Here is a 115,343-nt window from a genome sequence, read left to right as displayed (position 1 = left end):
GAAATCGTTGTGATGACCTGAGGTACGGACTGCTTAAGAGTGAATGGGAGGCGGCTCATGGATAAGAAAAAGATTCTTGCCAGCACGCGCCGATTTGTGAAAGATACTTTAGCTGGTGAAGCCAGCGGTCACGATTGGTGGCATATTGCGCGTGTTACTAAGACAGCTTTGACCATTGCAAGAGCAGAAGGAGCAAACCTTTTTATCTGTGAAATGGCTGCGCTGCTGCATGATATGGCCGATAGCAAGCTCTTTGATGAAGACAAGGCTCTGGATGAGGTTGAGAATTTTCTAACTGAGCAAGGTTTATCACAAGCCCAAATCACTGAAATCACCAGTATCATGACAGGTATTTCCTATAAGGGCGGCCACAACAGCGCTGAACTCAGCTTAGAGGGCAAGGTCGTTCAGGATGCCGATCGTCTCGATGCCATCGGCGCTATCGGCATTGCGAGGACCTTTGTCTACTCGGGCAACAAAGGACGCCTAATCCATGATCCTAACATGAAGCCAAGAGAAAATCTTAGCCTAGAGGACTACCGCAAGGGCAAGGACACTGCCATCATGCACTTCTACGAAAAGCTCCTCAAACTCAAAAACCTCATGAACACAACAGAAGGCACGCGCCTAGCCCAAGGCCGCCATGAGTTTATGGAGACCTACCTCCAGCAATTTTATGCTGAGTGGGAGGGGGAGCGGTGAAAAGCTAATACTTATGTAGTTGTGATTAAAAAAAGGTTTTACTAAGGTGAAAAATATGTCAATAAGTGGTTGGATAGCTTTATCAGGAGTAGTTGTTACTGCTGTTGGAGTTTTAGTTACATGGGCAACATCGAAGTCAGATACTTCTGCTGATGATATTGTACGGTTTGAGAATAATCAGAAATCTGTTGAAAATAGTATCAGCGAGAAAACTCAAGAAATCGAAAAAACACCTGAAAAACAAATTCCTAATTTTTTGAGACATAAACAAAATGAAACCGTTCCAGAATATATGGAAAGAGTTTTTAATATACTAAATTCTAGGGAACAAGGATTTGAATATAAAAAATTAGTTGGTGAAAAAGGATTTGTTTATTTAAGTGATGATATTTCGGATTTAAAGTCTAACGCGATTGCTAGTTTTTCTGATTCTAATGGTAAAATTTGGTATTACCATAAAGGATTAAAAAGAATTAACAAAGAAGCCGAAAATATTATGAAAAATATTTATAATGGTGAGGCTAAATTAAAGAAGGAGTTATATTAATATGTCAAAAGAACTTTCACCAAAATACAATCCAGCTGAGGTTGAGGCTGGTCGCTATCAGAAATGGCTTGAGGAAGATGTTTTCAAGCCGTCAGGCGATAAGAAAGCTAAGCCTTATTCGATCGTGATTCCGCCGCCAAATGTGACGGGAAAACTGCACTTGGGACACGCTTGGGACACGACGCTTCAAGATATTATTATCCGTCAGAAGCGCATGCAGGGGTTTGATACCCTTTGGCTGCCTGGCATGGACCATGCGGGTATCGCCACACAGGCCAAGGTCGAAGCCCGCTTGGCTGAAGACGGGATTTCCCGTTACGACCTCGGCCGTGAGAAATTCTTGGATAAGGTCTGGGAATGGAAGGGCGAGTATGCCGCAACCATCAAGGAGCAGTGGGGCAAGATGGGAATTTCTGTCGATTACTCACGTGAACGTTTCACCCTTGATGAAGGTTTGTCTAAAGCGGTCCGCAAGGTTTTCGTAGAACTCTATAAAAAGGGCTGGATCTACCGTGGTGAATTTATTATCAACTGGGATCCTAAAGCCCGCACAGCTTTGTCTGACATCGAAGTTATCCACAAGGATGTTGAGGGTGCTTTCTATCACATGAACTACATGCTGGAAGATGGCTCTCGCACTCTGGAAGTCGCAACCACCCGTCCAGAAACCATGTTTGGGGATACAGCTGTCGCTGTCAATCCAAACGATGAGCGTTACAAGGACTTAATTGGCAAAAATGTTATCCTGCCAATCGTTAACAAGCCAATTCCAATCGTTGCTGACGAGCATGCGGATCCAGAGTTTGGTACAGGTGTCGTTAAAATCACACCGGCTCATGACCCTAACGACTTCCTGGTCGGTCAGCGTCACAATCTGCCGCAAGTCAATGTTATGAATGACGACGGAACTATGAATGAACTGGCTGGTGAATTTGCTGGCATGGATCGTTTTGAGGCTCGCAAGGCAACGGTTGCTAAATTAGAGGAAATCGGTGCCCTTGTGAGAATTGAAAAAATGACTCATTCGGTCGGTCACTCAGAACGCACAGGTGTTATGGTGGAACCACGCTTGTCCACCCAATGGTTTGTCAAAATGGATCAGCTGGCTAAAAATGCCATTGCCAACCAAGACACAGACGACAAAGTGGACTTTTACCCACCTCGTTTTAACGATACTTTCCTCCAATGGATGGAAAATGTTCACGACTGGGTTATCTCCCGTCAGCTCTGGTGGGGCCACCAAATTCCTGCTTGGTACAATGCGGACGGCGAGATGTATGTCGGAGAAGAAGCACCGGAAGGCGACGGCTGGACACAAGATGAAGATGTCCTTGATACTTGGTTCAGCTCTGCCCTTTGGCCATTCTCAACCATGGGCTGGCCGGACACGGACTCAGAAGATTTCAATCGTTACTTCCCAACCTCAACCCTTGTCACAGGTTATGATATCATCTTCTTCTGGGTGTCTCGCATGATTTTCCAATCTCTGGAATTCACTGGCCGCCGTCCTTTCAAGAATGTCCTGATTCACGGGCTTATTCGTGATGAACAGGGTCGTAAGATGTCTAAATCTCTCGGTAATGGGATTGACCCAATGGATGTTGTTGACAAATACGGTGCTGACGCTCTGCGCTGGTTCCTTTCAAACGGCTCTGCGCCAGGTCAGGATGTGCGTTTCTCTTATGAAAAGATGGACGCCGCTTGGAATTTCATTAACAAGATTTGGAATATTTCCCGCTATATCCTTATGAACAATGAAGGTCTCACCCTAGATCAAGCGACAGCCAATGTTGATAAGGTTTCTGCAGGGACAGCGGGCAATGTCACAGACAAATGGATTCTCCATAATCTCAATGAAACGATTAGCAAGGTTACGGAAAACTTTGACAAGTTTGAGTTTGGTGTGGCTGGTCATCTCCTCTATAACTTCATCTGGGATGAATTCGCCGACTGGTATGTGGAGTTGACCAAGGAAGTCCTCTACAGCGACAATGAAGACGAAAAAATCATCACGCGCTCAGTCCTCCTCTACACACTGGACAAGATTCTGCGTCTGCTGCATCCAATCATGCCGTTTGTAACAGAGGAAATCTTTGGACAATACGCTGAGGGCTCAATCGTGACAGCAACTTACCCAACCGTTAACCCTGCTTTTGAAAATGAAGCTGCGCATAAAGGTGTGGAAAGCCTCAAAGACTTGATTCGTAGTGTTCGAAATGCACGTGCCGAAGTCAACGTAGCACCAAGCAAACCAATCACTATCCTTGTCAAAACCAGCGACAGCGAATTGGAAAAATTCTTTAACAGCAATGTCAACTATATCAAACGCTTCACCAATCCTGAAAAACTTGAAATCAGCTCAACTCTTGACACACCAGATCTTGCCATGTCAGCCGTTATCACAGGCGCCGAAATCTTCCTGCCTCTGGCAGACCTGCTAAACGTAGAAGAAGAGTTAGAACGCCTCAACAAAGAGCTAGCTAAATGGCAGAAAGAACTGGACATGGTCGGCAAAAAACTCAGCAACGAAAAATTCGTCGCTAACGCCAAACCAGAAATCGTCCAAAAAGAACGCGACAAACAAACCGACTACCAAGCTAAGTATGACGCGACAGTAGAGCGGATTAAAGAGATGGAGAAGCTTGAAAAATAAGATTAGTTTATAAGCTCCATGTTCAAAATGAGCATGGGGTTTTTTAATCTATGGATAATCACCTTAAATTTGGAAAAAGTTATATAAAGTTATATAATAAAGTGGAAGTTATATAAAGTTATATAATAAAGTGGAAGTTATATAATCGGGCAAGGGTGTTCGACTGTATAAAAAAGATAGCTTCTTTCTGGATGCAACTTTCTTAGATGTAACTATTTTTGTCGAATCTTTTATTTTACCTAATCCATAGGTACCCTTTATACCTTGCTAATTGAGCTTGGCATAAAAGTTCAGAATTTAATAGATTACTTTTTTGCAAGTTAAATTCCCACTGCTTTTATAGCTTTAATATCTTAATATAAGGAGAATTTAGATGGCAGCTAATCCTTTTACATTGGGCTTTGGAAAACGCCCTTATACCTTCATTTCTCGAACATCTGAGATTCAATCGGTTATAAATGACTTTAATGAAGAGAATTCCGCCTCCCAATCCTATCTTATAACCGGTGTACGCGGATCGGGTAAGACAGTAACCATGACGGCTATTGCTAATAGTTTAAGGGAGTCCGGTGACTGGATTGTTATCAATCTTAATCCTAATCGCGACTTACTTGAGAGTTTAGTTGCCAAACTTTATGACATTCCAGAACTCCATCAGTTATTTATCAAAGCTAAGTTCAATCTTACTTTATTTGGTATTGGTGCTGCTATAGAGAATGTGCCTCCGATCAATGATATTGAAGTGGCGTTGGAGAAAATGCTGGCTCAAGTCAAATTGTTGGATAAGAAAGTTCTTGTCACTATAGATGAAGTAACAAAAACTGAGACCATGAAGATTTTTACCAGTAGTTTTCAGCTTTTGATACGTGAGGATTATCCTATTTTTCTACTTATGACGGGGCTCTATGAGAATATCTATGAGTTGCAGAATGATGCCACACTTACCTTTCTTTACCGTTCGCCTAGACTGGATCTAGCTCCACTAGACAAGATTTCTATCAAGAAGCGTTACCGTGAGATTTTCAATCTTACAGATGAAAAAGCTATAGACATGGCTAATTTGACTGCTGGATATTCCTTTGCATTCCAAACTCTAGGCTATCTCTGCTGGAAGAATCGCAACTATTTAGATAATCGTAAAGCCCTGCTTGAAGCTTACGATGAAACCTTACAGAGTTATGTCTATCAAAAGATCTGGTCAGAGCTTTCAGATCAAGATAAAAAAGTCCTTACAGTCCTGTCTAAACACTCAAAGATTCGCACTAAGGATCTAAGAGAGGCTCTTAAATTCACCCCAAGTCTCATGTCTGTATACCGCGAGCGCCTCAAACGAAAAGGTCTCATCAATACGTCTGAATACGGTCATATATCCTTAACTCTGCCCCGCCTAAGTAACTTTATCTTAGAGTATGAAGGGTTGGAGTAGAGCAATAACACCATGATATTAATTAGACCGTTTGTAATAGAATAATTTGCATAAAGAAATAGCGAGGTTAAATGATATGGCTGAGTCAAAGACGAAACGATTACTTTATTTTATGTCTGAGTTAGAAAAGGGAAATCAGATCGATAAGGATGCGTATCTGTCTAAGTTCAAGATTACTGATCGGACAATGAAAGAAGATATCAGCGAACTGAAAGCCAATTTAAAAGAATTGCGCCCTAACATGCACATCAAATTTTCACGAAAATATGCTTGCTATTATGCGGACTATGAACAAGGGTATGGAAATTTAAAGTATAATCAAGCAGTTATTCTCTCAAAAATCTTATTGGAAAGCCGAGCCTTACGAAAAGATGAAGTCTCTGAAATCATTAATATTTTTGTAGAACGCGCAGTTGATGATAAAGAACGTACAAGAATTAAGAAATTAACTCAGTTTGAACTCAATAGTTATCAGGAATTAAAGTTTTATCGAGAATCTAATAAGACTATTTTGCCGATTATTTCCGCTATTTTTGATGCAATTGTTGATCAGCGTCCACTAGCTTTTAGCTATGCAAAACCCTCTAGCAAGATTGAAGAGTACATTGTTTTGCCCATTTCTGTTATTTTTGATAGTCATTATTTTTACTGCATTTCTTACAAATTAGATGAGAATTTTAAGAGTCAATATAAACTGCAGGAATTAAGGTATTTTCGGGTGGATAGATTTAAAACCATTCATAAATCTACTGTAGATTCCGCTTTTTCACTAACTGAAGAAGAACGAAAACGACTTATTAAGGATGAACAGGTTCGATACCAGACTTTCTCAATGTTTTCTGATCAGAAATGGGTGAAGATTCAGTTTAAGTATACGGGTAAATTTAGGGATGTATTAGAGGCGGATATTCCAAAATTGAAAATCGTTAATGAGTTGGAAAGTGGTATTGTCTATGAGATAGAAACCCTGAGTTTATTTGGTTTTCAGAAATATATTCAACGTTTCGATGGAGATTTTATATTTCTGGATATAAAAAGTATAAAAAATAACTATGATTAATACGGAAAATATCTTTTGAGATTCAAGTAGAAGTACATATTTTATGTGCTTCTATTTGTATTTTTAAGGGAAAAGTTATATAGAATACGTAATTTAAACTAAGACGCCGAAAAAACATGTTTATTTAATGTGTTTTTCTGATATACTTTAGATGTTGAAAGGATATAGGCCTATACGAATCATTTCGATATTGTTTATTTAAAGTGTCGATTTGTTTATATAAGTAGTTTGTGAGGTGGATGAATGATTTTAGCACATTATGAACATGAAACAGGTAAGAAGCAGTCATTAGAGGAACACTCTTTTAATGTAGCTAACAAAGCAAGGGAAGATGCTGACTCTATTGGGCAGGGAGATTTGCTTTTTTTGCTAGGCCTTTATCATGATCTAGGAAAAGCCGATCAAAAATTCCAAGATAAATTAACCAAGAATCCTGCTATGCATGTTGACCATTCCTATGCTGGCGCTAAGTATTTGTTTCGTATGGTACAACAAGCGGCAAAGGCTTTAGAGGTAGATAGATGGTTAATATCTACTTTTAATGATATAGTAGCCTATGTTATTTCTGCTCATCATGGTATGTATGATATTCCGATGTCCAATGATACTGAAAATAGTAGTTTATTTGATAATAATAAATTACACTATCGCATTAGAAGAAAGATGGAAGATTACCATTTTACAAGTGATGTTGTGGGATTTGCTCAGGTACTAGAAAAACAATTGCCAAAATATGGTTATCTGAATTTAAACGATTTAATAGATAAGGCTTTCGAAAATTTTCAGAAAGCTTGGAGCAGCCTCTCTGTACAAGATAACAGCGAGCGTGATTTTTATTGTTCTTGCTTTGTTAGATTGTATCTATCTTTTCTAAAAAATGCAGATATTCTAGATACTATCAATGCCTATGATTTATTATTAGAGCCTTTTAATCCTGAGGAATACAAGACTTTGCAAGAGTCTTATTACAAATCAGTTGAGGATTTATATGCTAGTTTTGGAAATCCTAAAACAGAATTAAACCGTGTCCGCACAGTGATTGGTGAACGTGTTAAGCGGCGTGGAATTGAAGACTCAAGTGGAATCTATCGTCTAAATCTACCAACAGGTGCTGGAAAGACTAATTTGAGTCTGCGTTATGCTGTTCATCAAATGCGACATCAGCATAAAAAACGTTTTTTCTATATGACACCCTTTTTATCTGTTTTGGAACAAAATGCTTCAGCTATTAAGAAGATTATTGGCAAGGATGGCGTTCTTGAGCATCATTCAAATATAGTTCAGGAACAGGATGGGAGCTATGATGGATTTGGCGATGAAACATGCCAAAATTTGCAAGCGCAGTATCTAACGGATAGCTGGGATAGTCCAGTTGTGCTAACGACCATGGTTCAATTTTTTCAGACATTATTTAAAACAAAGTCTGCCAATATTAGGCGATTTTCAAATTTGACGAATAGTGTTTTGATTTTAGATGAAGTACAATCGTTACCCATAGAAGTTACCACACTTTTTAATTTGACGATGAATTTTCTTTGTCAAGTGATGAATGCAATGATTGTGCTTTGTACGGCAACCCAACCTATCTATGATTCTAGGAAGATTTCCCATCGATTAGTTTATGGCGGGGAAAATGCAGAACTGCCTGATATTGTGATGCTTACGGAATCAGAGCAAAAAGTATTTACTCGTACAGAATTACGAAAGTTTGATGACAATGATAATAAAGTGACTCTGAATGAATTGGCAGCTGCCATTATAGAGAATAATCAGTCCACACTTATTATATTGAATACTAAGCCAGCTGTTGCAAAATTATATCAACTTTTGGAGGAACAAACTGACAGGCCACTCTATCAGCTTTCTACAAACATGTGTGCTCAACATCGCTTTGATATTATTGAAAAAATAAAGTCAGAATTAATTCAAAATATTCCTCTCATCTGTGTGAGTACACAATTGATTGAAGCAGGTGTGGATGTGGATTTTGAACGTGTGATTCGCTCTTATGCTGGTATTGATTCTATTGTACAGGCGGCAGGTCGGTGCAATCGTGAGGGCAAACGGACTATGGGGCAAGTAACCTTGGTTAATCTATTTGATGAAGAAGAAATTCTAACTTATCTGAAAGAAATTCGTCAGAAAAAAGATTCAACAGAAGCCATTTTATTCCAGAAAACATCACCCATCAATGTCACTGATTTGAATGTTGACTTTTTTGAAAAATATTATGCTGACAATAAAATTCAGATGGATTATCCGATATCTGATAATGAGTCAATCTATGATTACCTTAGTCAGAACACCTATTCTACACAATTGACATCAGGTAAATTACGGCAGTCGTTCAAAAGAGCTGGACAAAAGATGGACTTAATCAAAGATGAGAGTATTGGTGTTTTAGTTTCTTATGGGGATGCCGCTGATCAACTAACTATTTTAGAAGAAAAATTATCAGAGAATCCCTATCCAGTTGGTCAGGAGTTGTTAGAAATTAAACAGGAACTAAAACAATTGCAGCCTTATACTGTCAATCTTAGGGAACATGATGAGCTTCTAAAAGTGACAAGAGCATACTTAAATGGACAAATTTTTATATTGCAAGAAGAATATTATGATGATGTAGCTGGGATTAAAAAAGATACCAGTAATGTTAATTTGATTTTTTAGAAGATTGACTTTTATGCAAATCAGGACTAAAATGAAAGCGTTTTACTGAATGTTGTGAAAATAAGGAAGATTGGAGGAAAGGACATTGTACAGATCGAGAAATTTTTATTTGCGAGTCAAGGGGGACTTAGCTCTTTTTACAAATCCGGCTACTAAGGGAGGTGGAGAGAGGTCAAGCTACGCTATACCAACTCGTCAGGCCTTGCAAGGAATTGTTGATTCTGTTTACTATAAGCCGACTATACGAAATGTCGTAACTGAAGTTAAAGTAGTCAATCAAATTCAAACAGAGTTACATGGTGTTAGGGCATTACTTGCTAACTATGAGGCGGATTTAAGCTATGTTTCTTATCTCAGCGATGTGGAATATTTGGTTAAATTTTATTTTACCTGGAATGAAAATCGCCCTGATTTGGTTAATGATCGTTTACCCAATAAGCATGAGGCTATTATGGCACGCTCCATAAAAAAAGGGGGGCGTCGTAATGTTTTTTTGGGTACGAGTGAGTGCTTAGGGTTAGTCGATGAAGTTAGCCAAGAAGAATACGAACACGCAGAAACATACTATGCTAATCAAACGATTGACTTTGGTATCATGTTTCATTCGTTTGCTTATCCAACGGATAAAACGCAGCCATTACGTTCTTACTTTACCAAGACAGTTATGGAAGAAGGTATAATACGTTTCAAAGAACAAGAAGAATGCGAGATTATGAACACACTGTCTAGTTATGCATTTAAGGCAGCAGGACAAGTCAAACCAGTCGATGAAGAATTCACTCTTTATCAAGCGGATAAAGCTAGAGAAGAAGGAGGGCGCTGATGAACTTTTTAACCTCACTGTGGAAGACCTATGAATCGGCAGAAACGGATGGGTGGGTTGATAATACTCAAAAGTCTAGAACAATTCTTTTACCGATTTATCACGATAGCAAGCGCTCAAATGGGAAAAATATTATTTCTGTTCAATTAAATAAAACAGGACAACTGATGAAGGCAACCATATTGGCTGATGGAGATGTGATTATCTTTCCGGTTACCTTTAAATCTGTAGCTAGATCTAGTAATACAGATCCACATCCATTAGTTGATGAAATGAAATATCTAACTCCCACTATAAATCAATTGTATAATGATAAGTATAATTCTCAACTAGCCAATTGGATTGAATTTACAGATAATCCGGAAATAAAACGATTTCTAAAAACTATTCAATCTTATTTGAGTAAAGAAAATTTCGAGGATGAGATTTTTAAGTCTATTTATGGAAAAAACTATGAACGAGAGGGTTTGAAGGTTAAAATTGGTAAGAAATCAATAGACTTCAAAAATTGTTATATTGAATTTCGAATAGCTGATTTTATTAGTTCAAAGACAGTTTCTGTAACGAATTATTTGGAATTGCATCAAGATTATATCCGATATGTCAATGCCTACCATGAGAAAAATATAATATGTAACATCAGTGGAGAGAAGAGCGCTCCTTTAAGCACTTCTGACCATCGTTATTTTATTAGTAATTTAAAGCTTATTTCAGGGAGTGATAGTACAGCGAAAGAGAACTATTTGGGACGTTTCACAAATCCAAATGATGTTATAAGAATAGGATATGATACTTCAGAGAAAATTCATCTTATGGCTAAATTCCTCTTGGAAAACGATGATACTCATACGAGTCTAGGAACAGGTCAGCATCTCATCAACTGGTTTAGCGATGATTTAACTAATCAAAGCCAGCTAAAACTGACCGAACCTCAGGAGGTGGCTGGTGTTTTTGATGAAGATTGGGATATTTCTTTTGATGAAGATAATCTAGAAAATCGTCTAAAGTTTATAGTCGGTCAAACAAACAGAAGTATTAACCAGTCATTTATTCATGGGCCAAAACAGTTTAGTGACGCGTCAACTTATTATGTTGCCATTATAAAACAAAAGTCAAAAGGGCGTGTTGCTCTTGAATACTTTCGTCATTTACAGGGTTCAGACCTTTTGAAAAATCTTGATAAATGGCAGAGCCAGTATTCTTGGGAAGTCAGAAAAAAAGATGGTATTGATTTCCAAAAAACACCAAGTTTTAATGAGGTTATTTTGGCCGCCTATGGTGTTGAGCGTGAAGAGCGCAAGGGCCAGGAACGTGAGATAGTCTTGAAATTAGATAATGATAGCTTCAAAAGTGATTTATACCAACAGTTGGTGACAGCATTGATTGATGGAAAACAAATCCCTAGTAGTATTGTCAAGAAGTTAGAAAACAACATCAAACAGCGTCGAAGGTATCCGAACCAATGGTATCAAGTACAAAACGTTAGCTTAGCGATTTTACATAAACAATATGGAAAGGAATTTACACCAATGTTAGACCATCAAGAAACAGATCGTTCTTATCTATTTGGACGTCTACTTGCTATTTATGAGTTGATTGAAGAACTATATAACAAATCTAAAGATCCCGATAAAGAGAATCGGAATCAGAGAATTACTAATGCTGAACGTTATTGGTCCGCATATACTACCCAACCTGCAACGCTAATGACAGTTTTAGATAGTAAAGTTCGCTATTGTATTAACTATTTACAGGTTAATGAAATAGGTTATTGGAGAAAATTGGAGAATGAACTAAAGGAAATTATTCAACTCTTATCACCTATTATGGAGGATAAAAGTATCAATCAACCGTTAGACTATAAATTTATCTTTGGCTACTATGCTGAAAAGCAATTTTATTAGACTAAACAAACTAAAGAAAACGAGGAATAAGATATGCTAGAACACAAAATTGATTTTATGGTGACCGTTGAAGTGAGAGAAGCTAATGCAAATGGAGATCCCTTATCAGGGAATATGCCAAGAACAGATGCTAAGGGTTATGGTTTGATGAGTGATGTTTCGATTAAGCGTAAAATCAGAAACCGTATGCAAGACATGGGACATGAAATCTTTGTCCAATCTAGGGATAGGGTTGATGATAATATTTATTCATTAAAAAACCGTCTAGAGGCCAAAAACTTTTTCGAGACTGCTAAGAAAGGTAAAAAGGAGAAAAAATCTGTTGAAAATTTTTTAAACCAAATAAATACGGAGTGGCTTGATGTACGTAGCTTCGGACAAGTATTTGCTTTTGACGGTTATTCTGCTGCAAATGTTCGAGGACCTGTATCTATTTCTTGGGCGAAAAGTTTAGAAACGGTTGTATCTCAAAGTGTGCAAATTACCAAGAGTACAAATAGTGAATTGGATAGCAAAACTGAGTTAGAATCTAGCACTATGGGAATGAAACATTTTGTGGATTATGGAGTCTATGTGATTAAAGGATCAATTAATGCTTATTTTGCTGAAAAAACCGGATTTTCTGATGAAGATGCTGAGGTGATTAGAGAAGCGCTCGTTAGTCTTTTTGAAAACGATGCATCATCGGCTCGTCCTGAAGGGTCAATGCGTGTGCGTGAGGTCTTTTGGTTTATGCATAGCAGTAAGTTAGGGAATGTATCTAGTGCGCGTATTTTTGATTTGTTAGAATCCGATAAAGAAAAGCAGGACAAAGATAGCTATGAAGACTATGCTATCCATCTCAACCAAGAAAAACTGACAGACTATGAAGCTAAAGGATTGAAAGTTGATATTTTAGAAGGACTTTAATATGGTCTATTCAGAAAATGATTATCTGATGTTATCGGGAATTCAGCACTTCCAATTTTGTAAAAGGCAATGGGGATTGATCCATATTGAGCAGCAATGGGCTGACAATGAAGCAACAGCCCATGGGCAGATTTTGCACCAAAAGGCAGATAATCCCTATATTAAGGAAAAACGAAAAGATGTTATCACTTCACGAGCTATGCATGTCTCATCAAAAATGCTTGGTCTTTATGGCATTCTTGATGTTGTGGAATTTCATAAAAATGACAATGGTATTGTTCTAAATGGCAAACGAGGGAAGTGGCTACCCTGTGTTGTTGAATATAAACGGGGGAAACCTAAAAGAGATACTCGCGATATTGTTCAATTGGTAGCGCAGACTATTTGCCTTGAGGAAACTTTTGGGTGTCAGATTGAGACTGGCTGTCTTTACTACCACAGCGTGAATCAAAAGAAGATAATTGAAATCACTGAAGAATTGCGCCAAAAAGTTTTTGATTTAGCTGAACAAATGCATTATTATTATGATAATAAAATCATAGATAAGGCAGAGTATTTTAAAAATTGCCCTTTGTGCTCTTTAGTGGATATTTGTAAACCACGTCTAAGTAAGAAGTCTCGCAATGTGGACAATTACATTAAACAGTCTTTAGCAAGTGAGGATAGTTTATGAAAAAATTGCTAAATACTTTATATCTCACGCAAGATAACTTTTATTTAACGCGTGAGCGGGATAATATTGTTGTCAAACAGGAGGGAAAGGTTGTTAGTCGTTTTCCTTATCGGATTATTGATGGCATTGTTTGCTTTTCATACTTAGGTGCCTCACCATCTTTGATCGAACTTTGTGCAAAAAATCAAATTAACCTTTCTTTTCATACACCTCAAGGTCGTTTTTGCGGTCGTTTTGTAGGTCCGACCAATGGCAACGTTTTGCTCAGACGTGAGCATTATCGCTTAGCGGATCATGATCTTTCGACGGAATACGCTAAGCGCTTCATCTTAGCGAAGGTGTCTAATTCCAGAAAATATTTACTTCGTTTTAAGCGTGATCACCGTGATAAGATTGACACTCAATTATTTGAAGATATCAATACAGAATTGACTTGGGCTTTGGAGCAAATTCAATCTGCACCTGACAAGGAAACTTTGTTGGGAATTGAAGGCCAAGCAGCCAATCAGTACTTCAGGGCATTCAATGAATTAATTCTAACGGATAAAGAAACTTTTAAATTTAACGGCCGGACACGAAGACCACCACGGGATTGCGTCAATGCTCTGATGTCATTTGGATATAGTTTGCTGACTTACGAATGCCAATCGGCTTTAGAAGCAGTTGGATTGGATAGTTATGTTGGATTTTACCATACAGATAGGCCGGGTCGTACTAGTCTAGCTCTGGACTTGGTGGAAGAATTTCGTTCTTATATTGTTGATAGATTTGTTTTTTCGCTGATAAACAAAGGGCAATTAAATAAAAAGCATTTGGACATCAAGGAAAATGGCAGTGTTATTCTAACAGAAAAAGGCCGTGCTATTTTTATTGAAGCATGGCAGAAGCGTAAGCATACAGAAGTTGAACATCCTTTCACTAAGGAAAAAGTCAAGTTAATGCTCTTGCCTTATGTTCAAGCTCAGCTATTGACTAAAGCAATTCGTGGGGAATTGGAATCCTATCCGCCATTCTTAATTTAGGAGTCAGTTTATGATGGTTTTAGTGACTTATGATGTGAATACAGAGACTGCTGCAGGCAGGAAACGTCTCCGTCACGTTGCGAAGCTCTGTGTCGATTATGGTCAGCGCGTGCAACATTCAGTCTTTGAATGTTCTGTGACACCGGCTGAATTTGTCGAAATAAAAAATAAACTGTTGACAATCATTGACCAAGAATCAGATAGCATACGATTTTATCTTCTTGGCAAGAATTGGCAAAACCGTGTAGAAACCCTTGGGCGAAACGACAGTTATGACCCTGATGCGGGGATATTACTTTTATAAAACTTGAGTGCGAACCTAGGTTGCACATCAAAACCTAGGGCACTCGCGCACAAAAATACAGAACTGAGTGGCAAAAAGTGTTTTTTACTGATAGAATACTATCAGTGACTAATAACATTTAGCCACAAACGGTGCAACTACGCGCTGTCGCACCCCACACGGGTGCGTGGATTGAAATTGCTATGGTAATGGTCATCAGGCCAAGAGTAACGCCCGTCGCACCCCACACGGGTGCGTGGATTGAAATTATCTTGGTGGAGCAGCATCAAAACCCATCTGGGGTCGCACCCCACACGGGTGCGTGGATTGAAATTTGCCTGCCCTCTCACTTCTCAGGCAAGAACAAAGTCGCACCCCACACGGGTGCGTGGATTGAAATCACTGTATCAGCTAATGTGAGTCAGTTGAAATCGTCGCACCCCACACGGGTGCGTGGATTGAAATAATTAAAAGTGTTAAATATCGTACGAGAAGCTGCTGTCGCACCCCACACGGGTGCGTGGATTGAAATCGCCCTTTGGGATCTCTAAGTGTCGTTTTAGGGAAAGAGGTCGCACCCCACACGGGTGCGTGGATTGAAATCGCCTGTCGAAAATGGTGGGTTGGCAATGATGAGTCGCACCCCACACGGGTGCGTGGATTGAAATATCAATGAATTTACAGCATCTAAAAATTCCGGCGTCGCACCCCACACGGGTGCGTGGATTGAAATAATTAAAAGTGTTAAATATCGTACGAGAAGCTGCTGTCGCACCCCACACGGGTGCGTGGATTGAAATTAGCTCATGCTCAATCTTTCTATTTCGAACCATTGGTAGTCGCACCCCACACGGGTGCGTGGATTGAAATAATGCCTTCATGCTTCCCATACACCGTTGTTTTTGTCGCACCCCACACGGGTGCGTGGATTGAAATCAAGTAATACATTGCAGAGGCTTTACGGCGCTTTCGTCGCACCCCACACGGGTGCGTGGATTGAAATATCGGGACCTGTCCTCCTCGGCCTCGCCGACGATGGTCGCACCCCACACGGGTGCGTGGATTGAAATTCTTTTAGTCAGACCAGTTATCCGCTTAATATCGTCGCACCCCACACGGGTGCGTGGATTGAAATCGCAGTCGTAATCCGTCATCACCCCTCCGTTTTTGGTCGCACCCCACACGGGTGCGTGGATTGAAATTGTTGGTATTATCACTAATAACCCTTTTAACCAAGTCGCACCCCACACGGGTGCGTGGATTGAAATGATTGAGTAACTTCTATGCGGCCATCGTCAAGCCGTCGCACCCCACACGGGTGCGTGGATTGAAATAGATACTAGATCTTTGACTAGCTTCCATGATCTGTCGCACCCCACACGGGTGCGTGGATTGAAATATTCCTTTGTCACCGTCTTTAGCCATCTTGTCATGTCGCACCCCACACGGGTGCGTGGATTGAAATATCGTTTCTTTCTGGGGCATATGCTTTACCGTCTTGTCGCACCCCACACGGGTGCGTGGATTGAAATACTTAAAAAAATTATCTGTCAAAATCTAACCGATCGTCGCACCCCACACGGGTGCGTGGATTGAAATAGGTTGTGCAGTCAACCGCCCTACTAAACTACTGCGTCGCACCCCACACGGGTGCGTGGATTGAAATTTTTCTGACAGACATATTGTGCTTGTCAATTAGGTCGCACCCCACACGGGTGCGTGGATTGAAATATCCTTGCCATAACCTAAAACTAAGGCTGTGTTTGTCGCACCCCACACGGGTGCGTGGATTGAAATATGGGATTTGAAGCTATAGCCAACACATTTATTTTGTCGCACCCCACACGGGTGCGTGGATTGAAATCCTGAATATAATGGCTTGTAGTCAACTTCCAGTTCGTCGCACCCCACACGGGTGCGTGGATTGAAATAGCTAGTGCTTGACTTGTATTGCCGCCAAATCGTGTCGCACCCCACACGGGTGCGTGGATTGAAATGCTATCCACTGGCTTATTGATCGCATGTTGAAATTGTCGCACCCCACACGGGTGCGTGGATTGAAATATGGTAAGCGATTCCCAAACAACAAGTAAACTACAAGTCGCACCCCACACGGGTGCGTGGATTGAAATAATCATTATTGTATGGTGTGCCTTTGGAAGCTAAGTCGCACCCCACACGGGTGCGTGGATTGAAATTTGGTTTTGTTGGCAAATTTATTAGTTGTCTTAGGTCGCACCCCACACGGGTGCGTGGATTGAAATTCTTTTTTGCATGATGTTTTTTTATTTGCGGAAGGTCGCACCCCACACGGGTGCGTGGATTGAAATATGCTGATTTACAAACAAGGCAGGCAATCCTGCGTCGCACCCCACACGGGTGCGTGAATTGAAATTTCTGTTTTTCGCTGTTTACTATAGGGAGTATATCGGCTCATTGTCGACTTATAGTGGGTGACCAAAGAGTTTGTAAGCACCAGACTTATCCATGGTGGTGACCTTAGCCTGCATTCTGACTTTGAGCAGATACTTGAGGAAATAGTTATAGATAGTAGTTTGAGACCTGCTTTCTAGGATGGTGATAATGCTATTAGTATGGAAATCCTGAGCGATAAAAGCTAGCTGCCCTTTGCTCCTTGAAGTGGAATTTATTTCAGGTAGGATATCTGAGAACTCGTCAAAACCTTCTTTGAATTGGGATCAAGCTCTCGGTAGACGGTTTATGTTGAGATACGTAGTCTACAAACGTTGTCTGTTAGGGTGACGTCATTCGTTAGGAGCTCAGCTACCTTGACTTTGGTCTCTGAAACCACGACTCATTGATAGGGTTAACACTGGAAACGTCTCTTAAGAAGGGTGGTCAGCCTGCTTGCTTGCACTTCAATGTAGGAATGGTGCTGAAGAGCGTAGATGATTTTGATGCTTTGATCTTTAATTCCAAGCAATTCTGTAGTGAGATAGAGTTGTTCCATATGAGCTTTTCTAATGTGAGTTTTATCGCTGTTCATTATAAGTATCATATGGAACTTTTTCATACTCAAAAAGTTCCGTAATTCTTGCGGTGGGATTTACCCATTATAGAAATTATAGAGCCTTTATTACTTATTACTGGGCTTGTTTTTATTATCCTCAAAACGGCGATGACTGATTTTTTTTTTCTTACAAAACTGTAAGAAATTAGAGAGCGATTGTAAGGTTCAAGGGGGAAATTTTCGGTAAACTAAAGATGGTTAAAGATAAAGAAGCACCGTTAGGTCAATTCAGCTTTCAGCTGATTGGTTCTTAGGTTATAATAAATAGAAAAGAGGATACCACATGCTGTTAGAAATTAATCATCTCAAGAAAATTTTCCGCACGCGCTTCTCCAAGGAAGAGACCCATGCGCTGCAGGATGTTGATTTTAAGATTGACAATGGCGAATTTATCGCCATTATGGGGGAGTCGGGCTCTGGCAAGACTACCCTGCTCAATATTCTGGCGACCTTAGAAAAGCCAACGGAAGGTTCAGTTATGCTCAATGGTCAGGATATTACCAAAATCAAGGAGAGCCAGCTGGCTAGTTTTCGTCTCAAGAATCTAGGATTCGTCTTTCAGGAGTTCAACCTGCTGGATACCTTGTCTGTAAGGGACAATATCTTTTTGCCTCTGGTCTTGGATCGCAAGCCCTATCAGGAAATGAATCGCCGTTTAAATGAACTGGCTCCTTTACTCAAGATCCAAGACTTATTGGACAAGCGCCCTTTTGAGCTATCTGGTGGGCAAAAGCAAAGGGTAGCAGTGGCCAGAAGTCTGATGGCCAATCCGCAGGTTCTGCTGGCTGATGAACCGACCGCAGCTCTGGATTACCGCAACTCTGAAGACTTGCTCAACCTATTTGAAACCATTAATTTAGATGGTCAGACCTTACTTATGGTAACCCACTCAGCCAATGCCGCAGGTCACGCTAAACGTGTGCTCTTTATTAAGGATGGCCGAATTTTCCATCAGCTCTACCGTGGTGATAAGACTAACAAGGATTTCAGCAAGGAAATCTCGCTAACCATGTCAGCCCTGTTAGGAGGTGAGTAGGATGTTCTATCTTAAAATGGCTGTCCGCAATCTCAAAAATTCTATAAGTCAGTACGGTCCCTTTATGTTGGCAAGCCTTCTGCTCTTTTCCTTGCTGTGTTCGTCATGGCTGATTCTGCTCAGTCCTATGGGGAAAGGAATGAGCACCGGGGCTACCACCTTGGTCTTAGGCATTTTTGTCCTGACCATCTTTTCTCTTATCATGGAGCGCTACAGCTACAAGATCTTACTTAAGCAGCGCAGCCGTGAATTCGGACTCTACAATATGTTGGGGATGAATAAAGCCCAAGTTGGACTGATAGCGACGCTGGAATTGGGAATGATCTTTTTAGGGTTAATCCTTCTAGGCTCGGTCTTCAGTGCGGTCTTCTCTAAATTTCTCTATCTCATCTTTGTCAATATTATCAACTATGACAAGCTTAATTTAAAGCTGACTATCCTGCCCTTTATTCTGACGATTATTATTTTTGCAGGGATCTTTCTGGTCTTGGAGTTAACAGCCCTCTGGCATATTAGAAAGTCCTCTCCTTTAAACCTCTTCAGTAAGCAGGAGCAGGGAGAAAAAGAACCTAGAGGCAATATTATCTTGGCGGCAGCTGGGCTGCTGTCACTGGGTTGGGCTTATTATCTGGCTTTAACATCTACCAATTCTGCGGCTCTCACGGTACTGTATCGCTTCTTTATTGCCGTCTTGTTGGTTATCGTTGGGACCTATCTTTTTTACATCAGCTTTATGACCTGGTACCTCAAGCACCGCCGTAAAGATAAGGACTATTATTACCAGCCCGAGCACTTTGTTACCACCTCGCAGATGATCTTTCGCATGAAGCAAAATGCGACAGGTCTAGCCAGTATTACCTTGTTGGCAGTCATGGCTCTGGTTACCATCGGCACGACAGTATCCCTCTACAGCAATACTCAAAATGTAGCCAGCGAGGTTTATCCAAAATCTGCCAAAATTACCTACTACACTAAGGATGGTGAAGGACGGCAGCGTCTGCAGGCTGATGTCCTAGATAAGCTGGACAAATCGGATAAGGATCTTATGGACTACACCACGAGTACAATTTTTATGCCCCTAAGCACTCAAAAATCTATGCGGGTAACCGATAAGGATGTCCTAAAAGATGTTAGCCAACAGGGGTTTGTCTATATCCTGACACAGGAGGATTTCCGAAAACTAGGCAATGACCTCCCCCACCTCAAAAAGAAGCAGGCAGCCTTCTTTATCCAAAAGGGTAACAGTCGGCTAAAAAACCTCGATTTATTAGGACGGCACTATGATATCGTCAAGAACTTTAAAGATGTCCAGATGCCAGACCTTGCTAATACCTATAATCCAGGCCTTCTGGTCGTCGCTGATCGTCAAGAGGCTAAAGCTATAGTAGCAGCTTACAAACCTTATTTATCTAAGATGACAATGCTCAGTGAAACGTATACGGCCTACTTGGATCTGTCTGATAAGGAAATAAAAAAAGTTGCACCAAATGGTATTGCTATCGGCCAGAGTAAAGATGCGGGCCGTCTGGACACGCGCCAAGCTTATCTGGCAGAAGGGTATAAGCTCTTTGGTGGGCTGCTCTTCACCGGTGTCCTTTTAGGCAGCAGCTTTATTTTAGGATTGGCTCTGATTATCTATTACAAACAGTATTCTGAAGGGCATGAAGACAAGAAGTCCTATCGTATCTTGCAAGAAGTCGGTATGAGTGAAGGGCAGGTAAAAAAGACCATCAATTCACAAATTATCCTCGTCTTCTTTATGCCTTTAGCCTTTGCTGCCTTGCACTTTGTGATGGCTATTCCCATGCTCAAGCAGCTGCTTCTAGCTTTCGGTGTAACCAGATCCAATCTGGTCTACCTTGTCAGTCTTATAACGGTTGCGCTTATCGCCTTGATTTACTTTATCATTTATCGCCTGACCAGCCGCACCTATTATCGTCTGATTGAACGCTGAAGAGCAAGAGGTTATTAAGATTAAAATTTCAAGAACCTAGATCGATCTTTTCGTCTCAGGTTCTTTTATGTTAAAATAAACTGAATGCACTTGTAATCCTGCGAAAAAAATCCGCCTTCTTATAATCTTGGCCCTTCTTCGTCGAACGTATTAGTTTTGGGGAGGGCCAAAGAACTTTGTATTCCGTGAAAAAGCTAGTATGACAAATGTTATAGCCTTTACACACTCATCTTTCAGAAAGGAAATTTATGACTCAGCCGCAAGAGAAAATCTATCTGGTTGAAGATGATCAGACCATTGTCTCGCTGCTTAGCCAGCACCTGTCTGATCGCTATCAGGTAGCCAGTGTCCGCAATTTTCGTGATGTCCGCCGGGAAGCTGAAGATTTTAAACCGGATCTTATCTTAATGGATATTACATTGCCTTATTTCAATGGCTTTTATTGGACAACAGAGATTCGCAAGTCTATGACTGTTCCTATTATTTTTATATCATCCAGTGATGATGAGATGGACATGGTCATGGCGCTCAATATGGGCGGTGACGATTTTATTGCTAAACCTTTTTCACTGCCTCTTTTGGATGCTAAAATTTCCGCCTTCCTGCGCCGGGCTCAGCAGTTTACAGCTGATGTTCTGCATATAGGCAATTTTAGCCTAACACGTGACGGTCTTTTGTCTAATGGTGACAGGCAGGTTACCTTATCGCCGACAGAGAATAAAATTTTAGCAATTTTACTGTCTCACAAAGATCAGGTGGTCTCCAAGGAAGAGCTGCTGGAAAAGCTCTGGGAAAACGAGAGTTTTATTGATCAAAATACCTTGAGTGTTAATATGACCCGCTTGCGCAAGAAGATAAGCCCTTTGGATTTTAATCATATTCATACGGTGAGAGGAATAGGGTATTTACTCAAATGATTAGGAAGTTCATCAAAGAATACGGCCTCTGGTATCTGATTTATGGACTTACGGCTGGTTTGTTCTGCCTGACCTTTTGGCTCTATCATTTGCCTTTGGAGTATTTTATCAATAGTCTAGCTTTAAATATCGTTATTTTGTTAGGGTTCAGCCTCTGGCTTTATGTCCGTTTTTATAGTAAGCTAAAACAACTAAATATTACTACAATTAATTTTGAGCCAGCGGATTTTAAAAGATGGCAGTCCCCTAGCGATCGAGCCTATCAGGCGATTATCGCTAATTTAAAGGCCAAAGAGGCTGAGCTCCTATTGGAGGCGGTGCAAGAACGCGACCGTTTGGAAGCTATGATAAAAATGTGGTCCCACCAGATGAAAGTTCCTATTTCTGCCTTATCGCTCATGGCTCAAACCCAGCAGCTGGATAAAAACGAGGTCGAGCAGCAGCTTCAACGGCTGCAGAACTATCTCAATACCTTGCTGGCCTACCTTAAATTCAGTCAGCATAATGATGACTTTCGCTTTGAGCTTATCTCGGTACGTGAGTTGGCTGTCGACCTTATCAAGACCTATCGCACCCTCTGCCTTGCTAAAAATCTATCAGTGTCTATTGATGGGGACTGGCGGGTTAAGACAGATAAAAAATGGCTGACCTTTGCTCTAGCCCAGATACTGGACAATGCTATTAAATACTCTCATGAAAATAGCCAAATCACCCTTACAATGACCGACCAAAGCGTGACCGTCAGTGACCAAGGTATGGGCATTCTGCCGGAGGATCTGCCTAGACTTTTTGAAGAAGGCTTTACGGGTTACAATGGTCATGAGCACCAGAAGGCCACTGGATTTGGTCTTTACATGACCAAACAGATATTGGACAGCCTAGGACTGACGATTGCCATCAGCAGCCAAGTCGGCCAAGGTACCAGTGTTCGAATTACAAAAGCATAATCTTTATCACAAAAAACAAAGCCGCGCTTGCTCGTTATTCAATCGCGGTTTTTATATGACTTAGAGAATAAAGAGAGTGGGACAGGAATCAATAATTCGTGATAAAATCACGATTTTGATTTTCCTCGCTCTCTTATCTTAAGGCTTAGGCCTCTGCCACTTTCCTGTTTTTAGGTGGCAGGCTTTGGCAGTCTATCCCCAGACTGCCAAACTCCATCGGAGCATTTTGCCACTTGCCTTGCAAGCTTTATTTCTCAATTAAAAAGAGAGTGGGACAAAAATCGGTAAATCGTCATTTTATGACGATTTCGATTTTGTGGTCCCACCTCCGCACAGTTGATTAGGATGGCCGCTATCACTTGCAAGGCAAGGGATAAGGACCTCCAATCAACCACTGCGTCAAACTGCTATATCTGAAATAAATTAAATGAAGCAGGAACTTTTGTCCCAGCTTCTTTTTAACCCACCTCCACATAGCTCCAAAGGTCCCCCGGACCTTTGGAGGTTGGAGATAAGATGAACTAACGTTCATAGAATTGGATGTCAATCACTGCGCCTAGCAAATAAAATTGACCAAATAATAAGGTTGAGAACTTTTGTCTCAACCTCTTTGAATTTATTTCATCGTAGGGAACAACAATACGTCGCGGATGGTAGTTGTATCTGTTAAAAGCATAACTAAACGGTCAATACCGATGCCCAGTCCGCCTGTTGGCGGCATACCGTATTCAAGGGCTTCAATATAATCATAGTCGATACCAGTGGCTTCATCATCACCAAGTTCTTTGGCAGCTGCCTGAGCCTTGAAACGTTCTAACTGATCAATTGGATCATTTAACTCGGTAAAGGCATTGCCGTATTCATTGGCCATGATAAAGAGTTCAAAACGATCGGTGAAGCGCGGATCATCTGCATTTTTCTTAGCCAGAGGAGAGACTTCAACTGGATGTCCGTAGACAAAGGTTGGCTGAATAAGTGTTTCTTCAACAAATTCTTCAAAAAAGGCATTGATAATATGTCCGACAGATGTAAAGTGCCTTTCTAGTGGGACATTTTTTTCTCGTGCCAAGTCTTGAGCTTCTTCCAAAGTCATTTCCTGCCAGAAATCAACTCCTGTTACTTCCTTGATAGCATCAATCATATGTACGCGTTTGAAGGGCTCGTTGATTTTGATTTCAGTACCTTGGTAGACAACAGAAGCGTCTCCCTTAACAGCTTTAGCAGCATGCTGGATAATCCCCTCAGTCAAATCCATGATATCATTGAAATCTGCATAGGCCTGATAGACTTCAATGGAGGTGAATTCAGGATTATGGGTAGCATCCATTCCTTCGTTGCGGAAGATTCGGCCAATTTCATAAACACGCTCCATACCACCGACAATCAGGCGTTTGAGGTGGAGTTCGGTTGCAATCCGCAGTACCATGTCCATATCCTGAGCGTTGTGGTGGGTAATAAATGGCTTAGCCGCTGCCCCTCCAGCCTCGTTGTGAAGAACAGGTGTTTCAACTTCCAAGAAGTCAAGACTGTCCAGATAACGACGAATTTCAGAAATGATTTGTGAGCGAGTGACAAAGCGTTCGAAGCTGTTACGATTGGTAATCAGATCCAAGTAGCGCTTGCGGTACTTAGTTTCCACATCTGTTAAGCCGTGAAATTTTTCAGGCAGGGGACGCAGGGCCTTAGACAGATGTGTAATGTGCGTAGCCTTGATAGAGAGTTCCCCCATATCGGTTCGCATGATTTCCCCCTCTACACCAAGAAAATCACCTAAATCGGCCTTCTTGAAGATAGCGTAATTTTCTTCACCAACGGCATCCTTGCGGACATAAATCTGAATTTGCCCCTCGCGGTCTTGGATATGAGCAAAGCCGACCTTCCCCTTACCACGCTTGGTCATGAGGCGACCGGCAATAGTAGCGGTTTCGTTAAGCTCATGCAACTCTTCTTTAGACTTGCTATCATATTTTGTTTTTAGCTGGGCAGAGTTCGCCGTCCTATCGAAACGCCTTCCAAAAGGATCGACTCCCTGTTCGGCCAACGCCGCCATCTTTTCTCGGCGAACAAGCTCTTGGTCATTTAATTCTTCATGATGTTGCTGTGACATGTTTTTCCTCCAGAAGTTACTCCATAATATTTTATCATAATTTTTCGCTTAATAGTAGAGACTTGGTCATTTTTAAACCTTGCGCACAGCAGGTGGCAATCAGTATTTGCCCTTATTTTTCTTTGGAGTGCTTAACGGCTTTGTATCTTGATAAATTGAACATGCCTACACTCCTGTGAAAAAAGACTCACCTGCTCAGAATCTCGCTGATTCCTCGTCAGGTTCCCTATTTTTCTTTGGAGTGCTTAACGGCTTTGTATCCTGATAAAAAGGAGTTAGCTGATTTGTGATGGCTTAGGATAAAAACATGAAGCAGCCTGATTGCTTGCTTATGAACAGATTTCTGTCAGTTTTTTCGTCCACTGGCGGGATGACAGTAGGATTAGCAGTGATGAGATGGTTATGGGTGGTTATGGGTGCTGGTATGGCAATAGAACTAGCCTTCATCGCTGCATTTTTTGTGATTAATGCTTCTGATAATTCTGAAGTTCTCTGCTCCCAAGATACCAACAGGAACTGTTATGCTATTAAAGAGATTGAAAATCAAGACCTAAAGACTGATTTTAGTAATATTGTGACTGATAATTAGCGTTTGTCAATCTTTAAAAAAGGTAGTATAATTTTGAAGAATAAAATTCGAAAGGTCTGTCATGATTACTTCTATTGTTTTTGATGTTGATGATACTATTTATGACCAGCAAGCTCCCTATCGTTTAGCTATGGAGCAGTGCTTTCCAGACTTTGACATGAGCCAAATAAACCAAGCTTATATCAAGTTCCGTCATTATTCTGACATCGGTTTTCCTCGTGTCATGGCTGGCGAATGGACAACAGAGTACTTCCGTTTTTGGCGCTGCAAGGAAACCCTCTTAGAATTTGGCTACCGCGAGATAGATGAAACGGCAGGCAGCCGCTTCCAAGAAGTGTATGAGCACGAATTAGAAAATATTACCATGCTGGACGAAATGCGGATGACTCTCGATTTTCTAAAAGAAAAAGGGGTAACCATGGGAGTCATTACCAATGGGCCAACTGAGCATCAGCTAAAAAAAGTACGCAAACTGGGACTCTACGACTATGTCGATCCCAAGAGGGTCTTGGTCAGTCAAGCGACAGGTTTCCAAAAGCCAGATAAAGAAATTTTTAATCTGGCGGCTGAACAGTTCGATATGACCCCAGCTACAACGCTTTATGTTGGAGACTCGTATGACAATGATGTTGTTGGTGCCAAAAAGAGCGGCTGGCAAGCTATGTGGTTCAATCACCGTGGCAGAAAGCTCAAGTCGGGGACCAAACCTGTTTATGATGTTGCCATTGATAATTTTGAGCAACTCTTTGGAGCAGTAAAAATCCTCTTTGATCTTCCCAACAGCAAGTTCTTCTTTGATGCCAATGATAAGGAAAATCCCGTCCTTAAAATGGGGATTGAAAACGGCCTGATGATGGCAGCCGAGCGCTTGTTAGAGAGTAATATGAGTGTGGATAAGGTTGTTATCCTCTTACGCCTAAGCAAGCAGCAAGAGCGAGTCTTACGGATGAAGTATGCGACACGCTGATAAGGATACCATTAAATAAATTTCTTATACTTAAACTTCCTCTGTTAAATTATGGAGTTCACTAAAAAGTTGATGATCTTAAAATACTCAAGAATAATAATCCATAAATGATAAAAGTTATACAAAAAAACGAATAATATGCCCTTTTTGCTTTAAAAAGCGGTAAATTATTCGTTTTTTATATTTTAGACCTTATCTAATCCATTATTTATGATGAGCCCTTAAAATCTTTTGGAAGATGTCAAAATAGATTTTCTTTTGCTCATCGTTTAGCTTTTCAAATTCTAATTCAAGTTTTCTAGAAAAATGTGTTCGTGACCTTTCATCTTCAATTTCACTAAAAAATTCAGAAGGCAGGAGGTTAAGTCCCTTTAAAATTTTTTCTAAGGTATTGACTTTAATGTTAGAACGTTCACCACGTTCTATTTTGGCAAAAGAAGAAACGTCTAATTCGGAATATTCGGCTAGTTCCTCTTGAGTCATCCCCAAATCGTTTCGAATTTGAGAAATTTTCCTTGCAATCTTTTGATCTAAATCCATTTACTTATCTCCCAAAATACTACTAGTAGGATATAGATTAAAAAGCATATTTAACAGTCTATAAAAGGATAGATCTACTGGGCAAAATATGAATAAGTGTTAAAATATTGACAATAGTTTATGAAATAGAAGTCTTTCTTATCACTTTTTAAATAAGCTATTTATAGAAAAAATTGTTAGAATAAGGTTAATTTATGGAAATTAAAAGTAGTTTATCTGCCGCTCAATTGCATGCCAGTCAGTTTTCATCCAAGGGAGGTGCGCTGGGTGGTCTGGGTGAAGTAGCCAGGGATGACGCCACGACTGTGGCCGGCAATACTAAGGCGCATGAAGCGCTGGAGACGGTTAAATCAGCCCGAGAAGCGATCTCTGAACTGCTGAGTCATGCTTCTTCAAATATTCACAGTGTTGCCAGTGAATTTGAGACTGTTGATGCCCATCAGGCTCAGGCTATTCGTTCAATTTTGTGAGGGATCAGCCATGTTTCAGTTCTTTAGACAATTATTCAGACGCTCAAGCTCCGGTGCTAATGGACAGTATCAGCCGTTTAAAGATTATCCGCTGCCCCAACACACACCTGACCAGTTTAGGGAGATGGCTTCTCAATCCCTGACAGGCTCTGCTCAGCCGTCCGTTCAATCGGTCAATCCTGCTAGTGTTCAGTCCCTGCCACCGACCTGTTCGACTGCAGCCCCAGCAGCCCCTCAGTCTGTTCAGCCTATGAATCTAGCTGGTTCCCCAGTGACGTCCGCTGTTTCACCAGTGCCTGTTCAACTAAGCTCCAACTTGGATGTGACATCGCAGTCTGCACAACCACTGAGAACGGCTGAACCTGCCATTGAATCAGTTGTACTAACTGTTTCCTCAGATTCAGCTCAGAGCGTTCAGTCAGTCTCTCTGAGGCAGTCGTCTGTTCCTAAGCAGGAGACAACGCCGTCTCAGTCGGAGCAAGGGCAATATGTGCCCAAACAGATGATTGCTGACAAGCCAGTTAAATCAAAACAGGGCACTAAAAAATCTGTTCCTAACACCAATTCAGATTGGCAGAAAGGGACCAGCCGAACCTTAATTTTAGAGAATGGGCGCCCAAGCTATAGCAGCGGCGTTCGGCCGACCCCGCCCAGTAAAGAGGACTTGGAGAAGCTGGAACGGCGCCGAGCCCGCATTAAAAAGGAGGCCGAAGCCGAAGCCAAACGTCAGGAGAAGCGCAAGCTCATAAAGGCTAAGGAAGCGGAACAAAGCCAGCTTTGGCAGCAGGAACAGGACTTGTATGATGAGGAATATGAGCTCCAGTCTAAAGGTCGGCGGTTAGAAGAACACGAGCAGATGGCCGGTGATGTCTTTAGTCAGCTGGGCGGTGTCTTAGAAGGTCTGGCCTACGCTTATCGATTTTCTGGTGAGCCAGCAGGGAACCGCCATAGTTTCTTTCAAGAGCGGGACAGCGCCAATTATTTACTGGAAGAAGCCAAAGAGGCTGTACTGGCTCGAAAAAGGCAGGTTATCGAGGAGCAGGGATTGGTTTACGATCAGCGTCAGAAACTGACGATTGAGATAGACGATTTAGAAGAGGAGATTCGAAAGATTCCAAGAGTATTGATATGTATTTGGAGCAGTCACAGGCTCAGGCAGCCAGTGCTAAGGCCTTAGCCCAACAGGAGATTCAAGCTTATGAAGAACTGGAGGCAGCCTTAGAAGAGTTTGAGAACAGCCAAGCTGATTTAAAGGGAAAGGCTTATGATTCTGCCCGCCTCTATTCGGAGAGCGTTCTTCGTCCTTTGGTTGCCGGTGCCAAGCGTTTAGCGCAGGCGGTTGGTGAGGCTGTTCAGCGCTTCCCAGAAGCTTATATGGAACAGGTGGCTCATGAGAGTCTGAAAGAATCGGAGCTGGAGATGGCTATTGCCGAGTTAAATCTGCGGATTTCCAACGCTCGGGATGCGGTTGACGCTATGAATCTGGATCGCCATGATGCCAATGAAGGGGCGCGGCTGAACAGCTACAATCGGATGATTGAGATAGGGGAGAGCAGCAAGCGGGTTTTGGAGGAGAAGTTGGAGAAGCTCCGTGCCTTTCATGCTTCCTCTCCGCAGCTATTTTCAGAGATTGATGCCCTGAAGTCTGTGGTTGAGACGGGCTTATCCGAGGCAGGCCAGTGCTGGGACAGTAAGAGCGGGACTTTTAAAGTACCGAAAGACAAGGACTGGGTGAAACAGCTCAATACCATAATGGTGAAGGCTGGTGAAGTGTTGAGCGTGTCTAAGGAAGAACGCGTTGCCTTTAGAAACATGTTACAGACCCAGTATGGTTTTAGTGCTGAAGAAGCTGATATTATGCTGGATGTTTACGTTGGCTTGGTCAAGGAATATGACGGTGATAAGGACAAGGCTAATCAGCAGTTCTTCGTCTATATGGGTTCATTTGTTTATGGTGATAGCTATGTTGGAGGTTATTCATGGTCATATGTTGGAGGGTTGATCAAACCTGATGAGGTTGAGAAGAAGCTAAAAGATTTAGGGATTAGCTCTAAAAAGATTGAGACCCTTAAAACTGCGATTTTGAACCAATCTGCTATTACAGGACTTTCTGGGACAACCGAAGAAAAACTTGCTACTTTGAAAAAGAAATACCCTGAATCAACAGAAAGTCGTTTGAAAGAGCTATTAAAACAATTCGATGGTAAAACGGACTTTGCCCATACCAGCGCAACTGTTTCTGCTCATTATGAGAAAAATCTATTCTTTGATGGTACACAAAATAAATATGCGGGATACTATGGCGATTTAACGATTCCAGGGGATATTTCGATGAACAATGGGGATTATCATGCGGATCTAGATGCGGTGAACCTTTACAATCAATTAAAAGGGGACAAGAATCTTGTCACCTCTATGAATACCTATTTTGACAGAGTAGAATCTGACGATAGTTATCGGGCCGAACAGTTTGTGACCAATATTGGAGATGGTGATTATGACAAAGGTATGAAAATTCTTGAGTCAGAGTATGAAGTCTATACCTTTCAGGCGGGGGAAAATCCCTTGTACAAAGACTTTATAGACAGTCTTAAAGAAAAGAGTGATGACCTGAAAGCGGACGGTAAGTGATATGAAGAGACCTTATAAGATACCAGTAGCTATTCTACTCACCTTATTTTTGTCTGTTTTTGTGACGCTAGCTGTCTTAAATCATCAGACCCGTCAGAAAAGTACCAATATTTTTGATGAGATGTATTACGACGAGACATCTTTTACGACTCGGACTTTTCATTTTGGAGGCACGCGTTTTAGCCATGTAAAAGGTGTTACAACTCAGCATAGAGGGCGTGGAGATGAGGGAGCTGTACTTATTGAGGCTGCTAATTTTGTAGAGAACTATAAAAAACTATCCAAACCGACCTCTTCAATCCAGTTAGCTTTTTTCGTCCCTCCAAAATCTTTATATAAGAATGGCTATTTGACCATAAATATTGGCTATCAAATGAAAGATGGAAATACGATTGATATTTTATATGGCTATTCTCCTAAAAAAAAGATAGTTAAGAGACAAGTTGTCCAAAATTATTGGCAGGATGGCTATTCAGAAAATAAGTCAACGGTTCTTCAAACATTAAGTGATAATCACTTACATTTGGCAGATATTTATTCCTATAGTGATAAAATTTTAAAGACAAAAATTTTAAAAGATTGGTGCTCTGTTTATGACAGTCACTATAGCCCATCTCACTGGGGAAAGGTGAATGTTATTAACACATGGGAGAGTGCTAAAGAGGAATGAGATTCATATTGAGATAATGGGAGGACAAGTAGCGCTTAAGGAAGTTCGGACTACTTTGAATGACGATTTGGAGAAATTGTTAAAAGTATGGAGACAATGACTTAAATATTGACGATGATAGAGATAATGAATCCGACAAGGAGAAATCTTAAATGAAGAAATTATTTAAGATAGTTTTTTCCTTACTTTTTGTAGCAATTGTGATTGATATGATTGTTTATGTTAATCTTTATCCTGCAAATAAAGCTAGCAATAATAAACTGACACTGGGGAAAGTAGAAGGCAAACAGCTCTCCCAATGGCAGTATAATAGCATATTAGCTTTTGGAAAACATTTTAGCTCACGTAGTTTCACCTACCAAATTTCTAACGCTGGTCAGGGACAAGTTAAACAGAAGATGCGTTTTGAACAGATTGATTAGAAAATAAATAAGAATGAGACAGATATCTATGATAGGTTGGCTACCCTGTATGTCTATCTCATCTTTTTTACGTGTTTTCGGTCTACCATGTATTTAATAAAGGCAAAAGAGATGATCATTCGCTTGTATCTGGTTCCAAAGTTAACTTTTCTTAGTTTAACTTTCAGCTAATTATTAAATTTGTATTAACAGATAATTATAATATTCTTTATCACAATAAAAACTCCTCCCATTCGGGAAGAGTTTGCTTTACATTTAGATTATTCAGCTGCTTGTTCCCATTTTTTAGCCAGATGGCGAGAATAGCTAGAAATACTAAAGTTTACGAAGAAATAAATTGCTGTGATGATAGCATAAAGGGTAAAGATTTGGCCAGTCTCGAAGTACTTTCCCATCAAAATCTGACTCTTACCAAAGAGATCCTGCAAAGCAATAACAGAATAGAGGAAGCTGGTATCCTTAACCACGGTTACAAACTGTGAAATGATGGACGGTAGCATCTTGCGAATAGCTTGCGGTAAAACGATAATACGTAAAATTTGAAACTGAGTAAAACCTTGTGATAGCCCTGCTTCGGTCTGTCCCTTGTCGATGGCATTGAGACCGCCGCGAATAATCTCGGCTAAGGCCGCTGAAGTAAAAATTGTGAAGGCTGTAATTCCTGCTGGTCTTGCCTGCAGCTGGAAGACCAAAAAAACGATGAAAATCCAGAGTAGGTTAGGAACATTGCGGACAAATTCAATATAAACACTAGCAAGGATGCGCAAGAAAGAATTCTTACTATTACGCATAACAGCCAAAATCATACCAAAAACCGTTGACAGTACAATGATAATCAAGGATAGATACAGCGTGGTCCAAAGCCCTTGGGCGAGGAATTTAAGATTGTAAGGTGCTAATAAATCTGACATATGCTTTCCTCCTCCCTATAAATCATAAGCCTTTTTATTGGCTTCTTCTCGTCGGCGTCCCCATGTTGCTACTGGGAAACAGATGATAAAGTAGAGCAGCGCGGCTCCTGCAAAAGCAGGGATATAATTCGTTGTCTCGTAAGCCCAGGCCTTAGCTGTGAACATGATATCAGCTCCTGAGATAATGGCGACAGTTGCTGTATTTTTAATCAGGTTAACGACTTGATTGATCATTGGCGGTATGATAATCCGAACGGCCTGAGGCAGGATAATTAAACTCATCGTTTCACGGTAGGTGAAACCTTGTGACAATGCGGCCTCTGTCTGACCGCGCGGGATAGATTCGATACCCGAGCGAATAACTTCTGACATATATGCTCCGGTATAAATACCGACGCAGAGGATAGACGTCCAAAAAGCAGGAACTTTGATGGCGCCATTTGTCAAGATTGAAATACCATAGAAAACAAAGACAAAATGAACTAGGAGGGGAGTGTTCTGGAATAGTTCTACATAGACTCGGGCGACGGCCTTGGCCAATTTATTATGTGAGGAGGACATGGCTCCAAAGATTAGACCAAGAGCGAGTGCGACAAGGAGTGCTCCAGCGGCCATTCCCAAGGTATAGAAGAAGCCCTGGGCGAATTCGCCGAAGTTTCCAAAATATTCGCCCCAGCGCGATAAGGCATAAGGACTGGAACTTGTTGCTAATATAAACATGAGGGGCTCCTCCTTTCTATTGTTCCTTAGGCTGGGCAGTCTTAAGATTGTATTTCTTATACAGTTTCTGCAGACTGCCATCATTTTGCCACTTAGCTAGGAGACCATTGATATACTGGGTAACTTGTGTGTTGGACTTTTTAGCAGCAATGCCATACTCCATCGTATCAAAGCCCTGATCGATGATCTTGTTATTTTTGTTGACATAGCCCGATAGAATAGATTTATCGACAGAAAAAGCATCGATACGATAGGCCCGCAAAGCGGTAGCCAGTTCAGGAAAACTTCCTAACTGCATGTAGTTAAAATTGATATCATTATCAGCTGCAAAAGCTTCCAGAGAAGCTTTGGTTGTGGAACCCTGAGCCACTCCGATCGTTTTGCCATCAAGATCTTTGGGCTTATCGACACCAGAAGATTTATTGACTAAGAAGCCGATTTGGTCATAATAGTAGGGGTTAGAAATACTGTAGTTGGCCTTGCGTTCATCATTAATAGTATAAGTGGCAATAGTTAAATCGGTTTGACCATTGTCCAGCAGAGCCTCACGCGTTTGAGCTGTCACAGCCACATACTCTACTCTCACACCGATACTATCTGCGATTTTTTTAGCTAAATCAACTTCCATACCAGTGTACTTGCCCGATTTAGAATCATAGTAGCCAAAATTGGGAACATCTTGTTTGACGCCAACTTTCAGAACGCCAGCCTTTTTAATTTTTTGGACTTGTTCTGGAAGGTTACTATTGGCGTCAGCCTGAGTATGGTTGATTTTAGCAAAGGCAACAATCCCAAGGGCCAATATAAAAATTGCAGTGATTAGGGATGTTTTTTTCATAGGAAGTCACCTCTATTCTGCTGAAACTTTATCGCTGGTGTGGTTGATAATCTTAGACAGGAATTGCTGAGCACGCGGTTCTTTTGAATGGTTAAAGAAGCCATCAACATCAGTCGTATCTTCTAAAATTTCACCATCAGCCATAAAAATGATACGGTCTGCTACGCTGCGTGCAAAGCCCATTTCATGGGTAACAACAACCATATTCATCCCCTCTTTCGCCAGATTCTGCATAACAGCCAATACATCTCCGATTGTTTCAGGGTCAAGAGCTGACGTTGGCTCATCAAAGAGCAGCAGTTCGGGTTTCATAGCCAGGCCGCGAGCAATAGCAACCCGCTGTTTTTGTCCCCCAGAAAGCATACCAGGATAAGAATCTTTGCGATCCCACATATTGACATAGGTTAAATATTGTTCAGCAATGCGTTCGGCTTCCTTCGGAGCCATTCCAAGAACGCGAATAGGCGCTAGAACCACATTCTCTAAGACAGTCTTATGGGGATAAAGGTTAAAGTGTTGAAAGACCATCCCAACTTCCTTGCGCAGCTGAACCAGTTCCTTATTAGAAGCATTAGACACTTCATGTCCATTAACTTTAAGGCTGCCGGATTCAATACTTTCTAGAGCGTTCATGGTTCGGATAAGGGTTGACTTCCCAGAACCAGAAGGGCCAAGCAACACGACCACTTGACCTTTTTCAATTTCTAGATTGATATGACGAAGGGCGTGATAATCACCGTAGTATTTTTCCACATTTTTATATTCAATAAGTGCCATGGTTACCTCCCTTGACGAAGACGTTAGATGGATTGATTTTCTGATGTCAGAAAACCTAACGTGAACTAAATTTTACCACAAGAAGATGTTTCTGTCAATATTTTCAGAAAATTTATACAGAGTTGAAATAGACTTGTAAACCCTTAGTATTTCTAATATCTGATGATATTTGGTATAATAAGGGATAAAATATCTATAATAGATAGAAATATGAGGTAAGAATGATGAAAAAGATCCTTGTAGTCGACGATGAAAAGCCGATTTCAGATATTATTAAATTTAATCTAATAAAGGAAGGTTATGATGTTATCACCGCTTTTGACGGTCGTGAAGCCTTGGCTCAGTTTGAGGAGGAAAGGCCTGACTTGATTATTCTGGACTGGATGCTGCCAGAGCTAGAAGGCCTAGAAGTAGCTAAGGAAATTCGCAAAAACAGCCATGTACCGATTATTATGCTCTCTGCCAAAGACAGTGAGTTCGATAAGGTTATCGGTTTGGAAATTGGTGCAGATGACTATGTCACAAAACCATTTTCTAATCGTGAGCTCTTGGCTCGTATTAAAGCGCATCTGCGCCGGACAGAAACGATTGAAACAGCCGTAGCTGAAGAAAATAACATTTCTGATAATGAGCTCTTTATCGGAGATCTGCAGATTATCCCAGATGCCTTTGTTGCTAAAAAACGCGGGGATGAAATTGAGCTGACACATCGTGAGTTTGAGCTGCTCCATCATCTAGCTACCCATATGGGACAAGTTATGACCCGGGAGCATTTACTTGAGACTGTTTGGGGTTATGATTACTTTGGTGATGTCCGGACAGTTGATGTAACAGTTCGCCGTCTTCGCGAAAAAATTGAAGACACACCGAGTCGGCCAGAGTATATTTTAACCCGCCGTGGAGTTGGTTATTATATGAAATCCTATGACTAATAATCCTGTTGTTGAAAATCTAAATAGTTTTGAGTTAGCCCTCCTTATTTTGCTGGCTCTGGTTGCTGTTTATTTTATTTACTTGGCTGTTCGTGACTACCGCAATGCCAAGACCATTCGAGCTATCAGTCAAAAAGTAACGAGTCTAATCGCCGGTGATTACACAGAGGATCTCCAATTAAAGGGGGATTCTGAGTTGATTGAACTTGGAAATAACCTTAATGATCTATCAGATGTTTTGCATCTGACCCATGAAAATTTATCTCAGGAACGCAATCGCCTCGCGTCTGTCCTCTCCTATATGAGTGATGGGGTTTTAGCAACTAACCGTGTCGGTAAAATCACTATGATTAATGAAACGGCACAAAAACAGCTCAATCTCAGTCGGGAAGAAGCGCTTGAAATGAATATCATGGACTTGATTGACTCAGAAGATTACGATTATCGTGATTTGATTACTCAGACTCCAGAGGTAACGGTCTACCGCCGCAATGAGTATGATGAGTTTATTACTCTGCGGATTAATTTTGCCCTCAACAGGAGAGAAAGTGGTTTTATTTCGGGTTTAGTCGCTGTATTGCACGATACAACAGAGCAGGAAAAAGAAGAACGGGAGCGCCGTCTCTTTGTTTCGACTGTCAGCCACGAGCTGCGTACACCGTTAACCTCTGTAAAATCTTATCTAGAGGCTCTTAATGAGGGTGCTCTGCAGGAAGATGTAGCACCGAGTTTTATTCAGGTATCTCTGGATGAGACAAACCGCATGATGCGGATGATTTCTGACCTCTTGCAGCTGTCGAGAATTGATAATGATACCAGCCATCTGGAAGTTGAAATGACCAATTTTACAGCCTTTATCACTGTTATTCTCAATCGCTTTGATCAGATTAAAAGTCAGCAGGATTCAGACAAGGACTATGAAATTGTTCGTAACTACCCCCTCAACCCTATTTGGGTAGAAATTGATACCGATAAGATGACACAAGTCTTGGATAATATCCTCAACAATGCTATTAAGTATTCACCTGATGGTGGTCAAATAACGGTTTCTATGATGACGACCGAAACCCAGTTAATCATTTCAATTTCAGACCAAGGTTTGGGTATTCCTAAAAAGGATCTGCCGCTGATTTTTGACCGCTTTTATCGTGTAGATAAGGCGCGCAGCCGAGCACAGGGGGGGACTGGACTCGGTTTGGCTATTGCCAAAGAAATTATTAAACAGCACCATGGCTTTATCTGGGCTAAGAGTGAATATGGCGAAGGTTCTACCTTTACTATCGTGCTCCCTTACGATAAAGAAGCCGCTTTAGAAGATGATGAATGGGAGGAAGATAACATAGTCGATGACGAACAAGGGTTTTAAATATAGCATTTTAGCATCGGGTTCCAGTGGGAACTCCTTTTACTTGGAAACGCCTAAGAAAAAATTGCTGATAGATGCGGGTTTATCGGGTAAAAAGATTGCTAGCCTCTTATCAGAGATTGACCGTAAACCAGAAGAACTAGATGCTATTTTAGTCACCCATGAACATAAGGATCATATCCACGGAGTTGGAGTTCTGGCCCGTAAATACAGCCTGCCTATCTATGCCAACGAAAAAACCTGGCAGGCGATGGAAACCCACCAGATGCTAGGCAAGATTGATCCTGAGCAGAAACATATTTTTGAGCGAGGCAAGGTTAAAACCTTTGGGGATATTGACATCGAGAGCTTTGGTGTCAGCCACGATGCTATTGATCCGCAATTTTATCGTTTTATGAAGGATGACAAAAGCTTTGTCATGCTAACTGATACGGGCTACGTCAGCGATCGCATGGCTGCTTTGATTGAAAATGCTGATGGCTACCTGATCGAGTCCAATCATGATATCGAAATCCTGCGCTCAGGGGCCTACCCATGGAGTTTAAAACAGCGAATTTTATCTGATAAGGGACACCTTTCCAATGAGGATGGATCGGAAACTATGATTCGTACAATTGGTAGTCGCACCAAAAAAATCTATCTCGGCCATCTCAGCAAGGAAAATAATATCAAAGAATTAGCTCATATGACAATGGAAAATAATCTGACACAAGCTGATTTTGGCGTTGGTCATGATTTCCAAGTTCTAGATACATCACCGGATGAAGCCACCCCTCTGACGGATATATAAAAAAGGATTGACACCTCTAATATAGGTGCCAATCTTTTTTATAACTCAGTATTCATTCTAAGAAAAATAGATCTATTTCAATTTCAAGTTAAGCCTTGAATGTCTCCTTATTAAATTATAAGCGGGAAATACAGATGACAATCAATGCTAGTATTTCGACCATGTCTTTGGAATGAAGAGCAAAAGGACAGGATAGATTTCCAAGCGACCGGCAATCATGGCAAAAGCCATGAGCAGCTTGGCCCAGGGACTGAAAATATTGAAGGTATCTGCAGTTCCTAGCATTGGTCCGATATTATTAAAGGTAGAAGCTGCAGCACTGACTACGACAATAAATTGATTATGATCAATACTGAGAACTAGGATCAAGCCTAGGAAAATCATTAAATAAACAGCCAAGTATTTTAAAATACTGTGTTGAGTTGATTTGTCCAAGGGTGCTCGATTGATATGAAGGGACATGACGCGATTAGGATAGAGCGTCTTGAGAATTTGATTTTTTGACATTTTGGCAAGGATAAGCGAACGCATAACCTTAAAACCGCCTGCTGTAGAACCGGCAGAACCTCCAATAAACATCAAAATCAATAGAATTGTCTGTGAAAACAGCGGCCACTTGGTCAGGTCAGTAATTCCAAAACCTGTTGTGGTCATAACATTTGCCACTTCAAAGAAGGAGTACTCTAGTCCCTTAGCCCATGAATCATACAAACTAAAGGTATTGAAGAAAATTAAGCCCGTAGCAAGAGCGACAATGCCCAAGTAAGTTCTTAGTTCTTCATCCCTGAAGAACATCTTGAATTTTCTAATAAGCAAAAAGTAGTAGAGATTAAAGTTAACGCCAAAAATTAAGGTCCCGATTGAAACAATAAGGGTAATTAAGCTGCTGTGATAATGAGCCATACTGTCATTATAAACCGCAAAACCGCCTGTTCCTGCTCCGCCCATTGCAGTGACAAGGCTGTCATAGAGAGGCATACCAGCCATCCAGAGAATGATGGCGAATATGAGAAACATGGCCAGATAGATAATATAGAGAATTTGCGCTGTATTTTTTAGCTTAGAAACGACTTTACCAAAAACTGGCCCTGGAACTTCAGCCCGCATAACTTCAAGGTGGGCATTTTTTGAATTTTCTATAATAGCTAAGGCGAAAACCAGCACTCCCATACCACCGATTAGGTGAGTAAAACTCCGCCAAAAGAGGAGGGAATGCGAAAGGACACTAACATCAGGCAGGATAGTGGCCCCAGTCGTTGTGAATCCTGAACTGATTTCAAAGAAGGCATCAATAATACTTGGGATCTGTCCGGAAAAGACAAAAGGCAAGGCTCCAAAGAAGGACCAGAGAATCCAGCAGAGAGCAACAATTAAAAGTCCTTCTTTAGTGTAGATACGGTAGTTTTTAGGCTTGAAAAGGCTGCCAGTCAGGCCCAAAAAACCGAGAATTCCCATGGTTGCTAGGATACTGACGAAGACGCGTGTATCTTCATGATAGATAGAAGCAACTATTAAAGGGACAAGGAGCAAGCCAGCCTCAATAAGCAGCAATTTTGCTAAGAGATAACGGATCATAGAACGATTCATGCTAAGTTACCTCACTTCGTTAATAAATCATAGATGTGAGTGATATTGGGCAACAAGGTCACGACAATAATCTTATCACCGACTTCGTAAGTATCCTGTCCCGTTGGGAATATAGGCTTGTTGTTACGGATAATAGCAGCCACTAGTACCCCCTTCTTCAGCTGAACATCAGCCAGCTGTTTGCCAGCGATTTTATTTTTTTCCCGAATTTCAAACTGCAAGGTTTCAATATGACCATTGGCAATATGGTGAACAGCATCAAGAGTTGACGATTCTTGCGCATTAACGCGACCGCGGATAAAGTGCATCATACTGTCAACGGCAATAGATTTAGGAGTAACAATACTGGAGAACCCATCGGTATCAATGATTTCCAGCAGACTGGTTCGGTTGACTTTGGTAATATTTTTCCCGATTCCTAGAGTGTTGAGGAACATGGAAGAAATAATATTTTCCTCATCAACCCCAGTCAAGGTTGCTACAGCATCGTAGTTTTCAACACCTTCCTCGACCAAAGTATTTTTAGCCGTACCATCACCTAAGACAATAGGAACATCAGGAAATTCCTGACTAAAGAATTGGCTGCGGTTTTCGGTGATTTCAATCACTTTGAGTTTCATTTTAGTATTGCGCAAGATATTGAGGAGATAGTAAGTAATACGACCGGCTCCAATAATCATCATATTGCGGATAACTTTATTTTTGACAAAGTTATGGAAGAGGATCATCTCAACACGATCACCTGTTACAAAAATTTTATCGCCAGTTAATAGGGTATCATCACCATCAGGGATAATAATCTCATCACCGCGTTTGATAGCACAGACTAAAATATTGCCGAACTTGTGCCGAAATTGATCCAAAGAGAGGTTGCACAAGCGGCTGCCTTCAGTGATTTTAAACTCCATCAGCATAACTCGTCCGTTGACAAAATGCTCGACAGAGAGGGCGCCTGGGAAATCTACACTGTTAGCGATATAACGGGCAGCTAGCAGTTCAGGATTGACCACCATAGAAAATCCGAGGAAATTATGATCCTTGAAGTAGGTGTTGGAATACTCAGGATTACGCACGCGGACGATGGTCTCTTTAGCTCCCATTTTCTTGGCTAAAACGGCTGAAATCATGTTTACCTCATCCTGATTGGTAATGGCTACAAAGATATCACAGTGTTGCACATCGGCTTGCTCTAAAATTTTAAAATTAGCGCCGTTTCCGACAATTCCCATAATATCAAGCCGTCTGCTGACACGATTAAGGACCTCTTCTTTTTCCTCAATGAGAGTAACATCGTGTTTTTCTTCAACTAATGAGCGACAAAGGGCGGTACCAACTTTACCTCCGCCGACAACAATAACTTTCATGATTTTTCCTTTTTTACAAGATACAAAGAGCATCAAAGCTAAGAAAAAGGGTGATTGACACTAGTATAGACTCAAGAAAAGTCCGTATTTCAAGGCAATCATATCTGCAAAAGCTAAGCCTTAAACAAAGGTGTTTTTTCTTGTGCTTTTTAACTCTAGGTTCGGTTAGAAACTTAGCGAAAAACGCTTTAAACTAGTATACTATCATACTCTTTTTTTTCCTAAAATGCACCCTTTTTTTGCAAAATAATACCAACTAAACACAAAGTTTAAAAATCTGGCGTCAAATCTGTAAAAAGATGCAAATCCTTACATTGTTTGACAGTTGGTTGCTGCTGATGAGGAATTGAAGAAATTAAATACAAAAGTTCATCAGGTGCAAGAATCGTTTGGCGATTTGGTAATGCAGCAAACGGAACTTAAACAGAAGGAGAAGCGGCTGCTCACCCTTTAAAAAAGAGGTCAAAGAAATCAAAAACTACCACCAGTAGGCGGACATTTATACTACCGATAGAAGCAAAGAAGCCTTGTTTCCGACTTTTTTGTGATAAGTTTCAGAAAAAATATTTTGTTGCTTTTTCATTGATATTATTGGATTTTCAGAGGTTTCTCAAAAATAAGACATATACTTTTCCGCTAAACCTGTTGACAACTTTGCTAATAGTGTTATACTAGTCGTAAGGATTCGTTAGTTTAAATCAAACCTGTTATGATTTAAGTTAATGAGCCACCACCAACCATGTTGCTTGCTGAGCTTGACTCCGAGCAGCGTGGTTATTTTTTTGTAGTAAAGAGGTTAATATGGCAGTAGAACCATTTATTCAAGAAACTTATCAGGAAACGAAGGGGCGCAATCATATCGTTCTTTTCGAACCCCAGATCCCAGCAAATACAGGAAATATCGCTCGGACCTGCGCAGCTACCAACAGCCCCCTGCATATTATTCGTCCTATGGGATTTCCTATTGACGATCGCAAGATGAAGCGAGCAGGCTTGGATTATTGGGATAAATTGGACATTCGTTTTTATGACAGTTTAGAGGAGTTTGCAGCGCAGTGTCAGGGCAGCCTTCATCTGGTCTCGAAGTTTGCTCAGAAGACCTATTCGGATCTTTCCTACAATGATAACAAGCAGCACTATTTTCTATTTGGCCGTGAGGATAAGGGCTTGCCTGAGGCATTCATGCGTCATCACCCTGAGCAGGCTATTCGCATTCCGATGAATGATGAACATGTTCGCAGTCTCAACCTTTCTAACACCGTCTGTATGATTGTTTATGAGGCACTTCGCCAACAACATTTTTCTGGCTTAGAATTAGTCCATAGGTATGAAACAGATAAACTAAAATAGCTAAAGAGGGAGTGGGATCAACCCAAAAATTGAAAATTTTGATTCTCATCACTCCCTAATTTTAAAGTGGTAACCTGAAACGGTCTCTCCCCAGCCCGTTTTTGATACTTACTTTGCAAACTTTATTTCCTGATTGAGTCTGGACTTTTGTCCCAGACTCCACTGACAACCACTGGGCCAGAAGTTTATTCAGGGATACTGGACGTACCTTTGCCCAGCTTTTTTGTGTTAAGATAATTATTGCAAAAGGTAGGGATGATAAGAGATGGAACTGCTTTAAAATTTGAGAAAGCTCAATTTGCCTAGTAGCATATTCATAAAAAAGTATGGCAAGATTTAAAAATTAAATCGAATAAAGCTCTATATTATAACTAGCAAAACTAAGGGCTTGCACTCTAACAGGAATTTTTATATACTTAATTTGTCTTCAGGGCAGGGTGTGATTCCCGACCGGCGGTGTTTGTTTTCTGTTAGGAAACAAGAGTCCGCGAGCCTCTAAGGGCTGATGTGGTGTAATTCCACAACCGACAGTATAGTCTGGATGGGAGGAGACAAGTTTTTGCTATACAAAAAGAGCTGCCGATCTAGGCTGGTTAACTTTTGTCTATCGAAATACTTCGCCTCCTTCAATTTGAAAAAATTGGAGGAATTTTTTATGTCAACAAGCCGTCTTAAGACCCGGCGATTGGTCTACATTGCTGTTTTATCTGCAGTTTCATTCATCCTAATGTACCTGCAGTTTCCCTTGATACCGGGAGCTGATTTTTTGCAGTTTGATTTTTCAATCTTACCTGTTCTCCTAGCTTTAGCCATATTTGATGGTAAAAGTGCGCTGATGGTTTTAACCCTGCGTACCCTCTTAAAGCTGATTTTAAATAATGGGGGCGTCGGGACCTTAGTTGGACTGCCTATGAATTATATTGCCTTGTGCCTTTTTATATTAGCACTATCTGTAATTTGGAAAAAGCAGCAGACCCTCTCTTCTTATTTAAGTGCCTCAGTTATTGGAACCCTGCTTCTGACGGTAGCCATGGTCCTGCTTAATTACATTTACGCTGTTCCTCTTTATGCTAAATTTGCTCATTTTGATATTAGAGCGACATTAGGCCTGAGTAACTATCTCTTTGGTATGGTGGTCCCCTTTAATATCCTGCAGGGAGCGATTTTTTCCATCAGTTTCTTTGTGATTTACTTGGCTATTAAACCTGTCATCGCAAAATTATAGAGGCTATGCTATAATAATATCATGCATAACAGACAAAAGTTTTTTATTCGAGCTAGTTTTGCAGCTCTGATTTTCGTTATTTTAGGTTACATTGTTAAGTTTGACCCCAGATTGCTGCAAGGGTTTGACCGCAGTCTGCAGTCGGCTATCCGCGGTCATCTACCAGCCCCGCTAACAGCTTTCTTTCGCTGGGTAACGGTTTTAGGAGATACGCCAGTACAGGGGTTTCTCGTTCTTGCTTCACTAGTCATTTTTATCTGGAAAAAGTGGTATGCAGAAGCTGGCTTGGTTCTGTTTAATGGGATTTTAGCGGGTATAGGTATTGCCCTTTTTAAGAATATCTACCAACGCCCGCGTCCTAGTCTGTCACATTTAGTGGTGGCTGATGGTTACTCTTTCCCAAGCGGTCATTCTATGGGGATTATCCTCATCTTGGGCAGTCTTTTGATTATTGCCCACCAGCGCATTCAATCCCGAAACCAGCGTCGCTTGGCAGAAGCCTTGTTAGCCTTGCTCATCTTCTTGGTTGGCTTATCGCGAATTTATCTGGGAGTTCATTATCCTACGGATGTCATCGCTGGCTTTGTTTTGGGTTATGGTGTGCTTTGTTTGGGATATCCCTTCTATGATGAAGTGCGCTTCGAGTGGCGTTTTAAAAGTAAACAAAAATGATAAAATTTTAGATAGGTGCAGTTCTAATCCCTGCACCTGTCTTTTTTTATCTGAAAGCAAAAGGCAGCTCTAATCATGATGATTTAACTGTTTTTGCTTATTATACTCTTTAAGAATCTGGATAATAAGTCTTTCTATTGATGAGTATCAGATCTGATAGGCTTACTCTCAGTTACTAAGCTGCCTATAGCAGACCGCTGATAGCGGCTGCAGTAAGCGATAGAAGCGCTTCGTTTTTTTTAAAAAATTCTAGTTAGCGCTATAAAAATTTAAAAACCTGCTTTTTTCAGGCGGTAGTGAGGATCTGTCTCATAGGATTTGACATAAAAAATTCAGCCTTAGCAGATTTTCGATTTTCTTAAAGTCTTGCTTAGTTCGATGAGATTAACTTTAAGTATAACCGATTCCAGCCTAGCTTGACTCTGATAAAAAATAGAATATTTCCGTTTGCTTAAAATTTTTTAAAGACGGTTGCAAAAAGCAATGGCAGGCACTATAATGAGGGCGCATACATCCTAGAGGGTGGAATCCTAAATCTCTAATTGCCCCCGATTAAAGTGGGTAAAGGGAATAAGGATTGATACTTTCTTGTGATGAAACGGACAAGGGCCTAATTTCCTCGGGGCATTAGAGAACACTCCTTGTGTGCTGGCGCACGGCGCCGCTCCTCTATTTTCCTGTCTAACATTTTATTAAAGCGAATCGGCCCCTAGTTCTCTTATAGGAGGCAGCTTATGTTTTCATTTTTACAACCGTCACCCGATGCTGCAGAAAAAGTTCCTGCAGAAAAAGTAGCCAGCAGCTATCGTTGGCATCAGATTGGTGTTTTAGCAGCACTGTGTTTGGGCTATATTGGCTATTATATTATTCGTTTGATATTCACGACTGAGCAAAATGATATTATGAAGGTCTACGGTTATACAACTGCTCAGATTGGGCTCGTTTTATCTTGTTTTGGCGTAGGTTATGGCATTTCAAAACTCTTTATGGGGGCTCTCAGTGATAAGAGTAACACTATTCGTTATTTGGCTGCTGGCTTGATTATTTCGGCCGTGCTTAATCTAGGTTTGGGGACAACGCGTAATTTTTACATTATGATGGCGCTCATGCTTGTAATGTCAGTCGCTCAGGGCATGGGGGCAGCGGCTTGTCAGCGAACCATCCAGCTTTGGTGGGGCAGGCGCTGGCGCGGAACTATTTTTTCCATCTGGTCTTCAGCCCATAATGCGGGTGCTTTTTGTTGCGTTGCAGTCGTCCAGTTTGCCAGTTTCCTCTTTTCTGGTTCTATCGCAGCTGTTTTCTATACAGCTTCAGTTGTTTCTCTCCTGATTGCGGCTTTTGTCCTTTGGGCTGGTTCGGAAAGACCTACCGCAGTGGGGCTTCCTTCTATCGCTGAATATACAGGTGATGCAGTTGTTTTAGAGAGTGGGGAAGCATCTTCTGAGGACTTAACAGATCTTCGACTCTGGGAAATTTTTGTCCAATATATTTTAAAAAATCCTATGGTCTGGGCTGTAACATTAACCTCAATGTCCCTCTATATTGTTCGCTACGGGGTTATGTCATGGATTCCCAGCTACTTGGTTCAGTCAAAGGGCTTTGAGCCTAGCTTTTCAAAATGGTTGGTTGGTATTTTTGAGTTAGCCTCTGTGCCTGGTGTTATCCTTTTAGGGGCAATTTCTGATTCTCTAAAAAATCGCCGGGCCTTAGTTTGCTTAGCCAGTGTTATTGGACTGTTAGTCTGCCTGACGACCTATTTTTACAGTAAAAATGCGACTCTGATTGTTGTTGTTTTATTTATCATGGGGACTCTGATTTATGCTCCCCTAACATTGGTAGGGCTGATGGTTAATGAGGTTGTTCCTAAATTTGCCGTTGGTTCCTCGACAGGTTTTATGGGCTTTTTCCAATATATATTTTGTGAAACCTTGGCAACCGCCCTGATTGGTATTTTAGTTGCGAAATTTGGCTGGGTAGCCAGTGATACCGTTCTTTACGGTGCTTGTTTCTTAGCCGCCTTTCTTCTCATTTATATCATGGTTCATGAGGCCCGGATGAGGAGACGCGCAGTTTGACTAGTCCGCCCGTAGAAAAGGAGTCCCGAAAGGTTGATGCTGATGTCAGCCTTTTTATTGTGCAGTCTAAAACGATCTACCCAATACTTAAAGAGTATAAAATTGCCGTTTATCTTTATCTAGGAGCTTTTTGGAAATTGAGCGAAAGTGTTATAATAAGAGGTATGAAAAAACGTTATAATACTGTTAATGATTATTATCGTCAGTTGTTTGGCGAAAAGATTTTTAAGTTGCCGATTGATGCAGGATTTGACTGTCCCAATCGAGATGGCACGGTCGCTCATGGCGGCTGTACTTTTTGCACCGTATCGGGTTCAGGGGATGCTATTGTGGCACCAGAAGCACCCATTCGCGAGCAGTTTTATAAGGAAATCGACTTTATGCACCGCAAGTGGCCAGATGTTAATAAATACCTCGTTTATTTTCAAAATTATACCAACACGCACGACAAGGTCGAAGTCATTCGTGAGCGCTATGAGCAGGCCATCAATGAGCCGGGTGTCGTTGGTGTCAACATTGGGACGCGCCCTGACTGTCTGCCAGATGAAACCATTATCTACCTAACTGAGCTCTCAGAGCGCATGCATGTCACGCTTGAGCTAGGACTGCAGACGACCTACGAGGAGACTTCTGAGTTGATCAACCGCGCCCACAGCTACCAGCTCTATATCGATATTGTCAAGCGCGTTCGGGAGCTAGCTCCCAAGGTAGAAATCGTCTCCCACCTCATCAATGGTCTGCCCGGAGAAACGCATGAGATGATGGTGGAGAATGCCCGCCGTCTGGTGCGGGATAATGATATCAATGGAGTCAAGCTCCATCTCCTCCACCTCATGACCAATACCCGCATGCAGCGCGATTATCATGAAGGACGCCTGAAGCTCCTCAGCCAAGAAGAATATGTCAACATCATCTGCGATCAGCTGGAAATTATCCCTAAGAATATTATCATTCACCGCATCACAGGCGATGCCCCGCGCGATATGCTCATCGGCCCCATGTGGAGCCTCAACAAGTGGGAAGTCCTCAATGCCATTGATAAGGAGATGGAAAGACGGGGGAGTGTGCAAGGGTGTAGGGCAGAGGTAAGAGCCTAGAACGAACTTATTTTATGAGATTAGTACTGCAAAGGATAAGATGTGGGGAAGGCTTATGTTCTACGATTTAACACTATTACTGACGGCTGTGATTGCTGGGTTTATGCTGTCCTATTCGGTCACATTGGGTGCTTATTTTAATTACTTATTGCGCCAAGAGCTAGATCAAGGTTTTTCACATTTTTACAGTCAATTTAGACGGAATACTGTAGTTGCCAGCCTCTATCGTATGTGTGTCGGCTTGCAGTTTTTCCTAGGATTAGTGTCTCTTTTAGTCAGCAGCCCTTCAGTAACTGTTCGTGTATTGGCGATTATTCCTCTAATGGTGTTACTTATTTGCCATCGTGTGACAGGCTTTGCAAAAAGTGAAGAGGCCATCAATAGCGGTAAGCCAATTTCAACTGATATGAGACAGAATTATCTCAAATGGAATTTACCCCTTCATTATTTCTACTTTGTTGTTTATTTCATGAGTGCCTTAGTGCAATTGTACTATCGTTAAATCCCAATAAGGGAAATGGTTTGTCTATTTACCTTTTGCACCTGATAGGGAACCGTGCTCATGGGGCTAACCGCAGAATGCGATAGGGGCGAACCATAAACTATACCAAAAGTAAGAACAAATCAGGAGAAACATATGAAACTAAATGCAATACCAGCCTTAGCCGATAATTACATTTGGCTATGGTCTAAGGGAGATGAAGCCATTATCGTTGACCCTGGGGAAGCCAAGCCAGTCTTGGATTATTTGGAAGAACACAATCTCAAAGCGGGTGCTATTTTGATCACCCATGTTCATGCTGACCATGTCGATGGCATGGATGAGATTGTAGCCAAATATCCTAAGGTCAAAACCTATGGGCCCAAAGAAGTCAGTCATTTGGTAGACACTGTCCTGAAAGACGGCGACACCATTGAACTCTATGACTCTCAAATAGAGGTCTTTTTAACGGCAGGGCATACGGAAGACCACATTTCTTATCTTGTAGATAAGCAGCACCTCCTGTCTGGTGACGCGCTTTTCTCAGCGGGATGCGGCAGAGTCTTTACAGGAGACTATGAGGCTCAGTACAAGTCCATGGTCTTCTTCAGAAATTTAGCGGATGATGTTAAGGTTTATGCAGGCCATGAATACACCCTGACAAATTTACAATTTGCCCTGACACAAACGACAGACGCTTTTGTTAAAAACTATTCTGACAAGACGAAAGTCCTTGTCGAGCAAGGCCTTCCAAGCCTGCCATCTACTATAGGAGTAGAAAAACAGATCAATCTTTTTCTCATGGCCAAGGATGTCCAAGAATTTACAAGACTGAGAACCTTGAAGGATAATTTTTAGAAAAACATACCAAGAACGAACAGGTAAGAAAACTTTTATGATCAAACGCCCTATTCAGCTCTCCCATGATTTTTTGCTAGAGGTGTTAGACAAGGACAGTATCGCGGTCGATGCGACCATGGGAAATGGTAATGACACCGCCTTTTTGGCTAGTCTGTCTAAAAAGGTTTACGCCTTTGATATTCAGGAACAGGCCCTTGAGAAAACGCGGGAACGCTTGGTGCACCAAAACCTGACCAATGCCCAGTTGATCCTAGATGGCCATGAAAAAGTGGATACTTATGTATCTGAGCCTATCCGCGCAGCTATTTTCAATCTGGGATATCTGCCTAGTGCGGACAAATCAGTTATCACCAAACCTGATACAACCTTGAGTGCTATTGGAAAGATTTTAGAGCGCCTAGAAGTTGGCGGCCGCTTATCCATCATGATTTACTATGGTCACGATGGCGGCGATATGGAAAAGGATGCTGTCCTAGACTATGTCCGCCAGCTGGATCAGAACCGCTTCACAGCCATGCTCTACCAGCCTCTTAACCAAATCAATACCCCGCCTTTTTTGGTCATGGTGGAGAAGTTGAAATAAGGTAATCCCCCTTTGAAAAGCAATAAGAGAGGCTTTGAAACAGCTAAAAAATTAGATGCTTTTACACGTTCATCTATCCTGCTTTGGATAGATAAAAATCTTCAAGGAACGCATAATCCAAGGCAACATGGGAAGGGACTGACTGCCAATTGATTTGGGGAGTGGCGTTATCGTGTAGGTGATTATCGAATACTAGCCACTATTCTTGAAGATGAAATCATTATAGAAGTGTTTGCGGTTGGGCATCGTAGTGATATTTATTAGCAGGTATGTTTACTCTTGCCATTAATGACAGCTCTGTTCACTCAAATTTCATACGATGTCTTTTAGTAATGGTAAAAATGGTTACTTAACTAGTGTTAATAGAGTTTTAAAGAAAGCCTATCAGAAAATAAACAAAGGCATTATTAAGGAGGCGCACAAATGATCACCAAGCAGGAAATCTTGGATAAAAAGTTCTCGACAGAATTTAGAGGTTACAATAAGGAAGAGGTTGACGAATTTCTCGATGAGATTATAGCCACCTTAGCCGATTTGGAACAGGGGAAGCCATCCTCCAACGGTGACATCAAGGCATTGAAGTCGGAGATAAATGATTCTCCGTTTTATTAGATTTGATAGTCCAAAAAGCTGTCAGAGCAATGACTCTGGCAGCTTTTATGATGTAGTGTTAAGGAATTATCTTTCTTCAAAAATATAGGTGTAGAATGGCACGGTCTTTTGAAAGCCCAAGTATCCAGCTGTCCGATTTTCTGAATATCACGAGCTCTGTAGTCAAAGGTGTGAACTTGCAAAGTCAAATGGTTTTCATGTAGATTATTCGGGAAAACTAAACAAAAATAGTCAAGTCTTGGTATAAATAGCATTTTATAGTGCTATAATAATAGATGTAATAAAATTGTTAAAAAGAGGAAAATAATGGCAAAAAAGACAAATGCTAATATTGGATTTGAAAAAGAATTATGGAACGCTGCAGATGCCTTGCGGGGACACATTTCTGCATCTGATTATCGGAAAGTCGTTATTGGGCTTATTTTCTTGAAGTATGTTTCAGATGCTTTTGAAGAAAAATATAACGAGCTAGTGGCTGAAGGTTCAGGTTTTGAAAATGATCCAGATGCCTATGCTGAGGATAATATTTTTTATGTACCGGAAAAAGCTCGCTGGAAATTTGTTGCCAGCCATGCACATTCGTCAGAAATTGGAACGATTTTAGATGAAGCCATGCGTGAGATAGAAGATGATAATCCAAGTTTGGACAACGTTCTTCCTCAAATTTATGCTAGCCCCGACTTGGATAAACGGGTCTTAGGTGAAGTCGTTGATATTTTTACTAATATCAATATGTTTGAAGGCTCAGAAGAAAAAGATCTGCTAGGCCGCGCTTATGAATATTGTATTGAACAATTTGCAGCCCATGAAGGGAAACGCGGTGGTGAATTCTATACACCGACCAGCATTGTTAAAACGATTGTTGAAATTCTAAAGCCTTTCCGCGGGCGTGTCTACGATCCTGCCTGTGGTTCAGGAGGTATGTTTGCGCAGTCAGCTAAATTTGTAGAGAGCCACAGTGGTAATATTGCCAACTTGTCTATTTTTGGTCAAGAATCTAATGCGGATACTTGGAAAATGGCTAAGATGAATATGGCTATTCGAGGTATTGATGCTAATTTTGGCGAACACCAAGAAAATACTTTTTATAATGACCTGCACCCAACCCTAAAGGCTAATTACATTATGGCTAATCCGCCCTTTAATATTTCAGGCTGGGGTGCGGATAAACTCAAAGATGATATCCGCTGGAAATATGGGACTCCACCAGATGGTAATGCTAACTACGCTTGGATTCAGCATATGATTCACCATATGGATCCAAGTAATGGAAAGATTGGTCTGGTGTTAGCTAATGGTTCTCTGTCTTCCACCACAAAAGGTGAAGGAGACATTCGTCAAAAGATTATTGAAGATGATTTAATTGAGGGTATCATTGCCTTGCCATCTAATCTTTTTTACAGTGTGACTATTCCAGCTTGTCTCTGGTTTATCAGTAAAAATAAAAAGCAAAAAGGGAAAACAGTATTTATCGATGCCCGCAATATGGGTGAAATGGTTGACCGTAAGCACCGTGATTTTAGTGATGACGATATTAAAAAACTAGCTGATACCTTTGAAGCCTTCCAAAATGGGAAATTAGAAGATGTTAAAGGCTTCTGTGCAGTAGTTGACACATCAGAAATTGCTAAGCAAGATTATATCTTAACACCGGGACGCTATGTCGGTATTGAAGAGCAAGAAGATGATGGCGAGCCATTTGAAGAAAAAATGGAACGTTTGACCAGTGAACTATCAGAACTCTTTACCAAATCGCATGAACTGGAAGATGAGATTCGTGAAAGACTGGAGGCAATTGGGTTTGAAATCTGAAAAAACAAGATTATCTGATATCCTAGAAATAATTGGTGGAGGTACTCCTAAAACCACTGTAACTGAATATTGGAATGGAGATATTCCATGGATTTCAGTGAAGGATTTTGGAAATGATGATAGGTATGTTTATAAAACAGAAAAAACTATCACTAAAACTGGTTTAGAAAATAGTTCAACAAAACTTCTTCAAAAAGACGATATAATAATATCAGCAAGAGGAACAGTAGGTGAACTATCTATGATTCCCTTTTCAATGGCTTTTAATCAGTCGTGCTATGGACTTCGTCCCAAAGATGATAGCATTGATAAAACCTTTCTATATTACCTTCTTAAAAATAGTTTGCGGACTTTGAAAAAAAGTGTGCACGGGTCAGTTTTTGATACTATTACTCGTGATACGTTTAAAAGTATAGAAGTCACTATTCCGCCATTTCGTGAACAGTATATAATCGCCAAAGTATTAAAAGCTTTAGATGACAAAATTGAGAATAATAAAAAGATAAATCATCATTTAGAACAGATAGGACAAGAACTTTTTGAACAAGTCTACTATAATGGCTCTCCTGCTCAATTAGGAGATATAATCAGTACCCTTGAAAGCGGCTCACGTCCGAAAAGAGGTGCTGAAATAGTTGGTATTCCAAGCATTGGTGCAGAAAACATTGAGCGTTTTGGTCAATATGACTACACCAAGGAAAAGTTTATAAGTTTAGAATATTTCAAAAAACTCAATCGTGGTATTGTGCATTCAGGTGATATCTTACTTTATAAAGATGGAGCTTATACTGGAAAGGTATCAATGGCATTGGATAACTTTCCGCATGCACAATGTGCCATTAACGAGCATGTTTTTATATTAAGGCCAAGCAAACTAGCGCCAAGCTCATTCTTCCTATATTTCCTACTTTTATATGATGGAAACAAGCAAGCTCTATTTTCACGGGCCTCTAGTAAAGCAGCTCAACCTGGGCTAAATCAAACCGAAGTTAAAACTTTACCAATATTACTTCCAACAACAGAAGAAATTACTAAATTTGATAATACTATAGCGCCAATTATGCATCAAATTGCTAAAAATGCTAACGAAAATAGAAAATTATCAACGCTACGTGATACTCTTCTACCAAAACTTCTTTCTGGCGAGATTTCTGTCAATTAGGCTGCTAAATGATGATTTATCTATACACCTGCCTATGACCTGTAATAAAATAGGGACGAAAGGTAGGTTGCTTATGAAAGATAAATTAATTACGCAAATTGTATCAAGTATGGCGAAAAGCTTGACAGTAAAGCAGTTAGAGGATTTAAAAAAGGTTTTAACGGCCGCATTTACAAGGGTAGAAGTGGCAGAAGTTAAATCTGCTACAGAGCAGGAAACTAATAGTCATTTGCTAGAATTATTTATTTCAGCGAAACGAATTGAAGGGTGTAGCGAAAAGTCTCTAACGTATTATAAAATGGTCATTAAAAATATGTTGGTCAGTTTAAAAAAGGCGATAAGAGATCTTACTACCAGTGATTTACGGTCTTATCTCGCGGATTATCAGCAAGAACGCAATTCTAGTAAGGTAACGATTGATAATATGCGTCGGATTTTTAGCAGTTTTTTTAGTTGGCTAGAGGACGAGGACTATATTCTCAAAAGTCCTGTTCGTCGCATTCATAAGATAAAAACGGATAAAACGATTAAAGAAACTTTTTCTGATGAAGGTTTGGAACTTTTAAGAGATGCCTGCGATGAGATTCGTGATCTGGCCATGATTGATCTACTGGCTTCGACAGGTATGCGTGTAGGTGAGTTAGTAGGGTTAAACAGAGAAGACATTAATTTTTATGAAAGAGAATGTGTGGTCTTTGGTAAGGGGAATAGTGAACGGATTGTTTATTTCGACGCTAGGACGAAAATTCATTTGATAAACTACCTAGATAGCCGAACGGATGATAATCCTGCTCTATTTGTTTCCTTATCTTCTCCTCATGACAGGCTACTAATTGGGGGAGTAGAGACAAGATTGAGACAATTAGGACAAAAAGCGGATTTAAACAAAGTCCATCCGCACAAATTCAGACGAACATTAGCAACCAGAGCGATAGATAAAGGCATGCCCATTGAGCAAGTTCAGCACTTGCTAGGCCATGTCAAGATAGATACAACTATGCACTATGCCATGGTCAACCAAGCGAATGTCAAAAATTCGCACCGAAAATATATAGGGTGAAGGAATGAATAATCAAGATATCTACAAATTAGAAGAATTTTGTAATTTTAAATATGGTAAGATGCCAGAGAAATCAAAGATAAGTGAGGATAATTCTTTATATCCTATTTATTCAGGATATAAAATAGTTGGGTATTATGAAGACTGGAATATTGAAAAAGGAAGTCTATTAGTCGTATCTCGCGGTGTTGGAGGTACAGGGGATGTAAAACTTTCCCCAGCTAAATGTTATCTAACAAATCTTTCTATCTCAATTGAAGTTGATAATAATATTGCACTCAATGAATTTCTTTATTATTATTGGAAAATTAAAAATCTGAGATATTTAGATTCAGGGTCAGCTCAATCTCAAATTACGATTAATGATTTGAAAAAGGTTGAAGTGAGTCTTCCCAGTATTGATGTTCAAAAAGAAATTGTTTCTATCCCAAAAGCGTTTGATGACAAAATTGAAAATAACAAAAAGATAAATCATCATTTAGCTGCTTAATTGACAGGGAACTCGCCAGATAAGAGTTTTGGTAGAAGAGTATCTCTAGTTTTCATGAGTTTATGATTTTCAATACGATTAGAGATTATTTGGTCATAAATAGGTTCCAATAATGCACCGAGAGTTTTGTAGTCTTGAGTATTTGGAATCAAAACTTCTGCTTTTTCTAAACTACTGCGTGTTATATGCCCCATTGTAGTTGCTTTATCAGCTGCTATTGCAGTAAATTCTTCAAGATGGTATTTCGTCCAGCTATAATAAAACCACTTATCATAGTCGTGAGAACTGACTTTGAATAGATGTTGATTAAGTCCTCCAATTCCCCCTGTCCAAAAGTCAACGAGGAGACTACCAGACCAAGAAAAAATGACATCACCATCTTTGACAATGTATTGTGATTTTATCTTAGTTGAACACAAATCACTTGATGAGTCAAAAGTACCTTGACGTAATTCCTTTATCTTTAGAACTGGTAGGGCTTCTTCGTCATCAAGTGGCCGATATTTTTGCATGGCTAATCCATTAAGATATTCAGCAATATCCGTAAGATTTGCAACCTTCCAATCGTTCGGCATTACTCCGCCAAACGATTTAAAATCAACAAACCAAGATTTAAAAATAGCTTGCGCCATCTCTTCTAAATGATGATTTATCTGTCATCTTAACTATATTCTTAAAGAGGTTAAAAAATGAAAGTAAGTATCTTTGATAAGGATATTTTAAAGCAGTTTTCTAATATATGTGCTACGATTACTGCGATTTTATCGGCCGTATTGATTTTTCTTGATATTCCTAATCAATGGAGGATTACTTCTGGCGTTGTATACATTGTATTTCTCAGTGTTATCTATATCTTTTTATGGATAAGGGCAAATAGATTGAGACAAATTGATATTAAAATAGGTATTACAACCGTTGTTATAAAATCAGGCGATATTTTTAAAGAAGATGGGCTAAAAGCAATCGCTTTTAATGAATATTTTGATACGAGAGTTGATGATAAAATAATTGCTAAGAAATCTTTGAACGGACAGTTTATTTTAAATCATATTGATGATGTTGATAAATTAAATTCCGACATTGAAAGTGATGATGATTTAAAAAATAGTATTATAGGGAAGGAAGTAAAACGAAAGCAAGGAAAAACGACTAAATACAAGTTAGGAAGTTCCATTTTGATAGATGATGAATATATTTTAACTGCTTTTAGCCGATTTAATAAAAATAATCAAGCAGAACTGACTATTCAGGAATACGTCAATTTTCTTTTAACGTTTTGGAATGAGATTAATAGATTGTATGCTCAAAGGTCAGTTACAGTTCCAGTATTTGGTGCAGGAATAACGAGATTTAAAAATGGTTTTGAAGATATTGATATTAATGAACTACTGCGTATCATGATTTGGACTTTCAAAATCAGCAAAATAAAATTTGCGTATCCTGCGAAGTTAACTATTATTGTACATGATGACTTACTTAGTCAAGTGAATTTATATGAATTAAAGGAGAATGAATAATGACTTATCGGAATAAAACTTATGTTGCTTTTGATGGTGATAATGATATGCGCTATTACCAGTTAATGAAAGCTTGGAAACAAAATGACAATACGTCCTTTAATTTTTATGATGCTCACGATATTAATAACTCTAGGGATTCTAGTCAGGAAGAATCCATTAAACGACAACTTCGTGAAAGAATGGCTAATAGTAAGGTTTTTGTCCTATTGATTGGTGAACATACCAAATATTTAAGAAAATTTGTAAAATGGGAAATAGAACTTGCTATTAAAAAAGGCTTACCAATTATCTGTGTCAATCTGAATGGGAATAGAAGTAAAGATTCATTATGCCCATCAAGTTTAGATGGACAGTTAGCTATATTTATTCCTTTTGGAAGTAAAATTATGCAGTATGCTCTTGAAGACTGGCCGAGTTCACATGAGCAATATCGAAAAGAAGGCAAAACAGGAGCTTATTCTTATAAAGATATAGTTTACCAACGATTAGGCATTTAAATTTAGAATTTATCTAGGAGACAGATCTTATGGGATTCACTGAAAACAACTACGAAAATGCGGTTATGGAGCTTTTTCGTGATGGTCTGGGTTATTCATCTATTTATGGACCGGATGTGGAGCGTGATTATAGAGAGCCCCTCTATTTGGACGAGCTCTATCCTGCTTTGGAGAGGATTAATGCCACGTTGCCTGATGTTGCTATTAGAGAAGCGATTGACAAACTGCGGCGTTTTGAGACAGGCTCCTTACTTCAAAAAAATAAGGCTTTTACGGATTATCTGCAAAACGGTATAGAAGTTTCTTATTTTTATCAAGGTAAAAGGCAATCTAGTCTTGTTTATCTGGCTGATTTTGAAAATGTTGATAATAATATCTTTACCGTTATTAATCAGTGGACAGTTGTAGAAAAAAGTAATAAGCGTCCGGATGTTATCGTATTTTTGAATGGCTTACCCGTTGTTGTTTTTGAGTTGAAAAGTCCGTCTCGTCAGGAAACAGATGCTTCAGCGGCCTATCGTCAGCTTAAAGCTTATCAGAAGGAAATCCCAAGTTTATTTACTTACAATGCCTTTTGTGTCATGACTGATCTCGCAACTTCAAAGGCAGGGACGATTACTGCTGGTGAAGATCGTTTTATGGAGTGGAAGACTACAGATGGCAGTTTTGAAGACAGGGAGTATGCTAATTTTACGACCTTTATTGAGGGAATATTTGATAAGACAAGGTTCTTAGATATCCTAAAGAATTTCATTTGCTTTTCTGAGGATGCAAAGATTTTAGCAGCTTACCACCAATATTTTGCCGTTAATAAAGCTGCAGTTTCCACTTTGAAGGCAACTAAAAGCGATGGCCGCGGTGGTGTCTTTTGGCACACACAAGGAAGCGGAAAATCCTTATCAATGGTTTTCTATGCTCGCTTACTACAAAAGGTTCTGGATTCACCGACTATCGTTGTTTTGACAGATAGGAATGACTTAGACGATCAACTCTATGGTCAATTTTCAAAATGCAAAGACTTCCTCAGGCAAACCCCTGTTCAGGCAGAGAGTCGTCTCCATTTGAAAGAATTGCTGGCAGGACGACAGGCTAATGGGATTATCTTTACCACTATGCAGAAGTTTTCAGAATCTGCCGAAGCTCTTTCTGAGAGAAGAAACATTGTCGTTATGGCAGATGAAGCGCATCGTGGTCAATATGGTTTGGAGGAAAAGGTTGATGCGAAAAGCGGTCGCTTAGTTATTGGTACAGCTAGAGTTATCAGGGATAGTCTGCCAAATGCGACTTATATTGGTTTTACTGGGACACCGATTTCTAGTAAGGACAAGTCAACGACTGAAGTGTTTGGCAATTATATTGATGTCTACGATATGACTCAAGCAGTTGAAGATGGTGCTACGCGTCCTGTCTACTACGAGAGCCGTGTTATGCATCTAAAGCTTGATGAAAATATTTTGCGCCTGATTGATGCTGAATACGATTTAATGGCAGAAAATGCGGAATCTCACGCGATTGACAAGAGTAAAAAAGAACTGGGACGTCTTGATAGTATTTTAGGAGCTGATCAGACAATCAGTGCGCTGTGTGATGATATTATCCAGCATTATGAGGAAAATCGTGCACAGGAACTGACTGGCAAGGCGATGATTGTTGCCTATTCGCGTCCTATTGCTATGAAACTTTACCATCAATTACTCGAAAAGCGTCCTCATTGGACAGAGAAAATTGGTGTTGTCATGACCTCCAGTAATAATGACCCAGAAGAATGGCACGATATTGTTGGTAACAAACGCCACAAGGAAGAAATGGCTAAAAAATTTAAGGATAATGACAGTCCATTTAAGATTGCCATTGTTGTTGATATGTGGCTGACAGGATTTGATGTACCAAGTCTGGCAACTATGTATGTTTATAAGCCTATGCAAGGCCATAACTTAATGCAGGCTATTGCGCGGGTTAATCGTGTTTATCAAAATAAAGAAGGCGGTTTAGTCGTTGATTATATTGGTATTGCCGGAGCTTTGAAACAGGCTATGAACGATTACACTAATCGGGATAAAGGGAATTTTGGAGATACCGATATTGCTAAGACGGCCCTGCCAAAATTCATTGAAAAACTAGAAGTTTGTCGGGATTTGTTTTATGGTTTTGATTATTCAGCATTTATGAATTCAGAATCGGGCGATTTGGTCAGAGCACAAACGATTAGTGGCGGAGTTAATTTCTTATCGGCTGTCGATAGAGAAAAGAAAAAAGAGCTGTTTATCAAAGAAGCCATGCTGCTGCGTCAAGCTTTATCACTTTGCCGTTCTTTGCTGACACCTGAACAACGCTTTGAAGCAGCCTATTTTGAGGCAGTGAGAACCTTGTTGACACGAATTACAGGCGATACGAAAAAATTATCCTTGAAAGATATTAATGACCATATTAATGAACTGTTAAAAGCTTCGATCAAGAGTGAAGGTGTCATTAACCTATTTTCAGATATTGATACAGGATTTTCTTTGTTTGATCCGAAATTCTTAGATGAAATTTCTAAGATGAAAGAGAAAAATTTGGCTGTCGAGCTTTTGAAAAAACTGTTAGCTGAGCAAATTGCTTTGTATAAAAGGACAAATTTGGTGAAATCTGAAAAATTTTCAGAGATTTTATCGCGTTCTATGCGAGCGTATCTCAATGGCATGCTGTCAAACGAAGAGGTTATCGCTGAGTTGATGAAAATGGCAAAAGAGATGGCAGCAGCTCACAAAGAAGGGAATTCTCTAGGATTATCAGATGAGGAATTAGCCTTCTATGATGCCTTGACACAGCCACAGGCTGTCAAAGATGTATACGAGAATGATGAATTAATTGCTCTTACTCATGAGTTAACTGATATGTTAAGAAAGAGTAGGACAATTGACTGGCAGAAAAAACAATCGGCGCGTGCTCGGATGCGAATGCTAGTTAAACGCCTCTTGAAGAAATACAAATATCCGCCAGAAGGTGAAGAAGAAGCACTTGAAACAGTAATCAGTCAATGTGAGTTATGGGTTGATAATGGAGAGGATAACTATGAAAACTATGGTCAACCCGAAGAATTAATGGTTGCAGAAGAAAATGCAGATTTGTTGCAAAGGTAAAATTCCAAGATAAAAAAGCACTATTAAAGCACTATTTTTATAAAAATGGTGCTTTTTGTTGAGTTTAGAATAAAATATGTTAAAATTATAGTACAAAATCTAGCAAAGGAGTCATGATTTATTGTCAGTGCAAGAATATTCAGAACAGGAAATTGAAGATATTTTAGGACAGATTAAACTCTTGATTTCAGAAGGAAGATTTATTATCAGCACTGGCGAAAATAGACGAAAGAATGATGAATTTGCCGATGAATTTAATCTGGATATTACTAAGCGAAAAGAGCTTATTTTAAGGATAGAGGTTAAGGATTTCTGTGATTGTGTTCAGTCACCTAATGTCTACAAAAATCATGATGATTATTTTATTTTCGGACCTCGATTTACCTTGGCAGACTTTTTAGGAGATGAGAGAGAAGTGCAAGTGTATGCAAAATTTGTACTTGCGACTAGCCAAACATCTGGTCTAAAAACAATTGTTGTTTCCTTTCATGAAGCTGAAAGGTCGCTGAGCTATTATTTTCAATGATGATAATAAAGGAGTTGAACATATTATGGCAGAAAAAAGAGTTTTTTGTGAACATTGTTTAGATGATGTCACTTATCATGTTGAAGAACGCGAGTTCACGCGGAAATTAAAGGGAAAAAATTATACTTTTAAAGGACAGGAAGCTATTTGCAATAACTGCAATAAGCCTGTTTTTGTGGAAGAAATTGATAATGCTAACAGAACAGCTCTTTATGCTTCTTTTAAAAAAGAAAATGACATTATTTCTGTCCTTGAAATTAAAGCTGTTCTTAAAAAATATAATATTGGAGCTAAGCCTTTATCAGAACTTTTAGGTTGGGGTATTAATACCATTCCCAGGTATTTAAAGGGGGATATTCCTAAAGCAGATTATTCAGATAAACTTCGCAGGATTGCTGCTGAGCCAGATTATTTCTTATCTCTTTTGAAAGGAGCATCTGATATTTTAAAACCAGTGGCCTATGAGAAAAGCGTGAGAGCTGCTGAGGAAGCGATAAAAGCAGGAGGGGTACACAAAGAATCTTTAGCAGCGGATTATCTGCTGGCTAAAAATGATGAGATAACTCCTCTTGCTCTGCAAAAACTGCTTTATTATGTTCAAGGATTTTCTTATGCCTTTACTGGGAAATTTATGTTCGAGAGTGATTGTGAAAGCTGGGTGCATGGACCTGTATACAGAGATATTTATAATAAATATCAAGAATTTGGCAGAGAACCAATTGTTTTAGAAAAGAGTTATGATTTCAACCATTATTTCACGTCTCAGGAAATACAGCTGTTAGACAGTATTATCCAACATCTCAGCGTTTATAATGGAAAGGTGTTGGAGAAATTCACTCATGAAGAAAGTCCATGGCTGTTAGCTCGAGGAGATTTGAAAGAAGATGAACCTTCTGCCAATATTATTGAAAAAAAAGCGATTGCGGATTTCTTTATCAAAGTCAAAGAAAAGTATAATATGCTCACAGCAGATGATATCTCATCTTATGCACAAGCACGGTTTGACAGTTTGAGTATTTAGACCGTTGAAAAAATTAAGGCTCGTCACCTAAATGATGAGCTATCGGTTGAGAAATCTGAGATCGTCACCTTATCTATCCTTGGTGTTGAAGACTATCATTAGGAGGATTGTTTGTATGCTGAACAAAAACAATAGAATTATAACTCCGGCTGTGACGTCTGCCGCAGATACTTTGGCGGAACTTTTAGATTACCACCATATCAATCAGAGTGATTTTGCTGAACGTATTGGTGTCTCTCAAAAACATGTATCTGATTTGCTGAATCGTAGAAAATTTCTTACGGCAGATCTGGCCGTTCGGGTGGAACAGGTGACAGGACTTTCGGCAGAGTTCCTACTTCGTTTGGACATTACCTATAAATTGGCTCACCACAAAGAAAATAACGCTGGTCACTCAGATAAGTTTCTACAAGCTTATGATTGGGCTGTGTGAATAACTAAAAAGCAACGCTACCGAACGTTGCTTTTTACTTTATCTGCCCCCATCAGCTGTATCATAACTCCGGCCTGATAAAAAAGCGATGGTCATCAATCGGAATGATGGAAACTTGATTATCGAAAAATTCGGTCAGGGTTGGCAGGGTAATGATGTCTTCTTTCTTGCCTTGAGTAATGATTCTCCCTTGTTTCAGCAGCAGGACATGATCCATCTTTTGGGTGATTTCTTCGGCGTGATGGGTGACGTAGAGAACCGTAGGTGCCTGCGGCAGGTCGGTGATCCGATCGATTTGCTTGAGCAGTTTCTCTCTGGCAAAGAGATCCAGTCCGACAGTGGCTTCATCAAGGATAATGATATCTGGCTCTTCCATGAGACAGCGGGCAATCATAATCAGCTGGCGTTCCCCTTGGGATAAGGTGTGGAGTCGGCGTCCGATGAGCTTCTCAGCATCTAGGCGCCTCAGCATATCTCTAGCCTCTTTCAGCTCTTTTTTACCATATTCCTTGTAGAGTATGGAAGACTTGTACTTACCGGTCAAAACGGCCTGTTCGGCCACCATCTGCAGGGAGAGGCGGTCGCTGATAAAGCCCGAGACAATCCCAATGCGCTTGCGGATATTGGAGATATCCCCCTGACCGAAGGGAATACCAAGCACCTCAATTTTTCCCTTGGTCTGATAGTATTCGGCCATGATGAGCTTGAGAAGGGTTGTCTTTCCGGAACCATTGAGTCCCAAAATCGCCCATGTCTGCCCCTTTTCAACTGTCCAATTGACATCTTTAAGTAAATCTTTTCCTTGTTTACGTAAATTGACATTTTCCATGGAAATAACAGCCATAATCAACCTCCAAAGTCCTATTAGCTTCATTATAGCACAAATTATTTGGGATTTTTTGGCCAAATAAGTGACTTTTCAACATGCAGGATAAAATTATGCTATAATGAAGGCACTATATCATTTTAGGAGAATAAATTTTAATGGAAGACCCGAGCAGTCAGAATTTGCTTTTTCAATTGCTATTACTGATTATTCTAACCTTTTTAAATGCCTTCTTTTCGGCCTCTGAGATGGCCATGGTCTCCTTAAACCGCTCTCGGGTGGAACAAAAGGCTGAAGAAGGCGATAAAAAATATATCAGGCTTATTAAGGTACTGGATAAGCCCAACAATTTCTTATCCACGATACAGGTCGGTATCACCTTTATCAGCCTCTTACAGGGGGCCAGCCTGTCGGCTTCGCTGGGTAAGGTTATCGCTGGCTGGTTTGGCAATTCAGCTGCTGCCCAGACAGCAGGCAGTATCATTTCGCTGATTTTCTTAACCTATATTGCCATCGTTTTGGGGGAGCTCTATCCTAAGCGTATCGCCTTAAACCTCAAGGACAATTTGGCAGTTGTTTCGGCACCAATTATTATGGGCTTGGGCGTTCTGGTCAGCCCCTTTGTCTGGCTCTTGTCAGCCTCCACCAACCTGCTCAGCCGGATAACGCCTATGACCTTTGATGATGCGGATGAGAAGATGACTCGTGACGAGATCGAGTACATGCTGACCAATAGTGAGGAGACCCTTGATCAGGAAGAAATCGAAATGCTGCAAGGAGTCTTCTCTTTGGATGAATTGATGGCGCGTGAGGTTATGGTGCATCGGACCGACGCCTTTATGGTCGACATCAATGATGACCCTCAAGACATTATCCGCGAGATTCTCAAAAAGAACTTCTCACGTATCCCCGTCTATGATGATGACAAGGACAAGGTTATCGGTCTGATTCACACCAAGAAGCTTCTAGCAGTAGGCTTTGAAAATGGTTTTGATGCCATTAATCTGCGACGTATTCTGCAAGAGCCTTTATTTGTGCCGGAGACCATTTTTGTCGACGATTTGCTCAAGGAATTGCGTCGGACGCAGAATCAGATGGCCATCCTTTTGGATGAATACGGCGGTGTCTCTGGTCTAGTGACGCTGGAGGATCTTTTGGAAGAGATCGTCGGTGATATCGATGACGAGACGGATAAGGCAGAAGTAGAGGTGCGTGAGATCGCACCCGATACCTATATCGTCCTTGGTACCATGACCCTCAATGACTTTAATGAGTATTTTGAAACGGAATTGGACAGCGATGATGTGGATACCATCGCTGGTTATTATCTGACTGGAGTCGGTAATATCCCTTCGCAAGAAGATAAGGAAAGCTTCCAAGTAGACAGCGGCCAGCATCACCTCGAGCTGATTAATGACAAGGTTAAAGAAGGACGTGTGACCAAGGTCAAGGTGCTTGTTAGCCCAATTCAAGAAGAAATAACTGAAGATGAGTAAAAGAGATCCAGCCTTTTGTCGGGATGAACTAGAGCGCAGGGCTTGCGCGCTTATATAGCGATTTGGATATCCAAATTCAATCTTGATGACAACGATAAGTATCGCAGTTCTAAAAGGACTGCGATTTTTTTAAAAGCACTGCCCCTTGAAATCTTGTCGTAAATCCTATAAAATGAGAGAGCTAGATAGGAATACAAATCTGTCATTATAGTCGCTGGCAGGCCACTTGTGCTGGGCTTGGGGCTGCTTTGGCCGATTTGATTTCTGATTGAGAGGAGAATGATGTTGATTGTATTAGCAGGCACCATTGGTGCTGGGAAGAGCTCGCTGGCCGCTGCCTTGGGAGAGCATCTGGGAACTGAGGTGTTTTATGAAGCCGTTGATAATAATCCTGTTTTGGATCTCTATTATCAAGATCCTAAGAAGTATGCTTTTTTACTGCAGATTTTCTTTTTAAATAAACGCTTCCAGTCCATCAAGGAAGCCTACAAGGCGGATAACAATATTTTAGACCGGTCTATTTTTGAGGACGAACTGTTTTTAACCTTAAATTATAAAAACGGCAATGTTACCAAGACAGAGCTGGATATTTATAAGGAGCTTCTGGCTAATATGCTGGAAGAGTTGGACGGCATGCCCAAGAAGCGACCTGACCTTTTAGTGTATATTGATGTTTCATTTGATAAGATGCTGGAGCGGATCAGCCAGCGCGGCCGCAGTTATGAACAGATCGCTGATAACCCCGATCTCTACGAATATTATCAGCAGGTGCACGGTGAGTATCCGGATTGGTATGAAAATTATGATATCTCCCCTAAAATTCGTATCGACGGCAACAAGCTGGACTTTGTTAAAAACGAAGATGATCTCCAAACGGTCTTTGGTATGGTAGAACAAGCGCTCAAAGAGCTGGATTTACTGTGACAGTCCTAATAGTTAACACCTCACTTTAAGAGATTGAGGTGTTTTTTACTAGTATTATTGCGGTGCTCTTATCTGGATTTTTATAGCCAAAAACGATATAATAAAGTTACCGTTAGTAAAGCGGTTGCAAAGATATATATCGGCTGATGACAGCCGTAAGGCAGGGCTGCGAAGCCGTAGAAAAGAGATTATTATGGCAGAAGCAATAGATTACCGGCAAGTGACCGGCATGATTCATTCCACGGAAAGTTTTGGGACTGTTGATGGTCCCGGTGTGCGTTTTGTTGTTTTTATGCAGGGCTGCAAGATGCGCTGCCAATATTGCCATAACCCCGATACGTGGGAGATGGAGACCAACCAATCAACAGTGCGAACAGTTGATGATGTTCTTAATGAAGCCCTGCGTTACAAGGGCTACTGGGGCAGTCAGGGAGGAATCACCGTTTCTGGCGGTGAGGCCATGCTGCAGATTGACTTTATCACAGCTCTTTTTATCGAGGCAAAGAAACTAGGTATTCACTGTACCTTGGATACCTGTGGCTTCGCCTATCGGCCTACGCCTGAGTACCACGCTATTGTGGATAAGCTCTTAGCTGTGACTGACTTGGTTCTGCTGGATATCAAGGAGATCAATCCTCAGCAGCATATTGTCGTGACGCGCCAGCCTAATAAAAATATTTTGCTCTTTGCTAAGTACCTATCGGATAAAAAGATACCCGTCTGGATCCGTCATGTCTTGGTACCGGGACTGACAGACTTTGATGAGGACTTGATTGAACTGGGAAAATTCGTAGAAACGTTGAATAACGTCGATAAGTTTGAAATTCTCCCTTACCATACCTTAGGAGAGTTCAAATGGCGAGAATTGGGGATTCCTTACACCTTGGAAGGTGTCAAACCGCCGACCAAAGAGCGGGTACAAAATGCTAAAACGCTCATGCATACAGAAAGTTACCAAGACTATCTCAAGCGCGTTAAGCAGGCAGCTGTTGAGTAAGAAAATTAAAGTAGAAAGCTGGGACAAAAGTTCCAGCTTTTTGATATAATAAAAAGGTCCGCTTTTAAAAGGGGCTGGCCCTTTTATACTTGAAGCAAATAAGCTTAAACGAATTAAGCTTGGAGCTGATTGCCCAGCTTCTCAATGCTGTCTAATGGATGACCAGTTCGGCAATGCCGATTAAACACTTTAGCAGGTCCTTGACTTTTCTGATGAGTTACCTAGCTGTGAGAAAAAAGCAAGCCAAGACCTTTACAGGAGGCTGAGAGTAGGACAAAAATCAATAAATCTAGAACAGTGCAATGAGTCTGGACTTTTGTCCTAGACTCAATAGACTTAAGCAGTCAGTATCGATCCAAGATATACAGCATTTATGCTAGAAAGTGCCAGTTTGATTTTTAAAGCGTATGACTTAGAAAGGAATAGTAGTAATGCAAGCCTTAGAAGAAAAATTACAAGCAGATTTTGGGATTATTTTTAAGGACAAAACACTTTTAGAAACAGCCTTTACCCACACTTCTTATGCCAACGAGCACCGCCTCCTAAACATTTCACATAACGAACGTCTGGAGTTTTTAGGAGACGCCGTTCTGCAATTATTGATTTCGCGCTATTTATTTGAAAAATACCCCAAGAAACCCGAAGGAGACTTATCAAAAATGCGCTCCATGATTGTACGGGAGGAGAGTTTAGCAGGATTTTCCCGTGACTGTGGTTTTGAGGCCTTTGTCAAACTAGGAAAAGGTGAGGAAAAATCAGGCGGTAGAGATCGCGAGACGATCCTAGGAGATTTATTCGAAGCGTTTTTGGGAGCCCTGCTCCTAGATGCAGGAGTGGAAGCAGTAGAAAGTTTTCTCAATCAGGTCATGATTCCCAAGGTTGAAGTGGGTGATTTTGAGCGAGTTAAGGACTATAAGACAGCCCTGCAGGAAGCCTTGCAGGTCAAGGGCAGTGTGACCATTAGCTACCGTGTTATTAGTGAAACGGGTCCTGCTCATGATAAACTATTTAAAGTGAGTCTGTCGGTTGATGGACAGGATCTTAGCCAAGGGCAAGGCAAGTCCAAAAAATTGGCAGAGCAGGATGCTGCCAAGACAGCCCTGCTCCAACTGGGACGAGGTTAGTATGTTTCTAAAAGAGATTGAAATGCAGGGGTTCAAGTCTTTTGCGGACAAGACCCGTATTGAATTTGACCGCGGTGTGACAGCCGTGGTTGGCCCTAATGGTTCTGGTAAGTCAAATATTACGGAAAGTCTGCGCTGGGCCTTGGGGGAGTCCTCTGCTAAAAGTCTGCGCGGCGGTAAGATGCCAGACGTTATTTTTGCAGGAACTCAAGATCGCAGTCCCCTTAATTTCGCTCAGGTAACAGTCGTACTGGATAATAGCGATGGTTTCATTGCTGACAGCAGCGATGAGATTCGGGTGGAGCGTCATATCTACCGCAATGGTGACAGTGACTATCTGATTGATGGTAAAAAAGTGCGTTTGCGCGATATTCATGATTTATTCATGGATACCGGCCTTGGACGCGATTCGTTTTCGATCATCTCTCAGGGGCGCGTTGAGGCTATTTTCAACAGTCGGCCTGAAGAGCGCCGAGCTATCTTTGAAGAGGCAGCAGGCGTTCTCAAATATAAAACCCGTAAAAAAGAAACCCAAAGCAAACTGGATAAAACACAGGATAATCTGGATCGGCTGGAAGACATCATCTATGAGCTGGAAGGCCAGATTAAGCCCTTGGAAAAACAAGCACAGACAGCCAAGCAGTTTTTGGACTTAGATGACAAGCGCAAAAAACTCCAGTTAGATATCTTGATTGAAGATATTAAGGTCAATCGTGCTGAACTTGATAAGAGCAATCACCAGCTGGCTTCTGTTAAGACTGATTTAACAGCCTACTATGAGCAGCGTAATCGTTTAGAGTCTGAAAATCAAAACCTCAAAGAACACCGGCAGAGCCTATCGCAGAGTATGGATCAGGAACAGGCCGAGCTTTTGGAAGTTACTCGCCTTATTGCCGATTATCAGCGTCGGATTGAGGTCCTTTCTTTGGAATCCAGTCAAAAAGCTGAAAAGCAGGCGGATGCTGAAAATCGTTTGGCAGACCTGGAACAAGATAAAGAGGAGCTGCTGCAAACCCTGTCTGATAAGCAGCAGGAGCAAGAGCAGCTGGCTGAAAAATTAGCGGCTCTCAAAAATCGTATCAGTCAATTGGAAGTTGATCTCTCTCGTTTTTCAACTGATCCCGATCAGATTATTGAAAATTTGCGGGAAAAGTTTGTGGCTCTGCTGCAAAAAGAGGCAGATCTTTCCAATCGTTTAACTGCCCTGCAGGCGGATATTGAACAAGAGGAACAAGCCCAAGCTGAACAATCAGCCGAGCGGCAGCAGCTGACTGCAGACCTGACTCAGGCGAAAGAGCAAGCTCAAATGGCTCTGGCTGCTTTTGAAGCAGCTAAGGGCAATGTTAAGGAGCTGCTGGATAGCTATCAAGCCCAAGTCCAGCAAGCAAGAGCGATCAGTGCTAACTACCAAGATGAGCAAGAAAAGATGTTTGCCATCATGGACAAGATAAAGGAAAAGGAAGCACGCAAGCGCAGTCTGGAAGCTATTCAGAAGAATCATAGCAATTTTTATGCCGGTGTCAAAGCTGTCCTCCAGCAAGCTGATAAACTAGGCGGAATTATCGGAGCTGTTTCTGAGCATCTTTCCTTTAATCCTGACTATCAGACGGCTCTGGAAATAGCTCTGGGCGGCAGCAGTCAAAATATCATTGTAGAGGATGAAGCCGCAGCTAAGAGGGGGATTGATTTTCTCAGACGCAATCGCCAAGGGCGGGCGACCTTTTTGCCCTTGACTACGATCAAACCCCGCCACATGGCTGAACGCAATTTGGAAAACATCACCCAAGCTCAGGGCTTCCTTGGTCTTGCCAGCGACTTGGTGACCTTTGATGATAAGCTGTCCAACATCTTTCAGAATCTTCTGGGGGTGACTGCTATTTTTGATACTGTTGATCATGCCAATCAGGCAGCGCGCTCTGTCGGCTATCAGGTGCGAATGGTGACCTTGGATGGGACAGAGCTGCGCCCAGGTGGCTCCTTTTCAGGCGGTGCCAGCCGCAATAATAATACGACCTTTATCAAGCCGGAATTAGATAGCTTGACAGAAGAATTGACGGTACTCAAAAATCAGCTGGCTCAGCAGGAGACAGCTCTTGCTCAGCTTAAGACTGCCGTCAAACAAAAAGAAGAAGAACTAGCTAGTCTCAAGGAAGCCGGTGAGCAGGCACGCTTGGATGAGCAGAAAGCTGAGCTGGCCTATCAAAATCAAGCTGATCGTTTGTCCGACCTCAACCAAGTCTTTAGTGCCCTGTCTGCTAATCAAGAAGGAGAGGCTGCGGTTAATCTGACAGATGAAAAAGACAAGCTGGAAGCAGACTTAGCTGGAGTTGAAGAGCAAAAGGTACATGTTCAAGAGCAGCTGGATAAAATTAAGAATGATAAGGATACGATTACAGCCCAAGTCAATCAATTAAATGAGGAGCTGGCGCAAGCAAGACTGTCTGAGCGTGAATTAACAGGAGAAGAGCGTTTTGCTAGAAATGAGCTGAATCGCCTTAAATTGAATCTGGATGATGTCGAGAAAAATATTGACACCCTCACCCAGCAGCTAAGCACTCAAGCGAGCGACCTATCGCCAGATGAACTGCCTAAGCTAGCCAAGCAGCTGGATCAGGCCCAAGAACGCAAGACTGAGTTGGAAACCGGCCTTATTCGATTACGGTTTGAAGTGGAAGACTGTGATGGACAGCTCGATGATATTGAGGAGCAAGTTCAAGCCGCCAGCAAGCGCAATGAAGATTTGATTAGGCGTCAGGCCCACCTTGAAGCTGAAATTGATAGCCTCTCGGATAAACTGCGCCAGTTTGCCCGCCAGCTGTCTGAGGATTATCAGATGAGTTTTGAGCAGGCCAGTCAGACAGCTAGTCCTTTGGAAGATGTGCCGGCAGCCAGGCAGCAGTTGACATCGCTTAATCGTCAAATTAAGGCGCTAGGTCCTATTAATTTGGATGCGATTGAACAGTACGATGAAGTCAGCACCCGTCTATCCTTCCTCAATGAGCAAAAATCAGATTTAATAGATGCGAAAAACCTTTTGCTCAGTACTATCCACGATATGGATGATGAAGTTAAATCTCGTTTCAAGACGACCTTTGAAGCTATTCGTGAGAGCTTCAAGGAAACCTTTGTGCAGATGTTTGGCGGCGGTTCGGCTGACCTTGTCTTGACAGAAGGAGACTTGCTGACAGCTGGCGTAGAGATTTCTGTGCAGCCGCCGGGCAAAAAAATTCAGTCCCTCAACCTGATGTCTGGTGGAGAGAAGGCCCTATCTGCTTTAGCCCTCCTCTTTTCTATCATTCGTGTTAAGACCATTCCGTTTGTGATCCTAGACGAGGTAGAGGCAGCATTGGATGAAGCGAATGTTAAGCGTTTTGGAGATTATCTTAACCGCTTTGATAAGGCTAGCCAGTTTATCGTGGTCACCCACCGTAAGGGGACAATGGCCGCAGCTGACAGCATCTACGGCGTCACCATGCAGGAATCTGGAGTCTCTAAAATCGTCTCCGTCAAGCTAAAGGATGCTGAAAATATGGTGGAATAGACCATTAAAAAAGCCGATTCATCGGCTTTTTTACTATAACAAACTCTCAATTTCTGAGATTAGCTCAGCTGGTTCTGATTTGGAAGCGAAGCGCCTGACAACTCTGCCTTGGCGATCAACTAAAAATTTAGCAAAATTCCACTCAATAGGCTTACCTAAAGGGCCAGTTTGCTGAGATTTAAGCCATTTATAGAGCGGATCAGCCTGGCTGCCGTTGACCTTTATCTTGGCAAAGCGCGGAAAGGTTGTCTGGTAATTCAGCGTACAGAAATTGTTGATTTCCTCAGCTGTTCCTGGTGCCTGTCCAGCGAATTGGTTACAAGGAAAATCAAGAATTTCAAAGTCCTGATCTTTATAGCTGTCGTAGAGAGCTTGCAACCCTTCGTATTGGGGAGTCAGCCCGCAGCCCGTAGCCGTATTGACGATCAGCAAGACTTTACCGCGATAATCACTGAGGGCAGTCAGTTCTCCGTCTTGCCTAGCAACTGTAAAATCATAGATAGTCATAAGCCACCTCCTGTATTCTTTTCCTTAGTCTATCAAAAAAGCGCGGTCCTTACCAGTTTAAAAGTAAAGAAAAAGCCGAACATAAGGTAGGTAATTCGCAAAAAATCTTTAGTTTTAGCCTTGAAAGTGATATGATAGGAAAGTACTACGCAAAGTTAAAGGAGAGGTGGTTATGGCCATAAAAAAACTCGAAGCGAGCAGCGATCAGAACATTATCAGCGAAGAAGTTCAAATTTTACAGGAACTTCTGGAAGACACCACACGTCAGATGGTCGGTAATAAGGTTTTTTCTCGCATTGAAGAGATGATTGACCTATCGACAAGGGGAGAATATGGGGATTTAGAAAAGGTTATTCAGACTGTTTCCAATGATGACATGGTAGTCATTGCCCGCTATTTCTCCATTCTGCCGCTTTTGATTAATATCTCAGAAGATGTGGATCTAGCTTATGAAGTTAACCACCAAAATAACACCGATAGAGATTATCTGGGAAAAATCTCGACAACCATTGATTTAGTAGCCCAAAAGGATAATGCACAAGAAATCCTGCAGCAGGTCAATGTTGTGCCAGTCTTGACTGCCCACCCCACCCAAGTGCAGCGCAAGACCATGCTGGAGTTGAATCAAAAGATTCATGAGCTTCTGCGCAAGCACCGCGATGTCAAGTTAGGCCTGATCAATAAGGATAAGTGGTATGCGGATCTCCGTCGTTATATCGAGATCATGATGCAAACGGACATTATCCGCGAGCAAAAGCTCAAGGTAACCAATGAAATCACCAATGTCATGGAGTACTACAATAGCTCCCTGATTAAGGCCATCACTAATCTGTCATCCGAATACCAGCATTTAGCTGCCCAGCGCGGCTTAAAGTTGGAAAATCCTAAACCCATCACTATGGGGATGTGGATCGGTGGCGACCGCGACGGCAATCCCTACGTAACAGCAGAGACTTTGCGAATTTCAGCAACCGTTCAAAGTGAGGTCATTTTAAATTACTATATTGAAAAGCTTAATACGCTTTACCGCGGCTTTTCTCTTTCGACCCATCTGACGCAGACATCAGAGGCTGTTCAGCGCCTAGCCTCCCTGTCAGATGATACCTCCATCTATCGGGAGCATGAGCCCTATCGTAAGGCCTTTAGTTATATTCAATCTAAGGTTATTCAGACTCTACTGAATTTACATGCACAAGAAGCTGGTGTCCAGCTGCCTCTTGGTCAGGTCAAATCTACTAGTTTGAGCAGCAGCATTATTGCCAATTATATTCAAAATCAGGTTGGCAGTCGAGCCTCTGAACTGGCAGCCAACCAGCCTGCAGCCTATCAAAGTGCCCGAGAATTAAAAGATGATTTGTTAGCTATCCGTGATTCATTAGTAGCTAATGGCGGAGAAGCGCTTTTAACTGGAGATTTTGAGGAACTCTTGCAGGCCGTTGAGGTCTTTGGCTTTTACTTGGCTAGTATTGACATGCGACAAGACTCCAGTGTTCAGGAAGCCTGTGTGGCTGAATTGCTCAAGTCAGCCAATATTGTAGAAGATTACAGCAGCCTGTCTGAGGAGGAAAAGTGCCAAGTTCTTCTCAAAGAACTCCTAGAGGATCCGCGGCCGCACTCTTCAACGCATGCTGAGAAATCAGACCTGCTCCAAAAGGAGTTGGCCATCTATCAAACAGCACGTGATATGAAAGATCTACTTGGGGAAGATGTCATTAAGCAGCATATTATTTCCCACACTGAAAGTGTATCTGACATGTTTGAGCTAGCTATTATGCTCAAAGAAGTCGGATTGATCGATAAAGAATCTGCCCGTGTGCAGATTGTACCGCTCTTTGAAACCATTGAGGACTTGGATAATGCCACGGCTATTATGGAAGACTATCTCTCATATGACCTTGTTAAACAATGGATTGCATCGAACGGCAACTACCAAGAAATCATGCTGGGGTATTCAGACAGTAATAAAGACGGCGGCTACCTAGCTTCCGGCTGGACCCTCTATAAGGCGCAGAATGCCTTGACTAAAATTGGTGAGGACCACGGAATTAAGATTACCTTCTTCCATGGCCGCGGTGGAACTGTAGGCCGCGGTGGCGGTCCTTCTTACGAAGCTATCACCTCCCAGCCATTTGGTTCTATCAAGGATCGCATCCGCTTAACAGAGCAGGGAGAAGTAATTGGATTTAAATATGGCAATAAGGATGCTGCCTACTATAACTTAGAAATGTTGGTATCAGCAGCTATCAACCGTATGGTTACCCGTATGATTGCTGACCCTAATGAGATTGACGGCTTCCGTGCTGACATGGATAAAATCGTAGCAGATTCCAATAAGATCTACCGTGATCTTGTTTTTGGCAATCCACATTTCTATGATTATTTCTTTGAAGCCAGCCCTATTAAAGAAGTGTCCAGTCTCAATCTCGGTTCTCGTCCAGCGGCTCGCAAAACAATTACAGAAATTTCAGGTTTGCGGGCGATTCCATGGGTTTTCTCTTGGTCTCAAAATCGTATAATGTTTCCGGGATGGTACGGTGTTGGCTCGGCTTTCAAACACTTTATTGATGCTAAAGATAGCAATTTGGAAAAACTGCGTCACATGTATAAAACTTGGCCTTTCTTTAATTCCTTGCTGTCTAATGTTGATATGGTTCTGTCGAAATCTAACATGAATATTGCCTTTCAGTATGCTCAGTTGGCTGAAAGACAGGAAGTGCGGGATGTTTTCAACATTATCTTGGACGAATGGCAGCTGACCAAAAATGTTATTCTGGCTATTGAGGGACAAGAAGAACTCCTTGCTGAGAATCCATCTCTAAAATCTAGTCTGGATGTCCGTCTACCCTACTTCAATGTCCTGAACTATATCCAAATTGAATTGATTAAACGTCTGCGTAATGAAGGACTTGATGAAGATACTGAAAAGCTAATCCATATCACGATCAATGGTATTGCTACCGGTCTGCGCAACTCAGGCTGATGCCCGCAATCAAAATCAACATGAGGGACTGAACAGGTTATTGTTCAATCCCTTTTATAATAGGCTTTTTAAAGGCTTCTTAGAGGCAAAAATGGGACGTTCCGCCTTTTATTTTGTAGCTAAACGTGATATAATTCTAAGAATATGACTGTTAAGTATTGGAGAAATCATGAAAATTGATAAAAAGCACTTGCTCAATTATTCCATACTAATTCCCTATCTTGTGCTATCTGTGATCGGTTTGATTGTTGTCTACTCGACAACCAGTGTAACCTTGATTAAGTTTGGACTCAATCCCTTTAGCTCTGTCTTAAACCAAGCGGCCTTCTGGCTGGTTAGTCTTTTGGGAATTACCTTTATTTATCGCCTGAAGTTAAATTTTCTAAAAAATAAGCGCGTGTTGACAGCAGCCCTCCTCGTTGAGGTCGTTTTACTGATTGTTGCCAAGTTTTTCTCAGAGGAAATCAACGGTGCTAACGGCTGGATTTCGCTGGGCCCGATTACCTTTCAGCCGGCAGAATATCTCAAGCTGATAATGGTCTGGCTGCTAGCCTTTACCTTTTCCAGACGTCAGGGTGATATTGAGACCTACGACTATCAGGCCTTGACTCGGAGGCGCTGGTACCCGCGTTCTTTAGATGATTTAAAAGACTGGCGGATCTACTCGATGATAATGGTCGGCTTAGTCGTCATCCAGCCTGACTTGGGAAATGCGACTATTATTGTCTTGTCTGGGCTGATTATGTTTGCAGTAAGCGGGATTGGCTACCGTTGGTATATCGCTTTGGTCGGTGTCATTGTTAGTGCTTCAACGATATTCTTAGGGATCATCAAGGTCGTCGGTGTAGAGACGATGTCCAATGTGCCAATTTTTGGCTACGTTGCTAAACGTTTCAGTGCCTACTTCAATCCTTTCAAGGACTTGGCAGATTCAGGATTGCAGTTAGCCCACTCCTATTATGCGATGAGCAATGGGGGCTGGCTAGGCCGTGGACTGGGAAATTCTATCGAAAAGAATGGTTACCTGCCTGAAGCAACGACCGATTTTGTCTTTTCAATTCTGATTGAGGAAATGGGCTTTATCGGCGCTGGTCTTATTTTAGCCCTTGTCTTCTTTTTAATCTTGCGCATTATGCTGGTAGGGATCAAGGCTAAGAACCCATTTAATTCCATGATGGCTCTGGGGATTGGCGGTATGATTTTGATGCAGGTTTTTGTCAATATCGGCGGAATTTCAGGCTTGATTCCATCGACTGGCGTTACCTTTCCCTTCCTCTCACAAGGAGGAAACAGTCTCCTGCTTTTATCAGTTGCCATCGGTATCGTGCTGAACATTGACGCTAACGAAAAACGTGAGGAAATTTATCAGGAAGCAACCGAAGAGATACAAAAGGCTCAAACCCAAGAATTCAAGGTTATTAGTTGAAAGAGGAAGTGAGACATACATATGATGGTATATCATATGTATGTCTCATCCTCTTTTTATTATGGCTTCAGAACAGTTTTTTAATAGAGAGAAACAGTCATAACCATCAGTTCAGTTGCAAATTAATAAGACTTTGGGCTTCTCTTGATTTCCTGATTTTAAGTGCAAGCTTCAAAAGAGTAGAGCGAGTAGAATTATAGACATAGCTATTTTTTTAGTTGCAACTGTAGATTAAAGATGATATACTGCCCGTGAAAACGTATTCATAAAAAATACTTAATTAAGCTAGGAGGCCATAGAGATGAAAATTACAGCCGCACTTGCTAAAGAACAAGGGCAAGATCTAAAAACAGAGGAGCTTGAACTTCGTGAACCTCAAGCTGATGAGGTATTGATCAAAATCGTTGCGACCGGTATCTGCCATACGGATGCTATTGGACGTGATTTCGGTGTCACCCCTTATCCAGTTTTACTGGGACATGAGGGAGCTGGAATCGTTGAGAAGGTTGGGGACTTTGTTACCAGTGTTGAGCCGGGAGACCATGTTGTGCTATCTTTTGCCTACTGCGGCCACTGTGTCAACTGTTTAAGTGGTCATCCAGCCAATTGTATTCACTGTGGACCAATAAATTTTGGGGGACGTTTTTTGGACGGTACAACCCCTTTGACTCAGGAGGGGCAGCAAGTCTCTAATTTCTTTGGGCAATCGTCATTTGGAAGCTATTCTATTGCCAAAGAGAATAATGTTGTTAAGGTAGATAAAGAGGTGGATATCGCTCTTTTGGGCCCGCTAGGCTGTGGCATTCAAACCGGAAGCGGTACTGTTTTGAACCGTTTAAGACCTGAATTTGGTTCTTCAATTGTGGTTTATGGAACTGGCGCGGTTGGCTTGAGTGCCATAATGGCTGCCAAACTCATTGGCTGCAAGAACATCATCGCTGTAGATATCCATGATAATCGCTTGGCGTTAGCCAAAGATCTAGGTGCAACTCACACTATTAACAGTAAAACAGAAGACATTGTTGAAAGTGTTAAAGCCATCACAGGAGATGGTGCAGAGTATGGTGTTGATACGACAGGAGTTCCTATTGTTGTCAGATCAGCCTTACGAGCCTTGATGCCTATGGGAAGTCTTGCGGTTGTTGGTTTTACGCCTGAAATGGAAATCGATATTCACAATGAAATTATGGCTGAAAGCAAGTCCTTGATTGGTGTTGTAGAAGGCGACGCTGTACCGCAAATTTTTATTCCTAGTTTAGTGGACTTCTACAAAGAAGGGCGCTTTCCATTTGATAAATTGGTTAAATTTTATGATTTTAATGAGATTAATCAAGCCTTTCTGGATTCTGCTGATGGTTCTGTCAACAAGCCTATTGTCAAAATGCCCTAGAGAGGTGTCGCTAACTTAAACACTAGAATATAGAGCTGAACTCTCAGGCAGTTCAGCTCTATAGTACTCCTTAAATGAATGGTGCTAACCCCTGAGCCGCTTGCCCAATTTTTCTGCTTATTTGGGTCGAAAGAAGTGCAAGAGATTTTTGAGCTTGCTATTCTCTTTTTTTGATAAAAAGCCTTTGACAATTATGTAAAAAGCTTGCATTTCTAAAACAATTTGATAGAATAGTAGGGTAAAGTTAGACTGTATTGCCTACCGTCTATCTATAAAATATATTTTATTGGAGGCTTTTCCTAAATGGCAAAAGAAAAATACGATCGTAGTAAACCACACGTTAACATTGGTACTATCGGACACGTTGACCATGGTAAAACTACTTTGACAGCAGCTATTACTACTGTATTGGCACGTCGTCTTCCAAGTGCTGTTAACCAGCCAAAAGACTACTCATCAATCGATGCTGCACCAGAAGAACGCGAACGCGGTATCACTATCAACACTGCACACGTTGAGTATGAAACTGAAAAGCGTCACTATGCCCACATCGACGCTCCAGGACACGCGGACTATGTTAAAAACATGATCACCGGTGCCGCTCAAATGGACGGAGCTATCCTTGTAGTAGCATCTACTGACGGACCAATGCCACAAACTCGTGAACACATCTTGCTTTCACGCCAAGTTGGTGTTAAGAACCTTATCGTCTTCATGAACAAGGTTGACTTGGTTGACGACGAAGAATTGCTTGAATTGGTTGAAATGGAAATTCGTGACCTCTTGTCAGAATACGATTTCCCAGGTGATGATGTTCCTGTTGTTCAAGGTTCAGCACTTAAAGCCCTTGAAGGTGATACAGCTGCCGAAGACAAGATCATGGAATTGTTGGATATCGTTGATGACTACATTCCAGAACCAAAACGTGATACTGATAAGCCATTGCTTCTTCCAGTCGAAGACGTATTCTCTATCACTGGTCGTGGTACTGTTGCTTCAGGACGTATCGACCGTGGTACTGTAAAAGTTAACGACGAAGTTGAAATCGTTGGTATCAAAGACGAAATCGAAAAAGCTGTTGTTACCGGAGTTGAAATGTTCCGTAAACAGCTTGACGAAGGTCTTGCTGGTGATAACGTTGGTGTGCTTCTTCGTGGTGTTCAACGTGACGAAATCGAACGTGGTCAAGTATTGGCTGAACCAGGTTCAATCCACCCACACACTAAGTTTAAAGGTGAAGTTTACATCCTTTCTAAAGATGAAGGTGGACGTCACACACCATTCTTCAACAACTACCGTCCGCAGTTCTACTTCCGTACAACTGACGTAACTGGTTCAATCGAATTGCCAGCAGGTACTGAAATGGTTATGCCTGGTGATAACGTTACTATCGACGTTGAATTGATCCACCCAATTGCCGTTGAACAAGGTACTACCTTCTCTATCCGTGAAGGTGGACGTACTGTTGGTTCAGGTATCGTTTCAGAAATCGAAGCTTAAGCGATTAAGTTCCCGTTAAAACGATTAAAAGTCAGACAATGAAAAAGCTAGTGGCCCCTTGGGTACTGGCTTTTTCTATGCTATAATGGACTAAATAATTTTTAGGAGAATCCTGTATATGAAGACCCCTTTTGTCGGCAAAAACCAATTAGACCAGATTACAAAAGAATTTCCAACCCCCTTTCATCTTTACGATGAAAAAGGGATCCGTGAAACGGCGCGAGCTGTGAATAAGGCTTTTGCTTGGAATCCAGGTTTTAAGGAGTATTTTGCGGTTAAGGCAACTCCTAACCCTAGTATTTTGAAAATCTTACAAGAGGAGGGCTGCGGTGTCGACTGTGCAACTGATGTCGAATTAATGATGGCTCATAAGCTAGGGTTTAAAGACATCAGCTTTACCTCCAATGATACTAAAGCGCAGGAATTTGTCTATGCCCGCCAGACTGGTGCCATGATCAATTTGGATGCTTGTGAGCATATTGCTTTCTTAGAAGAGGTCGCCGGTTTACCTGAAACGGTCTCTCTTCGCTACAATCCCGGTGGTGTCTTCTCGCTTGGGACTGATATTATGGATCACCCAGAAGATTCTAAATTCGGGATGACCAAGGACCAGCTTTTGCAGGGTTATAAAGATTTGAAGGCCAAAGGTGTTAAAAATTTTGGTCTCCATGCCTTTCTAGCGTCGAATACCGTTACTAACGACTACTATCCAACCTTGGCTGGGCAGTTATTTGAATTAGCTTTGGAAATTAGGGAAGTAGCAGGGGTTGAACTCAGCTTTATCAATCTATCTGGTGGTGTCGGTGTCGATTATACGCCGGCTGATAAGCAGAATGATATCGCTGCTATCGGTGAGGGTGTCCGTGTGAAATTTGAAGATATCCTTGTTCCCAACGCGATGGGTCATATTAAAATTTTTACGGAGCTCGGTCGTTTTATGCTAGCGCCGCATGGTCACCTTGTTACCAAGGTGCTCCACCTCAAGGATACTTATCGCCACTATGTCGGTGTTGATGCCAGCGCCGTTAACCTCCTGCGTCCTGCCATGTACGATGCTTATCATCATATCACGAATATCAGTAATCCTGATGGGGCGCCCGAAGTGGTAGATGTGGTTGGCTCTCTTTGTGAAAATAATGATAAGTTCGCTAAGCAGCGTGAACTAGCACAAGCCCGCGTCGGTGATCTGCTGATTATCCATGATACAGGTGCTCATGGGTTCTCCATGGGGTATCAGTACAATGGCCGCCTGCGTTCAGCTGAGATTCTTTTACAGGAAAACGGCAAAGCTAAAATGATCCGCCGTGCAGAAAGACCAGAAGATTATTTTGCTACTCTTTATGGTTTTGGCTTAGATGAAGGCGAATAATAAGCCGAAACCCTAAAATAATGTAACTCTCGTCCTATTGAAGGCGAGAGCTTTTGTTTTAACCTTATCTTCCTGCCATGCAGGTTCGAGTAGTTAATGACACTGGGAGAGTGGCCCAATAGATAAAGAGCTGGGTAAGTTTGTTCTATGTCTGTCCGTTGTCAAGGTCAGGGCTTTCTGGTATAATGAGATGAGTAAAAAATTTCTAGGAGTTATACAAACATGGCACTTTGGTTAGCTATTTTATTGATTGCTGTTGCCCTAATGGGTGGTGTTTTACTAGGGGCTTATTTGGCTCGCCGCCAATTTACAAAGGAAATTGCTGAATACCCACGTTTGACACCGGATGCGATCCGTGAGATGATGAGCTCTATGGGGCAAAAGCCAAATGAGGCAAAAATCCAACAAACCTACCGTAATATCGTTAAGCAGTCAAAAGCAGCAGCGAATAAGAAAAAATAAGTATGAAAAGGAGAGGTTGGAAGGTATTTCTTCCAGCCTTTAATACTGTCAAAAATTCAGTCCATATTTTTATGTACCGACGAAAATAGATTGTATCAGGATGCAAAGTAGCAGGGGCAAACAAAGGATTCAGCAGATGGAGTGTTTGCCCGTCAATAGGAAGTGAAAGATGGATAATAGACCTATTGGTTTTTTAGATTCTGGTGTGGGTGGCCTGACGGTGGTTCGTGAGCTGATGCGCCAGCTTCCCCATGAGGAGATTGTTTATATTGGTGATTCGGCTAGGGCTCCCTATGGCCCCAGACCGGCCGAACAGATTCGGGAGTATACTTGGCAGTTGGTGAATTTTCTGCTGACCAAGGATGTCAAAATGATTGTTATGGCCTGCAACACAGCGACGGCTGTTGTTTGGGAAGAAGTCAAGCAAGAGCTGAATATCCCTGTTTTGGGAGTCGTTCTACCGGGTTCCAGTGCAGCGATTAAATCCACGACATCTGACAGAATTGGTGTTATTGGGACACCGATGACGGTCAAGTCAGATATCTACCGTCAGAAAATTATGGACCTAGCACCGCAGATGCAGGTTACAACCCTAGCTTGTCCCAAGTTCACCCCGCTTGTAGAGTCCAATCAAATGAATTCTAGCGTGGCTAAAAAGATTGTTTATGAAACCTTGGCCCCCTTAGTTGGAAAGGTTGATACTCTGATACTGGGCTGCACCCATTATCCATTGTTGCGGGGAATTATCCAAAATGTTATGGGATCATCAGTTAAGCTGATTGACAGTGGGGCAGAAACTATCCGTGATGTCTCTGTTCTTCTCAATTATTTCCAGCTCAATCGCAGCCGTGAAGCCGCTCTTGGTCATCACCGTTTTTATACGACAGCCGGTATTGATTCCTTTAAGGAAATTGCTGAGAATTGGCTGGGACAGGATTTAAATGTGGAGCATACCAAATTATGACTGATAAAATTTATGAATATAAAGACGACCGTAATTGGTTTGTCGGTAAATGGAGCAACGTTTCCAACATTTATAGTCTAGGTGCCCAAGATGAGTTCACTCAGATTGAGCATGACTTGGCTGGTCTAGTAAGAGAAAAAGGCGGATTCGACATTTGCGTTCTACGTCTGTCCTCTGATTTTCGCTTGCTGGCCTTCACCGTTGAAATGGTTAATGAAGAACTAGGGCGCCAGTTTGAAGTCAGCCAGCATAAGGAGGCTGTCCTCATAACTGAAAATGGAGTCTTGCATCTTGTGCACCTGCCCAAGTCTGGTGTAGCTGTATCTGACTTTTTTGACCAAGAGGCTGGAGGACAACAGCCTAGGGATACCATTCTTATTGCGACCCGTAATGAGGGCAAGACCCGCGAATTTCGTGAATTATTTAAAGAGTTAGGTCTTGGGGTTGAAAATCTCAACGATTACCCAGATCTGCCAGATGTAGCTGAAACAGGGACAACATTTGAAGAAAATGCTCGCTTGAAAGCAGAGACCATTTCAGAGCTGACCGGTAAGATGGTCTTAGCAGATGATTCTGGCCTTAAGGTTGATGCGTTAGGTGGCTTGCCTGGTGTCTGGTCCGCGCGTTTTTCAGGTCCTGATGCGACAGACAACAGCAACAATGCTAAACTGCTACACGAGCTGGCCATGGTCTTTGAGAAAAAAGACCGGACAGCCCAGTTTCATACAACTCTGGTCGTTGCAGCTCCTCATCGCAGCAGTCTGGTTGTTGCAGCGGATTGGCCCGGCTATATCGGTGTGGAAGCCAAAGGCAGCAATGGCTTTGGCTACGATCCTCTCTTTTTGGTCGGAGAGACTGACAAAACAGCTGCAGAGCTAACATCAGAAGAAAAAAATGCGCAATCCCACCGAGGACAGGCCGTTAAGAAATTAATGGAGGTATTTCCAACATGGCAAAAAACACAATCATAGTCATGAGTGATTCTCATGGCGACCGTGGTATTGTCGAGGATATAAAAAACCACTATCAGGGGCGGGTTGACGCTATCTTTCATAATGGCGATTCTGAGCTGCCTTCCAGTGATGAGATCTGGACAGGAATTAGGGTTGTTCGGGGAAACTGTGACTACGACAGCGGTTATCCCGATACCTTGGTAACAGAACTGGATAATGCGAGGATTGCTCAGACCCACGGCCATCTTTACGGCATCAATTTTTCTTGGGATCGCCTAGACCTCTGGGCTCAAGAAGAAGATGCTGACATTTGCCTCTATGGCCACCTGCATCGGGCAAGCGCTTGGCGCAACGGCAAAACTGTTTTTATCAATCCCGGATCTGTTTTACAACCGCGGGGGGAAATCACAGAGAAGCTCTATGCTAAAATTGAAATTTCAGAGGCGCTTATTAAAGTGAATTATTACACTCGCGACCACCAGCCCTATCCCAGCTTAACACAGGAATTTGAACGATGATAGCGAAAGAATTTGAAGACTTCCTTACCCCTTTTCAAGAGGACTACCTGACACCAGCTGAGGATCTGGCCCTAGTCATGTCTAATCATAAGGCGGGACATGTTATGTTGCTTTTGACGAGGAATGGCTATTCCAGAATCCCTGTTATGTCGACAGATAAGCGTTATATGGGGACAATTTCGATGTCGGATATTTTGTCCTATCAATCTCAAAAAGCTCTTACTGATCAGGCCTTGGCTGAGATTGAAGTCATTGAAATGCTCAATCATAAGATTGAGATCCTATCAGACCCAACTGACTTGACAGAGATTTTACATAAGGTAGTTGACTTTCCGTTTTTGCCAGTCGTTGATGACCAAGGTATTTTCCTAGGAATTATTACCCGCAAAAAGGTGCTGAAATCCATAAACAGTCTATTGCATAATTTTACACAGGAGTATCAGATTGAGCCACTTGATGGAGCAGATTAGCCATTTTATTGCTAGTAAATCTCTTTCGGAAAATTCCCGTAAGTCTTATTACTATGACCTGCAGCAGTTCTGCCGGCTGGTCAATGGACAGCTGTCTTCTAGTAAATTAAGACTCTACGAACAATCACTGGCTGGGCTGAAAGTTTCTGCGCGCAAGCGTAAACTGTCAGCAGTCAATCAATTTTTACTCTATCTTTATGAAGAAGGTCAGATAGAGACCTATTACCGCTTAAAAAATCGTGAGAAACGTCGTCCTCAGCCAACGAAGCAGGAACTTTTAGACTTATCTGAGTTCTATCAAACTGAAGCAAGTTCTGGGAAATGGCTGGCACTTTTAATGCTGGAATTGGGACTGTCTCCTAATGAGATTGCGGGACTCAAAGTGAGCGACTGTGATGTAGATTTTGAGGTCGTTAGGATAAACAAGGGAGAGCAAGTCAGAGTAATCCCTCTGCCAATGGGTCTGCTCCCATTGTTTGAAAATGTGGCTGGACAGACTTATCTCTTTGACCATAAAGGGCAGCCCTATTCACGTCAGTGGTTTTTTAACCAGCTCAATCGTTTTTTGGCGGACACAGGTCATCCCGATCTGACGGCGCAAAAACTACGAGAACAGTATATCTTAAGAGAGGTAGCGCAGGGAACCTCTCTGCTGGATTTGACTAAAAAATTAGGACTGAAAACATCTTTGACATTGGAGCGCTACTACAGGAATGGATATTAAGTTAAAAGATTTTGAAGGCCCCTTAGACTTGCTGCTGCACTTAGTTTCAAAATATGAAATGGATATTTACGATGTGCCCATTGTGGAAGTCATCGAGCAGTATCTGGCCTATATTTCCACCTTGCAGGCCATGCGTCTGGAAGTGGCTGGTGAATATATGGTCATGGCCAGCCAGCTCATGCTGATCAAAAGTCGCAAGCTCTTGCCTAAGGTGGTGGAAGAAACACCAGTAGAAGAAGATTTGGAGCAGGAGCTGCTCAGTCAGCTTGAGGAATATCGGCAGTTTAAGGCGCTCAGTCAGGAGTTGGCAGCTCAGCATGAAATCAGGGCGCAGTATTTCTCTAAGCCCAAGCAAGAACTGATTTACGAGGATCTTGCTCTGTCGCATGACAAGACAACGCTGGACTTGTATCTAGCTTTTTCGAAGGTTATGGCCGCCAAACAGGAAGAAATAAAAAATAGCCATACGACTATTGAACGAGATGACTATAGGATTGAAGATATGATGGTCTTGGTTTCAACCCGTCTAGCGGGTCACAAATCTGTCGAACTGGGGGAAATCTTCTCAGAAGCTCAGTCTATGAATGAGGTTATCACCATCTTTTTAGCCACTCTAGAACTGATTAAGGTCGGTCGTATTCAAGCCCGACAAGCTGAGAATTTTGGACAGGTCACCTTAATTAGTATGGAAGGAGAGCAGACTTAATGTCTTATTTAGCACAAATGGAAGCCCTGCTCTTTGTGGCGGGAGAAGATGGCCTCAGCCTTCGCAATCTGGCCAGTTTACTGGATATCTCAGCTACGGCAGTCAGCCAGCAGTTGGAAAAATTATCGCAAAAATATGAAGCGGACACCGATTCGGCTCTCTGTCTGTTAGAATCCTCCAATACCTATAAAATTGTGACTAAGGAGACCTATGCTGACCTCCTGCGTCAGTATGCAAAAGCGCCTATTAACCAAAGTTTGTCTCGTGCCAGTTTAGAGGTTTTGTCTATTATTGCCTATAAGCAGCCTATTACACGCGTGGAGGTAGATAATATCCGCGGAGTAAACTCCAGCGGTGCTATTACTAAACTGCAGGCCTTTGATTTGATTCATGAGGTTGGAAAAAAGGATGTGATCGGTCGGCCCAACCTCTATGCGACCACTGATTATTTCTTGGATTATATGGGAATCAACAGCTTGGATGAGCTGGTTGATGCCTCTGCGATCGAATTAGTAGATCAGGAAATGACCCTCTTTAGTGAGGATGATATTTAAAACAGAAAGAAAATCATGAGAATTAACAAATACATTGCCCACGCTGGTATAGCCAGTCGCAGAAAAGCAGAAGAGCTGATTAAAAAAGGTCTGGTTAGTATCAATGGTCAAACAGTGACAGAGTTGGCTACCAATGTCAAAAATGGTGATTTAGTCGAAGTTTCCGGCCAGCCTATCTATAATGAAGAAAAGGTCTACTACCTCCTAAACAAGCCTCGGGGCGTGATTTCTAGCGTCTCAGATGATAAGGGACGTAAGACCGTCATCGACCTTCTGCCAGATGTCAAGGAGCGCATTTACCCTGTCGGCCGTTTAGATTGGGATACGACTGGCCTCTTAATCTTGACCAATGATGGCGATTTTACCGACGAGATGATTCATCCCCGCAATGAGATTGATAAGGTTTATCTGGCACGGGTCAAGGGCATTGCGACTAAGGAAAATCTGCGGCCCCTGACACGAGGCGTGGTGATCGATGGTAAGAAAACAGGGCCAGCCCGCTACAATATCATCAAGGTTGAGCCTGATAAGAATCGCTCGATCGTTGAACTGACTATCCATGAAGGCCGTAACCATCAGGTTAAAAAAATGTTTGAGACTGTGGGGCTTCTGGTGGATAAGTTGTCTCGTACACGGTTTGGAACGCTGGATTTAAGAGGGCTACGTCCGGGAGAATCCCGACGCCTCAATAAAAAAGAAATCAGCCAGCTCCACAATGCAGCTGTCACAAAGGCAAAATGAAGAAACTCTTGATCGCCCTAGTTCGGCTCTATCAGCGTTACATCTCACCTCTCAGTCCTCCTTCCTGCCGCTATCGTCCTACCTGCTCCAACTATATGATTGAAGCTATCGAAAAGCATGGTCTTTTGGGTGTACTCATGGGATTTGCCCGCATCCTGCGTTGTCACCCCTTTGTAGAAGGCGGTGACGACCCTGTGCCCGACCATTTTAGCTTAAGAAGAAATCACAAGTCTCAGAAGTAGAGACTTGTTTTTTTATCGGCATTTTTCTAATAGGAATATGAAAATTAGTCAGTGAATAAATCAAAGCGTAATAAAAAATACAAATGGACATGGATAAAAATCGGTTGTCATTTAGATTTCCTACCGTTAGTTAATGCATTTAAGTGGTTCTTAAAGTCAACATTTTACTTTCAAATATGACAAAAGTCATATTATGTCATGACATTAGGTGCTGAAAAGTTTTGTTCTTTTTCGATAAACTTAAGCCATAAAGAAAGTGAAACGAGAAAATATTATGAAACTCAAATTATCTTATATTATTTATGCTCTTATTGGAACAGTTTGCGCAGTCTTGAGTACCTTTACAACTGTTTTTGAACAGTTGAAGATTGAAGTGGCCTTTTCATATCTGGGAGAATTTATGGGCTTGTTAATTTCAGCAACTATTCTAATCAGTATTGCTCAATTTCTTATCGAAGAATTAACAGATTAGGAAGAAAGGGCAGCTTTCTCCTACCTTAACAGTTACAAAGGAGGGACTAAAATGACCTATGAGGAAATCAAACTTAGACTTTTAGAAGATGGTATCCGCAGCTATAAAGTCTTTCAAGGGATTAAAATTTATTCTCACACTGTCAAAACTGAGGACGAACAAAAACAAATCTCAAAAAGAGTTTACCTGACAAAAAAGCAACACTATGTTTATTATGAACGAACAGATCCTAACTGGTATTACTGGAATAAAGACAGGGAAAACGCAAACTTTGATCCAAGTGATATTAATGAAAATACACTTTTTGAAGTGACAGATGATTTGGGATCTTTAACAAAATATTTAGGAAAAGATATCATTCACAAACTAACGGAAAAAGTTCAGCAAGGTGAAGTCACCGAATACCTAGATATTTAGAAATCATTAGAAAACACACCGCCTAAATAAACGCTCTAAAGGCTGTGTAAAAAAGATATGCTGCCTAGTCTGTGAAATTAGACTCACCTTCCTAGAATCTTTGAGGATTCTTCGTCAGGCTCCCTAAATTTCTTTGGAGTGCTTAGCGGCTTAGCGAGACGACGTTTGGCTAGTCGATTTTACTAACCAAATGAGGTTAGTGGGAGAGGTAGGGAGTGGGATCAACCCAAAAATTGAAAATTTTGGTTCGTCTTCCCACCCCCGCACAGTTGGCTAGGTTTTCCGCTTTGGCCTTGTAGCAAAAGGAAAGCCAGCCAGCAGTGGTTCATTGGTGCTAAAGCACCTAATGAACTGTGCAGGGGTAAGACTAAGTTGGCGTAGCCAACAAGTCTTACTCCCAACCACTGCGTCAAGAGCTTATTCCAAAACAGGAATGTTGGACAAGTTTTTGTCCAGCCTCGTTTGGTATCAAGTGCAGAGCACTTAGATAACAAGCCTCTGCCGTATCTTAGTAAAAGGAGTATAGCAATGGTAACTACTGTTATAAGCGTTTCAAACTTATCCAAACAATTTAAATCGAAACAGGTTCTAGAGGGCATTTCCTTTGAAGTCAAGGCGGGCGATTGTCTGGCCCTAATTGGACCTAATGGTTCAGGCAAAACAACACTCTTTAACTGCCTGCTGGGAGACTATGCTCCGACAGAAGGAACCGTCACTGTACTGAAGCAGAATCCCCAGTCTTCGCAGCTTAAAGGAAAAGTAGGTATCCTTTTTCAAGAGAACCTGACAGAAGAAAAAATGAGGGTTTCTGAGCTCCTCAATTTTCAAAAAGCTATCTATTCAGATCCTCTGTCTGATAAAGAAATTGATGGTTTGCTGCAATTTTCTGACCAGCAAAAAAAGCAGCTTGCTGAAAAATTGTCTGGTGGTCAAAGACGGCTTCTGGCTTTTGTGCAAGTCTTGGTTGGCCAACCTGACATCATCTTCTTGGATGAGCCGACGGCCGGTATGGATACCAATACGCGCAAGCGTTTTTGGGAGATTGTTGCTGACTTGAAAAAGGCTGGCAAGACCATTATTTACTCCAGCCATTACATTGAAGAAGTAGAGCATACGGCGGATAGGATCTTGGTCTTGCACCAAGGAAAATTACTGCGGGACACCACACCGTATCTGATGCGCTCAGAAGAAAAAGAAAAAGTCTTTACCCTACCTGTTGACTACCTATTTGCTGTTGAAGGACAAGATATTGCTGATTTGGAAGTGAAGACGGATACCATTTCCTTTAGCAGCAGGCAACCTCAGCATATTTGGGATTTGCTGGCAGAGGTCAAGTGCCCAATTGAAGACATCGAAATGACCAACCGTACGCTTTTAAATACCATTTTTGATATGGCAAAGGAGAATGATCATGAAAACGTTTAAAGCAATCCTGTATCAGGAGTACCTCATCAATAAACGCTCTTTGTCCAATCTAGTTATGGGGATTGGCATGCCGCTGGTTTTCTTTCTTCTCTTTACCAGCATATGGGCCAATGAAGACAGTATGCCTAAAGATCAAGTTACCTATTGGGTGCGTCAGTACATGATGCAGATGACAGCCTTTTCCAGCCTTAGTTTTGCCTTTTTCTCCTTGCCCTTTGCTTTTCAAGAAGATCGAAATGGCAACCGCCTCAGAAGCATTGAGCACAGTCCCATTCCTATATGGCAATACTATATCAGTAAAATTTTAACGATTCTTGTTCACTTTGTCTTAGCTATTTTAGTGGTTTTTGCCGCAGGATATTTTTTCAAGGGTGTCGATATGCCTGCCAAAGATTGGCTGCTCAGTGCAGTGGTTTTATTTGCTGGAGCCGTCTGTTTTATGCCCTTTGGTGCCCTTTTTGCCCATATCAAATCTTCGCAAACCCTCTCGCTGGTTGCTAATATTTTCTATCTGGGTTTGGCTGTCTTGGGCGGCCTCTGGATGCCAGTGCAGACTTTCCCAGATTTCATGCAGAAACTAGCCAAGGTGACCCCAACCTACCACCTCAATAATCTTTTGATTTCTTATTTCAAAGATGATTTTTCCATTCAGTCTCTGTTCATTCTTCTGGGATATGCTATCATAGTTTTAATGATTGCTCTGGCAGTCGGAAAAAAACTTGAGGTAAAATAATGTTTCAACCCTTTCAAAAAACAGACCCGCTCTACTATGTAGGGCTGGTCTTCATGATTTTTCCCTTAGGAGGGGTATTGTGGTTTGATTATCCTATGTGGACGCTGGGGCCGTCTCTTTTGTTTATGATAGCTTATATTTTGATTATCCACCTTCGTAATCAGTATCAAAGCATACTTGCTGTCCTTTGGTTCTATCTGCTTGGCTATATTCTTGGGATGACTTTTGCGATTGAGCCTAATATGATGTGGTTTTTCTTTTATCTCGTGAATCTGTTGGTTTGGCGATTTGGAGATGACATGCGAAGCTACCGCACGATATCTTATATGCTTGGTCTTTTGGTTGTTATGATGTGGGGATTATTCTTTACCCCAACAGTCATAGAAAAAGTAATGACAGTGCTGATTACCACCTTTATCATTGCTATGCACTATTTTCAGCGGCAGAATTATTTGGAAAGTAAGGTTAAAGAGGAAATTTATCAGAAAAATAAGGAAATTAATCTCCTGACCGCTGAAAATGAACGCAATCGAATCGGACGAGATTTACATGACACGCTGGGACATACCTTTGCCATGATGACTTTAAAGACAGAGTTGGCGCTCAAACAGCTCGATAAAGATAATCCAGTCGCTGTTCGCAAGGAACTGCTGGAGCTCAAACAAATCAGTCAGAAGTCAATGAAAGATGTCCGCGGGTTGGTTAACAACCTTAAGTACCGTACAGTGGCAGAGGAATTAGATAATATCACTGAGGTGTTTGCCCTGTCAGACATTGGCCTGACAGTGGATAATCAGTTGGACTTAGCTGCGCTATCACCAGTTATTCAGTCCAGCATGACCATGATTTTACGAGAACTAACCACCAACATTATTAAGCATGCTGGAGCTAATCAGTGTCACATCAAGCTCTACAGAACTGGTGAGCTAGTGATTGATGTCAGTGATAATGGCTGCGGTTTTGCCCAGCTGACAGGTGAGGAGTTGCATTCCATCAAAGAGCGCCTGCAGCTGGTTAAGGGAGATGTTGTGATTTTATCTAGCCAAAATCCAACGCTTATTCGTGTGACCTTAGAAGAAGGAGATGGGCTATGAAATTATTAGTTGCAGAAGATCAGGCCATGCTGCGGGATGCGCTTTGTCAGCTTTTACTCATGGAGGATGATGTGGAGGAAATTTATCAGGCTGCAGATGGAGACGAAGCGATAGCTCAGCTGCAAAAACAGGCTGTTGATGCCGCTATTCTAGATATTGAAATGCCAAAGAAAACGGGACTTGATGTGCTGGAGTGGGTTCGTGAGCATCAGGGCATGGACATCAAGGTTATCATTGTAACGACTTTCAAGCGTGCAGGTTATTTTCAAAGAGCCATCAAAGCCGGTGTAGACGCTTATGTGCTCAAGGACCGCTCAACTGATGAGCTGATGACGACCATTCACACAGTCCTTGCAGGAAAAAAAGAATACTCACCTGAATTGATGGAAAATTTAGTTGGTAGCCGCAACCCACTTAGCAAACAGGAACTGGCAGTACTAGAGCATGTGGCACGGGGGTTAAGCAATAAAGAGATTGCAGAAGTGCTTTTCTTGTCAAACGGTACTGTCCGTAACTATATGTCATCTATCTTGACTAAGCTGGATGCTAAAAACCGCATGGATGCTGTCAATATCGCCCAAAAGAATGAATGGTTGTAACGAAATTGGGCAGCTCTAAAATTAATTGACGAACTTTTGGAGAGCAGTACAAAGTTAGAAGTGCATGTAGACAGAGTGAGCTAGTATAATTGCATTAAATCTCATTCTCAAAGCAATAAGGAGTAAAATCAAAAGGAGTGGGACAGATGCCCATGCTTGCTGAGCGTCATGAGTATCTGTTCCAGCCCCTTTTTTACGCAATTTAAGAGAAGGATGGTCCATTTCTTTTGCATAGTTTCCAGAAAGGGCAAGGGGCATCGAAAAAGTCTGAACTTGTAATGCTCAGATAAGCTCTTTGGTAACTCATCCAGTTCCCTGTAAATCGTCTGCATAGCCCGAAAGAAAATGCATATTTTTCTCATTATAAAAACTCCCAGAAGCATCTGTTATATCTGGGAGTTTTTAAGTTAATAATTGGGAAGATTTAAGAATAACTCACTTAAGCCTATATTGGATATGAAAGCAAGCAATCTGCTCATAGTTGTTAGGCGAATTTTTTATAGCCCAATATAAAAAATATAGATTAGGCAAACCTGTTCTAGCGTGATACCATAGGGGAAATTAATAAAGGAACACGAAGCTAATCTCTTCGGAAAAAAGATCGACTTCCTTGTGTCCAAGGACACAGCGTCTGTCACCTATTTTTCAGTCAGAGATTTTCGCTAAGCGAACCGTTTCTTGGTATCTTGTTTAATTGAACACGAAGCTAATCTCTTCGGAAAAAAGATCGACTTCCTTGTGTCCAAGGACACAGCGTCTGTCACCTATTTTTCAGTCAGAGATTTTCGCTAAGCGAACCGCTTCTTGGTATCTTGTTTAATTGAACACGAAGCTAATCTCTTCGGAAAAAAGATCGACTTCCTTGTGTCCAAGGACACAGCGTCTGTCACCTATTTTTCAGTCAGAGATTTTCGCTAAGCGAACCGTTTCTTGGTATCTTGTTAATTGAACTTGGGCTGCGGATTGTGCAAAAAGATCGCTTTTTCCTAGACGCAAGCGCTCTACGTCTATTTTCTTTCTTTCTGTTAGGAATTTTCGTTAAGTGAAACGGCTCTTAGCGACACTCCGTTTAGTTAGTCGATTTTACTAGCCAAACGGAGTTAGTGGGAGAGGTAGGGAGTGGGATCAACCCAAAAATTGAAAATTTTGGTTCTCACCACGTCCTGGTTTTAAGGTGGTGACCTGAAACGGTCTCTCCCCAGATCATTTTTGACACTTGCTTTGCAAGCTTCATTTCCCGATTAAAAAGGTCTCCCAGACCTTTTTAACCCACCCCTGCACAGCTCAAAAGGTCTGGGGGACCTTTTGAGGTTGGAAATAAGATGAACGATGTTCATCACATTTGTTTAGGTTTTCCGCTTTGGCCTTGTGGCAAAAGGAAAGCCAGCCAGCAGTGGTTCATTGGTGCTAAAGCACCTAATGAACTGTGCAGGGGTAAGACTTCTTGGCCTAGCCAACAAGTCTTACTCCCAACCACTGCGTCAAGAGCTTATTCCAAAACAGAAATGTTGGACAAGTTTTTGTCCAGCCTCGTTTGGTAACAAGTGCAGAGCACCTAGATAACAAGCCTCTGCCGTATCTTAGTAAAAGGAGAAACATTTATGTCTACATTTTCTATTCATACTATTGAAACAGCTCCGGAAGCTGTTCAAGACACATTAAGAACAGTTGAAGCGGACAACGGCGGCTATATTCCTAACTTGATTGGTCTGTTGGCTAATGCCCCGACAGCCTTGGAAACTTACCGTACAGTAGGAGAAATTAACCGCCGTAACAGCTTGACACCGACAGAAAGAGAGGTCGTTCAGATTACAGCTGCTGTGACTAATGGTTGTGCCTTCTGCGTAGCTGGTCATACAGCTTTTTCCATTAAGCAGATTCAAATGGCCCCTGATCTATTGGAAGCCCTTAGAAATAGTACTCCTATTGATTCAGAACCTAAACTGGATACCTTGGCTAAATTTACCATTGCTGTTATCAATACTAAAGGTCGTGTCGGTGATGAAGCATTTGCTGATTTTCTGGAAGCTGGCTACACACACGAAAATGCCCTAGATGTTGTTTTAGGGGTTAGTCTCGCAACTCTTTGCAACTATGCTAATAATATGGCAGATACACCAATCAATCCTGAATTGCAGCCCTACGCAAAATAGCGACTGCTCTGATGACGTTTGCTTTGTAAGCTCAATTTCTAACCTCTAACCCATTGGTTAATTAGAGCGGTTTTGCCACATCAAACTTGGTTAGTCGATTTTACTAATCAAACAGAATTAATGGGGGAGGTAGCCAATTCACTCTAGTAATTGGCGTTTGGTAACAAGTGCAGAGCACTTAGATAAGAAGCCTCTTCCCTATCTTGAGAATTGAACCCGCCTACGACTCTGTGAAATTAGACTCGCCCTCCTAGAATCTTCGGGGATTCTTCGTCAGGCTCCCTAAATTTCTTTGAGTCGCTTAACGGCTTGGTATCTTGATAATTGAACACGGGCTGCGGCTTGTGCAAAAAAGATAGTTTCTTCCTAGACGCAAGCGTCTTCGTAGAACCTCCTATTTTTGCTTAATCCGCAGACGCCCTTGGTATCTTGAGAATTGAACCCGCCTACGACTCTGTGAAATTAGACTCGCCCTCCTAGAATCTTCGGAGATTCTTCGTCAGGCTCCCTAAATTTCTTTGAGTCGCTTAACGGCTTGGTATCTTGGTAATTGAACCCGCCTACACTCCTGTGGAATTAGATAAATGCCGCTCGATTCTTAATGAATCGTCACTCCATTTCCTAAATTCCTTTGGAGTGCTTAACGGCTTGGTATCTTGGTGTAAGGAGACCTTATGAGTTATTTTTCAAATGATTTTATTAGTTGGTTGGATGACAATGCTGTTGCTCTCGACCAGCATTCAGGTGCTTTGGCTGACAGTCTCTTAGAACGTATTGCTGCTCAAGGCGTTTTTAGGATTGGCGTCCCTAGGGAATTGGGAGGTATGGGAGGAAGCTACCAAGATGTTATTGATGTATTAACAGAACTGAGCTATCATTCTTTAACAGCTGCTTTTATCAGCTGGGGGCATCGAACCTTTATTGAAAATATTTTAGCCAGTGATAATCCTTATCCCAGAGAGACTTGGTTGGATGATATATTAACAGGAAGGGTATCTGCTGGTACAGGGCTGTCGAACTGTGTCAAATACCTTTCAGATATTGAAGAGCTCGAAGTTAAAGTTATTGAAGAAGATGGGCATTACTACCTTCACGGACGTCTACCTTGGGTGACTAACGTCCGCTCAGATAACTATATTGCGGTTTTTGCTGCAGCTTATGATCAGAGCGATGAGCGGCCACCTTTAATTTTAGCTGTTCCTAAATCCGCTGGTATTAAGCGTTCACAAGATTTGGAATTTATTTCTCTGCAAGGGGCTAACACAGCCGCCTTGACCTTTAATATGATCCCCCTAGATGAAAACTGGGTATTGTCACGAGATGCCAAGCGATTTATAGCAGAGACTCGCTCTGCCTTTCTAGGCTATCAGTTTGGTCTGGCATTTGGTTTAGCTCAGCGCTCTTTGACTGAGGTCGAAACCAATCTTTCTGCTAACCGATTGGTACTGCAAGATAGTTACCAAGATACATTGGCTGAACTCAATCGCATTAAGACTCATCTCTACAGTGGCTTAGAGAGCCCTGCCTATTTTTTGCAGCACGTTCGTGAACTTTTTCAACTGCGTATTGATATTGTTCAGGTGGTGGCTGACAGCCTGCTTTTGGAACTTCAGGCCGTAGGCGGACGCGGTTATATTAAGGCGTCAAATTCTAGTTTTGCCAGACGTTGGCAGGAGGGGGCTTTTTTGCCTATTGTTTCTCCTAGCGCTGTACAATTGCGTCATATTTTAGCGACTTAGTTTATCTCAAAACAGTAAAAGTTTTTTTACAATTGCAATCTGGTCAGTCCTGATAGGGGCTGATTTTTTAATTAGCTGCTCGCTTCATATCTTCTAAAAAATGCTATAATAGTCATACTATGGCTAAATCAAAATCGAAAAAATCAAACAATAAAACGAATAATCAAGGTAGGAAAGACAAGCGCCCAACTAAGGCAGAGCGTGAACGTAAAAAAGCCATCAGAAAAATGCTTGTGGCTTTTTTGACCGCTTTTGTGCTCTTCTTTGCGATCATCCGACTGGGAGTCTTTGGTATAACAGCTTATAATCTCGTTCGTGTCCTCGTAGGAAGTCTAGCCTATCCAGCAATGTTTGGACTGCTCTTTTATCTCTTTGCTGGTAAGTGGTTGCAAAAGCGTGTCGGTTTTATGTCAGGATATATCTCAGTTATGGCAGGTCTGATGCTGATCTTTCATGCCTACCTCTTCTCTATGGAAGTCATGAAAAAACGGGACGTTTTGGCAGGAACCTTTCGCTTAGTAACAGCTGATTTAAAAAATGTTGCCGTGACTCATTTCATGGGAGGCGGCCTGATTGGTGCTCTTATTTATAAACCTGTAGCCTTTCTATTTTCTAATATTGGCTCCTATTTAATCGGTGGTCTCTTGATTATCCTTGGTCTTTACCTGATGAGTTCATGGGATGTCTATGATGTCATGAATTTCTTTAAGCGCACAGGCAGCAGTCTCAGCGATCGGATTGATCAGACCAGTTTGCAAATGGAAGCCCGTCGTGAGCAGAAGCGCAGAGAAAAAAGGCAGTCTAAGCAGACAGCAGCCCAGCAAGAAGTAGAAAAAATGGATGTGGATGCCGAATTTGATTATCAAATCGATCCCCAAACAGGCGAAATTCTTTCGGATGACAGCCCTCTTGCTTCAGCAGCATCGGCCAGTGAACCAGTAATTTTAGGTGGATATGATGAAGCTGAAGACGAGCCAGCTTATTCTCAGCAGGATTTTAAAAACTATCATTTCCCTTACCCAGATGAAGAAGTGGAGGTGCCTCGGGCCGATCAAGCTTCCTCCTCTCCACAAGAGCAGGAAGACGCCCAAACTGATGAACCCGTTGAAGTAGACTTCACCCCCAAACAAACCCTCCTCTACAAGCTGCCTACTATTGATCTTTTTGCACCCGATAAACCTAAAAATCAGTCTAAGGAAAAGAAGATTGTCCGTGAGAATATCAAGATTTTGGAAGAAACCTTCGCCAGTTTTGGAATCAAGGCTAGTGTTGAGCGAGCAGAAATTGGACCTTCAGTCACTAAGTATGAAATAAAACCGGCCGTTGGAGTCCGTGTCAACCGTATCTCTAATCTTGCCGATGACTTAGCTCTTGCGCTTGCCGCAAAAGATGTGCGGATTGAAGCGCCAATTCCTGGAAAATCACTGGTTGGTATTGAAGTGCCGAACTCTGAAATCGCCACAGTCAGTTTCCGTGAGCTCTGGGAACAAGCCAAGACAGACGCTAATAAGCTTTTAGAAGTGCCTTTGGGAAAGGCTGTTAACGGTACTGCTCGCAGCTTTGATTTAGCCCGTATGCCTCACTTGCTGGTGGCTGGATCGACCGGCTCTGGTAAGTCTGTAGCGGTCAATGGTATCATTGCTTCTATCCTAATGAAGGCTCGCCCCGATCAGGTCAAATTCATGATGATTGATCCTAAGATGGTTGAATTATCAGTTTACAACGATATTCCCCACCTCCTCATTCCAGTTGTTACCAACCCGCGCAAGGCTGCTAAGGCCTTGCAGAAGGTTGTAGATGAGATGGAGAATCGTTATGAACTCTTTAGCCATGTTGGTGTCCGTAATATTGCAGGTTACAATGCTAAGGTAGAAGATTTTAATGCGCATTCTGATGAGAAACGCATCCCCCTGCCCTTGATTGTTGTTATCGTTGATGAGTTGGCAGACTTGATGATGGTCGCCAGCAAGGAAGTTGAAGATGCCATTATCCGTTTGGGACAAAAAGCGCGTGCAGCTGGTATCCATATGATTTTGGCCACCCAGCGTCCCTCTGTTGATGTCATCAGCGGTTTGATTAAGGCTAATGTACCTTCCCGTATTGCCTTTGCCGTATCCTCAGGTACTGATAGTCGGACGATTTTGGATGAGAACGGCGCAGAAAAATTGCTTGGTCGCGGAGATATGCTCTTTAAGCCAATTGACGAAAACCATCCTGTCCGCCTGCAGGGCTCCTTTATTTCTGATGATGATGTTGAACGCATTGTCGACTATATTAAAGAACAGGCAGAAGCAGATTATGATGACAGCTTTGATCCAGGTGAAGTATCCGAAACAGACGGTGATTTATCTGGAAGCAGTGAAACTGCAGACGGTGATCCCTTATTTGAGGAAGCTAAGGCTCTCGTCTTGGAGACACAGAAAGCCAGTGCCTCCATGCTGCAGCGCCGTCTATCGGTTGGCTTCAACCGTGCCACGCGTCTAATGGAAGAACTAGAAGAAGCTGGCGTCATCGGACCAGCTGAAGGTACTAAACCACGCAAAGTTTTAATGACCAATCAATAAAAAGAGAGCGGTACAACCTCAATCGCTGATTTCTGGTTGTCTCTCTCTTTTTTCTTTCTTAAGGTTTCAAGAAAATCAAGATAAATTAAAGCTATAAAAGAAAGTTGGTTTCAACGGTTTATGAGTGAGAGTAGCAATAATCGTGCGCAATAGCCTGCCAAACGCTTGAAGGTGAGGAATCAAGATGATCAACAGCTTTTTTATGATTTAAAGTAAACCGAAAAATGCTTCAGTTTAATTAAAATCAATCTGCAAGAGTTTGCTCTGTTCACAGGCTTCCAGAGCTAATCGCTGTCCCTTATGAATTGCTAACAAACTATCCTTTTTAAGCTGTATCGCTTGATGGTCTAAGCTAACTAGGAGCTGCCCCTCTAATACCTGTAGCAGCTTATCTCCTGTACTGACCTCTTCGCTGATGTTTTCCCCCTTATCAAAAGCATATAGAGTAATCGTCTGATCGAGCCCGAGTTTTTGGCTGAGTGAGCGGCTGGCGATCTGCTGTTTGTAGTAGCTTACAAGATGAGAAAACGACTCAATCATGATCAGCCTCCGGCTTAACAACAGTCAGCAGCATCTGGAAGGCTTCCTTGGCAAAGAGGGCGTGAGGGATCTCAGCAGGCATAAGAATAGATTGCCCAGCGATGAGTTCAAAGTTCTTATCAGCAATTGTAATCGTAACCTTACCAGACAAGACCTGAACCAAGGCATCGCCTGGTGAGGAGTGGCGGCCAATCTCCTGTCCCTTATCCAGAGAAAAGAGTGTCATACCGAGATCTGGTCGCTGAACTAAGGTTTTACTAAGTATCTGTTCCTCAGCGATAGGAACTTCCTTACTTAAATCCAGAATATGTGCAGGCTCTAATTTATCAATATAACGCATAATATTTCCTCCTTATTTTTGACTGGCTACAGCGATATAACGCAGGTCTTTCCCTGTTTGGTTAAAAAAATGATACATCTTCCAAAATTGCTGACGATTTTCCTTTTTCATGCCTCGGTAGAAAATTTTGCAAGTCCCCCCAAGACCCTCGTCTCTGATCATCCCTGACAGAGACATCAGGGACATTTGGCCGTAGGTTGCATGTACTTGTCTAAACCCCATTTCCTGATAAAGATTTTTCCAGTCATCAACTTGAAGGGGCTGGACATTAGCATTAATGGTAGTTCTCAGCTTTTCTAAAGTCTGTTCCAACCGAGGATCCTCATAGGCAACATCATGTGTCAACAACAGGCCTCCCGGTTTTAGGACACGTCTGTATTCCGTGATTGCCCGCTTCTTGGCTTTGCCTTGGAGCATGGTCAGCATAGCCTCGTTGATAACAATGTCAAAAGAGTTATCACCAAAAGGCAATTTCATAGCATTAGCCTCTTGGACCTGAATGAATTCCTCAAGACCAGCCTGAGCAACAGCTTTTTTGGCTTTTTTTAAAGCCTCAGTATCGGTATCAACTCCTCTGACATGGCAGCCATAAGTCTGAACCAAATCAATAGCAGTCGTTCCCTGATTGCAGGCAACTTCTAAGACCTCTTTGTCTTTGCTGAACTGCCCCTGTTCCATTAGCCAATTAGTGGCTGTAACCCCGCCAGGACGCAGCCGCTTCTTGCCAAGTCTAGCTAAGAAATGATGTCCTAGTTCTTTTTGTGCCATTTGCCTTACTCCTTTATTTAAGATACTAAGAGCCAATTTGCCTTGCTTATCCTATCCTACAAATGAACGGAACTTGGTTCAGTCTATTTCTGAATTCACAAGTTCTCCCAAGACTTTTGGTTTATGCAGGATCGCAGACATACTCAGTTTGTAGAAAATAGGTTTTGGTTTAGACCTTCATTCTAACAAAAAGAAGTCAGCCCAGTAAGCATTTACTGGATAAATCTATTCATTGGAATCATTACAAAAAAACTATGGGAAAGATCAACGATGTAGATTAAAAGCATTACAATAACATAGTTGCTACTAAACGAAAGTTTATCACAACAGAAATAGCTGTTCCTCATAAGTCTTAAATTTTTTTCATCGTTCATTGCAAGAGGCCATACATTATGCTAGACTAAAACCATCTTAAAACTTATAGAAATTATAGCATAAAGGGGATTATTTTATGGTTAAAATGGTTTTAGGCAGCTCAGATGACCAAGCCTCGTCGGTGGCCAGTCTAGTCAAAAATTATATTGCAGGTTTTAATAGCCTTATCAGCGCCATAGATGGTTTGGCCAATGCGGATAGTTTAGCGGGTGAGGCTTACACCAATGCCAAAACTTACGGCAGTACGGTCATTACCCCACTGGCTAAAGCCTACATTCTCTTAGCTGAAGCGGCTGAAACTGACACCAAACTCTTACCGGACAGGTATCGCTCAGATGTGGGCGAAGATGAGTTATCCGATGACACGGAGATCCTGTCGGCGGAGATAGAAGCTCTAGATAGTACGATCAGTGTCAACACTTCCCTTTTGGAGGGGATGGCGTCTGACGATCCCAATAGGACAACCGCAGAGAGCGCCGTGAACAGTGATACAGCGGAGCGGGACAAACGGCAAAAAAAGCTGGATAAGATTAATGCTTACGATGCAGCTTCGTCGGGTTTCTTTGACGATATTCCTGCTTTGGAGAGTGCGGTAACGACAGGTTTAGCCCAGTTGCAGGCGGGAATTTCTAGTTTTAACGGGACCTTCACCATTCCCAGTGCGGAGAGCTTGAGCTGGACAGAGACGGTTAATACCACTTGGGACAACCGCCAGTTTGCCAAGGATTACGGCATCAAGCGTCCGGAAGGGATGACGAATACCGAGTTCCAAGAGTATGTTAGCACCCTTCGGACTCAGACCCAGACCTTAGAATCAGACGGCTGGACTAAGAAAGCCATCAAGGACGGCTATATTGCCAAGGTTAATTCCTCCTATGATCCCAATAGCGGAAAGACGATTGGTGCCCAACTGGGTGAGTATCTCAATGATGCTAGGACCTTTGGCAGCGAGACCTTCCAGAAGATGTGGGGGATTGATTATCAGACGGCCAAGAACCATAAAGATTCGGCGGCCGCTGAGAAGCTTCTGGGGATTGCCATGAAGTATACGGGCATGCCAGGTGAGCTTGATGGCAGTGCCGAGCAGACACAGGCTATTTTGGACAAGATGTCCGACAGCCTAGCGCCAGATGATGACTTTTGGGATGACTTTGCAGGGACCGTGCAGGTGGCCTATCCTGATAAAAAAGGTGCTAACGCCTTAGGTGATAAAGGAGGCAATGAGGCACTGAAACAGAAGGTTCATCAGTTCCGCTACGTAATTTCGCAGCAGCAGGTGCAGTATATTCGGGATTGGGCGATTAAGGAATACGGAGCTGATCAAGCTGAGCGCATGACCGATAGGGATAAATTGGCAGCATACTTAAAGAATTCCAAGGATACACAATATACTACTACCTCTGAATCAGCACGACTTCATAATAAAGGAAGCTATTATGATAATGAGATGCACTATCCTGACAATAATGAAGATCAAGCTAATTATAAAGTACTTATAGGTAAAGGTCACCATAGCGAATTTATTCTTGATGAGGATGGTAATTTTGTTTCTGAATTAGAAACTGAAAATCGGACCGAAAATGATGTGATCAATGGCTCCAGCTTTAACTACGCGGATTTTCAACAGGATAAAGCTGATGAAGATGACGGCCCTGCTAAACAGAAGGGCTATGTCTCATCCCATGAGCGCTTAGATATGAATACTCCTAAACAGTGGGATCCGAAGTTTAGAAGCGAAAAAGCAGAGGGTTATGAATCGCCTAATAAAGCGAATAAAAATGACAAAGATGCGGCTTCTAACTATAAGGATGGAACGAAATACGATTATAGCTATTATAATGAAGATGGCTTTTATTCCCAAAATGGAAAAAGTTCTGAAGAACGCTCGCAAGAGTATTCTGCAGATTTTGCTGAGCAAGTTGGAAGAGATGAAGGAGAATAGCTATGAAAAGGCGAGTAACATTTCTTTTAGGATTTTTAACTATCTTATTTTTCCTCCTTCTAGTTGTTTTTACGATTAACCATAGTGATGATCATACTTATAAAACGGATGCAACAAATTCGTCATCTAACGTCAAAAGAAATATAAATGTAGCCACTTCTTTAAAAATAGGTCAAACCTATAGAGAGGTTTATAAGGGTAAACATGAGACTTCTACCTATTTTAAATTAGTGGATAATAAAAATTGGGTTATGTTTACTGACGATGGCTCGCAATATAAAAGTGAGGAAGACCTAGATGAAGCAGGAAATAATGAAGAGGCAAAGGTTTATCCTAATCTAAGGCTTTCGTTAGGAACTTATAATAAAAAAGGGAACACTTATTATTTAAGCGAAACTGAACATAGCTATCTTATGTCTTTTGAAACAGTGACAGATTTTAAAAATGGGAAGTACTTTAATATTAAGGAACAGTTACAAACTTCAAGTAAGCGGAGTATCATTCTAGGTTCCAAAGGATACTATTTGAAAAATAGCAGAGGCTACAATTATTTTTTTATAAAATCTGATAAGAGTATTCCTAATTCATATAATGATTTTTTGTCTCAGTATACAAAAGTAAATCAAGGGAATTAAACTATTGTTTCTATGTCTGCTCCCAGAAGCTGTATAGAAGATCAAGGATAAACTGGTTGCCTATGCGGCTGATTCGGATGCCAAAGTTTTCTCCGCTGAACAGCAGGTGCAGTATATTCGGGATAATTACCGAGAAAACGGGATGACAGATGAACAGGCCTTAGCCAAATATCTGGCCGAACGGGATATAAAATACAGTTCCGATAGTGAGTCACCACGTTATCATAATAAAGCAAAATATGAGAATGGTCAGTGGATATATCCAGATGACAATGCCAATCAGTGCAATTACAAGGTGCTAATCGGTGATGGACGGCATGGAGAATTCATCATTGACGATCAGGGTAATTTCGTGTCAGAGCTGGATACTGAAAATCGGACCGAAAATGATGTGATCAATGGTTCCAGCTTTAACTATGCGGATTTCCAACAGGATAAAGCCGATGAAGATGACGGCACTGCTAAACAGAAAGACTATATTTCATCTCATAATAAATTAGATGTTAATACACCTAAAGTATGGGATCCACAGTTTAGAGAAGAGCAAGCAGATAACTATATCTCCCCTAATAAAGCAAATGAAGGAGAAAAAAATTGGGAAGATAGCTTCAAAAATTCAGAAGGAAATTATGCCAAAGATGGCAAGAGTGTCAAAGAGCGAACTGATGAAGCTGCTAAAACATTCAACGAGATGGTTGATAGTTATGAGGAGTAGAATGATATGACAAGAAGACGCATGATGATTATCTTATTGACACTTGTCTTACTTTCCTTATTTGGAAGTATGATTGTAGTAGTTCAAACCCAGCAGGCTAAAACTCAACCTTCAAATTCTACTTCTTCTAGTTCTGCTACTTACAAAAAGGACTATGAAAAAGATATTAAGCTAGATCAAGTTTATGAGTATGAAGCACATGATGCTAAGAATATCATAGTGTTTAAATCTAATAACACTTATATATATATTCAAGATCGGGCTACTATTTATAAAACTCAAGCAGATTTAAATGAGGCTGGTAATGAGGAGGAGATGGCAGTAACTCCTGTTATTACCTATGGTACAGGAACCTATGAGTTTGTAGGAAATAACATAAAATACACCTCTGAAAAAACAATCTCAATTGGCTTTAGCACCGTGGCCAATGTTAAGGCTAGAAAATATTTTTCAAAAGAAAATGAAACTTTTCATAGTAAGGTCATTTGGACTAAAGAGAAAAAAGGATACTCAGTCAATTACAGAGATATTCGAAAATTATATAAATCTGATTATTCTATTCCGAATACTGAGGAAGAGTTTTTAGAGCGGTATACTTACGATCCTTCAACAAAAGACGATAGGTAATTTTATATCAAAATCTGTTAAGATTGAGCTAGGCCCACAGGGATACTTTTTATCTAGTGGTTCCAAACCTTATAAATATTATCATAAATCCAATAAGAAAATCCCAAGTACCAAGGAAGAATTTTTGAAACAGTACACCTATGTGCCTGAAACGAAAGATGATTGGAGACCTGGTAAAAACTAGAAAGATGATTAGTCAATAAATCTCCATAGCCTTAAAAGAGAGCATAAATGATAGACAGCATTGACAGTGCAACGCCGTGATCAGAGACGGTCAGGCCCTCTTAACTGAGCTGGAGACCATGCCCAAGAGCGGATCAGCGATATGCAGACGAGTCTTGGAATAGCCAAGCAGGCTAAGGCCAAGATTCAGGATAAGCTGGATCGGCTGCTGGCCTTTGACGCCAGCTCGCCCAGAATCTTTGAAGGCTTAGACCAATTGGCTGCTTCCCTAAAAGCGATGAGTCAGCTCACGCAGGCTGTTTGGAATCCGCAGACGAAAACATTTGCCAGCGTTGAACTAAGGGGTCTCGATCTGATGAACAGCAGCCAGTTTCAAGAGATCACCAAGAATGCTGTTTTTGTGGTGATGTATGATGTCAAGCGCCCAGAAGGGATGTCGGATGCTGATTTTCAAGAGTATGTTAGCACCCTTCGGACTCAGACCCAGACCTTAGAATCAGACGGCTGGACCACTAAGGCTATTAGGAACGGCTATATTGCCAAGGTTAATTCCTCCTATGATTCCAATAGCGGAAAGACGATTAGTGCCCAACTGGGTGAGTATCTCAATGATGCTAGGACCTTTGGCAGCGAGCTCTTCCAAAAGATGTGGGGGATTGATTATCAGACGGCCAAGAACCATAAAGATTCGGCGGCAGCTGAGAAACTTCTGGGGATTGCCATGAAGTATACGGGCATGCCTCAAGAGCTTGATGGCAGTGCTGAGCAGACACAGGCTATTTTGGATAAGATGTCCGATAGCTTAGCCCCAGATGATGACTTTTGGGATGACTTTGCGGGAACCGTCCAAGTGGCTTATCCTGATGAAAAAGGTGCTAACGCCTTAGGCGATAAAGGCGGCAATGAGGCACTGAAACAGAAGATTCATCAGTTCCGCTATGTCATCTCAGCCCAACAAGCGCAATGGGTCCGAGATAACTATAAAAAGGATGGTATGACGGATGAAGAGACCCTAGCTGCTTACTTAAACGATGGTCACAAATCCAATTACGATTTCGATGATACCGCCCGCCTGCATAATAAAGTTTCTAAAAAAGGTAGCTATCCTGATGGTAAGAAACAGGTTAACTATAAAATCTTGTCTAAAGATTTCCACACAGAGTTTATCATCAGTGAAGACGGTAGTTTTGTCAATGAAATTGACCCTGAAAAGGATGCTTCAGAGAACCAAAACGGTGTGGTCAACGGCGCTAGCTTTAATTATGCGAATGATGGCGATAAAGAAGGTCACAATCGCTGGGATGTTAATACCCCTAAGCAATATGATCCAAAATTTAGGAAGGATATTATTGACAACGGTGGGGATAAATTTCAAGCACCTGGACAGGATAGCTATCATAATTCTACGGACGAGATATATAGATTTGGGGATAAATCCACCTATGATAGAGAGCAAGGACAGAAAGATAAGTTTAAGGAGAAGGTAGGTGAAGAATGAAAAAATATATTGTTATTTGTATGGTACTCTGTACCTTCTTATTAGCAGCGTGTCAGGCAAAAAGTCCAAAAAATTCTTCTAAGCTTAAACAATCAGAAACTGTGCGCTTAGAAAAAGCTAAGACATTAGAAGTTGGTGTCACTTATAAACTTGGAGATGATTTTAATGATTTGAATACTTTTTACGTGAGATTGACTGACGACAAGCATTATGTTTATATGATCGATGAAAGTCATAATACATTAAAAGAAATTAAAGAAAGAAGCGAAGATGGATATGCTTTCTATCCTTATATTTTATTTACGGAGGGTCAGTATACTAGGGATGGGGATCGTTTAAATTTGATACCTACGAAAACTATGGATGTGGAGTTTAAAGATCCTGATCATGTTAAAGACAAAATTATCGCTTCTAAGAGATTAGAGGAAGGGGCGAACTCCGGCAAAACAGTCACAATTGTCAAAGAGGATGGCGGCTACGTCGAAAGTAATCAGGGTAATTCCCTCTCTCTTTATAAAATAGATAAAAAACTCCCAAATTCAATTGATGATTTTTTAGCTCAGTACGACTATCAGCCAGAAGAGTTAGAGTGATTTTAAAGGCTCATCAGTTCCGCTACGTGATTTCGCAGCAGCAGGTTCAGTGGGTCAGAGATAACTATCGTCAAGAAGGCATGACAGATGAACAGGCCTTAGCCAAATATCTGGCCGAACGAGATATAAAATACAGTTCCGATAGTGAGTCACCGCGTTTGCATAATAAGGTAAAAAACGATTGAGGTAACTTAGTATATCCAGATGACAATGCCAATCAGTGCAATTACAAGGTGCTGATAGGTGGTGGACGCCATGGGGAATTCATCATTGACGATCAGGGTAATTTTGTGTCAGAGCTGGATACTGAAAATCGGACCGAAAATGATGTGATCAATGGTTCCAGCTTTAACTATGCGGATTTCCAACAGGATAAAGCCGATGAAGATGACGGCACTGCTAAACAGAAAGGCTATGTCTCATCCCATGATAGATTAGACGTCAATACGCCTAAACAGTGGGATCCTGAGTTTAGAAGAGAACAATCAGAAGATTATGCTTCTCCTAATAAAGCAAATGAAGGAAAAAAAGGGTGGAAAAGAAGCTTTAAAAATCCAAAAGGGTACTACGCAAAAGATGATAAGAGTGCTAAAGATCGAACTGACGAGGCAGCTGAAGCATTCAATGAGATGGTTGATGGTTATGAGGAGTAACTGCGATGAAAAAGAAATTGGCAATAAGTATTTTATTAGTAGCAATTTTGTTAGGAGCTATCAGTATGACTGCCTTAGTGATGCGAAATAACAAGCAGTCCTCGCATTCAGCCCCTCCCAGCTCTTCCTCTCATAAACAGGAAAGTTATGAAAAAACAATTGAGTTGGATCAGGTTTATAAAGAAAGTGATACTTACGCTACTTACTATAGAGTATTAAAATCTGATGGAACCTACATTGTGGTTCAAGATCGTGCTAATATCTATAGGACTCAAGCAGATCTAGATAAGGCAGGAAATGAAGAGGAAATGGCAGTAACTCCTAGTATTCATTATCGTACAGGAACATATAAAATTAATGGAAATGATATAAAATATACATCAAATAGCTCAACTGCTATTTATTTTAGTACAGTTGCTAATGTCAAAGATGGGAAATATTATTCGATAGAACAACAAAATCATAACAGTAACACTGTGTGGACAAAAAAGAAAAATGGATACAATACTAAAGAGAATGTCGTATTAAAATTATATAAATCTGATTATTCTATTCCGAATACTGAGGAAGAGTTTTTAGAGCAGTATACTTACGATCCTTCAACAAAAGACGATAGGTAATTTTGTGTCAGAACTAGTACTGAAAATGACGGTAGCTATTAAAAGAGTGGTAAAAGTAGTCTAAAATTAGTAAAAAACGAGCAAATCTTTTGATAATATGCTCGTTTTCTATTTACTTAATTGTCCTTATTCAGCCATTCTTGGTATTTTTCCACAAGATTGACGGCATACTGGGTAGCCAAAGCCAGTGAGAAAGCTTCTGTCCCTTCTGTTTCTTCGTTGGCAACCTCAATTTTGGTTTCATTGTAGATAGCCTTCAAACTCTCTTTGGATAGGGTATCTTTAAAAGCCTTAAATCCTTTATGCATAAATTCAACTCCATTCTAATGTAAAAAATATTAAGACATTAAGCTAGGTAGCTTTACTGTAGATACAAGGAAAGCTGACCGCCTCTCAATCTTTTTAGTCCGAAATTTCTTTTAAGCTTCCTAGTGTTATTATAGCATGAAAAAATTTCAATCTCTTGGTAAAAACTGCTTTTTTCCTGTTCAAGATATCTAGGGGAGAAAAAATTTTCCAGCAGTTGACTTTACAAATTCCTTGTCTGTCTGATATGATGAAATCATGGTTCAATCATACAGTAAAAATGCCAATCGCAATATGCGTCGTCCTATTGTCAAAGAAGAAGTCGTTCAGTACATGCGCACTCATCAGAAACAGGAAACAGGAGCGCTTGAAGATTTAGCAGCTTTTGCCCAAAAAGAAAATATCCCTATTATTCAGCCAGAAGTAGCAGCCTATTTTCGATTTCTTTTGCAGACTCTGGCACCGCAGTCAATTTTAGAAATAGGGGCCGCTATCGGTTATTCAGCTCTCTTGATGGCTGAATATGCGCCTCAGGCTGCGATTACTACAATTGAGCGCAATAAAGAAATGATCGATTTAGCTAAAACAAATTTTGCCTGCTATGATAAACGCAGACAAGTCACCCTCCTCGAAGGTGAGGCTGCAGACATATTAGCAACTCTAGAGACCCGATTTGACTTTGTTTTTATGGATTCGGCTAAGTCCAAATATATCGTTTTTTTGCCGGAGGTGCTCAGGCGACTTAGGGTCGGCGGTGTCATTGTGATTGATGATGTTTTTCAAGGTGGTGACCTCACACGTCCCATCACCGAGATCAGACGGGGCCAACGGGCTATTTATCGCGGTCTCCAACGGTTGATGGAGGCGACTTTGACTAACCCAGATTTGACAGCCAGTCTTCTACCTATCAGTGATGGTCTCCTCCTTATTCGTAAGAATGCCTCCGATGTAACTTTATCGGACTAGGCAAGATTTCTAAAAGTATGTTATAATAGAAAAGTTAACGTTTAGGGCGGGGAGCCCAAATATAAATAAGGAGTAACACATGGCTAGTAGAAAAGCATTTCAAGATGAAGTGAAAAATAAAAACCGACGTACTAAAAAAGACCAGCGCAAGAAAAAGAAAAAAACAGAAGGTAGTTTTTTCCATTCTCTAGCGACGATCTTTGGCAGTAAAGTCTTTAGAGGATTGGCTACAATTGTCCTAGCAGCAGCTCTGGGGGGAGCCGGAACTTACTTGTGGATGAACAGCAGACCGTCTGAGCAGACTGTTTTGGTTCGCATGAAGGGGAAAACCATCACTGTTGCTGATCTTTATGAAAGCTCTAAGGGTTCAGATGCTACGAAGACTGCCCTCTTGCAAAAGATCTTCTCAACGATGTTAGAGGATAAATACGGCAAAAAAGTTTCTAATGATACCGTTGATAAAAAATATCAGCAGTACGTTAAGCAGTATGGTGATCAGCTGACGACGCTTCTATCACAAAACGGTATGACAGCTGATACCTTTAAAGAAGGCCTGCGAGTTCAAGCCCTGCAAGAGTATGCTTACAAACAAGCTGCTAAAAAGGATTTAACTGATAAGAAATTACAGGAGCTGTACAAGGATTATACCCCAACTGTAACGGTTAGCTACATCCAAGTAAGCGACAAGGAAAAAGCTGATTCTCTCCATGAGCAAGCTACAGCTGACGGTGCGGATTTCAGTCAATTGGCTAAAGATAACAACGGTCAAGAAAATGTTGCTTTCGATTCGGGCGATGCATCATCTTCTAATGAATCGCAAAACCTTCCGCCGGAAGAAGTCCAAAAGGTGGCTTTCAAGTTGGATAAAGATGCTGTTTCGGATGTCGTTGAAGTTTCGGGCAATGATAGCTCCAAGAGCTACTACATTGTCAAGGTTACCGATAAAACAGAGAAGAATCCTGACTGGACAGCTTATAAGAAACGTTTGTCAGATGTCTACGTTAACAAAAAAGTTAGCGATAGCAGCTTTACAAATAAAGTCACAGCTAACTTACTCAAAGAGTACAACGTGACTATTGAAGATCAAACATACAGCTCTTTACTGTCTAACTACGGTTTAGACTCATCAGCATCAAGTTCATCTTCAAAAGCTAAATAAAATATCCAGCTTGAGATTTTATCGTCAAAGCTAGTAGGAATTGAGAATGGTTTCCCCTTAATACCAGTTCAGAAATCTGGCGGATGCTGCGAGCCAGACAGGTAGGGTGAGCTTGCTACTCAGTCTTAACAACTTAATAAACTCAATGAAGAATGACAAGTTCATAAAATGGAGGTGGTACCGCGGCTTAGCTCGCCCTTCTCTTAAAGTGGACTTGTCTTTTTATAACTTTTTATTATACCGAGGAGTTCTGTATGAAAACATTTCAAATTAAACAAAAGATGTGGTCTTTGGGTGGAAAATTTATTATCAATGATGAGCTGGGCATGCCCACCTATCAAGTGGAAGGCAGCCTCTTCAAAATTCCAAAGACCTTTACAATTGCGGATATGTCTGGAAATCAGGTAGGGAAAATTGAAAAGCGGGTGTGGGCCTTCCTTCCTAAATTTGATGTGAATCTAGCCAATGGACAAATTGTTACCATCAAAAAGGATTTTAGCTTTTTTAAACCCCATTATTCTCTCGAAAATCTGAATATGGAAGTTCAGGGCAACTTCTGGGATATGAATTTCAACCTGCTGCAAAACGGTCAAATCGTAGCTCGCATCTCACAGGAGTGGTTTCGAATGACCTCAACTTATAATATTGAGGTTTATAATGAAGCTTACTGTGACCTAGTCATCGCTTTAACCGTAGCGATTGATTATGTGAAAGCCCAAGAATCTGGGGTTGCAGCTAGCTCAGCCTCAAATTAACTAAGAATAGCTATATAGAAAGGTTATAAATTACCAATGAAACTATTAACATCAGCACAAATTCGTCAAATGTGGTTAGACTTTTGGAAATCAAAAGGCCACTCCGTAGAACCCTCAGCTAACCTAGTGCCGGTCAATGATCCCACTCTCCTCTGGATTAACTCTGGTGTTGCTACCCTCAAGAAATACTTTGATGGATCAGTTATTCCGGAAAATCCCCGCATTACTAATGCTCAAAAATCGATCCGTACTAACGATATTGAAAATGTCGGAAAGACAGCCCGCCACCACACCATGTTTGAAATGCTGGGGAACTTCTCAATCGGAGATTACTTCCGTGATGAGGCGATCGAGTGGGGCTATGAACTCTTAACTAGTCCGGACTGGTTTGCCTTTCCTAAGGAAAAGCTTTATGTGACTTATTACCCAGATGACAAGGCTACCTATAACCGCTGGATTGCTTGTGGTATGGAGCCTAGTCACATGGTTCCAATTGAAGATAACTTCTGGGAAATAGGTGCTGGTCCTTCAGGACCAGATACCGAAATCTTTTACGACCGTGGTGAGGACTTTGATCCAGACCATATAGGACTTCGTCTTTTGGCAGAAGATATTGAAAACGACCGCTATATCGAGATCTGGAATATCGTCTTATCACAGTTCAACGCAGATCCTAAAGTTCCACGTAAAGAGTATAAGGAGCTTCCAAGCAAAAATATTGATACGGGTGCTGGCTTAGAGCGTCTGGCAGCAGTTATGCAAGGGGCTAAAACCAACTTTGAAACAGACCTCTTTATGCCTATTATTCGGGAAGTTGAAAATCTCTCAGGCAAGACCTACGATCCAGATGGCGACAACATGAGTTTCAAGGTCATCGCTGACCATATCCGTGCTCTTTCCTTTGCTATTGGTGATGGCGCTCTCCCTGGTAATGAAGGACGCGGTTACGTCCTGCGCCGTCTCCTTCGTCGTGCGGTCATGCATGGCCGCCGTTTGGGAATTACAGATACCTTCCTCTACAAACTTGTTCCAACGGTTGGTAAAATTATGGAATCTTACTATCCAGAAGTACTGGAAAAGCAAGACTTTATTGAGAAAATCGTTAAACGCGAAGAAGAGACCTTTGCCCGCACAATTGATGCCGGTAGCGGTCATTTGGAAGAGCTCCTAGCTGATCTCAAAGCGGCTGGTAAGGATACTTTGGAAGGTAAGGACATCTTCAAACTCTACGACACCTACGGATTCCCAGTTGAACTAACAGAAGAGTTGGCAGAGGATGCTGGTTATAAAATTGACCATGCTGGTTTCCAAGCTGCCATGAAAGAGCAGCAAGAGCGGGCTCGGGCTGCCGTTGTCAAGGGCGGTTCTATGGGGATGCAAAACGAAACCCTCGCAGGTATCGTTGAGCCATCAACCTTTAGCTATGAAAAGGAAGCCCTAGACAGCAAGCTTTCGGTTATCATTGTGGATAACGAGCGTGCAGACTCAGCAACTAGTGGTCAAGCCCTTCTCGTCTTTGAAGAAACACCATTCTATGCTGAAATGGGCGGACAGGTAGCTGACCATGGTGTCATCACAGATGCTGCTGGCCATGTCCTAGCCCGTGTGACAGATGTGCAAAAGGCGCCGAATGGTCAAGCCCTTCATACCGTTGAGGTTGAAGGCGAATTGACTCTCGGGACAGAGTATCACTTGGAAATCGACCACAAACGTCGCTATGCGGTTGAGAAAAACCATACGGCCACTCACTTGCTCCATGCGGCCCTTCACAATGTCATCGGTGAGCATGCGACTCAGGCCGGATCGCTCAATGAAGAAGACTTCCTGCGCTTTGACTTCACCCACTTCGAGGCTGTGAACGCTTATGAACTCCGTCGTATTGAAGAAGAGGTCAATCAACAAATCTGGAAAGCTATTGCGGTCAAGACGATTGAGACTGACCTTGATACGGCTAAGGAGATGGGAGCCATGGCTCTTTTCGGTGAGAAGTACGGCAAGGATGTTCGTGTCGTGGTTATCGGTGATTATTCTATCGAGCTCTGTGGCGGTACTCACCTGGGTAATACCTCTGAAATTGGGCTCTTTAAGATCGTCAAAGAAGAAGGAATCGGTTCAGGCACCCGCCGTATCCTTGCCCTGACCGGTCAACAAGCCTTTGAAGCCTTCCGTGAGGAAGAGGATGCCCTTAAGGCAGTGGCTGCGACTGTCAAAGCACCTCAGCTTAAGGAAGTCCCAGCTAAGGTGCAAAATCTGACCGAGCAAGTTAAAGATCTGCAAAAAGAAGTCGCAGAACTCAAAGAAAAAGCTGCTGCTGCCGCAGCAGGCGATATTTTCAAAGATGTCAAGGAGGCAAACGGCATCCGTTACATTGCTAGTCAAGTAGAGGTTTCAGATGCCAGTGCTCTTCGGACCTTTGCGGATAATTGGAAGCAAGCTGACCACTCTGATATTTTGGTCCTTGCTGCAAGTATTGGAGAAAAGGTCAATGTTCTCGTTGCCAGCAAGACCAAGGAAGTTCACGCTGGTAATCTCATCAAGGAACTGGCTCCAATTGTTTCAGGTCGCGGTGGCGGTAAACCAGATCTGGCTATGGCTGGTGGATCAGATGCCTCAGCTATCCAAGCTCTTTTAGCCGCTGTGGCAGATAAGCTCTAAGCTGAGTTAACTGCCTGTCTCAAATGCGATAGGAATAAAAAGCCAAGTTTGATTAAGCTTGGCTTTTTTGACTGTCGAAAACCACCAGTTATGTTAGTGGTTCTAAAGATCCTTGAGCCTAGTATTAAAACCTCAGTCTTCTATTAACCGCTTTTTTAGCATGGCTATCGAATCCCATTTACCTCTCTTTTATCGTCAGCCTGCCTGCGGCTGCTTGTAGTGGCGATTTTTACTATGTTTATAGCATTACTTGGAAATATCGTAACAATGAGATTTTAGTAAAAAATAACGAAGGTAGAATCAAGATTCTTCAGATCTAAGTTCAGGACTCTAAGACAAATGATGTCTCATAGTCCTTTTATACTGTTTGAATACAATAAAGAATGCTAAGTTTTATAGATTGGAAGGCTAGAAAAATACGCTTTTGCTTGTGCCTATTTTGCAAGAATTGGCACCAAAAGATTATAATAATCAAAAAAATATACTTATGATTTCATATAAATTAAAAGTATAACAAAAGTATTTCTTTAAAAGCGATTCTATGTTATAATGAAGCAGGCAAATTATGATTTGCTTAGAAAAATATTGGGAGAAAACAATGAAAGCAAAACAAGTTTACGGTTTTCGAAAAAGTAAGGTTGTGAAATCTCTATGCGGTGCTGTGTTGGGAGCCACAGCGCTGGTGTCACTGACAGGCTATAGAGCAGCAGCCGAGGAAGTATCGGAAACAACATCGACAAGCGGTGTTGACACGAAGGTTGTCGGGACAGCAACAGGCAACCCAGCGACTAATCTGCCGGAAGCCCAAGGGCCAGCCAGCGACCAAGCCAGCCAGAGTCAGGCCCAAGCCGGCCAGAACAATGGGGAGAAGCTGGTTGTAGAGACCCCGTCACCAGAATTGGAGCAGGCGGTTAAGGAAGCCTACCAAGCTGGTGTGACGGTTCAAGAAGAGGCTGATGTGGACGCGGGGACCGTTCAGACCTCAGAGCAAGCAGCTGCTAAGCAGGCGGAGATCGATGCGGATTATGCCCAGCAAGTAGAAGAAATTAAGACAACTTTAAAAGATTATTCAGCCTCTAAGGCAGTTTATGATATTGATAAAGCCGCTTATGATACGGCTAAGGCCAAGTACGATCAGGATAAGGTAGCCTACGATACGGCTAAGGCCAAGTATGATCAGGATAAGGCAGCCTATGATACGGCTAAAACCAAGTATGATCAGGATAAGGCAGCCTACGATACGGCCAAAGCCAAATATGATCAGGACAAGGCGGCTTATGCTATAGCCAAGGCCAAGTATGATCAGGATAAGGCAGCTTATGATGCTGCTAAAACAGAATATGATCGCCTCAAAGCAGCCTACGATATTGCTAAAACCAAGTACGATCAAGATAAAACTGCTTACGATGCAGCCAAGGTTAAATATGATCAGGATAAGGCAGCCTATGATACGGCTAAAGCCAAGTACGATCAGGATAAGGCAGCCTATGATACGGCTAAAGCCAAGTACGATCAGGACAAGGCAGCCTATGATACAGCTAAAGCCAAGTATGATCAGGATAAAGCAACTTATGATCTTAATAAGGAATTATACGACCAAGACGTCATTAAATATCAAGAGGCACTGGTAGAAGCAGAAAATAAGAAAAATCAAGATGGCTACCTATCTGTGGCAACGCCCCAACCTCTAATTTTTAAGCGTGAAGATAATGCCATAACGAGTCTAGAGCCTTCTGTAAAACAGTACACTAAGGACGAGTTAACAGATTACATTGCGGCTTTACCAATCGACACTCCTTCTAAAGAAATCATTGATATTATCAATAATATGGAGGATTTAGCAGATGGCACTAGAGTTGTTCTGAACAAAGGTGTTCCGCTTACTGTTACCTATACAAATCTTGAAAATTCAACTTTTGATGGTAAAAAGATCTCAAAAGTAACGTATACCTACACTTTGAAAGAAGCAAGTATTACTGGCGAGGTACTTCCTATAGTCTTATATAAGGATCCAACTAAAACCCTTTGGTATCCTGCTATGGGGGGAAGTGTTAAGATTAACATGGCCACAAAATTTTACGATGCCGACGGTCAATTGATTGATCTGACAGGCGGTTTGTTCAGCTTTTCTTCTTTAAACTCAGATTTAAAATCAGTAGAGTGGGTCTCTGGCTTTAATGGTGAGATGATCCCAATTTCAGGATCTGCTATTGTCCCCCATCCAAATGGCGATGTTCATGCTGATCACTCTACAGATTCTATAGCAGAAGGCTCACGCTTTGACTATGCTGAGTGGGATACAGAACTCAGTCCACTTAAATGGTATGGTGCTATTGTCGGTAAGGCTAATGGCAGTGATGTCAGCTTTGATATTGCGTCGACCGGACGTTATCTAGTTTGGTTTGCCTTTAACTCCGATATTAAGGCAGTTGGTGTTCCAGTGAAACCCATAGAGCCAGTAGCACCGACACCGCCAACTGAACCGACTGAACCAGTAGCACCAACCCCACCAATTGAGCCCGCTATTCCAGTAGAGCCGGTAGCGCCAACCCCACCAACCGAACCAGTAGCACCAACGCCGCCAACTGAACCAACTGAACCAGTAGCACCGGTTGTTCCGACACCTCCGACTGAACCGGTTGCACCGATTCCGCCGGCTGCACCAGTGGCACCCGCTGTTCCAACGGTTCGTTACCACTATGCGAGATATGCCATCCAGCCTCAGGTTAACAAGGCCATCACCAATAACGTAGGAGTCGATATCGACAAGACCCTGGTCGCTAAACAGTCGGTGGTCAAGTTCCAACTGAGAACGGCTGAACTGCCGGCCAACCGTGAGGAAACCACCTCCTTCGTCTTGGTCGATCCCCTGCCAAGCGGCTATCAGTTCAACCTAGAAGCGACTAAGGTGGCCAGTCCAGACTTTGAGGTCACCTATGACGCCCCCACGCATACCGTGACCTTTACGGCCACTGCGGAAACCCTTACCCAGCTCAATCAGGACTACACCAAGGGCATCACTGCCCCCGTCCCAACCATTGTCGGTCAGGTCATGAACGACGGGGCCACCTACGAAAATAACTTTACCCTAACGGTCAACGATGCTTATGGGGTCAAATCCAATATCGTTCGGGTCACTACCCCAGGGAAACCAGGAGACCCAGATAATCCCAATAATAACTACATCAAACCGCACAAGGTCAATAAAAATGAAAACGGCACCGTGATTGACGGCAAGACCGTCCTGGCTGGTTCAACCAATTTTTACGAATTGACGTGGGATCTGGATCAATACAAGGGCGATAAGTCTTCCCCAGATACCATCCAAAAAGGGTTCTTCTACGTAGACGATTACCCAGAAGAAGCTTTGACCTTGCGTCCAGAATTGGTAAAAATTACCGACGCTAAAGGCCAGGCTGTAACAGGGATCAGTGTCGCAGATTATGCCAGCCTTGAGGCGGCCCCAGAGGACGTTCGGGCCATGCTTCAAGCGGCTAAGATCACACCAAAAGGGGCCTTCCAGCTCTTTACAGCGGATGATCCGCAAGCCTTCTATGAGGCCTATG

At 41.7% G+C, this 115,343-nt stretch carries 101 protein-coding genes, 4 pseudogenes, 1 CRISPR repeat array and 1 riboswitch (1 of these 107 running past the window's edge); of the genes and pseudogenes, 89 read left to right on the top strand and 16 right to left on the bottom strand.

Annotated elements, in window-relative coordinates:
• From ACVR1G_RS02000 to ACVR1G_RS01920, 17 genes are all read left to right on the top strand, one after another.
• A protein-coding gene (locus ACVR1G_RS02000) for a GNAT family N-acetyltransferase (RefSeq protein WP_447451549.1) crosses the window boundary here: on the top strand, window positions 1-65 show its final stretch. It extends 520 nt beyond the left edge of the window; 65 of the gene's 585 nt are visible here — the last part of the coding sequence; its start codon lies off the left edge, out of view; it ends in the stop codon at window positions 63-65.
• Window positions 58-702 carry an HD domain-containing protein gene (locus ACVR1G_RS01995; RefSeq protein ID WP_447451548.1) on the top strand — a complete coding sequence of 215 codons (645 nt, stop codon included), beginning with the start codon at window positions 58-60 and terminating at the stop codon, window positions 700-702. Before ACVR1G_RS02000 ends, ACVR1G_RS01995 begins: the two co-directional genes overlap by 8 nt.
• A gap of 55 nt (window positions 703-757) precedes the next feature.
• Window positions 758-1,249, top strand: a complete 492-nt coding sequence (locus ACVR1G_RS01990) for a hypothetical protein (RefSeq protein WP_447451547.1) — start codon at window positions 758-760, stop codon at window positions 1,247-1,249.
• 1 nt (window position 1,250) lies between these two features.
• On the top strand, window positions 1,251-3,902 hold the full coding sequence (locus ACVR1G_RS01985; RefSeq protein WP_447451546.1) for a valine--tRNA ligase: 2,652 nt from the start codon (window positions 1,251-1,253) through the stop codon (window positions 3,900-3,902).
• 373 nt (window positions 3,903-4,275) lie between these two features.
• Window positions 4,276-5,328, top strand: a complete 1,053-nt coding sequence (locus tag ACVR1G_RS01980; protein ID WP_447451545.1) for an ATP-binding protein — start codon at window positions 4,276-4,278, stop codon at window positions 5,326-5,328.
• Window positions 5,329-5,404: 76 nt separating this feature from the next.
• Window positions 5,405-6,388, top strand: coding sequence for a WYL domain-containing protein (locus tag ACVR1G_RS01975; RefSeq protein WP_447451544.1), 984 nt, complete (start codon window positions 5,405-5,407; stop codon window positions 6,386-6,388).
• A 243-nt stretch (window positions 6,389-6,631) separates the two neighbouring features.
• Window positions 6,632-9,058 (top strand): CRISPR-associated helicase Cas3', encoded by a 2,427-nt coding sequence (gene cas3 / locus ACVR1G_RS01970; protein WP_447451543.1) that lies wholly within the window; start codon window positions 6,632-6,634, stop codon window positions 9,056-9,058.
• A gap of 85 nt (window positions 9,059-9,143) precedes the next feature.
• On the top strand, window positions 9,144-9,881 hold the full coding sequence (cas5c, locus tag ACVR1G_RS01965) for a type I-C CRISPR-associated protein Cas5c (RefSeq protein WP_447451542.1): 738 nt from the start codon (window positions 9,144-9,146) through the stop codon (window positions 9,879-9,881).
• Window positions 9,881-11,785 carry a type I-C CRISPR-associated protein Cas8c/Csd1 gene (gene cas8c / locus ACVR1G_RS01960; RefSeq protein ID WP_447451541.1) on the top strand — a complete coding sequence of 635 codons (1,905 nt, stop codon included), beginning with the start codon at window positions 9,881-9,883 and terminating at the stop codon, window positions 11,783-11,785. Before cas5c ends, cas8c begins: the two co-directional genes overlap by 1 nt.
• Before the next feature lie 33 nt (window positions 11,786-11,818).
• Window positions 11,819-12,694, top strand: a complete 876-nt coding sequence (gene cas7c / locus ACVR1G_RS01955) for a type I-C CRISPR-associated protein Cas7/Csd2 (protein ID WP_447451540.1) — start codon at window positions 11,819-11,821, stop codon at window positions 12,692-12,694.
• A gap of 1 nt (window position 12,695) precedes the next feature.
• The gene (gene cas4, locus ACVR1G_RS01950) at window positions 12,696-13,367 is read left to right on the top strand and encodes a CRISPR-associated protein Cas4 (protein ID WP_447451539.1); all 672 of its coding nucleotides are present in this window, start codon (window positions 12,696-12,698) and stop codon (window positions 13,365-13,367) included.
• Window positions 13,364-14,389: a type I-C CRISPR-associated endonuclease Cas1c gene (gene cas1c, locus ACVR1G_RS01945; RefSeq protein WP_447451538.1), complete on the top strand. Its 1,026-nt coding sequence runs from the start codon at window positions 13,364-13,366 to the stop codon at window positions 14,387-14,389. Before cas4 ends, cas1c begins: the two co-directional genes overlap by 4 nt.
• Window positions 14,390-14,399: 10 nt before the next feature.
• Window positions 14,400-14,693 carry a CRISPR-associated endonuclease Cas2 gene (gene cas2 / locus ACVR1G_RS01940; RefSeq protein ID WP_165209893.1) on the top strand — a complete coding sequence of 98 codons (294 nt, stop codon included), beginning with the start codon at window positions 14,400-14,402 and terminating at the stop codon, window positions 14,691-14,693.
• Window positions 14,694-14,839: 146 nt separating this feature from the next.
• A CRISPR array of direct repeats spans window positions 14,840-17,067; the repeat unit is 32 nt; unit sequence GTCGCACCCCACACGGGTGCGTGGATTGAAAT.
• A gap of 919 nt (window positions 17,068-17,986) precedes the next feature.
• Window positions 17,987-18,739, top strand: a complete 753-nt coding sequence (locus ACVR1G_RS01935) for an ABC transporter ATP-binding protein (protein ID WP_447451537.1) — start codon at window positions 17,987-17,989, stop codon at window positions 18,737-18,739.
• Window position 18,740: 1 nt separating this feature from the next.
• On the top strand, window positions 18,741-20,693 hold the full coding sequence (locus ACVR1G_RS01930) for an ABC transporter permease (protein ID WP_447451536.1): 1,953 nt from the start codon (window positions 18,741-18,743) through the stop codon (window positions 20,691-20,693).
• Window positions 20,694-20,941: 248 nt separating this feature from the next.
• Entirely contained in the window at window positions 20,942-21,610 is a 669-nt protein-coding gene (locus tag ACVR1G_RS01925; protein ID WP_447451535.1) for a response regulator transcription factor, read from the top strand.
• On the top strand, window positions 21,607-22,557 hold the full coding sequence (locus ACVR1G_RS01920) for a sensor histidine kinase (RefSeq protein ID WP_447451534.1): 951 nt from the start codon (window positions 21,607-21,609) through the stop codon (window positions 22,555-22,557). The genes ACVR1G_RS01925 and ACVR1G_RS01920 overlap by 4 nt, the downstream gene beginning before the upstream one ends.
• 616 nt (window positions 22,558-23,173) lie before the next feature.
• On the opposite strand, the gene lysS is transcribed toward ACVR1G_RS01920, so the two are convergent.
• Complete coding sequence (gene lysS / locus ACVR1G_RS01915) at window positions 23,174-24,664, bottom strand: lysine--tRNA ligase (protein WP_447451533.1); 1,491 nt, start codon at window positions 24,662-24,664, stop codon at window positions 23,174-23,176.
• A 391-nt stretch (window positions 24,665-25,055) separates the two neighbouring features.
• Between lysS and ACVR1G_RS01910 the strand changes: the two genes are divergently transcribed.
• Window positions 25,056-25,253 carry a hypothetical protein gene (locus ACVR1G_RS01910; protein ID WP_447451532.1) on the top strand — a complete coding sequence of 66 codons (198 nt, stop codon included), beginning with the start codon at window positions 25,056-25,058 and terminating at the stop codon, window positions 25,251-25,253.
• Window positions 25,254-25,314: 61 nt separating this feature from the next.
• Window positions 25,315-26,220 carry an HAD family hydrolase gene (locus ACVR1G_RS01905; protein WP_447451531.1) on the top strand — a complete coding sequence of 302 codons (906 nt, stop codon included), beginning with the start codon at window positions 25,315-25,317 and terminating at the stop codon, window positions 26,218-26,220.
• A gap of 204 nt (window positions 26,221-26,424) precedes the next feature.
• Here ACVR1G_RS01905 and relB read toward each other — a convergent pair whose 3' ends face one another.
• Window positions 26,425-26,760 carry a type II toxin-antitoxin system RelB family anti-toxin gene (relB, locus tag ACVR1G_RS01900; protein WP_447451530.1) on the bottom strand — a complete coding sequence of 112 codons (336 nt, stop codon included), beginning with the start codon at window positions 26,758-26,760 and terminating at the stop codon, window positions 26,425-26,427.
• Window positions 26,761-26,954: 194 nt separating this feature from the next.
• Between relB and ACVR1G_RS01895 the strand changes: the two genes are divergently transcribed.
• The 5 genes and pseudogenes from ACVR1G_RS01895 to ACVR1G_RS01875 form a co-directional block, all read left to right on the top strand.
• Window positions 26,955-27,230: a TIGR04197 family type VII secretion effector gene (locus ACVR1G_RS01895; protein WP_447451529.1), complete on the top strand. Its 276-nt coding sequence runs from the start codon at window positions 26,955-26,957 to the stop codon at window positions 27,228-27,230.
• Between the two features lie 10 nt (window positions 27,231-27,240).
• Window positions 27,241-28,407 (top strand): RodZ family helix-turn-helix domain-containing protein, encoded by a 1,167-nt coding sequence (locus ACVR1G_RS01890; RefSeq protein WP_447451528.1) that lies wholly within the window; start codon window positions 27,241-27,243, stop codon window positions 28,405-28,407.
• Window positions 28,359-29,861 carry a hypothetical protein gene (locus ACVR1G_RS01885; protein ID WP_447451527.1) on the top strand — a complete coding sequence of 501 codons (1,503 nt, stop codon included), beginning with the start codon at window positions 28,359-28,361 and terminating at the stop codon, window positions 29,859-29,861. Before ACVR1G_RS01890 ends, ACVR1G_RS01885 begins: the two co-directional genes overlap by 49 nt.
• A gap of 1 nt (window position 29,862) precedes the next feature.
• Window positions 29,863-30,531, top strand: coding sequence for a TipC family immunity protein (locus tag ACVR1G_RS01880; RefSeq protein WP_447451526.1), 669 nt, complete (start codon window positions 29,863-29,865; stop codon window positions 30,529-30,531).
• A gap of 242 nt (window positions 30,532-30,773) precedes the next feature.
• Window positions 30,774-30,953, top strand: a pseudogene (locus ACVR1G_RS01875) (hypothetical protein); the annotation flags it as partial.
• Window positions 30,954-31,213: 260 nt separating this feature from the next.
• Here the strand turns inward: ACVR1G_RS01875 and ACVR1G_RS01870 are convergent.
• The 4 genes from ACVR1G_RS01870 to ACVR1G_RS01855 are packed head-to-tail and all read right to left on the bottom strand — an operon-like array spanning window position 31,214 to window position 34,199.
• Window positions 31,214-31,864: an amino acid ABC transporter permease gene (locus tag ACVR1G_RS01870; protein WP_447451525.1), complete on the bottom strand. Its 651-nt coding sequence runs from the start codon at window positions 31,862-31,864 to the stop codon at window positions 31,214-31,216.
• A 15-nt stretch (window positions 31,865-31,879) separates the two neighbouring features.
• Window positions 31,880-32,584, bottom strand: coding sequence for an amino acid ABC transporter permease (locus ACVR1G_RS01865; protein ID WP_447451524.1), 705 nt, complete (start codon window positions 32,582-32,584; stop codon window positions 31,880-31,882).
• 16 nt (window positions 32,585-32,600) lie between these two features.
• Window positions 32,601-33,422, bottom strand: a complete 822-nt coding sequence (locus tag ACVR1G_RS01860) for a transporter substrate-binding domain-containing protein (protein ID WP_447451523.1) — start codon at window positions 33,420-33,422, stop codon at window positions 32,601-32,603.
• A 12-nt stretch (window positions 33,423-33,434) separates the two neighbouring features.
• A complete protein-coding gene (locus tag ACVR1G_RS01855; protein ID WP_447451522.1) occupies window positions 33,435-34,199 on the bottom strand; it encodes an amino acid ABC transporter ATP-binding protein in 765 nt (254 codons plus the stop codon).
• Window positions 34,200-34,423: 224 nt separating this feature from the next.
• Here ACVR1G_RS01855 and vicR point away from each other — a divergent pair, with 224 nt between their 5' ends.
• Genes vicR through walJ form a run of 3 tightly spaced genes read left to right on the top strand, consistent with a single transcriptional unit; the run spans window position 34,424 to window position 37,287 of the window.
• On the top strand, window positions 34,424-35,131 hold the full coding sequence (vicR, locus tag ACVR1G_RS01850) for a cell wall metabolism response regulator VicR (protein ID WP_447451710.1): 708 nt from the start codon (window positions 34,424-34,426) through the stop codon (window positions 35,129-35,131).
• A complete protein-coding gene (gene vicK, locus ACVR1G_RS01845) occupies window positions 35,124-36,497 on the top strand; it encodes a cell wall metabolism sensor histidine kinase VicK (protein WP_447451521.1) in 1,374 nt (457 codons plus the stop codon). Before vicR ends, vicK begins: the two co-directional genes overlap by 8 nt.
• Window positions 36,478-37,287 carry an exodeoxyribonuclease WalJ gene (gene walJ, locus ACVR1G_RS01840; protein ID WP_447451520.1) on the top strand — a complete coding sequence of 270 codons (810 nt, stop codon included), beginning with the start codon at window positions 36,478-36,480 and terminating at the stop codon, window positions 37,285-37,287. Before vicK ends, walJ begins: the two co-directional genes overlap by 20 nt.
• Before the next feature lie 147 nt (window positions 37,288-37,434).
• On the opposite strand, the gene ACVR1G_RS01835 is transcribed toward walJ, so the two are convergent.
• Both ACVR1G_RS01835 and trkA read right to left on the bottom strand, forming a co-directional pair.
• A complete protein-coding gene (locus tag ACVR1G_RS01835) occupies window positions 37,435-38,874 on the bottom strand; it encodes a TrkH family potassium uptake protein (RefSeq protein ID WP_447451519.1) in 1,440 nt (479 codons plus the stop codon).
• A gap of 11 nt (window positions 38,875-38,885) precedes the next feature.
• Window positions 38,886-40,238 (bottom strand): Trk system potassium transporter TrkA, encoded by a 1,353-nt coding sequence (gene trkA, locus ACVR1G_RS01830; RefSeq protein WP_447451518.1) that lies wholly within the window; start codon window positions 40,236-40,238, stop codon window positions 38,886-38,888.
• A gap of 801 nt (window positions 40,239-41,039) precedes the next feature.
• On the opposite strand from trkA, the gene ACVR1G_RS01825 reads away from it, so the two are divergent.
• The 10 genes and pseudogenes from ACVR1G_RS01825 (at window position 41,040) to ACVR1G_RS01780 (ending at window position 49,194) form a co-directional block, all read left to right on the top strand.
• Window positions 41,040-41,588 carry a tRNA (cytidine(34)-2'-O)-methyltransferase gene (locus ACVR1G_RS01825; RefSeq protein WP_447451517.1) on the top strand — a complete coding sequence of 183 codons (549 nt, stop codon included), beginning with the start codon at window positions 41,040-41,042 and terminating at the stop codon, window positions 41,586-41,588.
• Between the two features lie 419 nt (window positions 41,589-42,007).
• A riboswitch (FMN riboswitch) is annotated at window positions 42,008-42,145 on the top strand.
• Window positions 42,146-42,243: 98 nt separating this feature from the next.
• Window positions 42,244-42,813 (top strand): ECF transporter S component, encoded by a 570-nt coding sequence (locus tag ACVR1G_RS01820; RefSeq protein WP_447451516.1) that lies wholly within the window; start codon window positions 42,244-42,246, stop codon window positions 42,811-42,813.
• A gap of 21 nt (window positions 42,814-42,834) precedes the next feature.
• A complete protein-coding gene (locus ACVR1G_RS01815; RefSeq protein WP_447451515.1) occupies window positions 42,835-43,485 on the top strand; it encodes a phosphatase PAP2 family protein in 651 nt (216 codons plus the stop codon).
• Between the two features lie 734 nt (window positions 43,486-44,219).
• Window positions 44,220-45,560, top strand: coding sequence for an MFS transporter (locus ACVR1G_RS01810; protein ID WP_447451514.1), 1,341 nt, complete (start codon window positions 44,220-44,222; stop codon window positions 45,558-45,560).
• A 164-nt stretch (window positions 45,561-45,724) separates the two neighbouring features.
• Window positions 45,725-46,657, top strand: coding sequence for a tRNA modification radical SAM protein MnmL/YtqA (gene mnmL / locus ACVR1G_RS01805; RefSeq protein ID WP_447451513.1), 933 nt, complete (start codon window positions 45,725-45,727; stop codon window positions 46,655-46,657).
• Window positions 46,658-46,712: 55 nt separating this feature from the next.
• Window positions 46,713-47,159, top strand: a complete 447-nt coding sequence (locus ACVR1G_RS01800; RefSeq protein ID WP_447451512.1) for a hypothetical protein — start codon at window positions 46,713-46,715, stop codon at window positions 47,157-47,159.
• A gap of 135 nt (window positions 47,160-47,294) precedes the next feature.
• Complete coding sequence (gene gloB, locus ACVR1G_RS01795) at window positions 47,295-47,996, top strand: hydroxyacylglutathione hydrolase (RefSeq protein WP_447451511.1); 702 nt, start codon at window positions 47,295-47,297, stop codon at window positions 47,994-47,996.
• Between the two features lie 37 nt (window positions 47,997-48,033).
• Window positions 48,034-48,582 (top strand): tRNA 5-(aminomethyl)-2-thiouridylate-methyltransferase MnmM, encoded by a 549-nt coding sequence (mnmM, locus tag ACVR1G_RS01790; RefSeq protein ID WP_447451510.1) that lies wholly within the window; start codon window positions 48,034-48,036, stop codon window positions 48,580-48,582.
• Between the two features lie 12 nt (window positions 48,583-48,594).
• Window positions 48,595-48,846, top strand: a pseudogene (locus ACVR1G_RS01785) (type II toxin-antitoxin system RelE family toxin).
• A gap of 159 nt (window positions 48,847-49,005) precedes the next feature.
• On the top strand, window positions 49,006-49,194 hold the full coding sequence (locus ACVR1G_RS01780) for a DivIVA domain-containing protein (RefSeq protein ID WP_447451509.1): 189 nt from the start codon (window positions 49,006-49,008) through the stop codon (window positions 49,192-49,194).
• 66 nt (window positions 49,195-49,260) lie between these two features.
• On the opposite strand, the pseudogene ACVR1G_RS01775 reads toward ACVR1G_RS01780, so the two are convergent.
• Window positions 49,261-49,373 (bottom strand): annotated as a pseudogene (locus ACVR1G_RS01775) (type II toxin-antitoxin system PemK/MazF family toxin); the annotation flags it as partial.
• A gap of 127 nt (window positions 49,374-49,500) precedes the next feature.
• Between ACVR1G_RS01775 and ACVR1G_RS01770 the strand changes: the two are divergent.
• From ACVR1G_RS01770 to ACVR1G_RS01755, 4 genes are all read left to right on the top strand, one after another.
• On the top strand, window positions 49,501-51,006 hold the full coding sequence (locus ACVR1G_RS01770; protein ID WP_165329519.1) for a type I restriction-modification system subunit M: 1,506 nt from the start codon (window positions 49,501-49,503) through the stop codon (window positions 51,004-51,006).
• Window positions 50,996-52,168: a restriction endonuclease subunit S gene (locus ACVR1G_RS01765; RefSeq protein ID WP_447451508.1), complete on the top strand. Its 1,173-nt coding sequence runs from the start codon at window positions 50,996-50,998 to the stop codon at window positions 52,166-52,168. The genes ACVR1G_RS01770 and ACVR1G_RS01765 overlap by 11 nt, the downstream gene beginning before the upstream one ends.
• Before the next feature lie 73 nt (window positions 52,169-52,241).
• Window positions 52,242-53,228, top strand: coding sequence for a site-specific tyrosine recombinase/integron integrase (xerA, locus tag ACVR1G_RS01760; protein WP_447451507.1), 987 nt, complete (start codon window positions 52,242-52,244; stop codon window positions 53,226-53,228).
• A 4-nt stretch (window positions 53,229-53,232) separates the two neighbouring features.
• Complete coding sequence (locus ACVR1G_RS01755; RefSeq protein ID WP_447451506.1) at window positions 53,233-53,718, top strand: restriction endonuclease subunit S; 486 nt, start codon at window positions 53,233-53,235, stop codon at window positions 53,716-53,718.
• Here the strand turns inward: ACVR1G_RS01755 and ACVR1G_RS01750 are convergent.
• The gene (locus ACVR1G_RS01750) at window positions 53,715-54,350 is read right to left on the bottom strand and encodes a restriction endonuclease subunit S (RefSeq protein WP_447451505.1); all 636 of its coding nucleotides are present in this window, start codon (window positions 54,348-54,350) and stop codon (window positions 53,715-53,717) included. The two genes, ACVR1G_RS01755 and ACVR1G_RS01750, sit on opposite strands and share 4 nt — an antisense overlap.
• A 57-nt stretch (window positions 54,351-54,407) precedes the next feature.
• Here ACVR1G_RS01750 and ACVR1G_RS01745 point away from each other — a divergent pair, with 57 nt between their 5' ends.
• The 6 genes from ACVR1G_RS01745 (at window position 54,408) to ACVR1G_RS01720 (ending at window position 60,837) form a co-directional block, all read left to right on the top strand.
• Window positions 54,408-55,235, top strand: coding sequence for a macro domain-containing protein (locus ACVR1G_RS01745; RefSeq protein WP_447451504.1), 828 nt, complete (start codon window positions 54,408-54,410; stop codon window positions 55,233-55,235).
• Window positions 55,235-55,735, top strand: a complete 501-nt coding sequence (locus tag ACVR1G_RS01740; protein ID WP_024405924.1) for a TIR domain-containing protein — start codon at window positions 55,235-55,237, stop codon at window positions 55,733-55,735. The genes ACVR1G_RS01745 and ACVR1G_RS01740 overlap by 1 nt, the downstream gene beginning before the upstream one ends.
• Window positions 55,736-55,764: 29 nt before the next feature.
• Window positions 55,765-58,857 (top strand): type I restriction endonuclease subunit R, encoded by a 3,093-nt coding sequence (locus ACVR1G_RS01735; RefSeq protein ID WP_447451503.1) that lies wholly within the window; start codon window positions 55,765-55,767, stop codon window positions 58,855-58,857.
• Between the two features lie 127 nt (window positions 58,858-58,984).
• Window positions 58,985-59,383: a hypothetical protein gene (locus ACVR1G_RS01730; RefSeq protein WP_447451709.1), complete on the top strand. Its 399-nt coding sequence runs from the start codon at window positions 58,985-58,987 to the stop codon at window positions 59,381-59,383.
• Window positions 59,384-59,408: 25 nt separating this feature from the next.
• The gene (locus ACVR1G_RS01725) at window positions 59,409-60,404 is read left to right on the top strand and encodes a type II toxin-antitoxin system antitoxin SocA domain-containing protein (RefSeq protein ID WP_447451502.1); all 996 of its coding nucleotides are present in this window, start codon (window positions 59,409-59,411) and stop codon (window positions 60,402-60,404) included.
• Between the two features lie 115 nt (window positions 60,405-60,519).
• Entirely contained in the window at window positions 60,520-60,837 is a 318-nt protein-coding gene (locus ACVR1G_RS01720; RefSeq protein ID WP_447451501.1) for a HigA family addiction module antitoxin, read from the top strand.
• A gap of 61 nt (window positions 60,838-60,898) precedes the next feature.
• On the opposite strand, the gene ACVR1G_RS01715 is transcribed toward ACVR1G_RS01720, so the two are convergent.
• A complete protein-coding gene (locus tag ACVR1G_RS01715; protein WP_447451500.1) occupies window positions 60,899-61,681 on the bottom strand; it encodes an ABC transporter ATP-binding protein in 783 nt (260 codons plus the stop codon).
• Window positions 61,682-61,821: 140 nt separating this feature from the next.
• On the opposite strand from ACVR1G_RS01715, the gene ACVR1G_RS01710 reads away from it, so the two are divergent.
• The 5 genes from ACVR1G_RS01710 to smc all read left to right on the top strand — a co-directional run bounded on the left by ACVR1G_RS01710 (window position 61,822) and on the right by smc (window position 69,745).
• Window positions 61,822-63,159: a hemolysin family protein gene (locus tag ACVR1G_RS01710; protein ID WP_447451499.1), complete on the top strand. Its 1,338-nt coding sequence runs from the start codon at window positions 61,822-61,824 to the stop codon at window positions 63,157-63,159.
• Between the two features lie 282 nt (window positions 63,160-63,441).
• The gene (locus ACVR1G_RS01705; RefSeq protein ID WP_447451708.1) at window positions 63,442-64,083 is read left to right on the top strand and encodes a deoxynucleoside kinase; all 642 of its coding nucleotides are present in this window, start codon (window positions 63,442-63,444) and stop codon (window positions 64,081-64,083) included.
• Between the two features lie 190 nt (window positions 64,084-64,273).
• Window positions 64,274-65,080: a pyruvate formate-lyase-activating protein gene (pflA, locus tag ACVR1G_RS01700; protein WP_447451707.1), complete on the top strand. Its 807-nt coding sequence runs from the start codon at window positions 64,274-64,276 to the stop codon at window positions 65,078-65,080.
• Between the two features lie 431 nt (window positions 65,081-65,511).
• Window positions 65,512-66,204, top strand: coding sequence for a ribonuclease III (rnc, locus tag ACVR1G_RS01695; protein ID WP_447451498.1), 693 nt, complete (start codon window positions 65,512-65,514; stop codon window positions 66,202-66,204).
• A gap of 1 nt (window position 66,205) precedes the next feature.
• Window positions 66,206-69,745, top strand: a complete 3,540-nt coding sequence (smc, locus tag ACVR1G_RS01690) for a chromosome segregation protein SMC (protein ID WP_447451497.1) — start codon at window positions 66,206-66,208, stop codon at window positions 69,743-69,745.
• A gap of 33 nt (window positions 69,746-69,778) precedes the next feature.
• On the opposite strand, the gene ACVR1G_RS01685 is transcribed toward smc, so the two are convergent.
• On the bottom strand, window positions 69,779-70,252 hold the full coding sequence (locus tag ACVR1G_RS01685) for a glutathione peroxidase (protein ID WP_447451496.1): 474 nt from the start codon (window positions 70,250-70,252) through the stop codon (window positions 69,779-69,781).
• 172 nt (window positions 70,253-70,424) lie between these two features.
• Between ACVR1G_RS01685 and ppc the strand changes: the two genes are divergently transcribed.
• The 24 genes from ppc to ACVR1G_RS01565 all read left to right on the top strand — a co-directional run bounded on the left by ppc (window position 70,425) and on the right by ACVR1G_RS01565 (window position 96,447).
• A complete protein-coding gene (gene ppc, locus ACVR1G_RS01680; protein WP_447451495.1) occupies window positions 70,425-73,232 on the top strand; it encodes a phosphoenolpyruvate carboxylase in 2,808 nt (935 codons plus the stop codon).
• 169 nt (window positions 73,233-73,401) lie between these two features.
• Window positions 73,402-74,658, top strand: a complete 1,257-nt coding sequence (gene ftsW / locus ACVR1G_RS01675; RefSeq protein ID WP_447451494.1) for a cell division peptidoglycan polymerase FtsW — start codon at window positions 73,402-73,404, stop codon at window positions 74,656-74,658.
• Window positions 74,659-74,959: 301 nt separating this feature from the next.
• Window positions 74,960-76,048: an NAD(P)-dependent alcohol dehydrogenase gene (locus ACVR1G_RS01670; protein ID WP_447451493.1), complete on the top strand. Its 1,089-nt coding sequence runs from the start codon at window positions 74,960-74,962 to the stop codon at window positions 76,046-76,048.
• A gap of 303 nt (window positions 76,049-76,351) precedes the next feature.
• Window positions 76,352-77,548 (top strand): elongation factor Tu, encoded by a 1,197-nt coding sequence (gene tuf, locus ACVR1G_RS01665; protein ID WP_447451492.1) that lies wholly within the window; start codon window positions 76,352-76,354, stop codon window positions 77,546-77,548.
• 118 nt (window positions 77,549-77,666) lie between these two features.
• Window positions 77,667-78,917, top strand: a complete 1,251-nt coding sequence (locus tag ACVR1G_RS01660) for a diaminopimelate decarboxylase (protein ID WP_447451491.1) — start codon at window positions 77,667-77,669, stop codon at window positions 78,915-78,917.
• A 222-nt stretch (window positions 78,918-79,139) separates the two neighbouring features.
• The gene (locus ACVR1G_RS01655; RefSeq protein ID WP_447451490.1) at window positions 79,140-79,379 is read left to right on the top strand and encodes a YneF family protein; all 240 of its coding nucleotides are present in this window, start codon (window positions 79,140-79,142) and stop codon (window positions 79,377-79,379) included.
• Window positions 79,380-79,548: 169 nt separating this feature from the next.
• Entirely contained in the window at window positions 79,549-80,343 is a 795-nt protein-coding gene (gene racE, locus ACVR1G_RS01650) for a glutamate racemase (protein WP_447451489.1), read from the top strand.
• A complete protein-coding gene (locus tag ACVR1G_RS01645) occupies window positions 80,340-81,314 on the top strand; it encodes a nucleoside-triphosphate diphosphatase (RefSeq protein WP_447451488.1) in 975 nt (324 codons plus the stop codon). The genes racE and ACVR1G_RS01645 overlap by 4 nt, the downstream gene beginning before the upstream one ends.
• Window positions 81,293-81,814, top strand: a complete 522-nt coding sequence (locus tag ACVR1G_RS01640; RefSeq protein WP_447451487.1) for a metallophosphoesterase — start codon at window positions 81,293-81,295, stop codon at window positions 81,812-81,814. The genes ACVR1G_RS01645 and ACVR1G_RS01640 overlap by 22 nt, the downstream gene beginning before the upstream one ends.
• Complete coding sequence (gene cbpB / locus ACVR1G_RS01635; RefSeq protein ID WP_447451486.1) at window positions 81,811-82,284, top strand: cyclic-di-AMP-binding protein CbpB; 474 nt, start codon at window positions 81,811-81,813, stop codon at window positions 82,282-82,284. The genes ACVR1G_RS01640 and cbpB overlap by 4 nt, the downstream gene beginning before the upstream one ends.
• A complete protein-coding gene (gene xerD, locus ACVR1G_RS01630) occupies window positions 82,268-83,008 on the top strand; it encodes a site-specific tyrosine recombinase XerD (RefSeq protein ID WP_447451706.1) in 741 nt (246 codons plus the stop codon). The genes cbpB and xerD overlap by 17 nt, the downstream gene beginning before the upstream one ends.
• On the top strand, window positions 82,998-83,714 hold the full coding sequence (locus ACVR1G_RS01625; RefSeq protein WP_447451485.1) for a segregation/condensation protein A: 717 nt from the start codon (window positions 82,998-83,000) through the stop codon (window positions 83,712-83,714). Before xerD ends, ACVR1G_RS01625 begins: the two co-directional genes overlap by 11 nt.
• On the top strand, window positions 83,714-84,268 hold the full coding sequence (gene scpB / locus ACVR1G_RS01620) for an SMC-Scp complex subunit ScpB (protein WP_447451484.1): 555 nt from the start codon (window positions 83,714-83,716) through the stop codon (window positions 84,266-84,268). The genes ACVR1G_RS01625 and scpB overlap by 1 nt, the downstream gene beginning before the upstream one ends.
• 15 nt (window positions 84,269-84,283) lie before the next feature.
• Window positions 84,284-85,009, top strand: a complete 726-nt coding sequence (locus ACVR1G_RS01615) for a pseudouridine synthase (RefSeq protein WP_447451483.1) — start codon at window positions 84,284-84,286, stop codon at window positions 85,007-85,009.
• Window positions 85,006-85,251, top strand: coding sequence for a membrane protein insertion efficiency factor YidD (yidD, locus tag ACVR1G_RS01610; protein WP_447451482.1), 246 nt, complete (start codon window positions 85,006-85,008; stop codon window positions 85,249-85,251). Before ACVR1G_RS01615 ends, yidD begins: the two co-directional genes overlap by 4 nt.
• Before the next feature lie 274 nt (window positions 85,252-85,525).
• The gene (locus tag ACVR1G_RS01605; RefSeq protein ID WP_447451481.1) at window positions 85,526-85,723 is read left to right on the top strand and encodes a hypothetical protein; all 198 of its coding nucleotides are present in this window, start codon (window positions 85,526-85,528) and stop codon (window positions 85,721-85,723) included.
• 51 nt (window positions 85,724-85,774) lie between these two features.
• The gene (locus tag ACVR1G_RS01600; protein WP_447451480.1) at window positions 85,775-86,140 is read left to right on the top strand and encodes an EXLDI protein; all 366 of its coding nucleotides are present in this window, start codon (window positions 85,775-85,777) and stop codon (window positions 86,138-86,140) included.
• Window positions 86,141-86,668: 528 nt separating this feature from the next.
• Window positions 86,669-87,565: an ABC transporter ATP-binding protein gene (locus ACVR1G_RS01595; RefSeq protein ID WP_447451479.1), complete on the top strand. Its 897-nt coding sequence runs from the start codon at window positions 86,669-86,671 to the stop codon at window positions 87,563-87,565.
• A complete protein-coding gene (locus tag ACVR1G_RS01590) occupies window positions 87,552-88,298 on the top strand; it encodes an ABC transporter permease (protein ID WP_447451478.1) in 747 nt (248 codons plus the stop codon). Before ACVR1G_RS01595 ends, ACVR1G_RS01590 begins: the two co-directional genes overlap by 14 nt.
• A complete protein-coding gene (locus ACVR1G_RS01585; RefSeq protein ID WP_447451477.1) occupies window positions 88,298-89,392 on the top strand; it encodes a sensor histidine kinase in 1,095 nt (364 codons plus the stop codon). The genes ACVR1G_RS01590 and ACVR1G_RS01585 overlap by 1 nt, the downstream gene beginning before the upstream one ends.
• Window positions 89,389-89,991: a response regulator transcription factor gene (locus ACVR1G_RS01580; RefSeq protein WP_447451476.1), complete on the top strand. Its 603-nt coding sequence runs from the start codon at window positions 89,389-89,391 to the stop codon at window positions 89,989-89,991. The genes ACVR1G_RS01585 and ACVR1G_RS01580 overlap by 4 nt, the downstream gene beginning before the upstream one ends.
• 1,601 nt (window positions 89,992-91,592) lie before the next feature.
• Window positions 91,593-92,144, top strand: coding sequence for a carboxymuconolactone decarboxylase family protein (locus ACVR1G_RS01575; RefSeq protein WP_447451475.1), 552 nt, complete (start codon window positions 91,593-91,595; stop codon window positions 92,142-92,144).
• 674 nt (window positions 92,145-92,818) lie between these two features.
• Window positions 92,819-93,883 (top strand): acyl-CoA dehydrogenase family protein, encoded by a 1,065-nt coding sequence (locus ACVR1G_RS01570; protein WP_447451474.1) that lies wholly within the window; start codon window positions 92,819-92,821, stop codon window positions 93,881-93,883.
• A gap of 119 nt (window positions 93,884-94,002) precedes the next feature.
• Window positions 94,003-96,447 carry a DNA translocase FtsK gene (locus tag ACVR1G_RS01565; RefSeq protein ID WP_447451473.1) on the top strand — a complete coding sequence of 815 codons (2,445 nt, stop codon included), beginning with the start codon at window positions 94,003-94,005 and terminating at the stop codon, window positions 96,445-96,447.
• A 234-nt stretch (window positions 96,448-96,681) separates the two neighbouring features.
• On the opposite strand, the gene ACVR1G_RS01560 is transcribed toward ACVR1G_RS01565, so the two are convergent.
• From ACVR1G_RS01560 to ACVR1G_RS01550, 3 genes are read right to left on the bottom strand one after another with little or no spacing between them, the layout of a single operon-like run.
• Window positions 96,682-96,987: a cupin domain-containing protein gene (locus ACVR1G_RS01560; RefSeq protein ID WP_447451472.1), complete on the bottom strand. Its 306-nt coding sequence runs from the start codon at window positions 96,985-96,987 to the stop codon at window positions 96,682-96,684.
• Window positions 96,980-97,327 (bottom strand): cupin domain-containing protein, encoded by a 348-nt coding sequence (locus ACVR1G_RS01555; protein ID WP_447451471.1) that lies wholly within the window; start codon window positions 97,325-97,327, stop codon window positions 96,980-96,982. Before ACVR1G_RS01555 ends, ACVR1G_RS01560 begins: the two co-directional genes overlap by 8 nt.
• A 12-nt stretch (window positions 97,328-97,339) precedes the next feature.
• A complete protein-coding gene (locus ACVR1G_RS01550; RefSeq protein ID WP_447451470.1) occupies window positions 97,340-98,095 on the bottom strand; it encodes a class I SAM-dependent methyltransferase in 756 nt (251 codons plus the stop codon).
• A 451-nt stretch (window positions 98,096-98,546) separates the two neighbouring features.
• Between ACVR1G_RS01550 and ACVR1G_RS01545 the strand changes: the two genes are divergently transcribed.
• From ACVR1G_RS01545 to ACVR1G_RS01510, 8 genes and pseudogenes are all read left to right on the top strand, one after another.
• Window positions 98,547-100,412, top strand: coding sequence for a DUF3114 domain-containing protein (locus tag ACVR1G_RS01545; protein WP_447451469.1), 1,866 nt, complete (start codon window positions 98,547-98,549; stop codon window positions 100,410-100,412).
• Window positions 100,413-100,414: 2 nt separating this feature from the next.
• A complete protein-coding gene (locus ACVR1G_RS01540; protein ID WP_447451468.1) occupies window positions 100,415-101,047 on the top strand; it encodes a hypothetical protein in 633 nt (210 codons plus the stop codon).
• Between the two features lie 106 nt (window positions 101,048-101,153).
• Complete coding sequence (locus tag ACVR1G_RS01535) at window positions 101,154-101,762, top strand: DUF3114 domain-containing protein (protein WP_447451467.1); 609 nt, start codon at window positions 101,154-101,156, stop codon at window positions 101,760-101,762.
• A 6-nt stretch (window positions 101,763-101,768) separates the two neighbouring features.
• Window positions 101,769-102,389 (top strand): hypothetical protein, encoded by a 621-nt coding sequence (locus tag ACVR1G_RS01530; protein WP_447451466.1) that lies wholly within the window; start codon window positions 101,769-101,771, stop codon window positions 102,387-102,389.
• 325 nt (window positions 102,390-102,714) lie between these two features.
• Window positions 102,715-104,070 (top strand): DUF3114 domain-containing protein, encoded by a 1,356-nt coding sequence (locus ACVR1G_RS01525; RefSeq protein WP_447451465.1) that lies wholly within the window; start codon window positions 102,715-102,717, stop codon window positions 104,068-104,070.
• On the top strand, window positions 104,067-104,663 hold the full coding sequence (locus ACVR1G_RS01520) for a hypothetical protein (RefSeq protein ID WP_447451464.1): 597 nt from the start codon (window positions 104,067-104,069) through the stop codon (window positions 104,661-104,663). The genes ACVR1G_RS01525 and ACVR1G_RS01520 overlap by 4 nt, the downstream gene beginning before the upstream one ends.
• A pseudogene (locus ACVR1G_RS01515) lies at window positions 104,660-105,316 on the top strand (DUF3114 domain-containing protein). The gene ACVR1G_RS01520 and the pseudogene ACVR1G_RS01515 overlap by 4 nt, the downstream one beginning before the upstream one ends.
• Before the next feature lie 5 nt (window positions 105,317-105,321).
• On the top strand, window positions 105,322-105,936 hold the full coding sequence (locus ACVR1G_RS01510) for a PAS domain-containing protein (protein WP_447451463.1): 615 nt from the start codon (window positions 105,322-105,324) through the stop codon (window positions 105,934-105,936).
• A gap of 116 nt (window positions 105,937-106,052) precedes the next feature.
• On the opposite strand, the gene ACVR1G_RS01505 is transcribed toward ACVR1G_RS01510, so the two are convergent.
• On the bottom strand, window positions 106,053-106,244 hold the full coding sequence (locus tag ACVR1G_RS01505; RefSeq protein WP_447451462.1) for a hypothetical protein: 192 nt from the start codon (window positions 106,242-106,244) through the stop codon (window positions 106,053-106,055).
• Window positions 106,245-106,500: 256 nt separating this feature from the next.
• On the opposite strand from ACVR1G_RS01505, the gene ACVR1G_RS01500 reads away from it, so the two are divergent.
• The 5 genes from ACVR1G_RS01500 to ACVR1G_RS01480 all read left to right on the top strand — a co-directional run.
• A complete protein-coding gene (locus ACVR1G_RS01500; protein WP_447451461.1) occupies window positions 106,501-107,208 on the top strand; it encodes an O-methyltransferase in 708 nt (235 codons plus the stop codon).
• A 79-nt stretch (window positions 107,209-107,287) separates the two neighbouring features.
• Window positions 107,288-108,367, top strand: coding sequence for a peptidyl-prolyl cis-trans isomerase (locus tag ACVR1G_RS01495; protein WP_447451460.1), 1,080 nt, complete (start codon window positions 107,288-107,290; stop codon window positions 108,365-108,367).
• Between the two features lie 254 nt (window positions 108,368-108,621).
• The gene (locus ACVR1G_RS01490) at window positions 108,622-109,122 is read left to right on the top strand and encodes an LURP-one-related/scramblase family protein (protein WP_447451459.1); all 501 of its coding nucleotides are present in this window, start codon (window positions 108,622-108,624) and stop codon (window positions 109,120-109,122) included.
• A 36-nt stretch (window positions 109,123-109,158) separates the two neighbouring features.
• Window positions 109,159-111,777: an alanine--tRNA ligase gene (gene alaS / locus ACVR1G_RS01485; protein ID WP_447451458.1), complete on the top strand. Its 2,619-nt coding sequence runs from the start codon at window positions 109,159-109,161 to the stop codon at window positions 111,775-111,777.
• 598 nt (window positions 111,778-112,375) lie between these two features.
• Window positions 112,376-115,343, top strand: a 2,968-nt coding sequence (locus ACVR1G_RS01480; protein ID WP_447451457.1) for a GbpC/Spa domain-containing protein, incomplete at its 3' end; no start/stop codon positions are given.

The sequence above is a fragment of the Streptococcus dentasini genome, assembly GCF_053206945.1.
The sequence above is the reverse complement of the archived record's forward strand: the minus strand, read 5'-3'. Positions and strand labels throughout refer to the sequence as shown.

What these genes read in the sequence shown, in the direction of transcription:
- ACVR1G_RS01755 (WP_447451506.1), top strand. Translation starts at nt 53,233, where the DNA reads ATGAATAATCAAGATATCTACAAATTAGAAGAATTTTGTAATTTTAAA.
- ACVR1G_RS01810 (WP_447451514.1), top strand. Translation starts at nt 44,220, where the DNA reads ATGTTTTCATTTTTACAACCGTCACCCGATGCTGCAGAAAAAGTTCCT.
- yidD (WP_447451482.1), top strand. Translation starts at nt 85,006, where the DNA reads ATGAAGAAACTCTTGATCGCCCTAGTTCGGCTCTATCAGCGTTACATC.
- ftsW (WP_447451494.1), top strand. Translation starts at nt 73,402, where the DNA reads ATGAAAATTGATAAAAAGCACTTGCTCAATTATTCCATACTAATTCCC.
- cas7c (WP_447451540.1), top strand. Translation starts at nt 11,819, where the DNA reads ATGCTAGAACACAAAATTGATTTTATGGTGACCGTTGAAGTGAGAGAA.
- racE (WP_447451489.1), top strand. Translation starts at nt 79,549, where the DNA reads ATGGATAATAGACCTATTGGTTTTTTAGATTCTGGTGTGGGTGGCCTG.
- ACVR1G_RS01585 (WP_447451477.1), top strand. Translation starts at nt 88,298, where the DNA reads ATGTTTCAACCCTTTCAAAAAACAGACCCGCTCTACTATGTAGGGCTG.
- ACVR1G_RS01520 (WP_447451464.1), top strand. Translation starts at nt 104,067, where the DNA reads ATGAAAAAATATATTGTTATTTGTATGGTACTCTGTACCTTCTTATTA.
- ACVR1G_RS01905 (WP_447451531.1), top strand. Translation starts at nt 25,315, where the DNA reads ATGATTACTTCTATTGTTTTTGATGTTGATGATACTATTTATGACCAG.
- lysS (WP_447451533.1), bottom strand. Translation starts at nt 24,664, where the DNA reads ATGTCACAGCAACATCATGAAGAATTAAATGACCAAGAGCTTGTTCGC.
- mnmM (WP_447451510.1), top strand. Translation starts at nt 48,034, where the DNA reads ATGATCAAACGCCCTATTCAGCTCTCCCATGATTTTTTGCTAGAGGTG.
- ACVR1G_RS01655 (WP_447451490.1), top strand. Translation starts at nt 79,140, where the DNA reads ATGGCACTTTGGTTAGCTATTTTATTGATTGCTGTTGCCCTAATGGGT.
- ACVR1G_RS01605 (WP_447451481.1), top strand. Translation starts at nt 85,526, where the DNA reads ATGAAACTCAAATTATCTTATATTATTTATGCTCTTATTGGAACAGTT.
- ACVR1G_RS01510 (WP_447451463.1), top strand. Translation starts at nt 105,322, where the DNA reads ATGAAAAAGAAATTGGCAATAAGTATTTTATTAGTAGCAATTTTGTTA.
- ACVR1G_RS01865 (WP_447451524.1), bottom strand. Translation starts at nt 32,584, where the DNA reads ATGTTTATATTAGCAACAAGTTCCAGTCCTTATGCCTTATCGCGCTGG.
- ACVR1G_RS01615 (WP_447451483.1), top strand. Translation starts at nt 84,284, where the DNA reads ATGAGAATTAACAAATACATTGCCCACGCTGGTATAGCCAGTCGCAGA.
- ACVR1G_RS01740 (WP_024405924.1), top strand. Translation starts at nt 55,235, where the DNA reads ATGACTTATCGGAATAAAACTTATGTTGCTTTTGATGGTGATAATGAT.
- ACVR1G_RS01715 (WP_447451500.1), bottom strand. Translation starts at nt 61,681, where the DNA reads ATGGCTGTTATTTCCATGGAAAATGTCAATTTACGTAAACAAGGAAAA.
- ACVR1G_RS01895 (WP_447451529.1), top strand. Translation starts at nt 26,955, where the DNA reads ATGGAAATTAAAAGTAGTTTATCTGCCGCTCAATTGCATGCCAGTCAG.
- ACVR1G_RS01660 (WP_447451491.1), top strand. Translation starts at nt 77,667, where the DNA reads ATGAAGACCCCTTTTGTCGGCAAAAACCAATTAGACCAGATTACAAAA.
- cas3 (WP_447451543.1), top strand. Translation starts at nt 6,632, where the DNA reads ATGATTTTAGCACATTATGAACATGAAACAGGTAAGAAGCAGTCATTA.
- mnmL (WP_447451513.1), top strand. Translation starts at nt 45,725, where the DNA reads ATGAAAAAACGTTATAATACTGTTAATGATTATTATCGTCAGTTGTTT.
- ACVR1G_RS01540 (WP_447451468.1), top strand. Translation starts at nt 100,415, where the DNA reads ATGAAAAGGCGAGTAACATTTCTTTTAGGATTTTTAACTATCTTATTT.
- relB (WP_447451530.1), bottom strand. Translation starts at nt 26,760, where the DNA reads ATGGATTTAGATCAAAAGATTGCAAGGAAAATTTCTCAAATTCGAAAC.
- ACVR1G_RS01525 (WP_447451465.1), top strand. Translation starts at nt 102,715, where the DNA reads ATGCAGACGAGTCTTGGAATAGCCAAGCAGGCTAAGGCCAAGATTCAG.
- ACVR1G_RS01980 (WP_447451545.1), top strand. Translation starts at nt 4,276, where the DNA reads ATGGCAGCTAATCCTTTTACATTGGGCTTTGGAAAACGCCCTTATACC.
- xerA (WP_447451507.1), top strand. Translation starts at nt 52,242, where the DNA reads ATGAAAGATAAATTAATTACGCAAATTGTATCAAGTATGGCGAAAAGC.
- ACVR1G_RS01560 (WP_447451472.1), bottom strand. Translation starts at nt 96,987, where the DNA reads ATGATTGAGTCGTTTTCTCATCTTGTAAGCTACTACAAACAGCAGATC.
- ACVR1G_RS01670 (WP_447451493.1), top strand. Translation starts at nt 74,960, where the DNA reads ATGAAAATTACAGCCGCACTTGCTAAAGAACAAGGGCAAGATCTAAAA.
- ACVR1G_RS01685 (WP_447451496.1), bottom strand. Translation starts at nt 70,252, where the DNA reads ATGACTATCTATGATTTTACAGTTGCTAGGCAAGACGGAGAACTGACT.
- ACVR1G_RS01720 (WP_447451501.1), top strand. Translation starts at nt 60,520, where the DNA reads ATGCTGAACAAAAACAATAGAATTATAACTCCGGCTGTGACGTCTGCC.
- rnc (WP_447451498.1), top strand. Translation starts at nt 65,512, where the DNA reads ATGCAAGCCTTAGAAGAAAAATTACAAGCAGATTTTGGGATTATTTTT.
- ACVR1G_RS01770 (WP_165329519.1), top strand. Translation starts at nt 49,501, where the DNA reads ATGGCAAAAAAGACAAATGCTAATATTGGATTTGAAAAAGAATTATGG.
- ACVR1G_RS01725 (WP_447451502.1), top strand. Translation starts at nt 59,409, where the DNA reads ATGGCAGAAAAAAGAGTTTTTTGTGAACATTGTTTAGATGATGTCACT.
- ACVR1G_RS01645 (WP_447451488.1), top strand. Translation starts at nt 80,340, where the DNA reads ATGACTGATAAAATTTATGAATATAAAGACGACCGTAATTGGTTTGTC.
- ACVR1G_RS01835 (WP_447451519.1), bottom strand. Translation starts at nt 38,874, where the DNA reads ATGAATCGTTCTATGATCCGTTATCTCTTAGCAAAATTGCTGCTTATT.
- walJ (WP_447451520.1), top strand. Translation starts at nt 36,478, where the DNA reads ATGACGAACAAGGGTTTTAAATATAGCATTTTAGCATCGGGTTCCAGT.
- ACVR1G_RS01815 (WP_447451515.1), top strand. Translation starts at nt 42,835, where the DNA reads ATGCATAACAGACAAAAGTTTTTTATTCGAGCTAGTTTTGCAGCTCTG.
- ACVR1G_RS01920 (WP_447451534.1), top strand. Translation starts at nt 21,607, where the DNA reads ATGATTAGGAAGTTCATCAAAGAATACGGCCTCTGGTATCTGATTTAT.
- ACVR1G_RS01575 (WP_447451475.1), top strand. Translation starts at nt 91,593, where the DNA reads ATGTCTACATTTTCTATTCATACTATTGAAACAGCTCCGGAAGCTGTT.
- trkA (WP_447451518.1), bottom strand. Translation starts at nt 40,238, where the DNA reads ATGAAAGTTATTGTTGTCGGCGGAGGTAAAGTTGGTACCGCCCTTTGT.
- ACVR1G_RS01995 (WP_447451548.1), top strand. Translation starts at nt 58, where the DNA reads ATGGATAAGAAAAAGATTCTTGCCAGCACGCGCCGATTTGTGAAAGAT.
- ACVR1G_RS01600 (WP_447451480.1), top strand. Translation starts at nt 85,775, where the DNA reads ATGACCTATGAGGAAATCAAACTTAGACTTTTAGAAGATGGTATCCGC.
- ACVR1G_RS01580 (WP_447451476.1), top strand. Translation starts at nt 89,389, where the DNA reads ATGAAATTATTAGTTGCAGAAGATCAGGCCATGCTGCGGGATGCGCTT.
- ACVR1G_RS01855 (WP_447451522.1), bottom strand. Translation starts at nt 34,199, where the DNA reads ATGGCACTTATTGAATATAAAAATGTGGAAAAATACTACGGTGATTAT.
- cbpB (WP_447451486.1), top strand. Translation starts at nt 81,811, where the DNA reads ATGATAGCGAAAGAATTTGAAGACTTCCTTACCCCTTTTCAAGAGGAC.
- ACVR1G_RS01735 (WP_447451503.1), top strand. Translation starts at nt 55,765, where the DNA reads ATGGGATTCACTGAAAACAACTACGAAAATGCGGTTATGGAGCTTTTT.
- ACVR1G_RS01975 (WP_447451544.1), top strand. Translation starts at nt 5,405, where the DNA reads ATGGCTGAGTCAAAGACGAAACGATTACTTTATTTTATGTCTGAGTTA.
- cas2 (WP_165209893.1), top strand. Translation starts at nt 14,400, where the DNA reads ATGATGGTTTTAGTGACTTATGATGTGAATACAGAGACTGCTGCAGGC.
- ACVR1G_RS01990 (WP_447451547.1), top strand. Translation starts at nt 758, where the DNA reads ATGTCAATAAGTGGTTGGATAGCTTTATCAGGAGTAGTTGTTACTGCT.
- ACVR1G_RS01505 (WP_447451462.1), bottom strand. Translation starts at nt 106,244, where the DNA reads ATGCATAAAGGATTTAAGGCTTTTAAAGATACCCTATCCAAAGAGAGT.
- ACVR1G_RS01750 (WP_447451505.1), bottom strand. Translation starts at nt 54,350, where the DNA reads ATGGCGCAAGCTATTTTTAAATCTTGGTTTGTTGATTTTAAATCGTTT.
- ACVR1G_RS01820 (WP_447451516.1), top strand. Translation starts at nt 42,244, where the DNA reads ATGTCAACAAGCCGTCTTAAGACCCGGCGATTGGTCTACATTGCTGTT.
- ACVR1G_RS01885 (WP_447451527.1), top strand. Translation starts at nt 28,359, where the DNA reads ATGTATTTGGAGCAGTCACAGGCTCAGGCAGCCAGTGCTAAGGCCTTA.
- ACVR1G_RS01800 (WP_447451512.1), top strand. Translation starts at nt 46,713, where the DNA reads ATGTTCTACGATTTAACACTATTACTGACGGCTGTGATTGCTGGGTTT.
- ACVR1G_RS01985 (WP_447451546.1), top strand. Translation starts at nt 1,251, where the DNA reads ATGTCAAAAGAACTTTCACCAAAATACAATCCAGCTGAGGTTGAGGCT.
- ACVR1G_RS01745 (WP_447451504.1), top strand. Translation starts at nt 54,408, where the DNA reads ATGAAAGTAAGTATCTTTGATAAGGATATTTTAAAGCAGTTTTCTAAT.
- cas4 (WP_447451539.1), top strand. Translation starts at nt 12,696, where the DNA reads ATGGTCTATTCAGAAAATGATTATCTGATGTTATCGGGAATTCAGCAC.
- cas1c (WP_447451538.1), top strand. Translation starts at nt 13,364, where the DNA reads ATGAAAAAATTGCTAAATACTTTATATCTCACGCAAGATAACTTTTAT.
- ACVR1G_RS01555 (WP_447451471.1), bottom strand. Translation starts at nt 97,327, where the DNA reads ATGCGTTATATTGATAAATTAGAGCCTGCACATATTCTGGATTTAAGT.
- ACVR1G_RS01860 (WP_447451523.1), bottom strand. Translation starts at nt 33,422, where the DNA reads ATGAAAAAAACATCCCTAATCACTGCAATTTTTATATTGGCCCTTGGG.
- ACVR1G_RS01495 (WP_447451460.1), top strand. Translation starts at nt 107,288, where the DNA reads ATGGCTAGTAGAAAAGCATTTCAAGATGAAGTGAAAAATAAAAACCGA.
- smc (WP_447451497.1), top strand. Translation starts at nt 66,206, where the DNA reads ATGTTTCTAAAAGAGATTGAAATGCAGGGGTTCAAGTCTTTTGCGGAC.
- ACVR1G_RS01500 (WP_447451461.1), top strand. Translation starts at nt 106,501, where the DNA reads ATGGTTCAATCATACAGTAAAAATGCCAATCGCAATATGCGTCGTCCT.
- ACVR1G_RS01595 (WP_447451479.1), top strand. Translation starts at nt 86,669, where the DNA reads ATGGTAACTACTGTTATAAGCGTTTCAAACTTATCCAAACAATTTAAA.
- ACVR1G_RS01870 (WP_447451525.1), bottom strand. Translation starts at nt 31,864, where the DNA reads ATGTCAGATTTATTAGCACCTTACAATCTTAAATTCCTCGCCCAAGGG.
- ACVR1G_RS01565 (WP_447451473.1), top strand. Translation starts at nt 94,003, where the DNA reads ATGGCTAAATCAAAATCGAAAAAATCAAACAATAAAACGAATAATCAA.
- ACVR1G_RS01590 (WP_447451478.1), top strand. Translation starts at nt 87,552, where the DNA reads ATGAAAACGTTTAAAGCAATCCTGTATCAGGAGTACCTCATCAATAAA.
- ACVR1G_RS01890 (WP_447451528.1), top strand. Translation starts at nt 27,241, where the DNA reads ATGTTTCAGTTCTTTAGACAATTATTCAGACGCTCAAGCTCCGGTGCT.
- ACVR1G_RS01490 (WP_447451459.1), top strand. Translation starts at nt 108,622, where the DNA reads ATGAAAACATTTCAAATTAAACAAAAGATGTGGTCTTTGGGTGGAAAA.
- ACVR1G_RS01550 (WP_447451470.1), bottom strand. Translation starts at nt 98,095, where the DNA reads ATGGCACAAAAAGAACTAGGACATCATTTCTTAGCTAGACTTGGCAAG.
- ACVR1G_RS01710 (WP_447451499.1), top strand. Translation starts at nt 61,822, where the DNA reads ATGGAAGACCCGAGCAGTCAGAATTTGCTTTTTCAATTGCTATTACTG.
- alaS (WP_447451458.1), top strand. Translation starts at nt 109,159, where the DNA reads ATGAAACTATTAACATCAGCACAAATTCGTCAAATGTGGTTAGACTTT.
- ACVR1G_RS01570 (WP_447451474.1), top strand. Translation starts at nt 92,819, where the DNA reads ATGAGTTATTTTTCAAATGATTTTATTAGTTGGTTGGATGACAATGCT.
- ACVR1G_RS01705 (WP_447451708.1), top strand. Translation starts at nt 63,442, where the DNA reads ATGTTGATTGTATTAGCAGGCACCATTGGTGCTGGGAAGAGCTCGCTG.
- scpB (WP_447451484.1), top strand. Translation starts at nt 83,714, where the DNA reads ATGTCTTATTTAGCACAAATGGAAGCCCTGCTCTTTGTGGCGGGAGAA.
- ACVR1G_RS01910 (WP_447451532.1), top strand. Translation starts at nt 25,056, where the DNA reads ATGAGATGGTTATGGGTGGTTATGGGTGCTGGTATGGCAATAGAACTA.
- ACVR1G_RS01880 (WP_447451526.1), top strand. Translation starts at nt 29,863, where the DNA reads ATGAAGAGACCTTATAAGATACCAGTAGCTATTCTACTCACCTTATTT.
- vicK (WP_447451521.1), top strand. Translation starts at nt 35,124, where the DNA reads ATGACTAATAATCCTGTTGTTGAAAATCTAAATAGTTTTGAGTTAGCC.
- ACVR1G_RS01780 (WP_447451509.1), top strand. Translation starts at nt 49,006, where the DNA reads ATGATCACCAAGCAGGAAATCTTGGATAAAAAGTTCTCGACAGAATTT.
- ACVR1G_RS01545 (WP_447451469.1), top strand. Translation starts at nt 98,547, where the DNA reads ATGGTTAAAATGGTTTTAGGCAGCTCAGATGACCAAGCCTCGTCGGTG.
- ACVR1G_RS01530 (WP_447451466.1), top strand. Translation starts at nt 101,769, where the DNA reads ATGACAAGAAGACGCATGATGATTATCTTATTGACACTTGTCTTACTT.
- tuf (WP_447451492.1), top strand. Translation starts at nt 76,352, where the DNA reads ATGGCAAAAGAAAAATACGATCGTAGTAAACCACACGTTAACATTGGT.
- ACVR1G_RS01625 (WP_447451485.1), top strand. Translation starts at nt 82,998, where the DNA reads ATGGATATTAAGTTAAAAGATTTTGAAGGCCCCTTAGACTTGCTGCTG.
- cas8c (WP_447451541.1), top strand. Translation starts at nt 9,881, where the DNA reads ATGAACTTTTTAACCTCACTGTGGAAGACCTATGAATCGGCAGAAACG.
- ppc (WP_447451495.1), top strand. Translation starts at nt 70,425, where the DNA reads ATGGCCATAAAAAAACTCGAAGCGAGCAGCGATCAGAACATTATCAGC.
- vicR (WP_447451710.1), top strand. Translation starts at nt 34,424, where the DNA reads ATGAAAAAGATCCTTGTAGTCGACGATGAAAAGCCGATTTCAGATATT.
- gloB (WP_447451511.1), top strand. Translation starts at nt 47,295, where the DNA reads ATGAAACTAAATGCAATACCAGCCTTAGCCGATAATTACATTTGGCTA.
- ACVR1G_RS01825 (WP_447451517.1), top strand. Translation starts at nt 41,040, where the DNA reads ATGGCAGTAGAACCATTTATTCAAGAAACTTATCAGGAAACGAAGGGG.
- ACVR1G_RS01930 (WP_447451536.1), top strand. Translation starts at nt 18,741, where the DNA reads ATGTTCTATCTTAAAATGGCTGTCCGCAATCTCAAAAATTCTATAAGT.
- ACVR1G_RS01935 (WP_447451537.1), top strand. Translation starts at nt 17,987, where the DNA reads ATGCTGTTAGAAATTAATCATCTCAAGAAAATTTTCCGCACGCGCTTC.
- ACVR1G_RS01640 (WP_447451487.1), top strand. Translation starts at nt 81,293, where the DNA reads ATGGCAAAAAACACAATCATAGTCATGAGTGATTCTCATGGCGACCGT.
- ACVR1G_RS01925 (WP_447451535.1), top strand. Translation starts at nt 20,942, where the DNA reads ATGACTCAGCCGCAAGAGAAAATCTATCTGGTTGAAGATGATCAGACC.